Source organism: Streptomyces sp. NBC_00887, from assembly GCF_045207585.1.
The window spans coordinates 2,628,930-2,744,272 of sequence record NZ_CP108788.1; the positions used below are offsets into that span (position 1 = coordinate 2,628,930).

Annotated in this window: 98 protein-coding genes, 1 tRNA gene and 6 pseudogenes (2 of these 105 cut by a window edge); 41 read left to right on the forward strand and 64 right to left on the reverse strand. The window is 69.8% G+C overall.

The window, feature by feature from the left end; genetic code table 11:
* The 5 genes in view from OG844_RS12090 to OG844_RS12110 are tightly spaced (at most 57 nt apart) and all read right to left on the reverse strand, a layout consistent with a single transcriptional unit that may run on beyond the window.
* Window positions 1–191: the 5' end (the start) of a DUF2470 domain-containing protein gene (locus tag OG844_RS12090; protein ID WP_406389889.1), read on the reverse strand. 523 nt of this gene lie to the left of the window's left edge; the window shows 191 of its 714 coding nt (coding positions 1–191); the start codon lies at window positions 189–191; the stop codon falls past the left edge of the window.
* A 29-nt stretch (window positions 192–220) separates the two neighbouring features.
* On the reverse strand, window positions 221–1,465 hold the full coding sequence (locus OG844_RS12095) for a type III PLP-dependent enzyme (protein ID WP_406389890.1): 1,245 nt from the start codon (window positions 1,463–1,465) through the stop codon (window positions 221–223).
* 57 nt (window positions 1,466–1,522) lie between these two features.
* A complete protein-coding gene (locus OG844_RS12100; protein ID WP_406389891.1) occupies window positions 1,523–3,271 on the reverse strand; it encodes an IucA/IucC family protein in 1,749 nt (582 codons plus the stop codon).
* Between the two features lie 6 nt (window positions 3,272–3,277).
* Complete coding sequence (locus OG844_RS12105; protein ID WP_406389892.1) at window positions 3,278–5,134, reverse strand: IucA/IucC family protein; 1,857 nt, start codon at window positions 5,132–5,134, stop codon at window positions 3,278–3,280.
* Complete coding sequence (locus OG844_RS12110) at window positions 5,131–6,333, reverse strand: acetyl-CoA carboxylase biotin carboxylase subunit family protein (RefSeq protein WP_406389893.1); 1,203 nt, start codon at window positions 6,331–6,333, stop codon at window positions 5,131–5,133. Before OG844_RS12110 ends, OG844_RS12105 begins: the two co-directional genes overlap by 4 nt.
* Before the next feature lie 220 nt (window positions 6,334–6,553).
* Between OG844_RS12110 and OG844_RS12115 the strand changes: the two genes are divergently transcribed.
* A complete protein-coding gene (locus OG844_RS12115) occupies window positions 6,554–7,426 on the forward strand; it encodes a (2Fe-2S)-binding protein (protein WP_406389894.1) in 873 nt (290 codons plus the stop codon).
* 72 nt (window positions 7,427–7,498) lie between these two features.
* On the opposite strand, the gene OG844_RS12120 is transcribed toward OG844_RS12115, so the two are convergent.
* Together OG844_RS12120 and OG844_RS12125 are read right to left on the reverse strand one after the other, a co-directional pair.
* The gene (locus tag OG844_RS12120) at window positions 7,499–10,876 is read right to left on the reverse strand and encodes a pyruvate carboxylase (RefSeq protein ID WP_406389895.1); all 3,378 of its coding nucleotides are present in this window, start codon (window positions 10,874–10,876) and stop codon (window positions 7,499–7,501) included.
* A 347-nt stretch (window positions 10,877–11,223) separates the two neighbouring features.
* Window positions 11,224–11,643, reverse strand: coding sequence for a Fur family transcriptional regulator (locus OG844_RS12125; protein ID WP_406389896.1), 420 nt, complete (start codon window positions 11,641–11,643; stop codon window positions 11,224–11,226).
* 397 nt (window positions 11,644–12,040) lie between these two features.
* Between OG844_RS12125 and katG the strand changes: the two genes are divergently transcribed.
* A complete protein-coding gene (katG, locus tag OG844_RS12130) occupies window positions 12,041–14,272 on the forward strand; it encodes a catalase/peroxidase HPI (RefSeq protein ID WP_406389897.1) in 2,232 nt (743 codons plus the stop codon).
* 134 nt (window positions 14,273–14,406) lie between these two features.
* On the forward strand, window positions 14,407–14,637 hold the full coding sequence (locus OG844_RS12135) for a hypothetical protein (protein WP_406389898.1): 231 nt from the start codon (window positions 14,407–14,409) through the stop codon (window positions 14,635–14,637).
* Window positions 14,638–14,943: 306 nt separating this feature from the next.
* Here OG844_RS12135 and OG844_RS12140 read toward each other — a convergent pair whose 3' ends face one another.
* From OG844_RS12140 to OG844_RS12150, 3 genes and pseudogenes are all read right to left on the reverse strand, one after another.
* Entirely contained in the window at window positions 14,944–15,501 is a 558-nt protein-coding gene (locus tag OG844_RS12140; protein WP_406389899.1) for a DUF4232 domain-containing protein, read from the reverse strand.
* A gap of 219 nt (window positions 15,502–15,720) precedes the next feature.
* Entirely contained in the window at window positions 15,721–16,260 is a 540-nt protein-coding gene (locus OG844_RS12145; RefSeq protein ID WP_406389900.1) for a GNAT family N-acetyltransferase, read from the reverse strand.
* A 683-nt stretch (window positions 16,261–16,943) separates the two neighbouring features.
* A pseudogene (locus tag OG844_RS12150) lies at window positions 16,944–17,108 on the reverse strand (hypothetical protein); the annotation flags it as partial.
* Between the two features lie 229 nt (window positions 17,109–17,337).
* Between OG844_RS12150 and OG844_RS12155 the strand changes: the two are divergent.
* Window positions 17,338–17,880 carry a carboxymuconolactone decarboxylase family protein gene (locus OG844_RS12155; protein ID WP_406396092.1) on the forward strand — a complete coding sequence of 181 codons (543 nt, stop codon included), beginning with the start codon at window positions 17,338–17,340 and terminating at the stop codon, window positions 17,878–17,880.
* A gap of 66 nt (window positions 17,881–17,946) precedes the next feature.
* Here the strand turns inward: OG844_RS12155 and OG844_RS12160 are convergent, their stop codons facing one another.
* From OG844_RS12160 to OG844_RS12170, 3 genes and pseudogenes are all read right to left on the reverse strand, one after another.
* Window positions 17,947–19,266 (reverse strand): MFS transporter, encoded by a 1,320-nt coding sequence (locus OG844_RS12160; protein ID WP_406389901.1) that lies wholly within the window; start codon window positions 19,264–19,266, stop codon window positions 17,947–17,949.
* 15 nt (window positions 19,267–19,281) lie between these two features.
* Window positions 19,282–19,821 (reverse strand): carboxymuconolactone decarboxylase family protein, encoded by a 540-nt coding sequence (locus tag OG844_RS12165; protein WP_406389902.1) that lies wholly within the window; start codon window positions 19,819–19,821, stop codon window positions 19,282–19,284.
* Between the two features lie 278 nt (window positions 19,822–20,099).
* A pseudogene (locus tag OG844_RS12170) lies at window positions 20,100–20,461 on the reverse strand (tyrosine 2,3-aminomutase); the annotation flags it as partial.
* Window positions 20,462–20,552: 91 nt separating this feature from the next.
* Here OG844_RS12170 and OG844_RS12175 point away from each other — a divergent pair.
* Window positions 20,553–21,356: a hypothetical protein gene (locus OG844_RS12175; RefSeq protein WP_406389903.1), complete on the forward strand. Its 804-nt coding sequence runs from the start codon at window positions 20,553–20,555 to the stop codon at window positions 21,354–21,356.
* A gap of 723 nt (window positions 21,357–22,079) precedes the next feature.
* Here the strand turns inward: OG844_RS12175 and OG844_RS12180 are convergent.
* The 8 genes and pseudogenes from OG844_RS12180 to OG844_RS12215 form a co-directional block, all read right to left on the reverse strand.
* The gene (locus tag OG844_RS12180) at window positions 22,080–22,295 is read right to left on the reverse strand and encodes a S1 RNA-binding domain-containing protein (RefSeq protein WP_406389904.1); all 216 of its coding nucleotides are present in this window, start codon (window positions 22,293–22,295) and stop codon (window positions 22,080–22,082) included.
* Between the two features lie 137 nt (window positions 22,296–22,432).
* Window positions 22,433–22,735: pseudogene (locus tag OG844_RS12185) on the reverse strand (S1 RNA-binding domain-containing protein); the annotation flags it as partial.
* A gap of 111 nt (window positions 22,736–22,846) precedes the next feature.
* Window positions 22,847–24,400: a PQQ-binding-like beta-propeller repeat protein gene (locus tag OG844_RS12190; RefSeq protein WP_406389905.1), complete on the reverse strand. Its 1,554-nt coding sequence runs from the start codon at window positions 24,398–24,400 to the stop codon at window positions 22,847–22,849.
* Window positions 24,401–25,089: 689 nt separating this feature from the next.
* Complete coding sequence (locus OG844_RS12195; RefSeq protein WP_406389906.1) at window positions 25,090–28,947, reverse strand: S8 family peptidase; 3,858 nt, start codon at window positions 28,945–28,947, stop codon at window positions 25,090–25,092.
* Window positions 28,948–29,175: 228 nt separating this feature from the next.
* Window positions 29,176–31,383: a sulfatase-like hydrolase/transferase gene (locus OG844_RS12200; protein ID WP_406389907.1), complete on the reverse strand. Its 2,208-nt coding sequence runs from the start codon at window positions 31,381–31,383 to the stop codon at window positions 29,176–29,178.
* A 156-nt stretch (window positions 31,384–31,539) separates the two neighbouring features.
* Window positions 31,540–33,270 (reverse strand): sulfatase, encoded by a 1,731-nt coding sequence (locus OG844_RS12205; protein ID WP_406389908.1) that lies wholly within the window; start codon window positions 33,268–33,270, stop codon window positions 31,540–31,542.
* Window positions 33,271–33,320: 50 nt separating this feature from the next.
* On the reverse strand, window positions 33,321–34,331 hold the full coding sequence (locus OG844_RS12210; protein ID WP_406389909.1) for a formylglycine-generating enzyme family protein: 1,011 nt from the start codon (window positions 34,329–34,331) through the stop codon (window positions 33,321–33,323).
* Window positions 34,332–34,334: 3 nt separating this feature from the next.
* Entirely contained in the window at window positions 34,335–35,738 is a 1,404-nt protein-coding gene (locus OG844_RS12215; protein ID WP_406389910.1) for an arylsulfatase, read from the reverse strand.
* A gap of 599 nt (window positions 35,739–36,337) precedes the next feature.
* Between OG844_RS12215 and OG844_RS12220 the strand changes: the two genes are divergently transcribed.
* Entirely contained in the window at window positions 36,338–37,639 is a 1,302-nt protein-coding gene (locus OG844_RS12220) for a hypothetical protein (RefSeq protein WP_406389911.1), read from the forward strand.
* A 29-nt stretch (window positions 37,640–37,668) separates the two neighbouring features.
* Here OG844_RS12220 and OG844_RS12225 read toward each other — a convergent pair whose 3' ends face one another.
* Complete coding sequence (locus OG844_RS12225) at window positions 37,669–38,661, reverse strand: helix-turn-helix domain-containing protein (protein WP_406389912.1); 993 nt, start codon at window positions 38,659–38,661, stop codon at window positions 37,669–37,671.
* Window positions 38,662–38,740: 79 nt separating this feature from the next.
* Entirely contained in the window at window positions 38,741–39,817 is a 1,077-nt protein-coding gene (locus OG844_RS12230; protein ID WP_406389913.1) for a protein kinase family protein, read from the reverse strand.
* Between the two features lie 300 nt (window positions 39,818–40,117).
* Here OG844_RS12230 and OG844_RS12235 point away from each other — a divergent pair.
* From OG844_RS12235 to OG844_RS12245, 3 genes and pseudogenes are all read left to right on the forward strand, one after another.
* Window positions 40,118–40,390: pseudogene (locus OG844_RS12235) on the forward strand (alpha-amylase family glycosyl hydrolase); the annotation flags it as partial.
* Window positions 40,391–40,705: 315 nt separating this feature from the next.
* Window positions 40,706–41,977: an alpha-L-fucosidase gene (locus tag OG844_RS12240; protein WP_406389914.1), complete on the forward strand. Its 1,272-nt coding sequence runs from the start codon at window positions 40,706–40,708 to the stop codon at window positions 41,975–41,977.
* 145 nt (window positions 41,978–42,122) lie between these two features.
* Window positions 42,123–42,824 (forward strand): hypothetical protein, encoded by a 702-nt coding sequence (locus OG844_RS12245; RefSeq protein WP_406389915.1) that lies wholly within the window; start codon window positions 42,123–42,125, stop codon window positions 42,822–42,824.
* A gap of 45 nt (window positions 42,825–42,869) precedes the next feature.
* On the opposite strand, the gene OG844_RS12250 is transcribed toward OG844_RS12245, so the two are convergent.
* Complete coding sequence (locus tag OG844_RS12250; RefSeq protein WP_406389916.1) at window positions 42,870–44,684, reverse strand: ABC transporter ATP-binding protein; 1,815 nt, start codon at window positions 44,682–44,684, stop codon at window positions 42,870–42,872.
* Window positions 44,685–45,144: 460 nt separating this feature from the next.
* Between OG844_RS12250 and OG844_RS12255 the strand changes: the two genes are divergently transcribed.
* The 4 genes from OG844_RS12255 to OG844_RS12270 all read left to right on the forward strand — a co-directional run bounded on the left by OG844_RS12255 (window position 45,145) and on the right by OG844_RS12270 (window position 50,413).
* A complete protein-coding gene (locus OG844_RS12255) occupies window positions 45,145–45,939 on the forward strand; it encodes a VOC family protein (RefSeq protein ID WP_406389917.1) in 795 nt (264 codons plus the stop codon).
* A 184-nt stretch (window positions 45,940–46,123) separates the two neighbouring features.
* Window positions 46,124–48,517, forward strand: coding sequence for a SpoIIE family protein phosphatase (locus tag OG844_RS12260; protein WP_406396093.1), 2,394 nt, complete (start codon window positions 46,124–46,126; stop codon window positions 48,515–48,517).
* 80 nt (window positions 48,518–48,597) lie between these two features.
* Window positions 48,598–49,302: a DUF2470 domain-containing protein gene (locus OG844_RS12265; RefSeq protein WP_406389918.1), complete on the forward strand. Its 705-nt coding sequence runs from the start codon at window positions 48,598–48,600 to the stop codon at window positions 49,300–49,302.
* 271 nt (window positions 49,303–49,573) lie between these two features.
* Window positions 49,574–50,413 (forward strand): hypothetical protein, encoded by an 840-nt coding sequence (locus OG844_RS12270; protein WP_406389919.1) that lies wholly within the window; start codon window positions 49,574–49,576, stop codon window positions 50,411–50,413.
* A 43-nt stretch (window positions 50,414–50,456) separates the two neighbouring features.
* Here the strand turns inward: OG844_RS12270 and OG844_RS12275 are convergent, their stop codons facing one another.
* The 3 genes from OG844_RS12275 to OG844_RS12285 all read right to left on the reverse strand — a co-directional run bounded on the left by OG844_RS12275 (window position 50,457) and on the right by OG844_RS12285 (window position 55,348).
* Window positions 50,457–50,882, reverse strand: a complete 426-nt coding sequence (locus tag OG844_RS12275; RefSeq protein WP_406389920.1) for a hypothetical protein — start codon at window positions 50,880–50,882, stop codon at window positions 50,457–50,459.
* An 819-nt stretch (window positions 50,883–51,701) separates the two neighbouring features.
* Complete coding sequence (locus OG844_RS12280; protein WP_406389921.1) at window positions 51,702–55,019, reverse strand: S8 family peptidase; 3,318 nt, start codon at window positions 55,017–55,019, stop codon at window positions 51,702–51,704.
* Entirely contained in the window at window positions 55,016–55,348 is a 333-nt protein-coding gene (locus OG844_RS12285) for a sulfurtransferase TusA family protein (RefSeq protein WP_406389922.1), read from the reverse strand. Before OG844_RS12285 ends, OG844_RS12280 begins: the two co-directional genes overlap by 4 nt.
* A gap of 297 nt (window positions 55,349–55,645) precedes the next feature.
* Here OG844_RS12285 and OG844_RS12290 point away from each other — a divergent pair, with 297 nt between their 5' ends.
* The 3 genes from OG844_RS12290 (at window position 55,646) to OG844_RS12300 (ending at window position 56,728) form a co-directional block, all read left to right on the forward strand.
* The gene (locus OG844_RS12290) at window positions 55,646–55,912 is read left to right on the forward strand and encodes a hypothetical protein (RefSeq protein ID WP_406389923.1); all 267 of its coding nucleotides are present in this window, start codon (window positions 55,646–55,648) and stop codon (window positions 55,910–55,912) included.
* Window positions 55,913–55,936: 24 nt separating this feature from the next.
* Entirely contained in the window at window positions 55,937–56,230 is a 294-nt protein-coding gene (locus tag OG844_RS12295; RefSeq protein ID WP_406389924.1) for a hypothetical protein, read from the forward strand.
* 87 nt (window positions 56,231–56,317) lie between these two features.
* On the forward strand, window positions 56,318–56,728 hold the full coding sequence (locus tag OG844_RS12300; RefSeq protein ID WP_406389925.1) for a helix-turn-helix transcriptional regulator: 411 nt from the start codon (window positions 56,318–56,320) through the stop codon (window positions 56,726–56,728).
* Between the two features lie 266 nt (window positions 56,729–56,994).
* Here the strand turns inward: OG844_RS12300 and selB are convergent, their stop codons facing one another.
* From selB to OG844_RS12315, 3 genes are all read right to left on the reverse strand, one after another.
* On the reverse strand, window positions 56,995–58,797 hold the full coding sequence (gene selB / locus OG844_RS12305; protein WP_406389926.1) for a selenocysteine-specific translation elongation factor: 1,803 nt from the start codon (window positions 58,795–58,797) through the stop codon (window positions 56,995–56,997).
* Window positions 58,798–58,799: 2 nt separating this feature from the next.
* Window positions 58,800–60,074, reverse strand: a complete 1,275-nt coding sequence (gene selA / locus OG844_RS12310) for an L-seryl-tRNA(Sec) selenium transferase (RefSeq protein WP_406389927.1) — start codon at window positions 60,072–60,074, stop codon at window positions 58,800–58,802.
* Window positions 60,075–60,142: 68 nt separating this feature from the next.
* Window positions 60,143–60,236: transfer RNA gene (locus OG844_RS12315), tRNA-Sec, on the reverse strand.
* A 55-nt stretch (window positions 60,237–60,291) separates the two neighbouring features.
* Between OG844_RS12315 and selD the strand changes: the two genes are divergently transcribed.
* Entirely contained in the window at window positions 60,292–61,320 is a 1,029-nt protein-coding gene (gene selD, locus OG844_RS12320) for a selenide, water dikinase SelD (RefSeq protein ID WP_406389928.1), read from the forward strand.
* A gap of 55 nt (window positions 61,321–61,375) precedes the next feature.
* Here the strand turns inward: selD and OG844_RS12325 are convergent, their stop codons facing one another.
* From OG844_RS12325 to OG844_RS12370, 10 genes are all read right to left on the reverse strand, one after another.
* Window positions 61,376–62,314, reverse strand: coding sequence for a penicillin-insensitive murein endopeptidase (locus OG844_RS12325; RefSeq protein ID WP_406389929.1), 939 nt, complete (start codon window positions 62,312–62,314; stop codon window positions 61,376–61,378).
* Between the two features lie 34 nt (window positions 62,315–62,348).
* Entirely contained in the window at window positions 62,349–64,097 is a 1,749-nt protein-coding gene (locus OG844_RS12330) for a glycoside hydrolase domain-containing protein (protein ID WP_406389930.1), read from the reverse strand.
* 202 nt (window positions 64,098–64,299) lie between these two features.
* Window positions 64,300–65,034: a D-Ala-D-Ala carboxypeptidase family metallohydrolase gene (locus OG844_RS12335; protein WP_406389931.1), complete on the reverse strand. Its 735-nt coding sequence runs from the start codon at window positions 65,032–65,034 to the stop codon at window positions 64,300–64,302.
* 210 nt (window positions 65,035–65,244) lie between these two features.
* Window positions 65,245–65,748, reverse strand: coding sequence for a hypothetical protein (locus tag OG844_RS12340; RefSeq protein WP_406389932.1), 504 nt, complete (start codon window positions 65,746–65,748; stop codon window positions 65,245–65,247).
* 72 nt (window positions 65,749–65,820) lie between these two features.
* The gene (locus OG844_RS12345; RefSeq protein ID WP_406389933.1) at window positions 65,821–66,009 is read right to left on the reverse strand and encodes a hypothetical protein; all 189 of its coding nucleotides are present in this window, start codon (window positions 66,007–66,009) and stop codon (window positions 65,821–65,823) included.
* Window positions 66,010–66,927 carry a peptidoglycan-binding protein gene (locus OG844_RS12350; RefSeq protein WP_406389934.1) on the reverse strand — a complete coding sequence of 306 codons (918 nt, stop codon included), beginning with the start codon at window positions 66,925–66,927 and terminating at the stop codon, window positions 66,010–66,012. It lies immediately after the preceding gene.
* Window positions 66,924–67,472, reverse strand: a complete 549-nt coding sequence (locus OG844_RS12355; protein WP_406389935.1) for a hypothetical protein — start codon at window positions 67,470–67,472, stop codon at window positions 66,924–66,926. Before OG844_RS12355 ends, OG844_RS12350 begins: the two co-directional genes overlap by 4 nt.
* Window positions 67,448–68,083, reverse strand: coding sequence for a MauE/DoxX family redox-associated membrane protein (locus OG844_RS12360; protein WP_406389936.1), 636 nt, complete (start codon window positions 68,081–68,083; stop codon window positions 67,448–67,450). Before OG844_RS12360 ends, OG844_RS12355 begins: the two co-directional genes overlap by 25 nt.
* Before the next feature lie 7 nt (window positions 68,084–68,090).
* Window positions 68,091–68,792 (reverse strand): hypothetical protein, encoded by a 702-nt coding sequence (locus OG844_RS12365; protein WP_406389937.1) that lies wholly within the window; start codon window positions 68,790–68,792, stop codon window positions 68,091–68,093.
* A gap of 262 nt (window positions 68,793–69,054) precedes the next feature.
* Window positions 69,055–69,900 (reverse strand): endonuclease/exonuclease/phosphatase family protein, encoded by an 846-nt coding sequence (locus OG844_RS12370; protein WP_406389938.1) that lies wholly within the window; start codon window positions 69,898–69,900, stop codon window positions 69,055–69,057.
* A 196-nt stretch (window positions 69,901–70,096) separates the two neighbouring features.
* On the opposite strand from OG844_RS12370, the gene OG844_RS12375 reads away from it, so the two are divergent.
* The gene (locus OG844_RS12375; RefSeq protein WP_406389939.1) at window positions 70,097–70,720 is read left to right on the forward strand and encodes an HdeD family acid-resistance protein; all 624 of its coding nucleotides are present in this window, start codon (window positions 70,097–70,099) and stop codon (window positions 70,718–70,720) included.
* A 129-nt stretch (window positions 70,721–70,849) separates the two neighbouring features.
* Here the strand turns inward: OG844_RS12375 and OG844_RS12380 are convergent, their stop codons facing one another.
* Window positions 70,850–71,215 (reverse strand): amphi-Trp domain-containing protein, encoded by a 366-nt coding sequence (locus OG844_RS12380; protein WP_406389940.1) that lies wholly within the window; start codon window positions 71,213–71,215, stop codon window positions 70,850–70,852.
* Window positions 71,216–71,449: 234 nt separating this feature from the next.
* Between OG844_RS12380 and OG844_RS12385 the strand changes: the two genes are divergently transcribed.
* The 5 genes from OG844_RS12385 (at window position 71,450) to OG844_RS12405 (ending at window position 78,681) form a co-directional block, all read left to right on the forward strand.
* On the forward strand, window positions 71,450–71,584 hold the full coding sequence (locus tag OG844_RS12385; RefSeq protein WP_406389941.1) for a hypothetical protein: 135 nt from the start codon (window positions 71,450–71,452) through the stop codon (window positions 71,582–71,584).
* A 1,733-nt stretch (window positions 71,585–73,317) separates the two neighbouring features.
* Complete coding sequence (rph, locus tag OG844_RS12390) at window positions 73,318–75,915, forward strand: rifamycin-inactivating phosphotransferase (protein WP_406389942.1); 2,598 nt, start codon at window positions 73,318–73,320, stop codon at window positions 75,913–75,915.
* 308 nt (window positions 75,916–76,223) lie between these two features.
* Window positions 76,224–77,030, forward strand: a complete 807-nt coding sequence (locus OG844_RS12395; protein WP_406389943.1) for an ABC transporter substrate-binding protein — start codon at window positions 76,224–76,226, stop codon at window positions 77,028–77,030.
* Window positions 77,031–77,044: 14 nt separating this feature from the next.
* Window positions 77,045–77,830, forward strand: a complete 786-nt coding sequence (locus tag OG844_RS12400) for an amino acid ABC transporter permease (RefSeq protein WP_406389944.1) — start codon at window positions 77,045–77,047, stop codon at window positions 77,828–77,830.
* A 5-nt stretch (window positions 77,831–77,835) separates the two neighbouring features.
* Window positions 77,836–78,681 carry an amino acid ABC transporter ATP-binding protein gene (locus OG844_RS12405; RefSeq protein ID WP_406389945.1) on the forward strand — a complete coding sequence of 282 codons (846 nt, stop codon included), beginning with the start codon at window positions 77,836–77,838 and terminating at the stop codon, window positions 78,679–78,681.
* A 105-nt stretch (window positions 78,682–78,786) separates the two neighbouring features.
* Here the strand turns inward: OG844_RS12405 and OG844_RS12410 are convergent, their stop codons facing one another.
* Complete coding sequence (locus OG844_RS12410; RefSeq protein ID WP_406389946.1) at window positions 78,787–79,467, reverse strand: TetR/AcrR family transcriptional regulator; 681 nt, start codon at window positions 79,465–79,467, stop codon at window positions 78,787–78,789.
* Between the two features lie 387 nt (window positions 79,468–79,854).
* Between OG844_RS12410 and OG844_RS12415 the strand changes: the two genes are divergently transcribed.
* From OG844_RS12415 to OG844_RS12430, 4 genes are all read left to right on the forward strand, one after another.
* Window positions 79,855–80,229 (forward strand): Zn-ribbon domain-containing OB-fold protein, encoded by a 375-nt coding sequence (locus OG844_RS12415; RefSeq protein ID WP_406389947.1) that lies wholly within the window; start codon window positions 79,855–79,857, stop codon window positions 80,227–80,229.
* Between the two features lie 269 nt (window positions 80,230–80,498).
* Window positions 80,499–81,689, forward strand: a complete 1,191-nt coding sequence (locus OG844_RS12420) for a S8 family peptidase (protein ID WP_406389948.1) — start codon at window positions 80,499–80,501, stop codon at window positions 81,687–81,689.
* Between the two features lie 289 nt (window positions 81,690–81,978).
* Entirely contained in the window at window positions 81,979–82,689 is a 711-nt protein-coding gene (locus OG844_RS12425) for a hypothetical protein (RefSeq protein WP_406389949.1), read from the forward strand.
* Window positions 82,690–82,699: 10 nt separating this feature from the next.
* Window positions 82,700–83,437 carry a VOC family protein gene (locus OG844_RS12430; protein ID WP_406389950.1) on the forward strand — a complete coding sequence of 246 codons (738 nt, stop codon included), beginning with the start codon at window positions 82,700–82,702 and terminating at the stop codon, window positions 83,435–83,437.
* Between the two features lie 301 nt (window positions 83,438–83,738).
* Here the strand turns inward: OG844_RS12430 and OG844_RS12435 are convergent, their stop codons facing one another.
* Both OG844_RS12435 and OG844_RS12440 read right to left on the reverse strand, forming a co-directional pair.
* Window positions 83,739–83,945, reverse strand: coding sequence for a transposase (locus OG844_RS12435; protein ID WP_406389951.1), 207 nt, complete (start codon window positions 83,943–83,945; stop codon window positions 83,739–83,741).
* A 328-nt stretch (window positions 83,946–84,273) separates the two neighbouring features.
* Complete coding sequence (locus OG844_RS12440; RefSeq protein WP_406389952.1) at window positions 84,274–84,858, reverse strand: peptidase inhibitor family I36 protein; 585 nt, start codon at window positions 84,856–84,858, stop codon at window positions 84,274–84,276.
* Window positions 84,859–85,284: 426 nt separating this feature from the next.
* On the opposite strand from OG844_RS12440, the gene OG844_RS12445 reads away from it, so the two are divergent.
* Window positions 85,285–85,725, forward strand: coding sequence for a hypothetical protein (locus tag OG844_RS12445; protein WP_406389953.1), 441 nt, complete (start codon window positions 85,285–85,287; stop codon window positions 85,723–85,725).
* 191 nt (window positions 85,726–85,916) lie between these two features.
* Here OG844_RS12445 and OG844_RS12450 read toward each other — a convergent pair whose 3' ends face one another.
* From OG844_RS12450 to OG844_RS12465, 4 genes are all read right to left on the reverse strand, one after another.
* A complete protein-coding gene (locus tag OG844_RS12450) occupies window positions 85,917–86,861 on the reverse strand; it encodes an amino acid ABC transporter permease (RefSeq protein ID WP_406389954.1) in 945 nt (314 codons plus the stop codon).
* Window positions 86,858–87,523, reverse strand: a complete 666-nt coding sequence (locus tag OG844_RS12455; protein ID WP_406396095.1) for an amino acid ABC transporter permease — start codon at window positions 87,521–87,523, stop codon at window positions 86,858–86,860. Before OG844_RS12455 ends, OG844_RS12450 begins: the two co-directional genes overlap by 4 nt.
* Before the next feature lie 76 nt (window positions 87,524–87,599).
* A complete protein-coding gene (locus OG844_RS12460) occupies window positions 87,600–88,451 on the reverse strand; it encodes a glutamate ABC transporter substrate-binding protein (protein ID WP_406389955.1) in 852 nt (283 codons plus the stop codon).
* Between the two features lie 65 nt (window positions 88,452–88,516).
* The gene (locus tag OG844_RS12465; RefSeq protein ID WP_406396097.1) at window positions 88,517–89,257 is read right to left on the reverse strand and encodes an amino acid ABC transporter ATP-binding protein; all 741 of its coding nucleotides are present in this window, start codon (window positions 89,255–89,257) and stop codon (window positions 88,517–88,519) included.
* A gap of 204 nt (window positions 89,258–89,461) precedes the next feature.
* Between OG844_RS12465 and OG844_RS12470 the strand changes: the two are divergent.
* Window positions 89,462–89,614 (forward strand): annotated as a pseudogene (locus OG844_RS12470) (IS5/IS1182 family transposase); the annotation flags it as partial.
* 293 nt (window positions 89,615–89,907) lie between these two features.
* Here the strand turns inward: OG844_RS12470 and OG844_RS12475 are convergent.
* On the reverse strand, window positions 89,908–90,486 hold the full coding sequence (locus OG844_RS12475; protein WP_406389956.1) for an exonuclease domain-containing protein: 579 nt from the start codon (window positions 90,484–90,486) through the stop codon (window positions 89,908–89,910).
* Window positions 90,487–90,888: 402 nt separating this feature from the next.
* Here OG844_RS12475 and OG844_RS12480 point away from each other — a divergent pair, with 402 nt between their 5' ends.
* From OG844_RS12480 to OG844_RS12510, 7 genes are all read left to right on the forward strand, one after another.
* The gene (locus OG844_RS12480; protein ID WP_406389957.1) at window positions 90,889–91,758 is read left to right on the forward strand and encodes an alpha/beta fold hydrolase; all 870 of its coding nucleotides are present in this window, start codon (window positions 90,889–90,891) and stop codon (window positions 91,756–91,758) included.
* 264 nt (window positions 91,759–92,022) lie between these two features.
* Window positions 92,023–92,661: an SMI1/KNR4 family protein gene (locus tag OG844_RS12485; protein WP_406389958.1), complete on the forward strand. Its 639-nt coding sequence runs from the start codon at window positions 92,023–92,025 to the stop codon at window positions 92,659–92,661.
* Window positions 92,662–93,145: 484 nt separating this feature from the next.
* Window positions 93,146–94,927 carry an aminotransferase class I/II-fold pyridoxal phosphate-dependent enzyme gene (locus tag OG844_RS12490; protein WP_406389959.1) on the forward strand — a complete coding sequence of 594 codons (1,782 nt, stop codon included), beginning with the start codon at window positions 93,146–93,148 and terminating at the stop codon, window positions 94,925–94,927.
* Window positions 94,924–95,727: a phosphatidate cytidylyltransferase gene (locus OG844_RS12495; protein ID WP_406389960.1), complete on the forward strand. Its 804-nt coding sequence runs from the start codon at window positions 94,924–94,926 to the stop codon at window positions 95,725–95,727. The genes OG844_RS12490 and OG844_RS12495 overlap by 4 nt, the downstream gene beginning before the upstream one ends.
* Window positions 95,728–95,946: 219 nt before the next feature.
* Window positions 95,947–96,108: a hypothetical protein gene (locus tag OG844_RS12500; protein ID WP_406389961.1), complete on the forward strand. Its 162-nt coding sequence runs from the start codon at window positions 95,947–95,949 to the stop codon at window positions 96,106–96,108.
* 39 nt (window positions 96,109–96,147) lie between these two features.
* Window positions 96,148–96,327 carry a hypothetical protein gene (locus tag OG844_RS12505; protein WP_406389962.1) on the forward strand — a complete coding sequence of 60 codons (180 nt, stop codon included), beginning with the start codon at window positions 96,148–96,150 and terminating at the stop codon, window positions 96,325–96,327.
* A 242-nt stretch (window positions 96,328–96,569) separates the two neighbouring features.
* Window positions 96,570–97,118, forward strand: a complete 549-nt coding sequence (locus OG844_RS12510) for a putative immunity protein (RefSeq protein ID WP_406389963.1) — start codon at window positions 96,570–96,572, stop codon at window positions 97,116–97,118.
* 55 nt (window positions 97,119–97,173) lie between these two features.
* Here the strand turns inward: OG844_RS12510 and OG844_RS12515 are convergent, their stop codons facing one another.
* The 6 genes from OG844_RS12515 to OG844_RS12540 form a co-directional block, all read right to left on the reverse strand.
* Window positions 97,174–97,983: a transposase family protein gene (locus OG844_RS12515; protein ID WP_406389964.1), complete on the reverse strand. Its 810-nt coding sequence runs from the start codon at window positions 97,981–97,983 to the stop codon at window positions 97,174–97,176.
* Between the two features lie 113 nt (window positions 97,984–98,096).
* Window positions 98,097–98,468, reverse strand: coding sequence for a hypothetical protein (locus tag OG844_RS12520; protein WP_406389965.1), 372 nt, complete (start codon window positions 98,466–98,468; stop codon window positions 98,097–98,099).
* A 62-nt stretch (window positions 98,469–98,530) separates the two neighbouring features.
* A complete protein-coding gene (locus OG844_RS12525) occupies window positions 98,531–99,382 on the reverse strand; it encodes an arylamine N-acetyltransferase (protein WP_406389966.1) in 852 nt (283 codons plus the stop codon).
* 228 nt (window positions 99,383–99,610) lie between these two features.
* Window positions 99,611–99,943, reverse strand: a complete 333-nt coding sequence (locus tag OG844_RS12530) for an SDR family NAD(P)-dependent oxidoreductase (RefSeq protein ID WP_406389967.1) — start codon at window positions 99,941–99,943, stop codon at window positions 99,611–99,613.
* A gap of 566 nt (window positions 99,944–100,509) precedes the next feature.
* Window positions 100,510–100,944, reverse strand: coding sequence for a DUF2267 domain-containing protein (locus OG844_RS12535; RefSeq protein ID WP_406389968.1), 435 nt, complete (start codon window positions 100,942–100,944; stop codon window positions 100,510–100,512).
* Window positions 100,945–101,295: 351 nt separating this feature from the next.
* Window positions 101,296–101,730 carry an Hsp20/alpha crystallin family protein gene (locus OG844_RS12540; protein WP_406389969.1) on the reverse strand — a complete coding sequence of 145 codons (435 nt, stop codon included), beginning with the start codon at window positions 101,728–101,730 and terminating at the stop codon, window positions 101,296–101,298.
* Window positions 101,731–101,858: 128 nt separating this feature from the next.
* Here OG844_RS12540 and OG844_RS12545 point away from each other — a divergent pair, with 128 nt between their 5' ends.
* Entirely contained in the window at window positions 101,859–102,503 is a 645-nt protein-coding gene (locus OG844_RS12545; protein WP_406389970.1) for a type III effector protein, read from the forward strand.
* A gap of 136 nt (window positions 102,504–102,639) precedes the next feature.
* Here OG844_RS12545 and OG844_RS12550 read toward each other — a convergent pair whose 3' ends face one another.
* On the reverse strand, window positions 102,640–103,266 hold the full coding sequence (locus OG844_RS12550) for a class I SAM-dependent methyltransferase (RefSeq protein WP_406389971.1): 627 nt from the start codon (window positions 103,264–103,266) through the stop codon (window positions 102,640–102,642).
* Window positions 103,267–103,312: 46 nt separating this feature from the next.
* On the opposite strand from OG844_RS12550, the gene OG844_RS12555 reads away from it, so the two are divergent.
* Window positions 103,313–103,441, forward strand: coding sequence for a hypothetical protein (locus tag OG844_RS12555; protein ID WP_406389972.1), 129 nt, complete (start codon window positions 103,313–103,315; stop codon window positions 103,439–103,441).
* Here the strand turns inward: OG844_RS12555 and OG844_RS12560 are convergent.
* On the reverse strand, window positions 103,438–103,794 hold the full coding sequence (locus OG844_RS12560; RefSeq protein WP_406389973.1) for a hypothetical protein: 357 nt from the start codon (window positions 103,792–103,794) through the stop codon (window positions 103,438–103,440). The genes OG844_RS12555 and OG844_RS12560 overlap by 4 nt on opposite strands.
* A 276-nt stretch (window positions 103,795–104,070) precedes the next feature.
* Between OG844_RS12560 and OG844_RS12565 the strand changes: the two are divergent.
* Window positions 104,071–104,370: pseudogene (locus tag OG844_RS12565) on the forward strand (VOC family protein); the annotation flags it as partial.
* Here the strand turns inward: OG844_RS12565 and OG844_RS12570 are convergent.
* The gene (locus tag OG844_RS12570; RefSeq protein WP_406396398.1) at window positions 104,302–104,523 is read right to left on the reverse strand and encodes a hypothetical protein; all 222 of its coding nucleotides are present in this window, start codon (window positions 104,521–104,523) and stop codon (window positions 104,302–104,304) included. The pseudogene OG844_RS12565 and the gene OG844_RS12570 sit on opposite strands and share 69 nt — an antisense overlap.
* 236 nt (window positions 104,524–104,759) lie before the next feature.
* Here OG844_RS12570 and OG844_RS12575 point away from each other — a divergent pair, with 236 nt between their 5' ends.
* Complete coding sequence (locus OG844_RS12575) at window positions 104,760–105,548, forward strand: VOC family protein (protein ID WP_406389974.1); 789 nt, start codon at window positions 104,760–104,762, stop codon at window positions 105,546–105,548.
* A gap of 114 nt (window positions 105,549–105,662) precedes the next feature.
* Complete coding sequence (locus OG844_RS12580) at window positions 105,663–106,139, forward strand: hypothetical protein (RefSeq protein WP_406389975.1); 477 nt, start codon at window positions 105,663–105,665, stop codon at window positions 106,137–106,139.
* A gap of 295 nt (window positions 106,140–106,434) precedes the next feature.
* On the opposite strand, the gene OG844_RS12585 is transcribed toward OG844_RS12580, so the two are convergent.
* From OG844_RS12585 to OG844_RS12610, 6 genes are all read right to left on the reverse strand, one after another.
* On the reverse strand, window positions 106,435–106,791 hold the full coding sequence (locus tag OG844_RS12585; RefSeq protein ID WP_406389976.1) for a hypothetical protein: 357 nt from the start codon (window positions 106,789–106,791) through the stop codon (window positions 106,435–106,437).
* A 434-nt stretch (window positions 106,792–107,225) separates the two neighbouring features.
* Window positions 107,226–109,703 (reverse strand): glycoside hydrolase family 3 protein, encoded by a 2,478-nt coding sequence (locus tag OG844_RS12590; RefSeq protein ID WP_406389977.1) that lies wholly within the window; start codon window positions 109,701–109,703, stop codon window positions 107,226–107,228.
* A gap of 108 nt (window positions 109,704–109,811) precedes the next feature.
* Window positions 109,812–111,074: an extracellular solute-binding protein gene (locus OG844_RS12595; protein WP_406389978.1), complete on the reverse strand. Its 1,263-nt coding sequence runs from the start codon at window positions 111,072–111,074 to the stop codon at window positions 109,812–109,814.
* Window positions 111,075–111,663: 589 nt separating this feature from the next.
* Window positions 111,664–114,234 carry a family 78 glycoside hydrolase catalytic domain gene (locus OG844_RS12600; protein WP_406389979.1) on the reverse strand — a complete coding sequence of 857 codons (2,571 nt, stop codon included), beginning with the start codon at window positions 114,232–114,234 and terminating at the stop codon, window positions 111,664–111,666.
* A 70-nt stretch (window positions 114,235–114,304) separates the two neighbouring features.
* The gene (locus tag OG844_RS12605) at window positions 114,305–115,213 is read right to left on the reverse strand and encodes a carbohydrate ABC transporter permease (protein ID WP_406389980.1); all 909 of its coding nucleotides are present in this window, start codon (window positions 115,211–115,213) and stop codon (window positions 114,305–114,307) included.
* Between the two features lie 5 nt (window positions 115,214–115,218).
* A protein-coding gene (locus OG844_RS12610; protein ID WP_406389981.1) for a carbohydrate ABC transporter permease crosses the window boundary here: on the reverse strand, window positions 115,219–115,343 show its 3' end. 760 nt of this gene lie beyond the right edge of the window; 125 of the gene's 885 nt are visible here — the last part of the coding sequence; its start codon lies off the right edge, out of view; it ends in the stop codon at window positions 115,219–115,221.

Consider the following 115,343-nt stretch of genomic DNA (forward strand, 5'->3'; position numbering starts at 1 on the left):
ACCATCTCGGCGGTGAGCGGCGTGTCTTCGGGCACGCGGAGCGTGAGCCGCCCGTGCTCGACCGTGTGCATGGCGATGAGGTCGTAGGACGCGCCGGCGGTGGTCAGGCCGAGCGAGCCCGCGGCGGCGATGACAGAGCGGATCCGCTCCGCGTGGGACAGCTCGGCGGTGCGGGCAGGGGCGGCTGCCATATCGTCTCCTTAGGTTAGGCTTGCCTAAGTTAACATCCTCCGGGGCTCCGCGTCCCCGACCCGCCGACAAATCGGAAGCCCGGCGGTGGGTGCATGAGGAAGTCGCGGTGGGAGATGTTCCAGGCGTACGCGCCTGCCAGCGCGAAGACCACCCGGTCCCCCGCCCTGAGCCCGGCCGCCTCCAGCCCTCGGGCGAGTACGTCCTTCGGCGTGCAGAGCTGACCGGAGACTGTCACCCGGCCGCCCTCCGCCGCCGGGCGCGGCCATGGGTGGGGCCACGGCTCGACGGGCACCACCTCCGCCGGCTGGTCGTGTCCCTTGGCAGCCGGCGTCCGCAAGTGATGGGTGCCGCCGCGGACCACGGCCACGTCCTCCCCGTGGCTGCGTTTCACGTCCAGTACGTCGGTCACGTACCAGCCGCAGTAAGCGGTCAGGGCACGGCCGGGCTCGACGCGCAGGCGCACGCCGGGGCGACGCCGGCCCAGGGCGCCCAGGCCCGCGCCGTAGGCGGCCCAGTCGAAGCGATCGGCGGGGCGGGTGTAGTCCACGGCCATACCGCCGCCCACGACGACTTCCGGAAGCGCCGTCCCGTGGTGGCGTGCCAGACCGGACGCCGCGTCCACGATCGCCTCCGCCACCCGCAGCAGGGCGTCGGCAGGCAGACCGCTGGCCAGGTGCGCGTGGAATCCGGCCGCTTCGAGCCCGGGGCAGTCGTCGCCGGTGAGCAGGCGCAGCGCTTCCGATGCCTCTTCGGTCCCCATGCCGAAGGGTGTGGGCCGCCCTCCCATCGTGAGTGCGCTGCCCTTCAGCGTCCCGTCGGGAACGGCCGGGTTGATGCGGAGCAGCACCCGGGTGGGAGAGCGGCCCGGCACGGGGGAACGGGCGGCGAGCGCCCGGAGCATCCGCACCTCGTGGAGGCTTTCGGCGTGCACGCGCTCCACCCCGGCGGCCAGTGCGGCAGCGAGTTCGTCGGGGGTCTTGCCCGGGCCGGAGAAGGCGAGGGGCTGCCCCGGCACGGCAGTACGGACATGGGCGAGTTCGCCGCCGGAGGACACCTCGAAGCCGTCGGTCCACGGGGCGAGGGTGGCGAGGACCTCCGGTTCGGGGTTGGCCTTCGCCGCGTAGTACAGCTCCACTGTTCGCGGCAGGGCTGCGCGCACAGCCGCTGCGTGGAGATCCAAGGCCGTCAGGTCATACACGTAGCAGGGAAGTTCACCGGGTTCGAGGGCGCGGGCCTCGGCCCGTACGGCGGGGTTGAGCAGGGAGGCGGGCAACGGTGATCCGTTCGTCGTCGGCGGGCCGGGCTGCTGATCGGCCGGAGCGGCACGGGGTCAGGGGGCGTGGGGCCCGCCGGAAGGTCGCGGGGCCAGCGGGGACGACAGGCGGACGTATCCCGCGTCGCGGTCCGACGAGCGGCGCCAGCGTGTGAGCAGATTCGCCTTGGCGGGCAGCGGTGCCCCCGCCAGGAGGGCCCTCAGCTGGGCCGGGCGGCCGAGGGAGTCGGCGCTCTGTTCCAGTGTGGTGCGCACCTGCCGCCAGAGCGCGGGTTCGGTCTCGGGGTGCAGGTCGGCGACAGCGGCGAGGAGTTCGGCGAGGTGGTTGACGAACAGGCAGTAGACGACCCGGTCCCAGCCGCGCCGGCGGTCGTACGTGAGGGGACCGGCGACCTCGCGGGGAAGCCTGCGCAGCGCCGCGGCGTGGTGGTCGGGCAGGAGTTTGGTGCCTTCGAGGTCGCGGAAGAGAACCCGCTCCGGGAAGCCGTCGCGGCCGACGCAGACGACGACGTTCTGGAGGTGCGGTTCGAGTACCACGCCGTGGCGGAAGTACGCGGTCAGGACGGGCGGGACGAGCAGGGCGGTGTAGCGGCGCCACCACTCGGCGGCCTCGTCGGGTCCGGCGCCGGCCAGGAGTTCGGAGACCCGGCCGGGGCCGAGCGGGTACTCGTCGGCAACGGCCGCGGCCAGCAGTGGGGTTGTGCCCGTCGGGGTGTGGCGGGCGAGGCCCTCCCGGACGATCACACCGAAGCCTTCGAGCAGGGTGCGGTCGGGGCGGCCGTCCGCACCGGGCAGGGCGAGGGAGCGGTAGGCGGGCTCGCGGAGCACGGCGGCGGCGGGGTGGCGCCGGGCGAGGTCGGCGAGGACGGGGGCGAGCAGCCGGGTCAGGGCGACGGCACCGGTGAGCTCGTACGAGGCGTTCTTCCGGAGGCAGTTGGTGATGCGCACGTCCAGGCTGAACTTCAGGAAGGCGTGCCCGTCGTGGACCGTGCGCACGGAGGCGGTGGGGGTGACGGGTGCCCCTGCCGGACCGAGGTCGAGCACGTCCTTCCGGGCGAGGGCGGCCAGCAGGGCGGGGTGGCCGCCCAGCAGTCGGAACTGCCAGGGGTGCGCGGGCAGCAGCCGGTATCCGGGCGGTGCCTCTCCCGCCCGGTCGAGGGCCGCCGCTCCCCCGGGCTCGGCGGTCTCCTCGGCGAGGAACCGCTCCCGGACGGCGAGCAGCCGCAGCGGGAAGCGGGCACCTTCCTCCGGGGCGTACGCGGTCCAGGCGTCGGGGTCTCCGCCGTGCGCCTTGGGCGTGGGGTGGAAGCGGTGGCCGAGGAGCAGGGACTGCTCGGAGGCGAGGTAGGCGGCGAGCGGATCCTGCCGGGCCACTGCGTCCCCGGGGGCGGAGGCGGTGGCCCGGCGGGCGAGGGCGCTGGCGACCGCGAGGTGGCTGGCGGACACCTGAGCCAGGAACTCGTCGTTCTCCGTGCCGGTGCGCAGGGAGAGTTCGGCGTGCACCAGTTCGGCGAGCCGCTGCCATCCGATCGCCGTCCATGCGCCGCCCGGCAGGCCCTCCCGGATGCTCACGGGGCCGGTGAAGCGGTGGGCGCCGAGGAGGGAGGCGCGGCGTACGCCGACCCGCAGAAGGGTGTCGTGGCGTGGCAGGCGCAGGACGAGTCGGCCGTCTGCGAGGGTACGGTCCTGCGGCGCGGTCGCCTCACGCAGAAGGCAGTTGAGGAGGGTGTGGCCGACCGCTTCGTCGGCGGTGGGCTGGTGTACCGGTGTGCGGGCCTGGCTGCGGGGCGTGGTGGTGCTGGGCATCGGTGTTCATGCCTTCCGCAAAAGGTAGTTGGGGCCGGTGGTGTAGTGCTTGTTGATGTCGGCGGCGCCGGACCGGGCCTTGGTGAGCAGGGTGCCGGCCGTCACCATGGCCTTCACGGGCAGCTCGGGTGCGTCGAGGACGCGGGCGCGCAGCACGGCCGCGGCGCCGGGCCTGGTGGCGGCGGTCCGGTCGATCGCCTCCGAGAGCCGGTCGCGTATCAGCCCGAGGAGCCGGTCGAGGGGCGCGGTGCCGTGTGCGGCGAGGCCGAAGGCCAGGGAGCCCGCGCACAGGTGGACGGTGATGGTGGTGAACAGGTCGGCGACGGGCGCGTCCTTCGTGCCGCAGATCCGCCCGTCGGCGAAGCCGAGGCTCTTGGCGGTGGGCTCCGCGCACCCCCATGCCTCGGCGAGCCGCCGGGTGTGGACGCGCGGACCGTCGTTGTCCTTGAGGAGCAGCCGGGGCCCGTCCGTTCCGCCGCCGAGCACGAGGGAGACGTTCTGCTGGTGGGACTCCAGGGCGATGCCGTGGCCGAAGAGGGTCGTCTGCCAGTCCAGCAGCAGGGTCAGGACGGCGTCGGCGAGGGCGACCGGGTCGCCACCGTGGAAGCGGTCGGCCAGGTGCTCGATGACCGGGCGCCCGTCGGGGGCGGGTGCCGGCAGTGCGGCGAGCGGGAGGACGGCGGCGTCGTCGAGTCCGGCCGGCTGGGTGCGGCGGAGTACGGCGAGGAGTTCGTGCCCGGCGTGGGCGTAGCTGGTCTCGTCGGCGAGCAGGACGCGCCCCACGAAGCGGGGTTCTCGGCGCAGTACGCCCTCCAGCAGGCGCTGCCCGGCGGCACCGTCGCGCAGTGAACCAGGGGTGACGGTACGCCGGTTGAGCAGCCCCAGGGTGGCGGTGGCGAGAGGGAGTTTGAGGTGGGTGTCGGGCCGGCCCGCGAGCGCGACGGTCCGCATGGACAGGGTCGGGACGGCGTCGAGCAGGGGCCGCTCGGCGAGGACCGCGTACCCGGCGAGACCGGCCCCGGCCAGGGCCTCGCGAAGGCGGCCGTCGGCGGTGAGGGGGTGGACGGGCAGCAGGACGTGCCCCTCGTGGTGGCCGGCGGGCAGTTCCAGCTCGGCGGGCGTGGGCCAGCCGTCGTGCAGGGGTACACCTCCGGTCTCCGAGTCGGTGTGCGGGGCCGGGACCACGCCGGACCTGGTTCCGGGGGCCAGGGTGACCCGCCCGGCGGGCAACGACAGCCAGCGGAGCGCGAAGCGGGGATGGAACTCGGGTGCGTACGCCCGCAGTTCCCGCTCCCCCAGACCCTTCCTGCCCCGCGATACGGGGTGCACGGGGTGGTCGGTCCGGGCGGCGAGGGTGTCGTGGGCGAGGGCTCCGGTGTGGCCGCGCCAGTGGGCCGGGTGAGGCCCGTGACGGTCCGTCAGTCGGGCGAGGACCGGGTCCTGGGTCGCGGCGTGCAGTCGGCGGGCCGCCAGGTCGCTGCGGCACTCCTCGGCGAAGGCCGCGTAGCCGGGCGCGTCCTCCGGCGCGGCGAGCCGGGCCAGAGCGGCGAGCACCTCGTCGGCGGTGGCCAGGTCGGTGCCGTCCGGCTCCTGGCGCAGGAGGGGCAGCCGGGCGCCCCAGGTCCCCTGGAAGCCGTCCTCCCGCACGGGGAGGAGCAGGGCGCGGCCGGGACCGGTGGCGAGCCGCAGCCAGGGGCCGTCGGCGCGGTGGAGGAGGATGGTACGGGTGCGCAGCCCGGCCACGTCCTCGCGCAGCAGGGCACCGAGAACGCGCAGCAGCTGGTGGGCTGCGGCCGGGGGTTCGGCGTCACCGGACCGGGCCGCCCCCGATTCGCCGGAGGTGCGGGGCCGGTCGGCGGTCACGGAGTGATCTCCCACCGCTGGGCGGCGAGGAACGCGTCCGCGGCGTTGTCCACGGAGTCCTGGTCGGGGCCGATGGTCCGCAGGATGCCGAGGTAGTCGCGGTTGGTGCGGTGCAGCGGGTGGCGCTCGCCGGTCAGGCGGACGGGCCGGTAGGTCAGGCGTACGCCTCCCTCCGCCCGGTCGACCGCGCCGGGCGCCGAGGTGAGGACCCCTGCCCGGTCGGCGCACGGGGAGTCGATCCGGGCGGCCCGCTCCGTGCGGGCGCCGAGGCCCTCCGGCAGGGCCTCACCCAGATGGGTCGCCAGGATGTGATCGAAGAGCGGAATGTCGAGCAGTTCGGCGAGAAGCAGGTCGCCGTGGTCGCCGATGGCTCGGTAGTTCACCTCGATGATGCGCGCCCGGCCCTCGTGGACGACGAACTCCGTGTGACAGGAGCCGAATCCCACACCGAGCAGCGCGAGCTGTTCCACGATCTGATCGCGTACGGGGGCAGGGTGGTCGGGTAGATAGGTCAACCGCTCTTCGATGAAGTGGGGCGGAGGCGAGAGACGGGTGTGGAATCCGCCGAGGACGTGCAGGCGCCGGCCGTCACCCAGGGTCTCCAGGGTGTACAGCTCGCCGGGCAGGAACTCCTCGACGACCAGGGCGGCGTCCGGCCGGCGTGCACGGATCTCCGCGCACAGTCGTAGGAGTTCGGCGGGGTCCTCGGCGCGTACGACATCCTCGCTGGCGACGCCGTCGCGCGGTTTCACGACGCAGGGATACACCACTCCCCCCGCCTCGACGCACGCGGCCGGCGACTGTCCGGGGAGGATCTCGACGGAACGGACGGATTCGGCCCCGGCAGCGGCGAGGTGGCGGCGCATCAGGGCCTTGTCCTTGGTGCGCAGCGCGGCCCGCCAGCTCTTGCCGGGCAGGCCGAAGAACTCGGCTGCGAGCGCGCCCTGGGTCTGGAGGTGGTCACTGTTGGTGAAGACGGCGGCGGGCTGCCCGTGCCGGGAGATGTGTGTGATCACCGCGCGGTGGTCGCGGACGTCGCAGAAGGCGACATCCACGTCCGGCCCGAGGGCACCGGGTGGCCCGTACGCCTCCGGCTGGTCGGTCAGCAGTGTCACGGACAGGCCGAGCCGCCCGGCAGCCGGCAGGAAGCCGCTGGTGACCGAATCGGTCGGATTGAGGGCAAGCAGGTACGTCTGCATGGGCGGTCACTTCCGGCGCGCGGGTACGACGAGAAACGAAAGGGAGCTTAGGTTAGGCAAACCTACTTCTGCCAACTGGTCGACACGCGCGAGGGGTTCGTCGACCTGCGGCTCGATCGGTAGTAAGGTGAGCCTCCCCTAAGTCACTCGCTCCGCCGGGGCTGCCGCCCTTCTCGCGGATCGCCCCTGCGCATATGCGCACCCCCTCTAGGAGCCTTCCGTGATCCTCGCCCCGGCACCGGCGTCCCTCCGGCCCGCCGAGAGCGCCTCCGCCCTCCTCGCCTCCACCTACCGCCGCCTCACCGCTCTCTGTCCGGGGCTGGACGCGGAGGTCGCGGGGCCGGGTGCGCCGGCCGGGCAGAGCTGGGTCGATGTCGCCGAACTGGCGCTCCGGCCCGGATTGCTGGATACCTTCCTCGAGATGGAGGCCGCCCGGATCACGCAGCGCTACGACCACCGGGCGCGCCCCGACGTCGTGGCCTCCCGCCTGTTGCACGACTGCCTCTGGTCGTTGTGCCTGCTGCTCAGCGGGCCCTGGTACCTGGACCGCCGGGTTCCGCTGCCCCGGCCGGAGGATGTGCGGATCGGCCGGTGCGAGGACCGGTACCAGGTTGTGCCCGGTACGTTCGCCTGTCTGCCGGGCGACCCCGCCGAGGGGCTCCCAGGGGTGCGCCGGGTGTCCGACGAGGCTGCGCTCGGCGACGCGTTGCGGACGGCGGTCGCCGATCTGGTGCGCCCCCTGTGCGCGGCTCTGGGCCCCCGGGTGCGTCGCGGGCCCCGGGCGCTGTGGGGCATGGTCGAGGACGACCTCGTCTCGGGCATCTGGTACGTGGGACGCATGCTCGGCGAGGAGGAACGGGCGGTCGGCGCGGCCGGACGGCTGCTGCCGGGGCCCGTCTCTCCGTTCCCCGCCGGCGCCGGTTTCCGGGACCTGACGGGCGCGGACGGCAGGTCGTACCCGACGCGGGACCGGGCGGGCTGCTGCCTCTACTACACCATCCGTCCCGCGGAGGCGTGCGACACCTGCCCCCGCACCTGCGACGCCGAACGGCTGCGCCGCATCGAGGCGGAAGCGACCCCGGCCGCCGGGTGACACGGCGCGCATGACGGAAGGCCGGCCCGGGAACCTCGCCCGGGCCGGCCTTCCGTCATGAAGGAGCCGGTGTCAGCCGATCTCGATGAGCAGATCGCCCGCCTCGACCTGCTGGATCCGTCCGATCGCGAGACGCGCGACCGTACCCGCGCGCTGGGCCGTGATGGAGGCCTCCATCTTCATCGCCTCGATGGTGGCGACCGTCTGACCTGCCGACACCGCATCGCCCTCCGCCACCTGGAGCGTCACGACGCCCGCGAACGGCGCCGGGACATGCCCGTCGTTGCCCCGCTCGGCCTTCTCCGCGGCCTTGACCTCGGTGGCGACGGACGTGTCCCTCACCGCGACCGGTCGCAACTGGCCGTTGAGCGTGGCCATCACCGTACGGAAGCCGCGCTCATCGGCCTCCGAGATCGCCTCCAGCTCGATCAGCAGCGTGACACCGGCCCCCAGGGTGACCGTGTGCTCGGTGTCCGGCTCCAGACCGTAGAAGAAGTCCTGCGTGGGCAGTACGGACGTATCGCCGTAGGCCTCGCGGTGGGCGTCGAACTCCTTGGTCGGGCCGGGGAACAACAGCCGGTTCAGCGTCGCCTTCCGGTTCCGGCCGAGTCCCTCGCGGTCCTCCTCCGACAGGGTCACGGCCTCGGACTGCGCGGGGCGGCCCTGGAGTGCGCGCGTACGGAACGGCTCGGGCCAGCCGCCGGCCGGGTCGCCCAGCTCGCCGCGCAGGAATCCGACCACCGAGTCCGGTACGTCGAACTTGCCGGGGTCGGACTCGAAGTCGGCCGCACTGACCCCGGCTCCGACCAGGTGCAGGGCGAGGTCGCCCACCACCTTCGAGGAGGGGGTCACCTTGACCAGCCGGCCCAGCATCCGGTCGGCCGCCGCGTAGCAGTCCTCGATCAGCTCGAAGCGGTCGCCGAGGCCGAGCGCGATGGCCTGCTGACGCAGGTTCGACAGCTGCCCGCCGGGAATCTCGTGGTGGTAGACACGTCCGGTGGGCGAGGCCAGCCCTGACTCGAAGGGCGCGTAGACCTTGCGCACGGCTTCCCAGTACGGCTCGAGTCCGCCGACCGCGTCCAGCGAGAGCCCGGTCGCGCGCTCGGTGTGCTCGGTGGCCGCGACGAGCGCGGACAGCGACGGCTGACTCGTGGTGCCCGCCATCGAGGCGACGGCTGCGTCCACGGCGTCCACGCCCGCGTCGATCGCGGCGATCAGCGTGGCGAGCTGGCCGCCCGCGGTGTCGTGGGTGTGCAGGTGCACCGGAAGGTCGAAGCGCTCGCGCAGCGCGGTCACCAGGGTGCGGGCGGCGGGCGGGCGCAGCAGGCCGGCCATGTCCTTGATGGCCAGGACGTGCGCGCCGGCTTCGACGATCTCTTCCGCGAGTCGAAGGTAGTAGTCGAGCGTGTACAGCTTTTCGGCCGGGTTCGACAGGTCCGCGGTGTAGCAGAGGGCGACCTCGGCGAGCGCGGTGCCGGTGGACCGTACGGCGTCGATGGCGGGACGCATCTGCGAGACGTCGTTGAGGGCGTCGAAGATCCGGAAGATGTCCATGCCGGTGGCCGCCGCCTCGGCGACGAAGGCTTCGGTCACCTCGACGGGGTAGGGCGTGTAGCCGACGGTGTTGCGCCCGCGCAGCAGCATCTGCGTACAGATGTTGGGCACCGCCTCCCGCAGGGCCGCGAGCCGCTCCCAGGGATCCTCCGCGAGGAAGCGCAGGGCCACGTCATAGGTGGCGCCGCCCCAGCACTCCAGGCTCAACAGCTCCGGGGCGGTGTGGGCGACGTGCGGGGCGACGGCCAGCAGGTCGCGCGTCCTCACCCGGGTGGCCAGCAGGGACTGGTGGGCGTCGCGGAAGGTCGTGTCCGTCACCGCGACGGCCCGCTGCGCACGCAGCTCCGCAGCGAACGCCTCCGGCCCGAGTGCCGCGAGGCGCTGCCGTGATCCGTCGCGGAACGGTGTGCCCGGGGAGACCGACGGGAGCTTGAGGGCGGGGTCGATGACCTGGGGCCGCGGGCCGTGGGGACGGTTGACGGTCGTCTCGGCGAGGTACGTGAGCATGCGGCTTCCGCGGTCCGCCGAGGGGCGCGCCCGGATCAGTTCGGGGTGCTCGGCGATGAAGCTCGTCGTGATGCGGCCCTCGCGGAAGCCGGGGTGGTCGAGCACGGCGCCCAGGAAGGGCAGGTTGGTGGCGACTCCGCGGATACGGAACTCGGCGATCGCGCGCCGCGCGCGGCGGGCGGCGTTGGCGAAGTCGTGGCCGTGGCAGGTCAGTTTGACCAGCATCGAGTCGAAGTGGGCGGACACTTCGGCACCGGTGTGGACGGTGCCGCCGTCGAGCCGCACCCCGGGGCCGCCCGGGGAACGGTACGCGGAGATGGTGCCGGTGTCGGGACGGAAGCCGTTGGCGGGGTCCTCGGTGGTAATACGGCACTGCATGGCGGTGCCGGTGAGCACGATGTCTTCCTGCGTCAGGCGCAGTTCCGGCAGTGACTTCCCCGCGGCGATCCGCAGCTGCCCGATCACCAGGTCCCGGCCGGTGACCTGCTCGGTGACCGTGTGCTCCACCTGGATGCGGGGGTTCATCTCGATGAAGACGTGGTTGCCGCGCTCGTCGACCAGGAACTCCACGGTGCCCGCGTTGACGTACCCGATGTGCTTGGCGAAGGCCACGGCGTCGGCGCAGATGCGCGCGCGCAGCTCGGGGTCGAGGTTCGGCGCGGGCGCGATCTCGACCACCTTCTGGTGGCGCCGCTGCAGCGAACAGTCCCGCTCGTACAGGTGGACGACGTTACCCTGGCCGTCGGCGAGGATCTGCACCTCGATGTGGCGCGGGTTGATGACGGCCTGCTCGAGGAAGACGGTGGCGTCACCGAACGCCGACTCCGCCTCGCGCATCGCCGCGTCGATCGACTCCCGCAGCTCGGCGGGCTCGGCGACACGCCGCATTCCCCGCCCGCCGCCGCCGGCGACGGCCTTGACGAACACCGGGAACCCGATGGAGTCGGACGCACCGACCAGCGTGTCCACGTCGGTCGACGGCTCCGACGACTTCAGGACGGGAACCCCGGCCTCGCGGGCGGCCGCCACCGCACGGGACTTGTTGCCGGTCAGGTGCAGAACGGAAGCCGGCGGTCCGACAAAGGTGATCCCGGCCTCGGCGCACGCGGCGGCGAGGTCGGGATTCTCCGACAGGAAGCCGTATCCGGGGTAGACCGCGTCGGCACCCGCCTTGCGCGCGGCCTTGATCACCTCGTCGACCGAGAGGTAGGCCCGCACCGGATGACCCTTTTCGCCGATCTGGTATGCCTCGTCGGCTTTGGCGCGGTGGAGCGAGTTGCGGTCCTCATGGGGGAACACGGCCACGGTGGAGATGCCGAGCTCGAACGCCGCACGGAACGCGCGGATCGCGATCTCGCCCCGGTTGGCGACCAATACCTTGCGGAACATCAATGTCCCCTGTCGTGTTGCGGGCACAGCGGCCCCAGGTGGCGATGTCATTCCGGCTGCCGGGATCGGCATCCGCTGTCCCCGTGGACGGTACCGATCAGTAGCGTTGACGTCGATCTCCCACCAGCGGGAGATAGCTCACGCAGGTGGGAGATACCTCACGCCGGCGGAATCGGGCGTCGGCACCGATGACGCGGTGTCCGGGGCCCGGAGCGTCCCGCGCGGCTCCGGCCACGTGCGCCAACGGGCGGCCCGGCCCCGTGAAGGGCGGGCGAACGCCGATGCGCCGTCAGGGCCGAACTGCGGCCCAGGGCCCAGGAGGTGCTGCCGCACCCGCCACCCGCGGATCAGGACACCGGGACGCAGGACGGGCACAGCCCGCGGTAGGTGACCGCGGCCTCGGACACCGCGAAGCCGAACCGCTCATCGACCGGGAGATCGGCCAGCGGATCGCCGGTCGGGTGAACATCCCGGACATCGCCGCATTTGGAGCACACCAGGTGCTGGTGCGGGCGGTGCGCGTTGGGGTCGAAGCGCTTGGCACGGCCGACGGTGGAGACCTCGATGACCTCGCCCAGGGCGACCAGCTCACCCAGGGCGTTGTACACGGTCGCTCGGGAGATCTCGGGCAGTCGCTGCACCGCACGCGCGTGCACCTCGTCGGCGGTGAGGTGCACGTGGTCGCCGTCGAGCACCTCCGCGACGACACGCCGCTGGGAGGTCATCCGCCAGCCACGTCCTCGCAGTCGCTCCAGCAGGTCACTCATATCGGTTCACCTATTCAGCCTTGGCGGGATACCCGACGTCCACCGGTGAGTGTCCGACCTCCGATTGAGTACGAGTCTGGTGTTCTTGTTGACCTGGACTCTATCCATCGTAGGATCAGTTCCGGCGATAGCCAAGGGACAGGAAGACTCCATTACGGCAGGAGGGCGACGTGAGGGGACCATCACCAGGGACCTGCGCGATGCTGTCCAGCGGATGACAACTGCCCGCGTCACGCCGCTCGAGACCCTCCGGGGCGGTGACCGCCTCGGAGTTGCCGGGGCGACCGCCTCCGGGGTGAGCGATCGCGTGGGCACCCCCGTTCAGATCCTGTGCCCCGACCGCTCCACCGCCCGCAGTTCCTGAGCAACGCGATCCGCCCAGTCCGGAAGGATTCCCATGTCCGAGAACCATGACGCAATCGTCACCGACGCGAAGGAAGAAGGCGGAGGTGGCTGCCCCGTCGCGCACGGGCGCGCCCCCCACCCGACTCAGGGCGGGGGAAACCGCCAGTGGTGGCCGGAGCGGCTCAATCTGAAGATCCTCGCCAAGAATCCCGCGGTGGCCAATCCCCTCGGCGAGGAGTTCGACTACGCCGAGGCGTTCAGGACCCTCGACCTCGCCGCCGTGAAGCAGGACATCGCGGACGTGCTGACGACCTCGCAGGACTGGTGGCCGGCCGACTTCGGCAACTACGGCCCGTTCATGATCCGGATGGCGTGGCACAGCGCCGGCACCTACCGGATCAGCGACGGCCGCGGCGGCGCCGGGGCCGGGCAGCAGCGCTTCGCCCCCCTCAACAGCTGGCCGGACAACGGGAACCTCGACAAGGCCCGTCGCCTGCTGTGGCCGGTCAAGAAGAAGTACGGCCAGAACCTCTCGTGGGCCGACCTCATGATCCTCACCGGCAACGTCGCCCTGGAGCAGATGGGCTTCGAGACCTTCGGATTCGGCGGCGGCCGCGCGGACGTCTGGGAGCCCGACGAGGACGTGTACTGGGGTCCCGAGACCACCTGGCTCGACGACGAGCGCTACACGGGCGACCGGGAGCTGGAGAACCCCCTCGGTGCGGTCCAGATGGGCCTCATCTACGTCAACCCCGAAGGCCCGAACGGCACCCCGGACCCGATCGCCGCGGCCCGCGACATCCGTGAGACGTTCCGCCGCATGGCGATGAACGACGAGGAGACGGTCGCCCTGATCGCGGGTGGCCACACCTTCGGCAAGACCCACGGCGCGGGCCCGGCGGAGAGCGTCGGCGACGACCCCGAGGCCGCCCCGATCGAGGCGCAGGGCCTCGGCTGGAGCAACTCCTTCGGCACCGGCAAGGGCGGGGACGCGATCACCAGCGGCCTCGAGGGCATCTGGACGAACACCCCGACCACGTGGGACAACAGCTTCTTCGAGATCCTGTTCGGGCACGACTGGGAGCTGTTCAAGAGCCCCGCAGGGGCGCACCAGTGGCGGCCGAAGGACGGCGCCGGGGCGGGCACGGTCCCCGACGCCCACGACCCGTCGAAGAGCCACGCGCCCACGATGCTCACGACGGACCTCTCGCTCCGCTTCGACCCGGCCTACGAGGTGATCTCGCGGCGCTTCCTGGCGAACCCCGACGAGTTCGCGGACGCCTTCGCTCGCGCGTGGTTCAAGCTGACCCACCGCGACATGGGCCCCGTCGTGCGCTACCTCGGCCCGGAGGTTCCGGCGGAGACGCTGGTGTGGCAGGACCCCCTGCCCGCCGTGACGCACCAGCTCGTCGACGCCGAGGGCATCGCTTCCCTCAAGGACCTGGTTCTCGCCTCGGACCTGACGGTGTCCGAGCTGGTCTCCACCGCGTGGGCTTCGGCCTCGTCCTTCCGCGGCAGCGACAAGCGCGGCGGCGCCAACGGCGCGCGCATCCGCCTCCAGCCGCAGAGCGGCTGGGCGGTCAACGAGCCCGACGGGCTGGCCACGGTGCTGCGCAAGCTGCAGGGGATCCAGGAGTCCTTCAACTCCGGCCGGACCGACGGCACGCAGATCTCGCTCGCCGACCTGATCGTGCTCGCCGGCGCCGCGGGCGTCGAGAAGGCGGCCGAGGACGCCGGTTTCGACGTCGAGGTCCCGTTCACACCGGGCCGTGTGGACGCGTCGCAGGAGCAGACCGACGTGGAGTCCTTCGCCGCGCTGGAGCCGACCGCCGACGGGTTCCGCAACTACCTCGGCAAGGGCAACCGGCTGCCGGCCGAGTACCTGCTGCTCGACCGGGCGAACCTGCTGACCCTGAGCGCCCCCGAACTGACGGTCCTCGTCGGTGGCCTCCGCGTCCTGGGTGCGAACCACCAGCAGTCCTCGCTCGGTGTCCTGACCGCGACCCCCGGTTCGCTGACCAACGACTTCTTCGTCAACCTGCTCGACCTGGGCACGACGTGGAAGGCGACGTCCGAGGACGCGAACACCTTCGAGGGCAGCGACGCCACCACGGGTGAGGTCAGGTGGACCGGCACCCGCGCCGACCTCGTCTTCGGATCGAACTCCGAGCTGCGCGCCGTCGCGGAGGTCTACGCGAGCGACGACGCGAAGGAGAAGTTCGTGACGGACTTCGTCGCGGCGTGGAACAAGGTCATGAACCTCGACCGGTTCGACCTCGTCTGATCCTGCTGTCCGGGCCGGCCGTCACCGGCCGGTCCGGACAGTACGTCCGCTCGCCTGCCCGGGCGTGCTGCACTGCGATCCCGGTGGGCAGCGAGTGATTGACGGAAGCATTTGGGCGATGTGACGATACGCCGATGCCTGGTCTGCACGCACGGATGGCTGTTCGCCGCGGTGACTTCACCGGCGCCGTCGTCGCCCGTTGCGCGGCGGAGGTGCCGTTCTACGGGGAACTGCCGCGCCGGACGCTCGAGGGTGAAGTGGCGCGGTCGATCACGGCGGTGCACGAGCTGCTGCGGTCGCTGCGTGGTGACGGCGTGATGGGCCCGCGTAGGGGCCGGGGGCACCGAAGTCACTGGCAGCAGTGATCGTCGGGGCGCCCGTTGAGGCGGATGCCGACGCTGCGCCCGCGCCGACCGATGCGGACAGGGCGAGGGTGAGGGCGGCCAACGGGACGAGCAGATTCCTTCTCCACAGCACGGCGACTCCTGACGTCAGGGTTCACCGAGTGATTCATCCGGATCACTTCGGTGTTTGACCGCATCCTGTGGGAGTCGTCGGCCACCGTCTCTGCGCAATCGCGGCAATCACCGACGTCTGGGTTTGTGCAACATGCCGAGAGTCACCGGCCCGGCGGTGGTGCCATGCTCAGCCGTCGTACGGAGGCTTCCTGGTCAGCCACCCATCGCCGTGGCGGTGAAGCGGTCGCCGCAGATGCGGAGTTGAGGGGTGCGCAGGGTGAGTGCCTCGGTGGAACCGGGCGGATAGACCCGCAGGTAGTCGGGCCGGTCCCAGCAGCCCGAGTCCTCGATTCCCTCATTCAGTGTGTGCAGGGTGACGCCCGCGGCCCGTCCGGGGCCGATCACCGTCCGGTCCCGCATTCCGCCCTCGCGCTCGGCCGGCACCCCGATCACGCTGCCGTCACGCCTGATCAGTGAGACACCGGGGAAGCCGCGCAGCGTGCATGAGGCCTGGGACCGGTTCTCGAACGAGAGCCGGTAGTAGATCTGCCCGGCTCCCGCGTCGGCACGGCCCAGACTCATGCCGAGGTCTTCGGCCCGGCAGCGCGGGGAACCCGACCGGGCCGCCGCGGGCTCCGAGCCGGCGGATTCGTCGGGCGCGACCGCAGCCGCGGCGGGGACGGAGGCATACGCATCGGAGGGGCGTTCCTTGCCGGGGGTGGCAGGGCTCGCGCCGGACGTGCCCGAGGTACCGGCGCAGCCGGCCGTCACGAGGGTGATCGAAACGATCGCAAGCGGGGCGAGGAGATGCCGACGGAGCGTACGAGCCCTCCGGTCCGTCCTCCGGCTCCAAGGCCGGAACACTCGCTCGGACGGCGACGGGGTGGTGCGCGCGTGTGAGCCCATACCTGTCGCCTGCTCAGTTTCGCGCGGTCCGAACCTGTCCGCACGAAAGACGCGGCCCCGTACCGGTGACGGGGTCCGGGCCCGTCAGCCGTTCGGTAGGTCCTTGCTGTAGCAGACGCTGAACGGGTCGGTGTCATAGGGCGGGTAGGGCGGTACCCGGTGCCAGCCCCGTCGTTCATAGAGCCCCATCGCCTCCGGCTGCAGTTTTCCGGTCTGTAGGAGCAGCCGGACCGCTCCGAACGCGCGGGCACCGGTCTCCACAGCGTCGAGCGCAGCCTTGGCCAGCCCGCGCCCTCGGTGCTCGTCGTGCACGTAGACGCGCTTGACCTCGTAGTGGCCCTTGCCGTGATGATGCAGCAGCCGCAGTGAGGCGGTCGCCAGCGGCCGGGCCCCCTCGTAGGCGATCCAGGTGGCGACGATCTCTTCGGCGGTCGGCGAGTCGGGTCGGCAGCCGGCGCGTTCGGCGTCGAAGGGCGCGTAACGGGGCCGCAGTTCGGCGTCCATCCGGTTGCGCAGGGCCACCGCGTCGGGGTGATCCCAGCCGGTGGCGGCCCACTGCACGGTGCCGTCGCGGGGAGCCGGTGCGCGGTCGGCCACGTCGGTCAGGGTGGCGTGGACGTCCAATGCGGTGCTCCTTGCGTCGGTATCGGCCGGTGCCGTCCGCGGACGGTGGCCGTGTCCAGCGGGGCCGTGCTTCCGGACGTGCACTCGCGCCCCTCGGGCCGGGCGCGAGTGTACGTCTCTGCGGCATACCGTCAGTCGGTGGCCCCGGTTTCCTGGCGTTCCACGCCGATGACCTGTCCCGTCCGATCTCTGGACCGGATCAGCACGGTGCCTGGGTTCGTCGACAGAGGGACGCGTCGGTACGCGCCAGATCCACGTGCAATCTGCGGTACAGGGCCGGGGCGGTCACCCGACCACGGTAGTCGGACCGGTTCGCCGCGGGCGAGGGAGCGTGGGCGCTCCGGGCCCGTGGGCAGCCCCGTTCGGGGGCCCGGACATCCCTTGGGTGCAGGTCCGACGGCATCGTTTCACTCGTATGAACATCGGCGGTCGCATCGGATCAACGCCTTTCGAACGGTCGGTGTGAAGGACGTTCTGGCCAACGAGGAGGCCCCACCGATCTACGGCGGTCCGAGAACACGGGCTCCGATGTCCAGTACCGCGTCGCGCGGCTGCGCCGAGTGGTGCGCGCAGTGTCGAGGAGTCGTGCACCCAATGGACAGGTCCGTCCGTCGCGGGCGCCTCAGGGCTGTCCCGCAAACATCTTGGCTCCGAGTGCGGAGCCTGAAGAGCTGGCGAGGTGCTCAGCCGGTGGTTCGTGAGGTGTCCAGGGACTGCGCGAAGTCGGCGAGCGTGTGGAAGTAGTTCTCCCGTAGGCCGATCCGCGGGTTGACGTGGTGGAGGCGCCCGGGCCCTTGGTGGTGGGCGGTCGCGTAGGTCTGATCCAGCTCGCTCTGCTCGTCGTCCACTCAGGCCCGCGGCGCACACGACGGCGGGCGAGGACCTTGCGAAGAACCAGGTGCTGCCGCGCAAGGCGGCCGGGGACGTCGACCTGGTCAACGGCAAGGTGGTGTGATCTCCATCGGCATGTCGAACACCACCCAGGAGTTCGAGAATCTCATCCAGACGGCAGGTGCGTATGAGAACCTGAACTTGAAGCTCGTCATCGTCAAGTTGCCGACGAAGGAGGCTGTACCCGTGCCACACATCGAGATTCCGGCTCCGGTGCCGGGAATCCGAGGTCTGATGGACAGCAAGCCCGCGTCGGGGCGGCGGCTCAGTGAGCTCGCCGAGCAGCTACTGCGGGGCGATTCCCCGCTCAGTGCGGGTGAGCGGGAGCTGATCGCTGCCTACGTGTCCTTCCGCAACCAGACCCGCTACTGCACGGGTTCGCACACCGCGGCTGCCGCGCACGCGCTGGGCGGGGACTACGAGTTGGTCGAGGCAGTCAAGCGCGATCCGGCGAGCGCGCCGATCAGCGAGCGGATGCGCGCCCTGCTGGCGATCGCCGGCAAGGTGCAGGGCGATGCCCGCGAGGTGAGCGAGAAGGACATCGAGGCGGCTAGGGCCGCCGGTGCGGACGACGAGGCGATCCACGACACGGTGTTGACCGCGGCGGCGTTTTGCATGTTCAACCGCTACGTGGACGGCCTGGCCGCGATCACGCCGGAGGATCCGGCGGAGTACGACGAGATCGGCGCGTTCCTGGCGACGAAGGGGTACCTGCCCCCGGCCGAGTGAGTGTGCTCGTACGCCGAAGGGCCGGGCGGGACCATGTGTCCCGACCCGGCCCTTCGGCGTACCCGGCTACTTCGTCAGGGGCGTCCGGTCGAGGGCGGGTACGGGGGGTACGGGGGGTACGGGGGGTACGGGGGGTACGGCGGTACGCGACAGGAGGATGGCTCCGGGCCAGGCGAGGAGGACGGCGGTCATGACGCCTCCGATGAACCAACCTGATGCGCCTCGGTCAGCGAGGTAGGTGGCCAGCACCGGTGCGACGCCGCCGAGAACCGCCGAGGTGACCGCGTTCGTCAGTCCCATGCCCAGAGCCCGGTTCTCCGCCGGGAAGAGGTCCGAAAGGATCGACGGGAGCGTCGTGGTCACGGACACCAGGTAGACGACGCCACTGCCGTAGGCGAGCAGGAGGCTCGTGAAGGTGCCTTGCACGGTCAGGAAGGTGTAGGAGCCGACGATCGCAAAGCCCGTGCTGGCTGCCAACAGGAAGCGGCGGGGTCCCACCTTGTCGGCGAGCAGGCCGATCGGGACGTTGAGGGCCATCATGACGGCGGTCGCGCAGACGACGACCCAGAACGTCACGCCCGGCTCGGCCAGACGCTGGCCCATGGCCGGGACCACCGAGGTCCAGGTACCGCCGACGGCGCCCATGCCGGCAATGAGCAGGACGGAGATCACGACTTGGCGCCGGTGGGCGCCCAGGACCCGACGGACCGAGCCGCGGGTGGCACGCCCGTCGGCCTCGCGCTGGAAGACCTCGGTCTCGGCCAGTTGACGGCGCATGAACAGGAGGATGGCGCCGAAGACGCCGCCGACGAGGAACGGCACCCGCCAGCCCCAGGCGGCCATGGCGTCCTGGCCAAGGACACCGGTGAGGCAGCCGCCGAGCAGTGAGGCGGTGAAGGCGCCGGCTGCGGTGGTCAGCGAGAAGAGGCTCCCGTAGAGGCATTTGCGCTTCGGCGGGGCGACCTCCATGAGGTACGCGGCCGCGGCCGGCCACTCGCCGCCTGCCGAGACTCCCTGTGCGATACGGGCCAGGAGCAGCACGATGGGGGCAAGGACGCCGATCGTCTCGTACGTGGGTGTGACGGCGATGAGGACGGAGCCGCCGGTCATGAGGCTGATGGCGAGCATCAGGGCGGGCTTGCGACCGCGCCGGTCGGCGAGGCGACCCAGCATGACGCCGCCGAGCGGGCGGACGAGGACTCCGATGCCGAGGACGGCGAACGCGCCGATCAGAGAGGTGACGGGGTTCGAGGACGGGAAGAAGTGCGCGGCCAGCAGGGGGGCGAAGAGCCCGTAACCCAACCAGTCGAACGATTCGACGAAGTTGCCGACGACCGTCGCGGTGACCGAGCGACGGTGCCCCTTCCTCTGCGACTGAGCGGGCATGGTCGCAGGCCCCCCTCAGACCGCGTGGGCGTAGCCGTGGGTGGTGATCCGGCGGCCCGCTTCCTCGTAGTAGCCGGGCTCGGTCGGCAGGGCGGTGGCGAGGCAGCTGACGTACCGGTTGTACATGCAGAAGGCTGCGGCAATCAGCACGGTGTCGTGGATGTGGTCGTCCGTGGCGCCTTCGGCGCGGGCGGCGGCGATCGTCTGGTCGGCGACGGGCGCGGCCTGGACCTGGACCTCGGCCGCCACCCGCAGCAGGGCGCGCAGCAGCGGGGACAGCGGCGCCGAGTCGACGTCGAGCTGGACGGCCTTGACGAGGTCGGCGCCGCCGTCGAGCTGGGCGGCGGCGGCCGCGCCGTGGGTGTCGGAGCAGAAGCGGGTGCGGTTGAGCTCCGAGACGTATGACGCGATCAGTTCACGCTCGCCGCGGGACAGCGGGGACGAGCCGCGCAGCAGGGTGTCGGCGACGGCGTTGAGCGCAGCGGCCGACTCGGGGTGGTCGGTCATCAGGCCTCTGATACCGGGCAGGTCGCTGGCCATCGTGATGTGCGGCATCGGGTGCGTCCTTTGCTAGTGGGTGGCTCGCGAGTCGGTGCCATCGTTAGCGGGCCAGCATGCTCCCGCCAACTCCTTGCGTGCTGAATCGGCGTCGCCGGGGTCAGCCCCGGCGGGCCTGCTTGCTGACGGTCTTCCGCTGACGGCGGAGCTCGACCAGGACGGAGGGACGCGGTGAGCCGGCCCGGCATCTCCGCCAGGCCCGGAGCGTCGAACCACACTGGCGTGCGCGGAGGGGCGGGGTCGCCACGGTGTGGGGCGGGCCCCGCCCCCTTGTGTCAGCGCAGTTCGACGGCCGTGTTGCGGGTGAGCGCCTGAGAGAATTCGCCCCGCGACAGCGCGGCGCCGTCGAGCTCGATGTCGTCGGCAAGGTAGCGGTCCACGCTGAGCGTGGGACGAGGGACCGCACCGCGTCGTACGTTGCCTGGGAGGCGGGGCTCAGGTTCTCGTAGCGGCTGACGATGTCCTGGTTGTCGCCGTTGGAGGGGACGGACTGGGTGCTGGCCGGGCCTATGGTGCGGTTCTCCGCGACCAGGGCGGTCGCGGGGTACTGGGCGCCCGCCTCGCAGCTCCCCCATGCCGGTTTCCTCCTACAGCCCCTGAAACGGTGCACCATGGCCTGGAGCGCCTCCGGCAGGCCGAGCTACGTTCTGCCGAGCAAGGCCCCCTCGCCTGCCCTGTCGGCGTGGAGTCGGGTGACGTGCGGTGATGTTCTTGCCTAGGATCCCGGGATGGCTGGGATGTCGATCATTGTGTGTGTGCCGGGTTCGGCGCTGGGGAGAGTGGATGAGGCGGTCTCGGAGGCGATGTCGCCCTTCGCGCGAGACGGCGTGGGGGCGGTTGAGCGGGATGTATGGGACAACTTCAGGATCTGCGGCGGGGTTGTGGGTCTGCCGGTGCTGGCCGGCCACGAGGACGACCCTCGGCTGATTGCCGGTCGTCCCCATGGGAACGGCACCCTCGAACCCGGTCTGCCTGGAATGTACGCGGGTGGGCCGAGAGGGCTGATCGACTTCGGTGATGCCCTCCGCGCGGAAGCCGCTGAGCACGCGGGCAGAGTCTGGGATCGATGGCGGGAGGTCACCTCATGCCATCCGGTGGCGGAGGACGAGTCGGTGTTCTACTACCGGCACCTTGAGGTGGCAGGGACGGGAGCCGCGTACGAGACGTCACAGGAGGCCGCCAACTACCGGGCGCAGCCAGCCCTCCATGCCTGGGCCGATGTCGCGCCGTCACTGGCCCGGCCCGACATCGCAGACCACTTCTCCTTCGGCTGGGACCCAGTCGCCATCGGTCAACAGAGCCGTGAGGAGTACGTCGAGAGGTATGAGTTCAGCCTCCTGCCTGTACGCAACGTGCTGACGCTGGGGGGATGGTGGTACGACCTGGACGAAGAGCCCCTGCACAGCGCGTGCCACAGCCATGCCGAGTGCGGCCACGACCCTGACGTTGCCGACGGCCACCTGGGTGTTCAGTCCTATCTCCTCGCACTGCCCGCCGACACGCTGCTCGTCAACGTGCGCTGCCACGTCTGACCCACACGCGCCCAGTGTGCGGGTACAGCGGAGGCACCGACGCCGGTGCCCAGTTGGCGGTCGCCACCGGGCGCGCAGCACGCCGTCGCTGTCGGGCGGAGCGGCCTGGAAGAGCGGGGGTGCTCCTCGACAAGGGGCAGCACGTAGGCCGCCCGCGTGCCCGCGGTTGGTGAGGTTGTCCCAGTGGTTCCGATCACCGTTCGGGGTGGTGCTCGCTGCCCTGTCTGCCGTCCCGCGGGGTTTCAGGCGGGGGCACCCATCTCGCCGCAGTGGAAGCAGGGATCGATGCAGTGGGGCTCAGCGTTCGTCAGCGTTCCTGTCACCAGCGCGTCGAGTTCACCGTGTGGGCACTGATCCACCGAGGGCTGAGCCGGCTGGGTGAAGCCGCTGTTGGGGGCTCGGGGGCGGTTCGGTAGGGGCGCTTGAGAGCGTCGGTGACGTACAGCACGGCTGCCCATTCGCCGGGCAGAGATGTTGTGCAGAACAGGCATCGCGCCGGAGACCTCCCGACGACCAAGGCGTGGTCGCGGCAGATGTGGCATTGCACGGTGACCTCAGCATGACGTTCCGGCTCGCGCTTGATCTCGTTCCTGCGCTCCTTCACAAAGGCCCGGATCCTGGTCAGCCCATAGCGGACTGAGTCCATACTGTCCTCGGCATCCCACCGTATCCGTCAGGTCGCCCCGCCCCATGCTCACCTCGATGATTCGGGCACGGCGGCCGTCACGGCAGCACGACACCTGTGTACTGGCCGTTCTCTGGCCTGGAGAGGAACACCCGGCGGGTTGGCAGCTCGATCTCCGCGACGACGACGGCAATCTCCTCTCCGACCGCGCAGTCTTCTGCCGGACTCGCCGCAGGGCGGCCGTCGATCTCTCGGAAGGGGACCAGCCCGAAGATGCCATCCCCGAGGTCGACGAGGATGCCGAGGGGAAGCACCTTCTCAACCGTCCCGCGAGTTCCTGGCCCACCACTGTGCGGTCAGCGAAAACCTGGAGGGGGTCGGGCTCGAGTGCCTTCAGAGACAGTCTGGCCTCAGCGTTGTAGGTGTCGGACCCAAGGAACTCGCACGAGACACGCTGCCCTACCTGGACAACATCGGTGGGAGCATCGGTGCGCCGCCAGGACAGTTCAGGGATGACGATGAAACCGACGCCGGGCAGTGTGGGATGGCCAGGCCCGTCGTCCAGGGCTACGAAGACCCCGAACCGTTCGATCGCCGTGACGGTGCCTGACAGGATGTCACCGCGGTGCAAGGACTCCAGGAACGCCCAGAGTTCCGGGCTCTCAGACTGCCGATTCACACCCGCCACCCTGGCACACCACGTTGTGTGCCAGCCATGTCCTGAAGCCGAAGCGACCGCCCACAATCCTGTCATGTCTCAGCGCCGGCATCTTGATCGCCCGGACAAGTCCCCGCAGCTGTACAGACATCGCGCACCCCAGGAGCGCTGCCCGGCGTGCGTGGGCGGTCGACCCGCGGTGCCCGGTCAGGGCGGGCCGGGAGCGAAGGACAGCATGCGGGCTTCGCGTCGGTCGTCGTCGCCGCTCACGCCCGCCGACGTGAGGACGACCCGTCCACCGGCATAGGCCAGCCGCCCGCCGGCCATCTCGTACTCCTGCGCCGTGGTCGATGCGGGGTGGCGCAGCACCACCTTCTCCGTACCTGCGGCACCCGGGCCCATCAGGAAGGTCCGGCCGGGGCGGCTCGGTGTGGCCGACTCGTAGACGAGCACCGCCTTGCCCTTCTCCGCACGCAGGGGGTGCAAGGAGCGCAGCTCGTTGTTCTTGACCCCCCAGAGGAACTTCCCGGTGGCCAGGTCGTACAAGCCGATCCTGTCGTTGCCGCCCAGAATGATGTGGCCGTCACCGACCGCGGTGCCGCGGCAGGGCTGGATGTCGCCGCCGCTTCCGTCCCCGGCGCATCGCTCGAGACCCTTGCCCCGTGGGTCGATGGTGGTGCCGGGCTTACCTCCCGGGCCCAGGGCCACGACCCGCCAGTCGTTGATGTGGTCCACGGCGTTCTCCGTGGTGAAGACGAGCGGATCGACGGAGATCATGCTTCCGACCTTCCATCCGGTCTTGGTCCGGTGGCGCCACAGGACCTTGCCGCTGAGCGGGTCGATCTCACGGAGCTGGCTGTGGTTCTTGCTCTGGTCGACGTCGATCGCGCAGTCGGATTTCACCAGGAGCCGGGAACCGCCCGCCACGTCGTCGGGGAAGCACTTCCCCGGGTCCTCCCAGGGGATGTCGAACAACTCGGTACCGTCGTCGACCCGATAGGCGGTCGCCTTCATGCTCCGGGCGATCGCGAAAGTACCGGCGCTGATGGCGCTGTGCACGATGAACGTGTTGTCCCCGTCACCGGTCTCGGGGAGCTCCTTGTGCCATCCCGGCTTCCCGGTCTTCAGATCGATCATCTGCAGTTGGTTGCACCGGTTGTTCCTCCCGGAGTCGCCCCTCTTGTGGTAGACGAGCACGACCTTGCCGTCGGGCGTGGGGTTGGCCGGTGTCTCGCAGACTGGAGCGGGCAACGGCACGCTCCATACCTCGGCGCCGTCCGAGAGACGGTAGGCCGCGACCTTTCTGTGCAGGGCCTGGACGACGGTGTCGCCGACGATCCACAGGTCGTAGAGCTTTTGGCGCCCTCTGGGAAGATCGGTCTTGTCGTCGACGATCCACGTCGCCGCGTCCCCCGGCTTCCGTGCGGCATTGATCTCCTCCGTGGTCGGGATGTGCTTCGCCTGCGGGGTGCTGTCCGCTGGGGAACTGGGCGGGGCCGTCTGCGCGGAGGGGACGGAGGATTCCTTCGTCACGGGGGTGGCGGACCCGTCCTTTCCCCGGTCGCCGAGGGCGTACACCCCTCCTCCCACGGCCACGAGCAGGAGCGCGACGGCGGCGGCGATGACCGGTGGTCCGCCGAAGCGCCGCCGACGCGGTGGCGGTCCGGGCGGTGGCCCGAAGCCTTCCGAGGCATACGGGTTACCGGGAACGGGCTGCTGCGGCGAGCCCGGTGTGTACCAGGGCTGCGGCGGGTTGGGCATGGGTCTTCCCCCTGAGACGTGCCACTCGGCCAGGAAACCACTTCTCGGGCTCAGGCTCGGGAGACGCCGGGCCGAGGTCTGCTCCGTCGTCTCACGAGACCGCCCGCGAAGATCACTGGTATGGACGCGCCTCGCGCCGATGCGGTTCTCCCGCAACGGGAAGGGACCGCACGGTCGCTGAGAAGCCGTCAACCACCCTCGATGAGCTTGTTCGCATCTACCAGGACCTGCCAGGTCTGCCGATGGCCTTGAGAGTCTCCGGGCGTTTGACGGTCTTGCCGACGTCGTAGCGGGTGCCCGGCGTTTGTTCTTGGAGCCAGGTGGCATGACACCGGAGTCCCCACCCGTCCCGCAGGCCCGCCTGGATCTGCTGCAGGGCCCGGGTGAAGACACCAGCGATGGCTCAGCGGCGGAAGCGGATCATTCGAGGACGGACCCTGGGAGCTGGGCCGGCACAGTTGCTGGTCCAGGAGGGTGGTGATGGCCTGGTGGGTGTCTCGGCTGCCGTCGCTGGTGCCGTACACCACGGCGGTACGGGTCCCGTGAACGTCGGCCTTCAAGACCACAACCGGGTCTTGAAGGCCGACGTCACGCACAGGCCCGAATTGACCAACAGCATCCCTCTCGGACTCCGGGCCCTCTGCCGACCTGTGTACAGCCGGTCAGTGGCTGTCCTGTGGTTCAGGTCCTCACTTGAGGGCGTAGGCCCGGGTGATGGTCTGGACGGTGCGGCTGCCCGCGGAGTCCCAGGCCTCGGTCTTGAGGGTCACGAAACCGTTGGTGTCCGCCAGCTTGGGGTGCCACAGGAGTGCCTGGAAGGAGTTGTCGTCCTTGCGCAGCATCGCGGCGGACTTCCAGGTGGCGCCGTCGTCGTAGGAGACGGAGACCTTGGCACCTGCCATCTTGGTGGAGCCGGCCCAGCCCTTGGGACGCCCCCCGTCCACGGTGAAGGTGTACGGCAGGCCGGCCCGTGCCTGGTTGAGCACGTTCAGCGGCAGGTCGTAGTCGAGCAGGACCACGGGCATGGACTCACAGACCTTGGGCGCGGGAATGAACAGCGTGTCGCAGCCCTCGACGGCCATGGTGGTCGGTGCCGCCTGGCTGAAGTTCCACTCGGTCCGTATCTCGCGGCCCAGGTTGATGCCCGGGACGTCCGTGGCCAGCTTCTGGTCGAGGACGTACCGGTAGTCCGCCTTCTCCTGCGACAACTGGCCGAAGCCGGTGATCGGCTGCCCGTCGCGGTAGAAGCTCCAGGTGGCGGTCTGGCCTGTCATGGTGTGGTTGGGATCGTTGTCACCGCTGTTGCCGGGCAGTTTCTGCCAGATGTCGCTGCGGCAGAACGCACACGGTCCGAACTCGTACTGGGACAGGCGCACCGGCCCGGCGAACCAGCTCCGGGTGTAGGACTTGCCCGGGGTGCTGAAGGTGGCGCGCAGGTCGCCCATCCGCCAGGCATTGGACTTGAAATTGGCAGTCGTGAACGACTGGTACGACACCCCGGTACCTGCGAGGAAGTAGTCGTCGCGGGTGGTGCCCTGGTAGAGCGGCTGGCCGACGGAGCCGGCGGTCGCCTGCAGCGGGCCCCAGACGTTCATGTACTCGGCGCCCAGGCGCCGGGCGCCGTCGGAGTGGAACGTGTTGGTGACCTTGGCGAAGTCCTTGACGTCGACGGTCTTGGCCAGGTCGGCGGGGATCCGGTCGTCGGTGAAGTGCGGGTTGTAGGTGTAGCCCGATTCCAGGACGCCCTTCAGGGCGATCCGGACCTTGTCCTTGGCCAGCAAAGCCTTGAGGGTTGCGGCGTTGTCGTACGTGGCGTGGGCGACCGGGACGGTCTGTCCGGCGGGGACGCCGCTTCCGCTCGGCCCGGGGTTTGCAGGGGCCACAATCACCGCGACGGCTCCGGCAGCCGTGGCCCTGGCGGCCTGGTCGTCGGCCTTGGTGACGTCGGCCACGGAGACCAGGACGGTCTTGCCCTTGACGTCGGCACCGGCGAAGTCCTGCTCGGTGCCTGCACCCAGGTCGACCAGTTCGGTGCGCTTGGTGCCCTCGAAGCGCTTCGCGTACACCGAGGACTTCAGCGGGATGGTCACGTGCCCGGGGCCCGTCACCTCCAGTTGGACCAGCGGTTCGCGCCGGGCCAGGGCGGTCTCCAGGCGCAGCGCGCCGGTGGTGGCGGCGGTACTGGGGATGGCGCCTTGCCTGAGGTCGGCGAGGTTGAGCAGGTTGGCGACACCGTTGAAGCTGGAGTAGCCGCCGGCGGTGCCGGGGTCACGGACGATGAACGCGGAGACCTGGCCGCTCTCCAGCCGCCGCTTCTCACCCTTGATCTTCACGCTGAGGTCGGTGGCCGTGGTGCCGTCGACGGTGAAGGTCTGGTCCCGGTCACTCACCTCGATATCGGGCACGGCGAACAGGTCGGCCGCGTAGGAGACCGCGCCGCCGGTGGGAGCCGCCGAGTAGACCGAGCCGTTGATGGAGTACTTGCCGAGCGGCACCGACAGGGTGGCGGTGCCGTTGGCGTACAGGGTCTGGTCGTACCAGAAGGTGTTGTCCACCCCGTGCAGGGTGAACCTGACCGCACTGGGGGTTTTCCCGAAGCGGTCCGTGACCTTCAGCGTGACCTCGTGCTGCTCGACGGAGGTGACGAAGCCGAGTGCGGCGTGCACCGCCTCACCGGTGGCGGTGGTGGCGGTGACGGATCCGCTGTACTTGCTGGTCTTCAGCCCGTTCGGGTCGAGGGTGACGGTGACCTCCGCGGTGGAGCCGGCCGGGACGGTGACCCGGCCGTCGGACAGGCCCGCTCCCGCGAGGGCCAGCGTGCCGGCGGGAACCTCGGCGCCGCTCGCGTCCTTGACCGCTGCGGCCAGGGTCACGACGGTGTCGCTCGTGGCGTTGTTGCGGAGCGTGAGAGTACGGGTCCGCTTCTCGTACGTGCCCTTCTGCCACGGGATCACACGGAAGTCGGCCGTGCCGGACAGCTCCAGTGACGGGTCGAGCGCGGCGGGGATGTCGACCCGCCCGTAACCCTGCTGGTAGACGGTCTGCTCGGGCGCCGACCTGGCGTGCGCGGTCAGGACCTCCTTGATGCGCTGCCCGGTCCAGTCGGGGTGGTGCTGCTTGAGGATCGCTGCGGCACCGGCCACGTGGGGGGTGGCCATCGAGGTGCCGTTGGCCGAGGTGTAGTTGGCGTCCACGGGGGTGCCCATGGTGGTGCCGGCCGCGCGGGCGGCGACGATGCCCACACCCGGGGCGGTGATCTCCGGCTTCATCGCCATGTCGCCGAGGCGCGGGCCGCGGCTGGAGAAGTCGGCGAGCGCGTCGGACTTGTCGACGGCCCCGACCGTGAGGGCCGCGTCGGCCGCACCGGGGGTGCCGAGCGTCGACTCGCCCTTCCTGCCGTCGTTGCCCGCAGCGATGACGAACAGGCTGTTTGAGGAGGCGCTGAGCGAGTTGACCGCCCTCGTCATGACGTCCTCGCCGGGGGCGTCGGTGCCGCCGAGGCTCATGCTGATGACGTCGGCGCCCTGCGCGACCGCCCACTCCATGCCGGCCAGGATGCCGGAGTCCAGGCCCTGCCCGCTGTTGCTGAGCACCTTGCCGATCAGCAGGTCGGCGCCCGGGGCCACGCCCTTGTTCGCGCCGCCCGAGTTGGCGCCGCTGCCCGCGACGGTGGCCGCGACGTGGGTGCCGTGGCCGTGGCCGTCCTGGACCGTCTGGCCGTCGACGAAGCTCTGGCTGGCAACGATGTCAGACGTGATGTCGGCGTTGTTCAGGTCGGCGCCGGTGTCCAGGACGGCGACCTTCACGCCCTTGCCGTCGTAGCCCTTGGCCCACGCCTCCGGGGCACCGATCTGCGGCACACTCTTGTCCAGCAGGACCTTCGCCTGGCCGTCGTACCAGAGCTTGGCCACACCGGCGGTGCCGGGAACGACACTGCTCTCGCCGCTACGGGTGACCGAGGTGGTGGGCTTGACCGCCCGCCAGAAGCCCTTGGCGCCGTCCTTGTCGACATGGACGGCGGACAGGCCCAGCTTCGGCAGGACACGCCGGGTGTCACTGGCCGGCAGGTCCTCTGCCTTCTGCTTCAGGACGGCGGCTGCAGGCGCGCCCTTGAAGTCGACGATGGCCGGGACCTCGCCGGTCTTCGCGTCGCCGTAGCCGTCCCGGATCATCCGGCTGATGTTGAACAGTTCGCGGTCCACCGTGTCCGAGGCGATCGCGGCCGTCGTGTCGTCCGGGTAGACGTACAGGTCACCGTTCTGCCCACTGACGGTCTCGAACGTCTTGGACGTCCCGGCCGCAGACAGGATGTTGACCGCCTGCCGGCCGTCCGCCTCGGTGGTCAGGGCCACCGTGTCACCGGTGATCAGGGTCAGAGTCGACGTGGTCGCCGACTTCCTCTCGGTCGTGGGCTGCACGAGCGAGCCGCTCTGCGGGGTCGCCGCAGCAGCTGCTACCGGTAGCTGACTCGTGAGTGACAGGGCGACCGCCACTGCCACTCCGCCGACGGCAGCGGTTCGCAGCCGTCTTTCGCGGAATACGTACATCGGGTTCCTTTCGCACGCTCAACAGGCAGGCGCGCCAAAGAAAGCGATCCGGGAACAGCATGAAGGTGATCAGCCGAACGTCCGTACGATGTCGCGCCGCCCGGAACCTAACCGGCGGGTCACCGGCGGATCCAGGGGTGCCGTGGCGCATCTGCGCCACATGGCGCTTTGTTGCCACGGGTGTCGCGCGGCTGCCCGGACGCCGGGGACCGTCCGTTGCTCCGTACGTCAGTCGACGCGGACGTGGGCCACGGCCCACGACGTGTGGTCGAAGGACGTGCTGTCGTCGGCGTTCCGCACCACCAGGCGGAGCAGCCTCACTCCGGTGACGTCCACGTCGACGGGGCGTGGACCGCCTGCGGCTGTGAGCAGGCCGCTTTCGTAGAGCCGCACGCCGTCGCCCCAGACTTCGGCGCTCGTCCCGCCGACCGCGCTCTGCCGGGCGGAGAAGTCGTCGATTCCCACGACCGAGGTGAGCCGGGAGGCGTTCCCGCCGAGGTGGTAGACGATCTCCGAGTGGGCGTGGACGCCGAGGCCCTTGGTGTAGGTGACTCCGCCGAAACTGATCGGAGTGCCGTCGCCTGCCGGCTTCTTGCCGTTGCTGGTGTCGCGCTCGACCGGTCCCCAGCCGTTGGTCGCCGCGACCCAGGGGATGTCACTGAGGTAGGTGTCGGTGGTGGGTGCCGGTGGCGGTGTGGCGATGGCGCGCAGGGATTCGTAGCGGACCTGGTGCCGCCCGTGACGGGCGGTGGCCTCGGCCCGCAGTGACCAGGTTCCGGCCGGGGTCCCCTCGACCGGCGGGGTGATCGCCCAGGTGGTCTCCAGGGCCGCGCCCGGGGCGAGGTCGTCCTCAGGCCGGCCGGGGACGGGCTCGACCCGCCAGCCGTCGGGAACCGTGAGCCTGAGCCGGGGGCGCGTCCAGGCGCGGGCGGAGGCGTTGGTGAATATCGCGGTAGCCCTGAACACCTCACCGGGGAAGGCGAGTTCGGGGGCGGTGAGCCGCACGCCGAATCCTTCGCGGTGGTAGGCGTCCGCCCAGGACGCCCGGAGCAGGGCGGTGAGTTCCGCCGAGACCTCGGGGTTGCCGGCGTGCACGTCCGTGGTCTCGCCCGGGTCGGCTTCCAGGTCGTAGAGCTCGAACTGCCACTGCTCGTCGGGGACGCCCCGGTCCCGTGCGGGCGCGAATCGGACGGCCTTCCACCGGTCGCGGCGCACCGCTTCGGCGAGGACGTTGATGCGGCCCTTGTCGACCGACTTGGCCCGCGCGGTCGAGCCGGGGTCGTTGCGGTACCAGTAGAGGTGGTCGTGCAGCGGCGTGGCGCCGGGCCCGGGGGTGAGCAGGGCGGCTGCCGAAAGTCCGTCGACGTCGCGCGGTGCCGGGGCGTCGGCGAGTTCGGCAAGGGTCGGGAGCACGTCGATCAGCGGGGTGACGCGGTCCGTGACGGCCGGACCGACGGTGCCGGGCCACCATGCGATGAGCGGGACCCGTACGCCTCCCTCGTAGAGGTTGCGCTTGTAGCCCTTGAACGGCCCGTTGGCGTCGAAGAGGTCCGGGTCGACACCACCCTCCTCGTGGGGGCCGTTGTCACTGGTCACGAGCACCAGGGTGTGCCGGTCGATCCCGAGGCGCCGCAACGTGCCCACGACCGAGCCCGCGAGTGAGTCCAGCCGGGTCACCTGCGTCGCGTGGCCCTTGTCGGACGCGCCCCACGGCCGGTCTGCGTACTCGCCGGTGTCCGGGATGTCGCTCGGCGCGTGCGGAAGGTTCGGGGTCAGGTACAGCAGGAACGGTTCGTCCGCGTGTTCGGTGATGAACGCGTCGGCGCGCCGCTCGATCAGGTCCGTGACGTACGTGCCTTTGTTGCCGCCCGCGTTCTCCGGCAGCTCGACCCGCTCGCCGTTGTGCCAGAGGTGGTCGGGAAAGTACTCGTGGGCGTGCCCGTGGGTGATGTATCCGTAGAACTCCTCGAAGCCGCGCCGGTTGGGGTGGCTGGGCTGATCGGCCTCCTCCGGCCCGAAGCCCCACTTGCCGATGCAGGCCGTGCGGTAACCGCGCGCCCGCAGCACCTCGGCGAAGGTCGTGTCGTCGTCCCCGAGCGAGCCCTGCGGACCGCCGAAGGGGTTCTGCCGTACCGGCGCGTGGCCTCCGTGCAGGCCGGTCAGCAGCGAGGCCCGCGACGGCGCGCAGACCGCGGCCGCGGAGTATGCCTGGGTGAACCGGGTCCCCTCTGCGGCCAGTTGGTCCAGACGCGGGGTGTGGATCAGTTGCTGGCCGTACGCTCCGAGGTCGCCATAGCCGAGGTCGTCGGCCAGGAGCACCACCATGTTCGGACGTCTGCCGCCCGGGTGGCCGGCGGCTGCTGCCGGGGCGGCGGACAGAGCAGCCATGCCGAGGGCGGCTGCCGATCCGGCGAGGAACTGTCGGCGGCTGGGCACGTAGGACTTCCTTCTGTATGGGGTGGGCGTGGGTGAGCGAGGGGTCCGGTCGGCCCCGGTGCCACTCCGCCCCGCGGCTGGTCCGGTGCGGGGCGGAGTGCGCCCGTGGGGCGGGGATTGCTCGCGTGATGCGGCGGACTGTCGACGCGGGTGTGTTTACCGGGCCGCGGGGCCGGTGAGCACCACCGGCATCTCCTCGCCGGGTTCGACGACCAGAGTTTCGTTCCGGTGGTGGGAGGTGTGGCCGTTGGCGTAGACGTCGCCGGAGACGGTGAAGGACAGCGGGTCGTGGCCGTCGCGGAGGGTCGCCAGGGGGGCGTCGAGCTTGTCGAGCCAGCGGATCAGCTTGTGTCCCAGACGGTGGACGACCTGAGGTTCCCGCGCGGCCCGGTTGTCGCTCTCGCCGATGTCGGCGACCAGGTCGTACAGCTCCCAGGTGCGGTCCTCGTAGTTGTACAGCAGCTTCCAGCGGCCGGACCGGATCACCGACTGCGGGTGCTGGTCGCGGGAGGCGTCGATGAGGTAGCCGGGGAGGTGCCAGTAGAGAGCGTCACGGTCGAGCTCCTTCGAGGCGTCGGCGAACAGGCCGCTCAGGTCGACGCCGTCGAGAGGCTGGCCTGCGGGCGTCCTGGCGCCCGCGAGGGAGGCGAAGGTGGTGTGGAGGTCCGCGCTGTACACGGGGGTGTGGTTGACGGTGTTGCCGTCCACCAGTGCGGGGTTGGCACTCCAGGCGATGAGCGGCACGCGCAGCCCGCCTTCGCGCAGCTCGCCCTTTTCCCCGCGAAGCGGCCCGTTGTCGGTGAACTGGCCGACCCCGCCGTTGTCCCCGGTGAAGACGACGACGGTGTTGTCGGCCAGTTCGTGGCCCGGGCGACGTGGGTCGGCGGTGGTCTCCAGGTGCTCGATCACGCGGGCCACGCTCTGGTCGAGTCCTTCGACCAGGGCGCCGTAGGCGGGGTTGGAGGGACCCGTTCCCGGCGCCTTCGCCCGGTACTTGGCGAGAAGGTCCGCGCGTGCCTGTTTGGCTCCGACCGGTGTGTGGACGGCATAGGTACTCAGGAACGCGAGGAACGGATCGTCCTTGTTGCGGTCCACGAAGTCGATCGTGGCGTCCGCCAGCGCGTCCGATACGTGCTTGTCGGTGCCGACGAGGGCATCGAGGGCGGCAGGGTCGGTGGTGTGTGTGTAGGGCTTGATGTTGTCGTCGACGTACTGCTGGGTGTAGTCGGCGGCGAAGGCGTCCAGCTCCGGGCCTATCTGCGAGACGAACGTGCCGTTCTGCGCGTGGTATGCGCCGGGAGCGCCGGCGTGCGTACCGCCGATGTTCTCGTCGAAGCCGTGCACCGCGGTGATGTCGGACGGCGTCGCCGCCACGTGGAACTTGCCGAGGTATCCCGTGGTGTAGCCGGCGCCCTGCAGCCGCTCGCCGACCGTGACCGCCTCCGCGGGCAGTGCGACGTCCTCGTCGGGCAGCCCCTGTGGGGGCCCGACCAGGAGGGTGTCGTCACCACCGCGGTTGAGGTCGTCGACCAGGTAGATGTTGTTGGTGGGCCGCGGGGCGTACAGCCCGGTGAGCAGGGCGGCCCGCGTGGGCGCGCAGTTCGGGGACGCGTACGCGTTGTCGAACGCCACCCCCTCCCGGGCGATCCGCTCCAGGGTCGGCGTCTCGTAGAAGTCGTTCGCGTTGCCCTGATTGGTCAGCGGACTGCTGAGGTCCGTCCACCCGAAGTCGTCGCCCAGCACGAAGACGATGTTCGGACGCGCGACGTCGGGACGGGCGGGTCCGGCCGCCCTCTCCTCGGCGGCGGACGGAACGCCGACGGATGTGAGGGCGAGTACCGTCGGGAGCGCGAGCAGGCCCAGTCGCCTGAGCTGTCTGTTTCTCACGGAGTTTCCTTCTGCTTGGTCCGGGTGGGACGGGGGGGTACGTGCGGGTGTCAGCCGGCGTCGTTGGCGCAGCGGAAACCGATGTTCGCCGCGGCCGAGTCGGCGGTGTTGCTGGACCGTGCCGCAACCCGGTAGCGGTAGCAGTACGAGTCGTGGCACAGGTAGGAGCCGCCCCGCATGACGCGTGGAGCGGACCGGCTCGTGTCGTGCCAGGGACCACGCGGGTCGTGCACGGGTGCCTGACCGGCCCGTGCCGCGTAGGCGTCGGCCGCGAAGGTGTCGCCGCACCACTCCCAGACGTTGCCGACCATGTTCCACAGACCGAAGCCGTTGGGGCGGAAGGACTTCACCGGCGCGGTAGCGACATGGCCGTCCTCGGCGGTGTTGTGGGTGGGGAAGGTGCCTTGCCAGATGTTGCACATCCACCGGCCGCGCGGGGTGAGCTCGTCGCCCCACGGGAATCGGCCGGCCGCCAGCCCACCGCGCGAGGCGTACTCCCACTCGGCCTCCGTGGGCAGCCGCTTTCCCGCCCACCCGCAGTACGCCTGCGCATCGTTCCAACTCACCTGGACCACCGGGTGGTTCGGCCGGTCCCCGATGGACGACAGCGGGCCGTGCGGGTGGCGCCAGGAGGCCCCCCGCACGATCAGCCACCACGGTGTGGCCGGCGCGCGCCCGAGAACGTCGTCCTTGTCGGCTCGCACCGTCAGGTGGAACACCGCGGAGACGCCGAGGCGTTCGGCGTCGGTGACGTACGCGGTGTCCTTGACGAAGGCGGCGAACGCTGCGTTGGTGACCGTGGTCGCGTCGATCAGGAACTGGTCCAGCCGTACGTCGTGGACCGGCCCTTCCCCGTCGGCGGGGTAGCCCTCACCGTGGGCGTCGCCCATCGCGAACGTCCCCCCGGGAAGGCGCACCTGCCCGCGGGTGCCGCGGTCGGCCGCTGCGGGACGGAACGGCCCTGGGGGCCCCAGCGTGATGGCGCCGATCAGCGTGCCGTCGCCGGCCGGGGAGGCACAGCAGGATGCGCGGCTCTCGGCCGAAGGGGTGCAGCAGCTCACGCGTCAGCTCTCCCGTACGGCGCCGGCCAGCAGTCGCTCGACCTTGCGGACGAGCGCCGGGTGTTGAGCGGCGAGGTCGTCGCGCTCGCCGACGTCCTGGTTCAGGTGGTACAGCTCGACGGGGCGGTTCTCCAGGCGCACGCCCTTCCAGTTACCGAAACGCACCGCCTGGTCCTTGCCCTCCTGCTCCCAGTAGAGGTACTCGTGCTCCGGCTGCTCGCCACCGGTCAGCGCGGGGACGAAGGACACACCGTCGAGTCCGGGCGGTGTCCGCGCGCCGGCGGCCTCGGCGAACGTCGGGAGGAAGTCCCAGACCGCCACCGGGTCGTGCACCTCGGATCCGGGTGCTATCCCACCGGCGGCCCGCAGGCTCTCCGGCAGCCGGACGATCAGCGGCACCCGGATGCCTCCCTCGTACACGGTGAACTTGATGTCCCGCAGAGGGCCGTTGCTGTCGAAGAACTCCGGGTCGTGCGGCAGGGTGCTGCCCACGTGCTCGAAGTTCTTCCCCGCCTTGTGCGGCCCGTTGTCGCTGGTTACCAGGACCAGGGTGTCGTCCTGCAGGCCGAGTTCGTCGAGCCGGGACAGGACACGGCCGATCTCGGCGTCGACGCGGGTGATCTGCGCGGCGTGGTTGCGCTCGCCCTGGGGCCAGTCCTCGTCGCTGTACGGCGCGTCGCTCGGGATCTCGTTCGGGGCGTGCGGGGTGGTGTAGCCCAGATAGAGGAAGAACGGATCATTCCGGCTGCGGTCGATGAAATCGAGCGCCTCCTGGGTGAACAGGTCGGTTGCGTAGGTGATGTCGGCGGTCTTGTTCTCCGGGTAGCGCACCTTCTCGCTGTTGCGCCACAGGTACGTCGGCCAGTAGTCGTGCGCGTGGGTCTGATTGATGTAGCCGAAGAACTGGTCGAAGCCCTGCCGGTTGGGGTGGCTCGGGTTGTCGCCGGTGTCGGGTCCCAGTCCCCACTTGCCGATGTGCCCCGTGGTGTAGCCGGCGTCGCGGAGCACTTCGCCCACGGTGACGTCCTCGGCCCGCAGGCCTTCGCCGGCGTCACCGTTGGACTTGACCGGTGCGTGACCGGTGTGCAGACCGGTCAGCAACGACGCGCGCGTGGGGGCGCAGGACGGTGTCGCGTACGCCTCGGTGAAACGCGCCCCCTCTGCTGCGAGGCCGTCCAACACCGGCGTGGGGATCACCTGCTGACCGTAGGATCCCAGCTCGCCCCGTCCGAGGTCGTCGAGCAGGATCAGCAGGATGTTCGGCGCTCGGCGGCTCTGCCCGGTGATCGCATCGGCGGCGGCAGCACTCGGCCACGACGATGCCGCGGCCAGCCCGGTCAGCACCGTCGCGGCCATGCCGCCGAGCAGGGACCGTCTGGAGACATCGGTCTGGTTCGTTGTACTCATGGGGGTTCCGCCTTTCAGCGGCAGACCACGGCAGACATGTCATGGTCGCGACAAGTATGGGCGATGGGAGTATCCGGGCAACCTGTTGCCTATATGGCAGCAGCCCAGTCGGGCTGACACGCCCGACGGCCAGCGCCGGCAGATCGGGCGTGGGAGCGATTCCGAGGGGAGGAATGTGTTCGCGGGTCCCGCAGAGGAACGTCAGCGCCGAAGCCGACTCAACGACAGATCTCGTCGAAGTGGTCGGCGCGACGCGTGAGAAGGAAGGGGTCGCGTGGCGCAGGGTGGCCGGACCGGGCTGGCAGCATGTTCAATATTCGATCATGTGAGTGAAAGAGTCTCCATGGAACGGCGGTACGTGAAACGTGAATGACACACCGCTGACGCAATCGCGGTCCGGTCGGTACCGATGAGGTCGGCTCAGCATGCGGCCCGACCCGTCTGCGTCGTGAAAGAGCGGGCCCCGCAAAAGGTCCTCGACCGCGAAGACGCGGCCGAGGCCACCCGGCAAGACCCTCAATTTACGCAGCCCTATCCGCTGCCGACGGTTCCCGGAGCTGCGGTGATGCGGAAAGCCCCTCAGCTGTAGCATGCGCGTCATGACGCTCGGGGCGGGGACAGAACACGACTTCTGGGCGCGCAAGTTGCTCGTGGAAGCAGGGGTGGATCCGAACGATCTGCGGCTGGACGTGCAGGAGCACGTGGACCGTGGAGTCGCGCTCGCCGTGGGCGGGTTCGACTCGGAGAGTCTCGCCCTGGTCCAGGGCGCGGTCTCCATCGCCTCGGACGTCCTGCGGCGATGGCGTACGCCCCGGCCGGAGTTGGTGGCCGGCCTGGTGCGATGCCTGGAGTCCCGCCATTCCCATGCCAGGGGCGACGCGGCGATGGTGCTGGCGGGGCTTGTGTCGGCGGACTCCACGCAGGACATCACCGCGGCCGTTCCCGCACTGGTCGTAGCCGCCAACGATCCCTACGACCGGGTTGCCGGACCGGCTGCGCTGGCTCTCGCACGCCTGGACCATCCGGGGGTTCTGGACCCGGTACTCCGGTGGCTGGCGTCAGGCCAGGTCCCGTTCTTCCAGGTGACTTCACTCGGGCAGGTTCTGCAGCCGCTGGTGGGATGTGCCGACGAGTTGCACCCCGGTATCCGTCGCATGCTCGTCGACTCGGCCGACCGGGAGGGACTGCGGCCGGTGCTCACGGCACTGGCCGGATGGGGTCCCGCCGCGAGCGGGACTGTTCCAGAACTCGTTTCGGTACTCGCCACCCGCAACGTCCGATGGGCCTGCGACGTGCTCGGCAGTATCGGCCCGGCGGCGGCGCCTGCGGCGGACACCCTCGACAGCTTCGTCCATGGCATCACGCAGCCACCGCGCCACGACGGCAGCCCTCTGTCGTCGAACAGCACACGAAGATGGCACGGCGCGCAGAACGCGGCGTGGGCTCGTTGGCGAATCACTGGTGATTCAAAGATCTTCCTGGCCTTCCTGGAGGACGCGGCATCCCGGGGCTTGGGGAATGCCGACCTCGGCCGCTTGGCGGAGTTGGGCCCGCAGGCGACACGATGCGCGGCCGCGGTCCGGCCGCTCCTGGAGTCCCCCGGCCCGTGGACACGTGTCCAGGCCGCCCATGCCTGGTGGCGGATCACCGGCGACACGGACGCCGCTGTCCCGGTACTCCTGGCGGCGCTGGAGCCTCTGAGGTCGGGTGATGCCGACGAGCCCTGCCGCGCGGCGGTCCGGTACATCGCCCGGATCGGTGCCCCGGCCCTCGCCGCAGCCCCCCTGCTCGAAGCGACACTGTCGTCCGTCCGATGCTTCCCGGCAGACGTCTACCCTGCGGCCCGCGCGGCACTGGCCGCCTTCGGCGACGGCCTCCGACGTCAACAGACCGTTTCCTGAAAGCCGACTGCCCTACGGTCGCGCGGTCACTACGGTCGGCACGCCGTGACCGGTTCGTCGACATCCGTGATCCACCCCAGCCGGGCGGCCTGCCATCCCAGCTGCATCCGGCTCGAGACGCCCGCCTGGTCCATGAGGCTGTGCACCCGCCGGTTCACCGTCCGTTTGCCCATGCCGAGTTGGCGTGCGATCGCTTCATCGGTGAGTCCCGAGAGCAGGAGAGTCAGCATCTGGGCGTCGGGCTGTGTGAGGGGCCCCTGATCGGAGACGGGATCCAGCGGCAGCGCGGTCGCCCACACCATCTCGAAGAGAGCGAGCAGAGCTTCGAAGAGCGGCCCGGGGTGGATCAGCAGGGCAACCTGGGGCAGCTGCGCCTCCTCGGCCCGCAGCGATACCAGTGCCGCGGCTCTGTCGACGATGACCAGTTTGAGCGGGACCTGGTTGAGGACACGGGCCCGCTCGCCGGCGTCGACGTACCGTTTGATCTCCTGCAGCGCACCGCTCTCCGCCACCGCCAGACGGTCGTACACCGTCCGGTACGCGACCCCGGCCGTCAGTTGGTCGAGCTCGGCCGTATTGAGGTCCTCGGACACCAGGTACGGCGGTGCGTCGAACCTCAGCACCTGCTTACGGGCATTGCGCTGGATCTGCTCGTACCTGAGCGCCAGGCTCTCCTCGGGAACGATCTCGGCTATCTCCTCCAAGGCAGCTGGGCCGGAGGCGGTCTTCCGGTACTCCCTGGTGAGTTTGTCCAGGGCACCCCTGGCCGTCCGGAGCTGGTTCATCCGCAGGAGCAGGAGCTCCTCCCCGGCTATGTCGGGCGGAGAGGGAATGACCTGCGCGGGCCTCTCGTCGGTGAGGGTCACCAGCCCCTTGGCGACGAGCCCCTGTGTCGCCTCGACCGTCTGCGCATGGCTCAGATTGAGCCGCTGCCGCATCTGATCGGTACGGATGCGGCCCGACCTGACGAGAAATTGGTACATCTGCGACTCGCTCGTGCTCAGCCCCAGCGTCTCCAACATGTGCGCCCTTCCCCTCGAAGACCAGCAGAGGATAGCGGGGCCCCGGACGGGCCGTTGACCGGCGACACCAGGTGAGAAGCTACGGGATCGCCGCCGGTCGGGCCATGGTCCGCTCGATGTCTGCCGCCGGATACGGTGTCCGCTTGCCCACGGTGAGCAGGCGCTGGTGGAAGCTGTCCAGCAGCACGGCAGTCCGGGCGTGCCGGTCGATGATGGCGGCGATCCCGGGTGGAACACCCACAGGCCTGTCACCCGCGATCCAGTTGCCCAGGAACGCGTCGTGCTCCACCGTGCCCCGTACGCCCTCGGGCAGATGGTGGCGCAGCAGATGGCCGGCGATGTAGCAGGCGTCGTAGGTGAGGTGGCGGGAGTGGAATTCCCGCTCCTCCCGGGAGAGGGCGAATTGGGAACTCAGGGCGAGACCGAAGTCCGCGAAGCAGATCAGCCGTCCGTCGGTCAGGACGTTGTGGAAGTGGGCATCGAAGTGGACGAGCCCGCGGGAGCTCATGAAGGCGGCTCCGCGCGCCAGGACCTCCTCCGCCCACACGTGCTTCGAACCGTCCGTGCCTTCCGGAGTGCCCTCACTCCGGTCGCCCAGCCACGCGGCAAGCGTCTGCGGAACGTGCTCGAGGAAGATCACAAGGCCGGCTGAGGAGCTGCCGATGGCTTCCAGGCGCCGGCGCACGGCCGGCGATCCCTCCCAGTGCGCGACTGCCCCGTCGATGCCACCGAACTCGTCGGCGACGCCCTGGGGAGGGGAGTCCGGGAGCACGCGCCAGTGGTACATCAGCGCAAAGCCCTCGTGCTCGCTCCCCCGTACCCAGTCGGTCGTCATCGTGTGGACGGCCAGCTCGCGCCAGGCTCCGAACCCGGCTGAGCCGAGCCCGTACTGGTAGAACAGGGGCAGGCCGAAGAGGTTCGCCGTCGAGCGTACGTTCTCCGGCCGCATCTCGATGTCCGTCAGGGGAACGCGCTTGACGAAGACTCGCGTTCCGCCGACGTCCAGTTCCGCCGTCCTGCCTCCGATGCCGGACCCCAGAGGGGTCGCGGCGGCCACGACTTCGCCGAGTCGACGGTCGCTCAGCTGCGACAGGTACGTGGAAACGGCCCCGTACGCGGTCAGGCGTGCGCCATGGCGCGGATCCGGGTGGGGCATCGAAGTCTCCTCGAAGCGCGAGCCGTCACCAGCAGCGATCTCCGGTGACCGACCATTTCAGTGGCGGCCGGTCGGCATCCTGAGCGCGAGTCGTCCCGGCCCGACGAACCAGGTGATCTCAGCACGCGGAGCCCTCGAGCGGTACCCCCTGCCGGTCCCGTGCGGGCCGTCCTTCGCGCGCGGCGGCTGCCGCGGCCTCCCGGTGATTCGTCCAGAGGCACCCGTGATCAGTCCATGGCGGGCGGGCTGCTTCAGCCGCGATGCTGTCGTTCCGTCCGCCTCCCGAGGAGTGAACACGTCATGTCCCAGCCCCTGAGTCCTGTCGGCGGCGAGAGCCGGAACCGTCCGGAAGGCCCGGCGTCCGGCGCACGGGACGGCGCGTGGTGGCGCCACGCCGTGATCTACCAGATCTACCCGCGCAGTTTCGCCGACGGCGACGAGGACGGGATGGGTGACCTGGCCGGCATCCGTGCCCGGCTTCCGCATCTGGTCGACCTGGGGGTCGACGCCTTATGGCTCAGTCCCTGGTACGTGTCCCCGCAGGCGGACGCCGGTTACGACGTCGCCGACCACTGCGATCGTTCCGGTGCGGAGCCCCATCCCTGCCTGATCTGCCTCGATGTACGACGCAACGGCAGCAGCGGGATGCGGGACAGGGTGGCTCAGGCGGGAGGCGGCCGGGCGGCCCGCCACAGGGCTGTCCAGATCGGCCGGGTCGACGACAGGACGGTGAAAATTCACCAGCAGTGGTGATGAGGACCCACGCGCCCGGCCGGGGTGAGCTCCTAGCGTGGGACCGGGCGAGACGGATCAAGGGCCGCGACTGACGGGCGGGTCCGCCACGGCGCCCGAAACACTCCTCCCCCGATCCATCCACGAGAGGTCACCGTGCCCGTTCGCCCCACCGCCGCACAACTCGCCTGGCAGCACGACGGCTTCGGGCTGTTCCTGCATTTCGGGATCAACACCTTCAACGGGCAGGAGTGGAGCGACGGCTCGCTCGACCCTGCCACATTCGATCCGACGGAACTCGACGCCCGGCAGTGGGTCAGGACGGCGGTCGCGGCAGGCGCCGCGTACGTCGTCCTGACCGCCAAGCATCACGACGGCTTCTGCCTCTGGCCGACCGCCACCACGGACTATTCCGTCGCCGCGTCGCCCTGGTGCGAAGGCAGGGGCGACGTGGTCGCCGAGCTGGCCGATGCCTGCCGCGCGGCAGGCATCGGACTCGGTCTCTACCTCTCGCCGTGGGATCGCCATGCCGACGGCTACGACGATCCGGAGGCCTACGACGCCTTCTATCTGCGGCAGCTGACCGAGCTCTGCACCGGCTACGGCCCGCTGTACGAGCTGTGGTTCGACGGCGCGGGCTCCGAGGGGCGTAAGTGCGACTGGGATGCCGTCATGGCCGTCATCGACGAGCACCAGCCGGACGCCATGGTCTTCAACATGGGCCGCCCGACGATCCGGTGGGCCGGCAACGAGGACGGTCTCGCCGCCGACCCGTGCCGGTACACGGTCGATTCGACGGGCATCAGCGTGTACGACGACGGTACGACCCGGCTGGGCGGGCTCCGGTACCTGCCGCCCGAGTGCGACGTGCCGATCCGCCGTAACTGGTTCTGGCAGCCGGACGACCTGGACTCGCTCAAGAGCCTCGACCACCTTTTGGCCATCTGGTACCACTCGGTCGGCCTGGGCGCCGGACTGCTCCTGAACGTACCGCCGGACCGCAGCGGACGGATCGACCCGGCCGACCGGCGACGGCTGCTGGAGCTCCGCGAGGAGCTGGGGCGCCGGTTCGCACGACCGGAGACCGCCACGCTGGTCGCCGGGGCGGACGGCACGGTGGTGGCTCGCTTCCGGGAGCCGGTGGTGCTGGACCATCTGGAGCTGCGGGAGGACCTGGCCGAGGGGCAGCACATCGACGGGCACGAGGTGTGCGCCGACGACCGTGTCCTCGCCTCCGGCCACACGGTCGGTGTGCGCCGGCTCCATGCCTTCCCTGCCGTCGAGGTCCGCGAGCTCAGGATCCGGTTGACGGGCGCGCCCGCCCGACTGCTCGCCGTCCACGGCTTCCGCACGGGCCACGGCACCGCTCCCGTCCGACCCGAGCCGCACACACCCGTTGAGAAGCTGGACGGCGGCCGTCCCAGCTGAAAGCCTCACGGCCGGGGCACCGAAAGCGCGACGACAGAGCCTCGTCCTGCTGAAAGACTTACGGAAGCACCCGACCGCGGCCGACGAGGAGGACACGATCGACACCGCCGAAACGGGCCGGCACCCGCTGGACTCCGCCAGCGTCATGAACGCGAGGAACACCCTCCTTGAACTCCTGGGCCGCGCGGGAGTCTTCCGGGACGAGGCCGAGGAGCTGATCTCGCTCGTCGAGGCCGGCGCGATCGCGGACGCGCACAGCGAGGTCGGGAAGGCGGAGGGCGTCCCGGACGAGAAGGGTGAGGCGTACGCCGTCGGCCGGCACGACGGCGCCCTGGCGGTCTGTGACGAGCTCGCCCGCATCGCCGAGCGGGCCCTCGAGCGTGCCATCGGCCCGGCGATGTCCGGTTCGGCAGGGAACACGGCACGGGGCCATCACCCCGTCGGGCAGGTGGACGTGGAGCGCGCGAAGGTCGCTGTGACGCCGCTCAGTCGTGCCTTCAGTGACGTCTCGGGCCTCGACCCCGAGGTGTCGGACGAGGTCCTCACCGCGGTACTCGGCACGATGAGCGTCGTGGGACGGGTCGGCTACGCGGGACAACTGGAGCAGTTCACCGCGTCACACCGAGAGCGGCTCGTTCAGGTGTACGCGCAGTACGGGCCCGGCAGCCGCATCGCCGTCCACGGCCGTTACTCCCTGCTCCACTCCCCCACGAGCATCGCTGTACTCGAACGCCTCACTGCCGCACCGGAAGCTCTCCGGGCGGAATGGGATGATGCGGAACTGCCTCCGGCGTGGCTGGAGGGACTCGCGACCGCCTGGCGCGCGTCGGGGGCTCCGCCGGAGTGACGCCCCGCCCCCGGGCCGACGGCGTCCCGATTCGGGGGTGGGGGTTCAGATCAGGTCGGCCTGCGCGGGGGCATCGTCCAGGAAGCCGCCCGACTGGTGCTGCCACAGCTTCGCGTAGGTGCCGTCGGATGCGAGCAGTTCTTGGTGCGTGCCCTGCTCGACGATCCGCCCTCGGTCCAGGACGACGAGCCGGTCCATGGTGGCGACCGTGCTGAGCCGGTGCGCCACCACCAGTGCGGTCCGCCCCTCCATGAGGTGCCACAGCGCCTTCTGGACGAGGACTTCGCTTTCGGAGTCCAGTGCGCTGGTCGCTTCGTCGAGCAGCAGGATGGGCGCGTCGCGCAGGATCGCCCGGGCCAGGGCGACCCGCTGCCGCTGGCCGCCGGACAGCTTGACTCCCCGCTCGCCCACCATGGTGTCGAAGCCGTCCGCCAGACCGTCGGCGAACTCCGTGACGTGAGCCGCCTCGGCCGCACGGCGGATCTCAGCTTCGGTGGCGTCGGGCCTGGCGAACGCGATGTTGTCCCGCAGTGTGCGGTGGAACATCGCCGGGTCCTGCGGTACGTAGGCGATCAGGCTGCGCAGATCGGCCTGGCGCAGCTTGGTGATGTCCTGCCCGCCGATCAGGATCCGGCCGGAGTCGATGTCCGTCATGCGCAGCAGCAGTCGGCCGAGCGTGGTCTTCCCGCCGCCGGACCGGCCGACGAGTCCGATCTTCGCCCCGCTGCTCACATCGAGGTCGAGGCGCTCGAAGAGCGGCTTCGCGCCCGCGTGGGCGAAGGTCACCTGCTCGAAGCGGACATCGGCGGCCTTCGACAGCAGCGGTTCCGGCGACGGCGGGTCGAGCACGACGGGCTGTTCCAGCAGCAGTTCGGTGAACTGCCCGGCCTCCGTCATCGAGCTCTCCAGGCGGCGGTAGATCTGATTGAACTCGAACATGATCCTGGTCGCGTTGGTGTAGTACGTGAAGGCGACGACGACCGCCTCCACGCCGTGTCCGCCCCCGCCGAGAGTCACCGCGAGCAGCAGGCCCATGGCGTTGGTCAGCACGGACATCGGAGCGACGAGCGTGTCGATGCGCAGGTTGCCGTAGTCCCAGGACCGCAACGTGAGCCGACGCGACTTCGCGACGCGTGAGCGGTGCTCGGCGGCCTCGCGTTGCTCGGCGCCGAAGGCCCGGACGGTGTCCATGTTCATGAGGCTGTCGGCGACGTGGCCCGACACCTGGGCGATCGCCTCCTCGCGCTGGTCCACGAGCGCCTGTCGGCGGCGGATGAGGGGCATCACGCACAGACCGGTCATAACGATCATCGCGAGGAGACCTACGACGAGCAGCGGTTCGTAACTCCACAAGACGACCGACCCGAACAGCAGCGGCACGAAACTTCCCACGACCGAGAAGGTCAGGGTGTCGACGAACTCCTCGAAGCGCGAGGCGAAACTCAGGACCCGCTTGGTCAGCGACCCGGCGAAGTTCTCGTGGAAGAACGCGGCGTCCTTGGCGAACAGTTCGTCCATGCCGATCACGTAGAGGTGCTCGATGCCGCGGGCGTCGAGGCGGTTCAGGAAGTGCAGGCCGATGCGCCAGAACGCCTCCGCGAGCAGCAGGACGCCGGCGAAGCCGAGCACGTAGGGCATCATCGAAGTGAAGGCGGTGCCGCCGCCGTCGGCGATGTGGCCGACGAGTTTCGCGACGATCAGCGGTGCGATGTAGTTGATGCCGATGTTGCCCAGCGCCGGCGACAGCATCGCGGGTGCCGTCAGCCACCGGAGCCGCACCAACTCCCTTCCGTAGTAGCGAAGTGCCAGGAGCACGGACCCTTTGCCCGGCGATTCCTCGTGTTTCTCGGTCAGTCCCATTCCCACCCTGTGCGGTCGTGCGGCGAGCCCGCTCCGAGCGTCTCCGGGGAGGCGTCGTCGCGGTACCGGCCGGGGGCGATCCGGTTCGGCTGCATGCCTCGGCGGGGTCGCCTTCCGACCGAGCAGGGCATGACTGCGGAGCCCCCACACGGCTCGCGGCGATGTGTCCGCGCGAGTACGGGGGCCAGGAATCGCAGTGTCCCGCGTCGGCGTCGGGGGGGTCCACGCGTTTTTCTCGGCCACCGGCAAACGCCGCAATCGGGTCAGCCCCCTGTCGGCGGGCCACGCAGCGGGGCCGGCACCGGGACATACGGAGCCGATGGGAGTCGGGAGGCGGGGGTGCACCGGTTCGCCCTGTCCGGGAAGCGCGCGCCGGTGCCCGGTGGCAGGCTGCTTGCGTACGAGGTGCGTGACCTTCCATGACCGTCCGTGCTGTCCCCAAGCGACCCGAGGAACCACCGTGATCACTACTGACTTCGTCCCGGGCTCCCCGTGCTGGCTCGATCTCGGCGCGCGCGATGTCGCGGCGTCGGCGGCCTTCTACGGCGCCGTGTTCGGCTGGGAGTTCGAGAATCTCGGTCCCGGTGCGGAGGAGTACGGCTTCTTCAAGCTGGACGGCAACGCGGTCGGCGGTCTGGGCCGGCTCACCGAGGAGGGAGCCCGTTCGGCGTGGATGATCTACTTCCACACACCGGACGCGACAGCGACGACCGAGACCGTGCGGCGCCTCGGCGGCACCGTGCGGGTCGAGCCGACGGACGCCGACGGCGCGGGCCGGATGGCGCAGTACACCGACCCGCACGGTGCCCAGTTCGCCGTCTGGCAGCCGGGGACGATGAACGGGCTGGAGGTCGCGGACCAGCCGGGATCCCTGTGCTGGACCGAGATGTACACGACCGACGCGGCCGGCGCCAAGGACTTCTACGGCAATCTGTTCGGCTGGACGACCGAGGACATGCCCCTTCCGGGCGGTGGCGGAACGTACTCGATGCTCACCCCGGCCGGCCGGCCGGCGGATCGCATGCACGGCGGCCTGATGGAGATGCCCGCCGACCAGCTCGTCGCGACCGGCGGTCAGCCCTACTGGCATCCGGTGTTCGCATCCGCGGACTGCGACAGCACGGTCGACAGGGTCAGGGCAAACGGCGGCTCGGTGCTGATGGGCCCCGAGGACGCGGAAGGAGTCGGGCGGCTGGCGCTCTGCGCCGACCCGGCGGGGGCGGACTTCGTGGTGCTGACCCCGGCCCCGATGTAGACCCTGCCCCGGCAGAAGCCGGTGGTGCCGGTCGGGGACGGCCGGCACCACCGTGGAGCTGCCGGCACGGGGGGCCGAACGGCGCCGAATGCGCCGCGGCATCCCTTGGGCGGACGTACCGCGGTTGTGCCTGCCCCGGGGACGGCGGATTCTGTAGGGGATGGATGGGGCTGACGTGGCGCCATTGACTGCATGGAACGCTGAGCAGAGTGCCGACTTCCGTGGCCCGCTCGATGTCACCCGGGCGGCCACGACGGTCGTCGATGCCCAGGACACGGTCATCGGATGGAGCCCTGCGGCGGAGCGGCTCTTCGGCTTTCCCCCGGACGAGATCATCGGTCGGCCTCTGGCCACGTTCCTGTCACCCGGCCCGTCGCCCTCCGTTCCCCCTCTCCGTTCGCGCTTCCGGGGGAACGAGACCTGCGTCGCCCGGCACCGGGACGGGCGTGAGCTGGTCGTCGCCACCGCGGTGTGTCCCCTGTCGGGCGGCACGGCGGAGCGCGTCCTCGTCGCGACCGAGCTGAAGGATCTCCGGCTGTGGGAATCCCAGCTGGCCCTGTTGAACGGCCTGGCCACCCAGTCACCCCTCGGCCTGGCCATCTACGACACCGAGCTACGCCTGACCTGGTGCAACGCGGCGTACGAACAAGAGATCGGACGACCGTTCGCCGAGTTCCGTGGTGTGCGGGCCGATGAGCTGTACTCCGACGGACGTTTCCTGACCAAGGGGCATCCGCCCACACTCGACGCCGTCATGCGTCATGTACTGGACACGGGGGAACCCTTCCTGGATCTGCATTTCCAGGGCCGGCCACCCAGCGACCCGCAGACGGACCACCTCTGGTCCTGCGCCTACTACCGGCTCCAGGACGCCGACGGTCACGTGCTCGGGGTGTGCGAGGACGCCTTCGACATCTCGGATCGCTACCGGGCCCAGCGGCGGCTCGCCATGCTGGTCGAGGCAGGCCGCGGGATCGGCACCGCCCTCGATGTGGTGGTCACCGCCGAGAAGATCACCGAGGTGGCGGTGCCGGAATTCGCCCTCACGGTCACGGTCGACCTTTCGAGGGCCGTACTGGAGGGCGAGGTGCCGGCCACCGGTGGCTCGACGGAGATGGCTCTGGTCAGGGTCGCCCGCCGCTCGGCCGGGGAAACCGACCAGGACAGGCCGGGACAGCGGTCTCCTCCCCCGGTGAAGCATTCACCTCTGGAGTACACATCCGGCTCGCCGCAGTACCGCAGCCTCGCCTCGGGTGGGCTCGTGCTCGACGACACGACCCTGGTCGTCCCGCTGCGGGCCGGGAACAGCACGCTGGGACTGGTCACCTTCGTCCGCAGCACCGGTGGGGTCACCTTCGACAGCGGCGAAGTGGCACTGGGCGACGAGCTGGTCGCCCGTACGGCCGTGTCCATCGACAACGCCCGGCGCTTCACCCGTGAGCGCACGGCCTCCCTCGCCCTGCAGCGCCAGCTCCTGCCGCAGCACGTGCCGCGACAGTCCGCCGTCGACCTGGCCTACCGCTACCTGCCCACGGACGCCGTGACAGGGGTCGGCGGCGACTGGTTCGACGTCATCCCGCTGTCCGGTACCCGGGTCGGGCTCGTGGTCGGTGACGTGGTCGGCCACGGCTTGCAGGCAGCGGCCACCATGGGGCGGCTGCGGACGACCGTGCGCGCGTTCGCGCAGATGGACGTCGATCCCGACGAGCTGCTGTCACGGCTCGACGACCTGGTGGGGCAGTCGACGGAGGAGCAGTGGGGCGAGCCGGGTTCGCCCGGAGGCTCCCACGCGGACGTGACCATCGGGGCGACGTGCCTCTACGCGGTCTACGACCCCGTCTCGCGGCGCTGCGTCATGGCCAGGGCCGGTCACCTGCCACCGGCGGTCGTCGACCAGGAGGGCAGCGTGTCGTTCCCTGACCTACCGGCCGGCCCGCCGCTCGGCCTGGGCGGCCTGCCGTTCGAGTCCATGGAGATCGAGTTGCCGGAGGGCAGCCTGCTGGCACTCTTCACCGACGGCCTGGTCGAGTCCCGCGACCGGGACATCGATCAAGGACTCGCCATCCTGGGCCGTGTGCTCGCCGACCGGCACGCGTCGCTCGAGGAGCTGTGCGACCGGGTCGTCGCGGAACTCCTGCCGGACGGCACGACGGCCGACGACACCGCCCTGCTGCTCGTCCGCACCCGCGAACTCGACAGGTCGCAGGTCGCCGAATGGGAGCTGCCCGCAGAACCGATCGCCGCGGGCCGCGCCCGGGACCTGGCCGACGAACAGTTGCGCGACTGGGGCCTGGAGGAGCTGTCCTTCGCGACCGAGCTCGTCGTCAGCGAGCTGGTGACCAACGCGGTCAGGTACTCCGAAGGACCGCTCCACGTACGCCTCATCCGTGACCGCACCCTTCTCTGCGAGGTCGCGGACACCGGCCACACCTCACCGCACCTGCGCCACAGCGGCGAGGACGACGAAGGCGGGCGCGGCCTGTTCATCGTCGCGCAACTCGTCCAGAGGTGGGGAACGCGCTACACCCGCTCCGGCAAGACCATCTGGACCGAACAGGCCTTCCCTTCGGCGGTATGAGTCCCCAGAACTCCCTACATAGGTTAGGCATGCCTAAGTAACCGTGACCGGCCCCGTCGACCGCCCCCTGGAGAATGTGGATGCACCCTTTCAGCGCCCGCCCCACCCGGCCGACCCCCGCCGAACGCGTGCGGTCGATCCTGACCGCTGCCCATTCGATGACGGTAGTGAGCGACGGCCTTCCATCCGAGGTGCGCCACCTCGACGGCAAGGGCGCCATGGGACACATCCACATGCACGAACCGTCCGAGGCCGGCCCCTCCCTGCCTGCCCCGCGCGTCCCTGTACGGCTCGAGTTCACCGACATCGCACCCACGCCCGTACGCGACCGACTGCGCGCCCGCGTCACGGTGACCGGCCTGCTGGCAGCCCCGTACACGGCCGAATCCACGCAGAGCACCTGCATGGAGTTCGGTCAGGCAGTCCTCCACAACTCCGGCGGCCGCGCGTTCGTCACACTGGACGCGCTGCAGGCGACGGACCTCGATCCGATCGCCACGAGTGAGGCGGGCATGCTGACCCATCTCCTCGACAGCCACGGGGAATTGGTTCCCCTCCTCCTGCGCCTCGTGCGACCGGGGCTGACCAGGGGTATCGCGCGCGCCGTCCCGGTGGCGATGGACCGGTACGGCGTGACGCTGCGGCTGGAAGGCCACAGCACCCACCGTGACGTCCGGCTGCCGTTCGCGACGCCCGTGACCGACATCGCCCAGGCCCGCCCCCAGATCCACGCACTCCTGGCCGCGGCCCGTCGCGCCTCCCACCCCAACCGCCTGCTCGCCTGACCCCGGCCACGGGCCCGGGCGTTCGGGACGCAGCCCCGTTCCTCCGGGTCATCGCCGGAGGGACGGCGCCGGAATGCCCCTACCCGGCGGCCCGGTCCATCAGTTCGAAGAAGGTGTCACCCCTCACCACCTCGAACGGGTCCGTGAGCAGTTCCCCGAGCTCGGCGGGAGGACCTCCTCGCCACCCCGCCCGTCGCCCCGGTCCGGAAGAGTCGGTGGCGAGGAGAAAACGTGTGCGGGCAGGTGAGGCTGTTGTGGAACGCTGTGCGTCATGACGGAAACAACCCCCTACGACCACGACCGCAGTCAATTCTCCCGGTCCGCACTGGCACGCCTTGTGCTGTGCGACCGTGCTGTCGGCTTGGCCGAGACTGCGGGAAACCTGGCGGTCACTCGCTACGACGCGTACACCGGCCCGGGCGGTCGTGTCAGCGAGGCCCATTCCGTGGCACAGCTTGCCGATCTGCTCCTGGCCGACTCCGTGATCTACGAGCGGGAGCGCGGGAGCTCCTGGGAGGACATAGCCGAGTACCTGAACATGGACAGCACTGCGGCACAGGAACGCTTCACCCCTGAACTCGATCGATGGAATGCGGCATTCGCAGTGCCCTATCGCCCGGACGAGAACGGCCGTAAGCGCATCCCCAATCTACCGAGGGCGGCGTACGCCCCCGAGAGCTCGTGCAGACGACTCGACCTCTGGGCGCACTTGCGCCTCGCCATCGACGACAAACACGCCGTGAGTGCCGGCCTCCGTGCACACTTCCCTGCAGACGAAGCAACGGACCCGAGGCTGCACGACATCGGCGGATGGATATGGCGGCGGAACCTGGCCACGTTCACGGGCTTGCTGGCCCGATACGTCGACAGTGAATTCGACGAGACCGACTGGGACACGGTGGAAGCCGGTCTGGAGACAACAGATGACGAGGACCCGGACGGCTGGTTCACGTACCCTCTGATCGGGTCCACTGCCTCACTGGAGATCCGACTGGCCAACGCCGTCGGCAGCGACGTACTGTCCGTCGTCGTCGCCGGCGCCGAGTTCGCCAAGCTACGCCTGCGGGTCGACACCCTTATGTCCGCTCTCGCTGCCGACGAGCAGCACTGAAACCCGTTGCCCAGCAGGTGGCCAGCCGCGGTCGGCGGCACACTCAGTCCACCACCCGTGAGGCGGACGCCTCGACACCTGATGCCCGCAGCTTGCGGGCCAGTAACTCCATCTCGGGCAGGGTTCCGGAGTACTGCCCGCTCAGGACCTGCTCCAGCACCGCCTTGATGCCGTCCAGCCCGACGCCGAGTTCTGCCCGCAGCACCCGCATGACGGTGGCGTTCCCCGTCGGCGGACTGACCTGCAGCCTTGCCCGTCCGTGCTCGGAGAGCATTCGGCCACGCAACTCATCCGGCAGGTCACCGCCACAGACGACCAGGGCGAATCCACAGGCCGGACACGTCGACTCAACGTCCCACCGCAGCTCGTCGTCCACCAGCGCCTGGACGCCGCACCACTCCGCCCCGGCACCGCACCCCTGGCACACATCGTCGTACGTGATGGTCTCGACCAAGATCGGTTTCACCATGTCCCCCCTCACGAGGAGAGGTTAGACGCCAGGCGCCGAGAGTCTTCCGGCCTGCCAAGCTTTCCGAGGCCGCCCTGATGGCCCACCGACATCGTCGCACCCCCGGTCCACGCAGGTCCATGCGATCCCGGTGGCCGACGCCGCCAGGACCGGAACGCCGGGGCAGGCACTGTCATATGCCGGCGGTCCTTTCATGCACAACCCTGTTGCACCCGCCGGACCGGTGGCAGTGTGTCGGCTACACGGTCCCCGTAGTCCACCCCCCGGACTCGGGGTCGCACCTGCCCCGCCTGCGCGCCGACGGTGCCGCGCCGCCCCTTCCCGACTCCCCACGGGAAGGGTCCAGGCGTGGTCCGCACCACCGATCCGCTGCGCAGACTTGCAGGCTGGGGCACTTCTTTGGCGGTCACGCACTTCAAGACCCCGGTGCCCTGCTTGGTCACACCCGACGTGGCCCTTCCGCAGGGTGCGCTCCTCTCGAAGGGAATCGCGAACATGTCGGCTGTGCCCAGCAGCGCAGTAGCGTGTCACCGGAGGCGTCGACGGCCGGGCCGACCCCATCGCGCATCACGGGCGGCCGCTCAGCCACCTCACCTCTCTCGGACCACGAACAGGGCGCGCCGTCAACTGGTTCGGTGATCCGACCGGAGGCCGCGCATACCCCCCACGGGATGCGCGGCCTCCGGTGTTGCTGTGGGTCGACCGGTCCGGTCAGCGCAGCCACGGCGGCCGGCAGCTGCCTGGCGCGGCCCGCCCCGGACCCGGCGCTGCCACCACCCGTTCGAGGGCGGTGGCACCGTCGTGTTGTCCCGCGCGCGGTCAGCCGACGGGAATGGCCCGGGGAAGGGCGGAGTCGACGGTGTTGCCGTGCTTGTCCTCGGCGGTCACTCGGACGCCCAGGAAGCCACCCGACTTCAGTGCCGTGTGCGGTGCGAGGAACCGGTACTCACCGTCATGGCCGAGGATCACGACCTGCTTCCAGGTCGCGCCGTTGTCGGAGGTGACCCAGGCGCGGACCTTGCGCAGTCCCTCGACCGCACCGGTGACATCGGCCTTGACCAGCAGCGGAAGGCCGGCGTGTGCCTGGTTCAGGTTGTTCAGCGGCGCGTCGAACGACACGTTGAGGAGGTTCACCGGTGTCGCCGTCTCACCCGTGCCGCCGGCGGTGAAGGTCCACTTGGAGGTGGCCTCGCCGCCCATCGGGAAGATCCCGGCGGAGGTGTAGGTGCGCCGGAGTTCGTACGACGCCTTGTCGGCGTCCGCGAACGTCTTGTCGATCAGCGCGCCGCGGTCGGCGACCAGCGTGCCGCTGCGGTAGAGCTGGCTCGTGGACTGGGCGCGCTGCGGGACGTTGAAGTCGCCGAGCTGCGGGGCGAACCCCTTCGGGTTGACGGCGTCGTCCACCTTCAGTTGGAGGCGGGCACCCGTTGCCTGGCCCGTGGCGCGCACCGAGAGCGGTCCGCCGAACCAGGTGTCCTTCGTGGAGGTTCCCGGCTTGTAGGTGAACGGGGCCGGCGAGTAGTTCATCCCCACGCCCCCCTGGTTGCGGTAGGTGAACCGCAGCCATGTCCTGTCCTCGGCCTGGATGTACTCCGTGCGCTCGCGGGGGACGGTCAGGTAGGACGGCGAGGAGGAGTTGAGACCGTTCAGCCCGGTCCCGTAGACCGTGCTTCCCTCCTGGTAGCGGAGCTTCTCGTTCATCCCGCGGTACGTCGTGCGGACCCTGGCGAACTTCTCGATCTCACCGCGGGTCAGCCGGCGCTCGGGGTTGTCAGCGACCTCGGTCCGGGCGTAGGCCGCGTCGTAGAGCACGGACGTGTCGCCCACGGTGGGGTCGCTGTCCGCGTCCGCAAGGCGCCAGCGCTCGTTGAACGCGACCTTGCCGAGGTGGGCCTCGGTGGTCGGAGTGATCCAGAGGGCGTCCTTGGGGAAGGCCCCGTAGGCGCCGCCGGCCAGCATGCTGTGACGGATGCCGAACCGGCCGTCGTCGGTGGTGCGGGACAGGTTGCCCATCATGAACTCGGGGCGGGTGGCCTTGCCTTCTACCGAGGCGGTCCAGCGACGGGCCTTCCGCGCGTCGAAGATGATTTCGTTCGTGCCGGCCTTGAGGTCGGCGCTGACGATCGCGATCTGCTGGACGTCGTCGATGGTCATGCGGATCATCGCCAGGCCCATGTAGGTGCCCTCGGGGACCCGCAGGTCACGGGTTCCCTCGGCGCGGACCTCGGCGTTCATCGAGGCGCCGCTCTCCGCGTTGAGCAGGGAGATCTGCGCGGGTGCGGGCTTGCCCGCACGGTCGAGTGTGGTCACCTTGACCGACTGTGCCCGGTCCAGGAGCAGCGGGATGCGCAGCGCCTGGCCGCCGCCGGTGGGGAGCGCCGTCAGCGCGCCGCTGTAGGTACCGGTCGGAGTGCCCGTGGCGTCGACGGTCAGGGCGACCTCGGACGTCTCACCGGCGCCCAGCGTCACGGAGGCGGCGGACAGCTCCAGCAAGCCGGCCGGAGGGGGCGAACCGGCCTGGGCCAGCGTGCCGTTGAGGTTCAGGGTGACGGCCGCGGCACCCTTGTTGGTGAGCTTCACGGTGCGGGTCGCGGTGCCGTCGGACACGTCCAGGCGCCCGAAGTCGACGGCGCCGGTGTCGGCGACGACGGCCTGCTCGAGGGCGGCGGGAAGGTTCACCACGCCGGTGCCGACGTCGTACAACGACTGACCGCTCTGCGGGGCCGTCGTGGTGCCCATCAGGGTGTGCTTGATCTGGTCCGGCGTCCAGTCGGGGTGCTCCTGCGAGAGCAGGGCCGCGGCGCCCGTGATGTGCGGCGCGGCCATCGACGTACCGGACAGTGCGGTGTAGGCAGGGTCGGTCTGGACGGTGCCGAGGTTCGTGCCCGTGGCGCGTGCCGCGACGACGTTGACGCCGGGGGCGGCTATCTCGGGCTTGACCGTGCCGTTGAACGACGGTCCGCGGCTGGAGAACGAGGCCGTTCCGCCCGCGAAGTCCACCGCGGCGACCGACAGTGCGTGCGGGGCGATCGACGGGGCCGACACGGTGCTGATGTTGGGACCGTTGTTGCCCGCCGAGACCACGAACAGGGTGCCGGACGAGGTGGCGAGCGCTTCGAGCGACTGGGTGACCGGGTCCTGGCCGTTCGTCGGGCCGCTGCCCAGCGACATGTTGACGACCTTGGCGCCCTGCGCGACGGCCCACTCCATGCCGGCGATGACCTGCGAGTCCGAACCGGAACCGTCGTCGCCGAGCACCTTGCCGACGATCAGGTCGGCATCCGGCGCCACACCGGAACGGAGGCCCGGTGCCCCTGAGCCGCTTCCTGCCACGGTCGCCGCGACATGCGTGCCGTGGCCCTGCTTGTCGAGCGTGCTGCCGCTGCCCGAGAAGTCCTTGGCCTCGCTGATCCGGCCCTCGAGGTCGGGATGCGTCTGGTCGGCGCCGGTGTCCAGCACGGCGACCTTGACACCCTTGCCGGTACGGCCGGCCTGCCAGGCGCTGTCGGCGCCGATCTGAGTGAGGTTGCGGTCCAGCGCGTCCGCCCGCACCTTGCCGTCGAGCCAGATACTCTTGACGCCGTCCAGCGCGTTCTTGCCGTCCAGGGCGTCACCGACCTCGTCCGCGTCGTCCTTGTCCAGAACCGCCGTGCTCGCCCTGAGGGCGTGGAAGTCCCGCTTGGCGGGCATCAGTCCGTCGCTCTCGAGCACCTCCGGACGGTCGGCGCCGGTGCGCCGCACGATCAGCGGGAGCGCGTCGACGCGGGAGTCGTCGTAGCCGTCGCGGACCAGTCCGTCGACGTTGAACAGCTGCGGGTCCAGAAGGGAACCGACCTTGCCGATCACGTCACTCGGGTAGAAGTACGCGTCGCCGTCGATGTCCGTACGGGCCAGAACCGTACCCGGAGCCGAATCCGCTGCGGGCACCGCGCTGTACGACTTCCGGCCGTCCGGTGCGGTGGTGACCGTCACCCGGTCACCCGTGATCAGCGTGACCGTGTGGCTCACCGGCGCGCCGAATGCGGCGGCGGTCGGCTCCGGTACGGGCGTGGCGATCGCCGTAGGCAGAACGGCGGGCGAGCACAGGGCGGCGACGGTGACGGCCGCCACAAGTCTGGCGCGGGCAAAGGGCTTCATGGGGACTCCGGCTTCGGGACGGGGAACGGTGTCGGTGTGCCGTGCACTGAGGGCGCCGGCAACTTGATGCGGTACGCACTCACTTCGCCCGTCTCCTCCTCGGCGAGCAGAGTGGAACCGGTGAGCCGGCACCATGCACGGACGGAGGAGCGGACCTGAGGGTTGGCGCTGTGCAGTTCCAGCACGCTGCCGAGCGGCAGCTCGCACCGGCGCCGCTCCAGCAGACCGAGGATCCGTGACCACGGTTCGCCGCCCGCGTCCACGACGGCACGGACCGAGTCATCCGGACCTGTCGCGTCGGACGACGCGGCGGGCGAGGCAGCACACATGGGCAGTTCATCCTCGGCGGGCGGGAGCGGGCACACACCCCGCGGTTCGGGGTTGGCCAGACCGTAGGCAACCGTCGTTACCCGCGAATTACCGCCCGAGCGACCGAGTGTCCCTGGCGACGAGTGCGCCGCCTGCCCGGCCGAACACCCCGTCATGGCAACGCCTGGGTACTGGGCGTGGTCTAGCGTCCGCCGCCCGAGGAGAAACACGGCAGGAAACTGGGGTGGGAGATGCGGCGCGCACTACGCCGGAGCGAGGGGACCACAGACGTCGGACTCGCGACCCTGGGAGTGACCGTGGGAAAGGAAGAGCTCTACCGGAACCTGCTGCGCTCGGGCCCGGCGTCCGCCGACGAGCTCGCCGCTGCGCTGCTGGAGCCGCACGCGGAAGTGGCACGACGGACCGAGGCATTGGCGGCGCTGCACCTGGTCGCCCTGACCGCCGACGCGCCGGAGCGGTGGGTGACCGCGGCTCCGGAAGTGGCGGTGGAGCGGCTCATGGAGCGCCGCCAGCGGGACGTGAACCGGGCCCGCGGTGGGATGGCCCGGCTCATGGACGAGTAATGGTCGGGCCACCGGCCCGGTGCGGTGGCAGGCCCGCTCGAGGTGGTCGAGGGCGCGGAGCGCTGCAGGCGCCGATACGCGGAGACCGTGGCGAACACCGTCCGGGAGGTGCTCGTGCCCTGCAGGCCTCCGTTCGTCATCCACGGTGGTGTCTCCCTCGATGTCCTGGGCACCCTCGACCGGAACGTCCGTTGCCGGTCGATCTACGACCGCCGCGCCATGGACCAGCCGCACTCCGTCGCCGACATCACCGCCTACCAGGCCGCGGGCGAGCAGGTACGCGTCCTCGACGAACTTCCCTTGAAGCTGCTGATCTAGGACCGGACAACGGCGCTTCTCCCCGGCGGCGACGACCGGCCCGGCGAGTGGTTCGTGGTCTCCGGCAGCACGCTCGTGGAAGGCCTGGTGTCGTTGTTCGAGCTGCTGTGGGAACGCAGCGTCCCGCTCGTCCCGGTGCACGCCGACACGGACATGACGGAGGCCGGACTGCCCGCGTCCGACATCCAACTGCTCGGGCTGCTCTTCGCCGGGCTCACGGACGCGGCGATCGTCCGCCAGCTCAGCACCAGCGTGTGCACGGTGCAGCGCCGCCTGACCCGGCTGATGGAGCGGGCGGGCGTGGGAAACCGCGCGCAGCTCGCCTGGCACGCGGCGCGGGGCGGGTGGCTGACCCCTTGGTGCGCGTTCTCGCTGGACCCGTCACGCGAGAGGGCCGTCGCCCGCACCAGCGGGCGACGGCCCTCCCTGCCACCGTGCGTCGCGGCACGTGACTGCCGCGACGCACGCTCGGTCACTTCAGCGCGTAGGCCTTCGTGATGTCCTGGACCGTGCTGTTAGTGGGTGGGCGTGCGGGAGTTCAGGCCGGCGATGATGTCCGGCGGTGGCTCGTCGGCTGCGGCAGGAGTACCCGCGCGTAGCGAGGGGCACAGCGAGTGCGGCGGCCACACCGGCACCCGCAAGGCGTCTGAGACGCATAGCTTGTTCGGCCTCCAGGTCGGGAACGGTTGCCGCACGCCAGGCATCCGCCGTTACCCGGCGATTACCAGCGCCGCCCCTGGGGGCTCCGAAGAGGAGGCGGGCCGTCACTCACTCCGTATCGGGAAGTCCGCGGTGACCGACGCCTGCCGACTGAGGGGCGCGCACCGGCGGCGCTTGTCGGGAAGGACCTGGGTGATGCCCTGGGCGTCGCAGTGCTCCAGCAGGGGGACGGTGACGCGTCGGCTGGTGTCCAGGGCGCGGCTCGCCGTCCCCACGGTGAACGGCTGGTCGAGTTCGCTCAGCAGGTCGGCTGCCAGCCGGGGGGCGTCCGGCAGCAGCACCACGTGCTCCGCGAGCCGCAGTACGGCTCCGTGGCGGACCGCCGTGGCGAGCTCGCGGCGGCCGAGGCCGAGTTCCGCGAGCCGCTGGGCGTGGGGTGCGGCGAAGGGCCGCCCGTCGAGTTCAGCGGTGAGCCGGCGCACCGCGTCCGCCACAGGAGCGGGCTGTGCCGCGGGCCCGGCGGTCACGCGCCCGCGGCTCATCCGCAGGGGCGGCGTGACCAGAGCCTCCACGAGGGAGACGGCCGGAAGCCCCAGACGGTGCCGGGCGGCCTCCACCGGTATGCCGTCCTCGGTCGGCCGCTCGGAGAGGTACGCCGCCACCAGTTCGGCCAGCCGGGCGCGCAGGGTGGTCCAGTGTGCGGGGTCGGCGAGCCAGTCCCCTGCGACAGGTGCGGTATGGACGGCCACCCCCATCGCGGTCAACTCCCCCCGCCTGACCAGCAATCGGCGCCGTAGCTCGGACGCCTGGCCCGGGGTGCCGTGGGCGTCGCCCAGCGCGGCCGCCCGCCGTGCCGCCGCGCCGCGGCGCCGCAGTTCCGGTGGCTGGGGGTCGAGCACCGTCAGACCGGCGAGCACCCGCCGCAGGCCGGGATCGCGCAGCACCGCGCGGTCGCCGATGCGCAGCGGCAGTGGTTCCGGCAGGGTCAGGCGGACGAGGTCCGGACCGAGCGGCCGTAGGCGTACGGGTACGGCCGCCGAGCCGATGTGGACGACAGCGGTGCGGGGCAGTTCCGTGGCAGGTGTTCCGCCGTGTACGCGCACGTCGCAGATCAGGCAGGGGAGGAAGCTGTCGGGTGTGAGCAGGGCGTCACCACGGCCTGTCGACTCCTTGTCGAGGCCCCGGAGGTTGACGGCGACCCGGGCGGTGGCACGCACCAGGGCGGTCTCCTCGCCGAGGGCCTGCAGCCCCCTGACCCGCACGGGGCTGCCGGAGCGGGCGGTCATCAGGACGTCGCCCTTGCGGATCCGCCCCGCCCCGAGGGTTCCGGTGACCACCAGCCCGCTGCCGCGCACGGTGAAGGACCGGTCGATCCACAGCCGCACCGGGGATTCGGCGTCGCCGTCCGGCAGCCGCGCGACCAGCCTGTCCAGGGCCGTGCGCAGCTCGGCGAGTCCCGCGCCGCTGCGGGCGCTGACGGCCACGGCCTCGACGCTGCCGAGGGTGCTGGACCGGATTCGGTCCCGTGCCTGCACCGTGGCGGGACCGGGGTCGGCCATGTCGCAGCGGGTGATGACGAGCAGTCCGTGCCGTACGCCGAGGGCGTCCACGGCGGCGAGGTGTTCGGCGGACTGGGGCTTCCAGCCTTCGTCGGCGGCGACGACGAACAGCACGGCGGGCACGGGACCCACGCCGGCCAGCATGGTGGGCACGAACCTCTCATGTCCCGGTACGTCGACGAACGCCAGCCGCTCCCCCGACGGCAGGTCCGTCCATGCGAAGCCCAGATCGATGGTCAGGCCACGGCGCCGCTCCTCCGCCAGCCGGTCGGGGTGGGTCCCGGTCAGTGCGTGGATCAGTGTGCTCTTGCCGTGGTCGACATGCCCTGCCGTCGCGATGACCCGCATGTTCACCGCCCCGCCGCGCGCAGCACCGCGGCGAGGATCTCGCTGTCGCTCTCCTCCGGTACGCACCGGAGGTCCAGCAGCAGGCGTCCGCGCACCACCCGCCCGAGCACGGCCGGTTCACCGGTGCGCAGGGGTTCTGCCAGGTCGTCGGGGAGGCTGAGCGCGCAGGAAGGCAGAACGGCCCCGGGCGCGCCACCTCCTCCCACCACCGCCTCGTGGGGTACGACACCCGTGTCCAGACCTCGGCGGGCTGCGTCCTCGGCCATGCGCAGTGTGCGGATGCGCAGCTGCGGCAGCGGCATGTGGACGGCTGTGTGCACGGGTGGCTCGGGACCGCGCAGTGTCGCTTCCAGCGCGGCCAGGGTGAACTTGTCCACGCGCAGGGCGCGGGCCAGCGGATGGCGGCGCATCCGTTCCACGACGGCGGCCCGGCCGAGGACCAGCCCCGCCTGCGGCCCGCCGAGCAGCTTGTCCCCGCTGGCGGTGACGAGGGTGGCCCCGGCGCGCAGGGCCGTGGCCGCGTCGGGCTCGTCCGGCAGCACCGGGTCGGGAGCGAGGAGGCCGGAGCCGATGTCGACGACGACGGGAAGGCCGAGGGACGCCAGTTCCTCGGCTTCCACTCCCCCGGTGAAGCCGCTCACCGTGAAGTTCGACGGGTGGACCTTGAGGATGAATCCGGTGTCCGGGCCGGCGGCGTCCACGTAGTCACCGAGACGGGTCCGGTTGGTGGTGCCGACCTCGCGTATCCGGGCGCCGCAGGAGACCAGCAGTTCGGGTATCCGGAATCCGTCGCCGATCTCCACGAACTCGCCCCGGCTGAGCAGGATGTCGCGCCCCGCGGCCAGCGTCACCGCCGCCAGGGCCAGGGCGGCGGCTCCGTTGTTGACCACGTGCACCGCCTCCGCGGCCGGCACCGCTTCCCGCAGGGCGGCCATGGCGCTGCGGCCGCGTGGCGCCCGTCTGCCGGTGTTCAGGTCCAGCTCGACGTCCGTGTATCCGCCTGCCGCCGCCATCGCCTCCAGTGCGCACCGCGACAAGGGGGCCCGTCCCAGGTTGGTGTGCAGTACGACGCCGGTGGCGTTGTGCACGGGGCTCAGCCCGGCCGTGTGCGCAGGGAGCGCGGCAAGTGCGGCGTGGACCGCCTCGCCCGGGCCGATCCGTCCGTCGCGTACGAGTTGTTGGGCGGTGCCGACCGCGGCCTTGACGAGTGGCCTGCCCAGTCGTGCGGACGCCTCGCTCAGCCGGGGGTCGCCGAGGAGCACTGTGGTGCTCGGCACCTGTCTCCGGATGTCCGCAGGCGGTTCGTCCGTCGTGTCCGCCACCCGCGCCACCCCGATCGAAGTCAGCGGAGGCGGACGGGAATCGAACCCGCCTGGCCCGGTTTCCGGACCACACCGATTTTGAAGATCGGGAGGGGCACCAGCCCGCCCAACGCCTCCGAGCAAGATTGTGGTCCCCGCATACTGCTGGGGCAAGGGGTGAAATGATCGCCGTATGACGACTGTTGGCCCCGCCGCGCCCGTGCGGTTGACCCAGTTCGCACACGGCGGCGGCTGCGCCTGCAAGATTCCTCCGGGGGAACTGGAGGCGATGGTCGCGGGACTGCTGCCGCCCCGGAACCCCGGGCAGGCCCTCGGCGGCGAGGACCGGCTGCTGGTCGGACTCGATGACGGTGACGACGCCGCCGTGGTGCTGACGGGTGACGGCACCGCCCTGGTGTCGACGGCCGACTTCTTCACACCCGTCGTGGACGACGCCCGCGACTGGGGCCGGATCGCCGCGGCCAACGCCCTGTCCGACGTCTACGCGATGGGCGGCCGGCCCGTCGTCGGGCTCAACCTGCTGGGCTGGCCCCGTGACGTACTGCCCGCGGAGCTGGCCCGGGAGGTCCTGGCGGGTGCGCTCGAGGTGGCCCGCGAAGCCGGCTGCTTCGTCGGCGGCGGCCACAGCATCGACAGCCCGGAACCGCTCTACGGAATGGCCGTGACGGGCCTGGTGGATCCGCACCGGCTGCTGCGCAACGACGCGGGCCGGCCGGGCGTGCCGCTGACCCTGACCAAACCGCTGGGCGTCGGCATACTCAACAACCGCCACAAGCGGACCGGTGAGGTCTTCGCGCACGCCGTCGCCAGCATGGCGGCACTCAACGACAAGGCAGCCGCGGCTGCCCTGAGGGCCGGCGCCGTGTGCGCCACCGATGTGACCGGATTCGGGCTGCTCGGCCATCTGCACAAGCTGGCCAGGGCCAGTGGCGTGACGGCCGTGGTGGACGCCGCCGCCGTCCCCGTGCTCGACGGCGCCCGGGAGTCCCTGCGGGCCGGGTACGTCAGCGGCGGCACCCGGCGCAATCTCGACTGGGTGCGCCCGCACCTTGACGAGGGACGGGCGAGCGAGGACCAGCTGCACCTGCTTGCCGACGCCCAGACCTCCGGCGGGCTGCTGGTCGCCGGGGAGGTGCCCGGACATCCGGTCATCGGGGAACTGGTTCCCGCCGTGGCCGGCACCACACTGGTGATCCGCTGAGCACTGCGGACGGCCGCGGGTCCGCGGGCGAGGCCCGGGTCCCGCGGCCGGGCCGCTACCGGTAGCGGATGTGCAGGTGGTTGTCGTGGTTGGCGTAGCTCGTGGTCAGCCCTTCCGAGATCAGCTGCGGGTCGTTGAAGAAGATGAGCTGGACGTGGCCGGGGGCCTTCGCCCGGATCTCCTGCACGAGCCTGCGGGTGGCGGCGCGGTCGTACGTGCTCGACTGCCAGGTGATGCGCCCCGCGGTGCACTGCGCCGAGTCGGTGCGGGCGGGCCACACGTCGATGTCCATCCCGACTTCGTGGCTGGCGTGGCCGGGGATGTCTCCGCCGTGCTCGAAGCCCGCGTCGCCGACGGGAAGTCTGCCGTTCCCGGTGGCGGCGAAGGTGGCGGCGGCGGCCTCCAGCTGGCCGACGGCGCCGGCTGTCGCCCAGTGGGCACCCGCGTTGCCGTCGGGGCTCTGTGAGCACATCGTGCTGCCGCCGAAGTTGATGTTCTCGTAGTGCCACAGCAGGTTCTGCCAGGTGGTCGGCCCGACGACGCCGTCCGCGCTGATTCCCGCATGGGACTGGAAGGTGCGGACGGCGGTGCCGGTGGCGGGTCCGAAGGCCCCGTCGGCCGAGAGACCTGCGCCCCGCTTGGCGTTGAGCAGCGACTGCAGGGCCGTCACCGCCGGCCCGTTGTCGCCCTGACGGACGGTGATGGCGAGCGCGCCCCAGGTGGCGGGCCCGACGACGCCGTCCGCGGCCAGGCCCTTGGACTGCTGGAAGCCCACCACGGCGCTCTGTGTGCCCGGGCCGAAGGCGCCGTCCACCGCCACGGTGCGGCCGTGCGCGGCAAGCAGGTGCTGCAGCGCCACGACGTCGGAGCCCCGGTTGCCGTTGCTGGTCAGCGGGAACGCCGCCTGCGGGAAGGCCTGCGCGGGGACGCCCAGTCCGAGGAGCAGGCCCGCCACAGCGGTGAACAGCGTGATGATGCGTGCGAGTCGTCTCACGGTTTCTGCCTCGTTTTCCTCTTCATTCGCCTGCTCACTTTCCGGACTGGAGGGCGCCCCAGGTGGCGGGGCCGACGATGCCGTCGGCGCCCAGCCCACGGGAGGACTGGTAGTCGCGTGCGGCCTGGGCGGTGCCCGAGCCGAAGATGCCGTCGATGGATACCGTCCGGCCGAGCGCGGCGGTCAGGGCGCGCTGCAGTCGGGTGACGGCCTCTCCCGTCGAGCCGTTCTGGATGGTCGGGGTGGATCCGCGGGACAGCAGGGCCGTCCAGGTCTTCGGACCGACCGCGCCGTCCGCCGTGAGCCCCTTACTGGACTGGAAGTTCCGGGCGGCTGCGGTTGTGTCGGGCCCGAAGATCCCGTCGGGGGTGCCCGGGTCGAAGCCGGCTGCCTTGAGCAGGCACTGGGCGGCCTTGACCCGGTCTCCGGTCGAGCCGCTCTGGACGGTGGTGTAGGAGGTGAAGTCGAGGTTCGCCCCCGTGCAGGTGGGCGTGGGCGTGGAGCCGTTGCCGACGTCCAGGTAGTCGCGGTCGATGTTGATCGAGTAGCCGCCGTAGGACTCGGTGACCTCGCCCGCGTACTGGTGGATCCGCTGGTGGTTGGACCAGTAGGAGGACGGCACGTAGGTACCGGTGTTGGTGTCGGCGGCTCCGTTCCACCACGCGTAGAAGAGGTGGTCGACCCGTGTGTAGGCACCGTTGTTGTACTCGGCGGCGGCGTCCTTGACGCCTGAGGCGGCGCTGGAGTAGAAGCCCGACAGGTAGCCGCTGCTGTGCAGCCGTTCGGTCCAGCCGGACAGGTACGACAGCACGGACGCCTTGCAGGAGGCCGTGGAGGTGTACGCCTCGATGTCGCTGTAGATGGCGCTGCCCGCCGGGATGCCGAGGTTCGACGCGGCGGTGATGGCACCGGCGGCCGCGGTGACGCCCTGCGACTTGGCCGTGGCCGGGTCGGTGGACATCTTCAGCGAGTAGCTGGTGCACGGCGCCTGGCGGCCGACGTCGATGGGGAACAGACGCCATCCGTTGTTGGTCTGGCTGGTCACCCAGCTCGCCGTCAGATTCGGCTGGGCGCAGCCGCGGAAGGATCCGCTGATGTAGACGCCGACCGCGCTGTACGGCGAGTTCGCCTGCCAGGCGTTCATCGCGGCCTGCGAGGGCGCGGTGCAGGCGTCGAAGCCCTTGCCCTGGTAGCTGCCGGGTTGCGGTCCGGCCGCGGCCAGGGCGGTGGCGTCGGACGGCTGGGCCGCGCGGGGCAGCGCGGTGGGCTCGGCGCCCTCGGTGAGCTCGGCGGAGGCGAGAACACCGCGTACGAGGTTCTCGGTATCGGGTGTGTGGGCGGCGGTCACGAGGACGCCGGCGTCCTCGACCGCGATCTGGATGGTGTCGTTGCTGGACGCGGCGGACGGGGCGATGGCCTTGCCTCGCTGGGTCCGCGCGGTCGCCGCCGTCGCCTGGCCGGCGGAGCGGGCGGTGATGGGCTGCACGACGATGCCCGCCGAACGGCCGACGACTCCGGAGGGGCAGTCGTTCTGTTCGGCGGGCTCGCCCAGGTAGACGGCGGGTCTGTCGAACCGGAGGCAGGCACGCGGGTTCTCGGCCAGATCGACCACCTGCCATTCGGCGGGCACCTCGATGCGGTAGCCGTGGTAGGTGACGCTCCGCAGGCTCTCGGGCGGGGAATCTGCCAGGGCGGGGACGGGGGCGGCGAACGCGCCGATACCGGCGAGCACTGCCAGCAGGGCCGTTCCGGCGCGGGCGCGCCAGGGGATCCAGGACGACATCGGTTCACTCCTACTCGGATGCGGGGGGAGAGTGAGGGAGAGCGGCACGGCAGGTCTGTCCGGTTCGGCCACGAGCGGCGCCTGCCCGTGACCGGGGGCTGATCGGCCGCGCACCCTGCGGATGGTGCGGGCCCGCCTTCCCCGGGCCGGAGGCCGGCCCGGGGAAGGCGGGCTGCTGTGCGGGTGCGTGGGGACTCGGCGGTCAGACGCCGCAGTTGGGCGCGGACCAGGAGCGGCTGGTGCGTCCGTCCACGTGCGTGTGGTCGTTGTGGTCGGGGTAGCCGGGGCCGAAGATGCCACCGAAGCCGTGCGAGCGGGCCCGCTGGGCGAGCGCGCAGAACGACGGGCTGCCGATCAGGTCGGCGGCGTCACCGTAGAGGTGCCTGCTGTTCGAGGCACCGCCCGCCGCGTTGTTGCAGGCCGTGGAGCGGAATCCGCTGGACACGACGATCGGTACGTCACCCATCGCGTGCCGCATGGCCTCCAGCCTCCACATCGTGCGCAGTCCGTTGGACTTGGCCGTCGCGGCACTGACCGCACCACCGGACCAGTCGGAGTTGCAGTTGTTCAGTTCGGCGTAGGTGAAGTGGATGGGGGTGCAGTCCGGGTCCTGCAGTGCGTAGATCTTGCTGAACGTCTGGGAACCCGCGATGCCGTCCGCTCCGAGGCCGTACGCCTGCTGGAACTTGGTGACCGCGGCCTTGGTCCGCGGGCCGAAGTTGCCGTCGACGGAGAGGATCTCGCCGTAGTCGACGTGCCCGGCCACCCGGATCTGCAGCTGGGTCACGTCGGCGCCCGACATGCCTTCGGACAGGGTGCGGCCCCAGCTGTAGCACTCGTCTGCCTGGGCCGGGGCGGCCGTGGCCAGCATTCCCCCGATCGTGGCCGTCATGATCATGACAAACGACAGGGCGAGTTGGATCGTACGCCTCAACATGGCGCCTCCGTTGTGAGTCCTTCCCGATCCCCCGCTAGAGGGCTGAGGCGAGTTTGACGCCCCTCTCCGTGGCGTGTCCACACCATCAACATCTGCCACAGGACCAGACCTCCGGCACAACTGACTTACAGACAAAGGGAGTTGCGTTGCCCGGTGCAATGCGATGGACCCACCCCGGCCGGGGTGGGTCGGCGAAGCGAGGTGACGACGCTACTGCCGGACCGCGAGGGCGGCAGCGGCGATCAGCACGGAGCACACGACGGTCATGCCGCTCAGCCGAACCGCGAGAAGGTCGTCCCAGCGCTCCCCGTCTCCGGAGAGTCTGCGCAGAGCCGGGGTGAGGGCCCGGCCCGCTCCGAAGCCGAGTCCGACGGCCAGGGCGGGCGCGTAGGAGCCCCCGGACAGGAGCACCGCTACCGCGATCGCGTACGGTGCGCTCGCCGAGACATAAGTGCGCACGCCCGTACCGAGTTCGAAGCCGAACTGCAGCGCGCCGCGCGCCAGATGACGGCGCAGGACGTCCTGCGGGATCTGCCGGGCGTTCTGCGGCAGCCGTAGCGACAGCTTGCCCGCGTCGCGCAGCGCGGCGAGCAGTGCGACCGCCACGATCAGCCCTTGCCGCACGACGGCCGGGAGCGGCGTGAGGAGACCGGACAGGAGCCACAGCACCCCGGCCGTCAGCACCCCGCCGGCCAGCAGACCGCAGGTGAACACGCCGAGGACCAGCGCCTGTCTGTACGTTGCCCGCCAACCTGGCGAGGCCAGCGCGAATGCGCTGTTACGCGTTCAAACGGAGCCGGAGAGCGAGTAACCGGCCAGACCGCCGGTGATCGCCCAGGTCAGCACGGAGGCTTGGAGGACGGCGGCGATCACCGCGATCCCCAAGGCCGCCACGGGCAGAACGGGGTCGGTGAGCAGCGCCCGTACGGCACGGGCGCCGCTCGGCCGGTCCGCGGGACGGACGGACTCCGCCACCTAGACCGTCCCGGTCAGCGTGAGCCAGGTGTTCGGGCCGACCACTCCGTCGGCGGTCAGGCCGTGCAGGGACTGGAACGAGACGACGGCCTGCCGGGTGAGCGAACCGAAGTTGCCGTCGACGGTCAGTGCGGAACCGTGCTTGTTGAGCTGCCGCTGCGCGCCCCGTACGGCATCGTTGATGTCTCCTTGGCGCACGGTGACGACCAGTACCGGCCAGGTCGCCGCGCTGACACTGCCCGTGGGGCTGAGTCCGTTCGCCGACTGGAACGCCTCGACCTGCGCCTCGGTGTCCGTACCGAAGATGCCGTCGACATCCGTGGGATGACCGTGGTGGGTGAGCAGATGCTGGATGGTGAAGACGTCGGGCCCGGTGGCGCCGCGGCCGATGGTCGGCCAGGTCACGGAACCGGGGCAGTCGCAGTCGGTGGTCCAGCGGCAGATGGACTTCACCCAGCCGGAGCCGGTGCTGCGGTACCCGTCGTGGCAGCGCCGCTCGATACCGCAGCCGCAACTGCCGCAGGCCGCGCTGTAGCGCCACAGCCAGCCGTCGTAGGTACCGGCGTAGCACTGGTTGGGCCGCAGGGTCCAGGTGACTCCGTCCGTCCGGTGGAAGCCTGTGTTCGTCCCCGAGGTCACGCACGCGTCGGCATAGATGGTGCTGGGTCCGCAGCCTGGGGAGCAGTTGTGGTCCGCGGCGTAACTGGGGCACGCACCGGTCCAGATGTCGTATCCGTCGGCATAGGCCTCCCGGGCGGCGGAGAACACCCCCAGCGCGGCGAAGCCCGCGGCGGTCGCGGCCTGCAGCACGGTGCGCCTGGACGGCGCGAAGGAGGGAAGGGCCCCGCGCCCGGTCAGGGAGCGACGGCCACCGCTCCCCGAGCGGCGCAGTGTGGGCACGTCGTCCAGTGAAGTCATGGCCGGCTCCTCGGCGTGGCGGGTGCGATGTCGTCGAGCAGCCGCAGCAAGGCGGTGGGTGAACCGAGCGGCTCGGAACGCACGATCCGACGCTCCGGATCGATGGCCACCGCGTAGGGGGTGGCGGGTATGTCGTAGGTCGTGAACAGCTCCGGACAATGGTCCCTGACCGGGACGGCGCCCTCCTCGGCCTGGGGTCCGGCTCCCGCGTAGAGCCCGAGCACCTGCGGGGCGGCCGCGTCGCCCTGGCGGACCGTCCAGGCGCCGGCCTCGGCGAGCACGTGGCCGCAGGTGCGGCAGTCCGCGTCGAGGAAGAGCAGCAGCGCGGCGCGGCCCGGCGTCAGGAGGCCGTCGAGCCCCGCCGGATCGGTCCGGGCCGCATCGAGCCCGGGCGCCTGTGCGCCGGGGGCGATGCCCACCCGCCCGGGGCGGTGCGGCTGTGTTCGTGACAGCTGGTGCACCTGCCTGATCAGTCCCGAGACGACCAGCGCGAGCAGCGCGATCGCCGCCCACGAGGCAATCAGGGCGCTGGTGGTGAAGTCCATCGCGTTGGCACTCCTTCGGCGGTCCGGTGCACGGTGGGCTCGGCCTGGTGGTGAGCAGGCGCCCTGGTCGACAGGTGAACGGAGGCTGCGGTCGGCTCGTGCATGGCAGCGGGCAGGGACCACAGGAGCGCGGTGCAGGCGGGAGCTGCGAGCATCAGCGTGATCAGCTCCGTCGTGGAGAGCCGTACGGGGCCGGCCCCGACGACGAGGGCGCCGGTCGTCGCGAGCACGGCGAGGGCCGCGGCCCGCCGGGTCACCCAGCGGCTCAGGGGCACGTCCTGGCCGGAGCAGCCGCACGGCCCCCCGCGGCCGAGGCCGAGGACGTGCCGCGTGTAGGCGGCGTAGAGCCCGAACAGGGCGGCACCCAGACCGAGTACGCCCTGCAGCACTACCTGATGACCCGTCAGTAGCGCGGCTGCGCCGGCCGCCCCCAGGACGCCCTCCGCGATCGGCAGGGTGACGGCCGCCAGTCGGCGGAGCCGCGGGCCGAGCACGCCGTGCGCCCACAGCGCATCGCCCAGTGCGGCCGGGACGGCAGCATGTGCGCCCGCACCCAGGAGCAGGGTCAGGATGACGACGGAGGCGGCCAGTCCGCCGTAGAAACCGGTCACCGGCGGATCACCCGGTGTGCCGCAGCGTGAGTCGCCCGACGAGTTCGGGCACCCGCTCGACGTGAGTCGACGCCAGTGGCACCACCGTGGCCCAGATCTCGGTGGAGGAGAGCACGAAGAACGGGCTGCCGTCGGACAGCGTGTCGCGGAACAGCTCGCCGGACGCGACCGCCACCCCCTTCCAGGGGGGGAGCTGGGCGGTGTGTTCCTTGGTGCGCCGTGACAGCTCCAGCAGCCCGAGGCCGGGCACCTCCTTGATCACCGTCGCGGGCCGCGCGAAGGCGCTTCCGGCCGAGGGGTCCGGCTGGAGGGTGAGGCCGTGTTCGCTCTCCGTGATGCGCACCGACCGGAGCAGCCCGAGCACCGCGGCCACATCCAGGCCGTACAGCCGGGTCACGAGTGAGTGGCGCTCGCCTCGCCACACGACGAGCGACGGCCGTTCCACCAGCCCCGAGCGCGGCTCGCGCTCGACGGACCGGAAGATGCGCAGCGTGCCCTTCTGGAAGGTGAGCTCGGACTCGGGTGACTCGATGCCCAGGGATGCGGCGACGTCGTCCCCCAAGGAGGCCGGCCCGGCGGTGAATTCGATCAGCCGGCCGCCGGCCACCACCTCGACGGCCGAAGTACACGGCGCCTGGAGGTCGACGTCGCCCTCCAGGTGGTACGTCCCGCCATCGAGTGCGCGATGAGTGACGAACGATGCGGCCATGTGCATCCTCCCGGGGGGGCGGGGGTCTGGTGTGACACCGCAGCCGCTGAGGAAACTAGACAAGAGTCATGCCCCTGTCAATCTTTCGGGACGCCATCGAGGCCGGATCAGTCGCGGTCCCTGTTGTTCGTAGCGACCTGACGATCATCGGAACACCGGATGCGCCCGGCTTCCCATGACCTGACGATCGTGGGACCCGGGCAGGCCGGCGAGGCTGCGTCCTCGTCGTGCTCCGGTGCGGGAGCGCGTAGTTGTCGCCGGATCAGGAGGTGACGAGCACCTTGCTGAGCAGCGGCAGGTGGTCGGAGGCGGCCGGGGCCCCCTGCACGACGCGGGTGACGAGCGGCGTCACCTTGCCGGTCGTGTAGATGACGTCGATCCGCTCTGTCGGGGCCTCGGCGGGGTACGTCGCGCCGTCACCGCGCCCGTGTGGGGAATCGGCCCACGCGTCGGCGTAGGCCTCCTGCAGCGGCTGGGACTCCGGCGCGGCCGGCAGGGCGTTGAAGTCGCCCACGAGGATCCCGGGCTTCTTCGCCCCGATCAGGTCCACGACCTGATCGGTCTGCCGCAGGCGGTCGGTCTGCGAACTGGCAGCCAGGTGCGTGTTGGAGAACTCCACCGCCGTGCCGCGGACGTCGATCGTGGCGTGCAGCAGGCCGCGCTGCTCCTGACCCGGCGACGTGAACAGCCAGGTGTTGTCCGACGCGGTGATCGGGTACCGGGACAAAATCGCGGTGCCGTACTGGACGCGGTGTCCGCCCGTGGCCGGCGGGGCATTGTCGATGTTGGCGCCGAACACCACGTGGTAGCCCAGCAGGGCAGCCAGCTCGGCGGGCTGATCGGTCCACCCGCTGCGCTCGGAGTAGTGGTTGTCGACCTCCTGCAGGCCCACGACGTCGGCACCGCTCTCGCGGACGACACGGGCGATCCGCTGGAGGTCGAGCCTGCCGTCGGTGCCCTGCGCATGGTGGATGTTGAACGACATGACGTCCAGCACGCGGGGGCCGGGACGCTGAGCGGCCGGGGCGCCGTCGGCGGCCGAGGCCTGGCCCGTGGCTCCGGCGAGCGCGACGACAGCGGCGAAAACGGACAGGGTCCGGCGGAGCATGGTGGCCTCCTGGCACAGGTTCACGAAGGGCCTCGATGATCGTCCGCTCCCCTGGCCTGCCCGTGGCCGCGAGGTGAAGACCGGCTCCCTCGCAGGTGTCGACACGCTGTCGAGTGCCGATCCGATCGAAACGGTCCATGCTGGCAAGCAAGAACCGTCGCTTTTCGGCCCTGGCCGATCGTGCGAGGAGGCAACCATGACCATGCCGCATGGTCCGGAACCGCGTACCGGAGCGGGAGACGACCCCTACGGTGCGGAGCCCGGCCCGATGGGCGACCCCTCGGATGTGCTGGCGCGTCTCGGCCGTTCCTGGACCTGGATCCTGGGCTCGGCGATCGCGACGCTGGTGCCGGGCCTCCTGATTCTGCTCTGGCCGGACGGGACGCTGCACGTCGTGGCGGTCCTCATCGGCCTGTACCTGCTGGTGACCGGGGTATTCCGTTTCGTGGCCGTCTTCGCCGGGGAGGGCCACAGCGAACGGCTCCCGGGGTTGCTCCTGGCCGTGCTGTACACCCTGGCCGGAGTGCTGTGCCTGCGGAACCCTCTGCAGACCATCGCCGCGCTCTCACTGATTGTCGGGCTCGTCTGGCTCGTGTCCGGCATCCTCACCCTCTACGCGGCAATCGCCGCCAAGGAGCTGCCCCACCGAGGCGTGGTCCTGGGCGCCGCAGTACTCGCCATCGTGGCGGGAATCGTGGTGCTCGCCCTACCGGCCGAGTCGGCCCGCGCCCTGACATGGCTGCTCGGCCTGTGGCTCGTCCTGCTCGGCCTCGCCGAGGTGGCGCTCGCCCTCGCTTGGCGGGCGGCCCTCCGCAGGTAACGGACCACGGGCCTCGAGCGGCCCCGTCGCAACGTGTCCCGCACACGACGTCGCAACGGTCCCGCACACGACCCGGCCCCGCAGCCGCCACGGACACGGATCGCGGCAGGCATGCGGGGCTGCAGGGGCTCAGGGAGCCTTCGTGGCGGACCGCTTCAGGCCCTCCTTCCTGCTCCCGCCCGGACCGCTCCGACGCGGCTTCGCGGGCAAGCTCTTCCGTTTCGTGGCCGCCTTACCCGCGCCCGACTGCGAGGGCGCAATCCGGGCCCGGGTGGTCGGCCACTTGAACTCGATCTCCAGTTCCATCTCCCCGTCGCCGACCTCGACCTCCAGTTCACCGCGAAGGTCGTCGGGGATCCGAAGGCTCAGCTTCACGGCGCCCAGTTCCAGTTCGACATCCCCTCCCTCCCTCAGCGCGGCAGCGATCGCCGTGAGCTGGTCAGCCGCCTCCACGCGTGACAGGGAGCGTTTCTGCTCAAACTTGAGGTCTTTCATGGGTGTCTCCAATCCCCTAGAAACCGCATGACGTCATAGCGCCGATTCTGAAGCTGTGCGGGGGATCGGACATCCGCACGAACGAGGCGAAGAGAGGCACACCGCCTACGACCGTCGCGACCGTCTGCCGCTGCGATCCAGCCCGCCGTAGGTCCATCGCGCCGCAATCCATCCCTCACCGTCGCCTGCAGGCCGGCACCGGTGTCCGCTGCGCGTGCGGCTTCATTGGGCCGATTGCGTGAAAGGAGGCAGGAGCGCGTCCGTGAGCACACGAGACTGCCCTCCCGCGCCGCGCCGCGGCTGCTGCTGCTGCTGCTGCTGCTGCTGCTGGGACGATGCACCCAGGGCTGGGTGGATCCGGATTCGTAGCGGCCGCGAGTGCGCGGCGAACGCATGTGCGTGACCGTTCGACGGGGACCACATGACGCAGCAAGGGATCATCGCGATAGGGCGCATGGATGGAACGGCCGCAGTGGAGGCCGAGGAGGCGTTCAGGTAGATCTACGGCGAAGTGTTCGCGGAACCTCCGTACAACGAGACCGCGGACGGTGAACCTTTCGCGCTGTCTTGGCCTGCACCTCGGAGGGCGAGCCGATCGGTATGGCATACGGCCACCCGCTCGGGCCCGACACCGTGTGGTGGAACGAACTGACCGAGTCCGTACCCGACCACATGCGGCGCGAGGACGGGCGCCGACCTTCGGGCTCATGGAACTCGCCGCGCGCGGACCGTGGCGCGGGCAGGGTGTTGCGCGGCGTCTGCACGAGACGCTGCTCGATTGCATCGGAGCCGAGCGGGTCCTGTTGGACGTCCACCCGGTCGGCAAGGCCGCGTCGGCTGCGTACCGGGCGTGGGGGTACCTCAAGATCGGCGAGGCGCGGAATCGTCCGGGTGTCTGCGGGACGGCGGTACTGCCTTCGCACGATCCAGAACACGCCAAAGGATCCCGGGCCACGATGCTGGGAGGCGGCGCGCGGGACGCGGGGAGGTCGCTCGTTCCACCCCTCGATTCGCATGATGTAGCCCATGCGCTGCTCACCACTTCGCGGGTATCGGCCTGCGGGAGTAGCCTCACCTTCCACCCACCGGGCAGCATTGCCGAACAGGAAGCCGCCGCGCGAGCACTTGCCGCCCAGATGCTGGCCGGCGAGCTGACACCACGCGAGCCGGCCTGGGTACCGTCCCACCCCAGGTACACCCCGCGCAGCGGGTCGCACCGCGGGGCACATGCACGACATACCACTCAGCGCCCGTGCGACGCACCCGGCTCGGTCGGGTCGGATCAGGGAGCCGCCCTGGGGTGCGGGGCGCACCTACATCTTCGGGTACGGATCCCTGATCCAGCGAGCATCGCGAGTCCCAGCCGGCGAATTCCAAGGTGACCCGTCGGTGGATGTCGCCGGAGAGCCGGCACCCACGATCGCGGCGCTCCCCCGAGTGCGATCATTCCCCCAGCCGAATCGCGGTGCGCCGTTCAACGGAGCACTCAGGGTTCATTCGCCCTCCAGGCCACACGCTTCGGGAGAGGGGTCTTGTCGGAGTCCGGCTCGACCTGCGTACGCCATCATCAGGTTCGCAATTGAGTGGAAGCGATACGACACGCGCACGGCTGCCCGGGCGCCGGGTGGGTTTTCTCGACGATCGTTCACGGCTTCCGGCTTGAGCCGACAACGTGTCCCCGTATGCGGCGCGCCGCCACGTCGCGAGACGCTCGTCAGTCCGGGCGGACGGCAAGAACAAAGGCAAGGAGATCTCTCTCCCTGCCACTCTCAACTTATAGCGCAATGGGGGGCTTGTGGCAAGGCCCCGGTGGTGGCGCAGAATCGTCGGCCGAGGCCACAACCTGCGGGAAGAAGGGCACGACGTGGGGGACGCGATGACGTCGAATCAGTTGTCGGAGCGGCAGTTCGGTCATGGGCACTCGGGGCGGTGGTGCGGGTGTGCGCGCCGCCCGACCGGGCGGCGCATCCGGCCGACTCGTCGGAGGAAGAGCAACAGAGGATGACGACGCGCTCGACGAGAAGTTCGACAGCGCTGGAGGCGCCGGTGATGCGATCGGCCGCTCCAGTGCAAGGAAGCACGGCTGCCTCGGAGGCATCGCGATGACCGACCAGTATGTTCTGGATCTGCAAGAGGTTGACGAGAAGCAGGTCGCGGCCGTCGGTGGCAAGGGTGCGCACCTGGGCGGCCTGTCGCGGATCGAAGGCGTCAGCGTGCCGGGGGGCTTCCGCGTGACGACGGACGCCTTCCGGCGGATCCTTGCGGAGGAGGCGTCGATCGACGATCAGCTCGATCGGCTGTCGCGTGTGAACCCTGACGACCTTGAGGGGATCCGCACGCTCAGCGCGCAGATTCGCCAGGCCATCGAAGCGGTGGCCGTCCCCGGCGATCTCGCCGCGGCTGTCACCCGTGCGCTCGCCCGGCTCGGCGATCAGGCCGCCTGCGCCGTCCGATCCAGCGCGACGGCGGAGGACCTGCCGACGGCCTCCTTCGCCGGCCAGCAGGACACGTACCTGAACGTCGTGGGACCGACTGCGGTCCTCCAGCACATCAGCAGGTGCTGGGCCTCACTGTTCACCGAGCGAGCCGTGATCTACCGCCGACGCAACGGCATCGACGACCGTACGGTCCACATGGCAGTGGTCGTCCAGCGGATGGTCTTCCCGCATGCGTCGGGCATCCTGTTCACGGCCGACCCCGTCACGGGCAACCGGAAGGTCGCCACTGTGGACGCCGGCTTCGGCCTCGGCGAGGCCCTGGTCTCCGGCCTCGTGAACCCGGACGTCTTCAAGGTGCGGGACGACGAAATCATCGCCAAGGCGATCGCCGCCAAACAGTGTGCCGTTCACGCCCTGCCGGACGGCGGTACGCGGGAAGTGGCGATCGAGTCGCAGCAGCAGGAGCAGCCGGCGCTGACGGATGCGCAGGTCGTACGGCTCGTAAGGCTCGGGCGGCGGATCGAAGCGCACTTCGACCGCCCGCAGGACATCGAATGGTGTCTGGTCGACGACGGCTTCCAGATCGTCCAGAGCCGGCCGATCACGACACTGTTCCCCATTCCCGAGGCCGCCGACCAGGAGAATCACGTCTATGTCTCCGTCGGTCACGGGCAGATGATGACCGACCCCATGAAGCCCCTGGGGTTCTCGATGTGGCAGCTGACGGCCATGGTGCAGATGCACGAGGCCGGCGGCAGACTGTTCGTCGACGTCACCCGGCGGCTGGCCTCTCCCACGAGCCGTGCCGGTCTCCTGGACGCCATAGGCAGAGGCGATCCGCTGATCAGGGACGCTCTGGAGACCGTCCTCGACCGCGGCGGCTTCATCCCTTCGCTCCCGGACGCGAGTCCCGGCGGGCCGCCGGCCGGCGGTGCGCCCGCTCCGATCGAGACCGACCCGGCCATCGTCACCGGGCTGATCGAGCGCAGCCGGGCGTCCGTCGCCGCCCTGGAGCGCGACATCCGGACGAAGACCGGACCGGCGCTGTTCGACTTCCTGCTGGAGGCCTTCGAGGAGCACAAGCGAGTCCTCGGTGATCCGCTGAACCTTCAGGCGATCATGGCGGGGATGGACGCCACATGGTGGCTCAACGACAAGCTGCAGGAGTGGCTGGGCGAGAAGAACGCGGCTGACACGCTGACGCTGTCCGCCCCCGACAACATCACCTCGGAGATGGGACTGGCGCTGCTCGACGTCGCGGACGTGATCCGTCCGCACCCGGAGGTGGTGGCGTTCCTGCAGGATGTCGAGGACGAGGACTTCCTCGACGGGTTGGTGAAGCTCCCGGGCGGGGCGGAGGCGCGCGACGCCATCGAGTCCTACCTCGATCGGTACGGCATGCGCTGCGTGGGCGAGATCGACATCACGAGGCCGCGTTGGCGTGAGCGCCCCTCCACGCTCGTGCCCGTGATCCTCGACAACGTGAGGATCTTCGAGCCGGGCGCCGCCGAGCGGCGCTTCGAGCAGGGGCGGCAGAAGGCGCAGGAGAAGGAACGGGACGTGCTGTCACGCCTGCGTGCCCTGCCGGACGGGGCTCGGAAGGCCGAGGAGACCAAGCGGATGATCGACCGGGTCCGCACCTTCATCGGATACCGGGAGTACCCGAAGTACGGCATCGTCAGCCGCTACTTCGTCTACAAGCAGGCCCTGATGGAGGAGGCCGAGCGCCTCGTGGAGGCAGGTGTGCTTTCGGAGAAGGAGGACATCTTCTCTCTCACGTTCCAGGAACTCCGTGACGTCGCGTACTCGAACCAGGTGGACGACCAGCTCATCCGGCAGCGCAAGGCCGCGTTCCAGTCGTACCACGCGCTCACGCCGCCCCGGGTGCTCACATCGGACGGTGAGGCCGTCACCGGGGCGTACCGGCGCGACGACGTGCCGGACGGCGCCTTGGTCGGCCTGCCTGTTTCCGCCGGGACGGTCGAGGGACGAGCCCGCGTCATCCTGGACATGGCGGACGCCGATCTCGAGGCGGGCGACATCCTGGTCACGACCTTCACGGACCCCAGCTGGTCTCCGCTGTTCGTCGGAATCGCGGGCCTGGTGACAGAAGTGGGTGGCCTGATGACGCATGGCGCGGTGATCGCCCGGGAGTACGGCCTGCCGGCCGTCGTGGGCGTGGAGCGGGCCACCCGGCTGATCCAGGACGGGCAGCGGATCCGCGTGCACGGAACCGGCGGGTACATCGAGATCCTCCCCTGACCGACCGCACCGGGAAACCGCCCTCACCTGGGAAGTGCCTCTTCCCTCGCCTCGTACAGGACCGTCAGTACGCCCTGTGCGAGGCGGGGGAAGAGGCACTTCCTGCATTCTCCATCGCCTACCGGACAGCGCTCCTCACCACGCCCGGACGACATGGCAGGTCGGCACCGCGGACCGGCTCGGACGTGTCCCCCGGCCCTCACAAGCCCTCCGCGACTCAACAGGCGACATCCGGCACCTCCGATGGCAGGATCAGCGCAACTCACTGTCGAAGTGGGCCCGTTGGCCGACCGCACATTGGAGATGCCATGTCCGATCGTTCCGTGCTGCCCTTGCTGGCCACCGCGACCGCCACCGTCACCGTCGTTGCCGTTCTCACGGGCTGCACGAGTACCAAGCCCTCGGCGTCGGGTGGCACAGAACTGGAGTTGGTCAACTCCGGCAAGCTGACGACCTGCACGCACCTGCCGTACGAGCCCTTCCAGGTGCGCAAGGGCGATACCATCGTCGGCTTCGACGTGGACCTGGTGGATCTGGTCGCCAAGAAGCTCAAGGTCACCCAGGAGATCGTGGACACGCCCTTCGAGGGCATCCAGAGCGGCGAGGACCTCAACGCCCGCAAGTGCGACCTGGCCGCGGCGGGCATGACGATCACGCCGGTTCGCGCCAAGAACCTCGACTTCTCCGCCGCCTATTTCGATGCCACGCAGGCCCTGGTCGCCAAGAAGGGGTCCTCCTTCACCTCGCTGGCGAGCCTCAAGGGGAAGAAGCTCGGGGTCCAGCAGGGCACCACCGGAGAGACGTACGCACAGAAGAACGCCCCGGGGGTGACGACGGTGCAGTTCGAGGATGTTGCCCTGCTGCTCACGGCAGTGAAGACCGGACAGGTCGACGCCGCGGTGAACGACAACGGCGTGCTCTTCGAGTACGTGCGGAAGAACCCGGACACGGAGGTCACCGCCGAGTTCAATACGGGCGAGCAGTACGGCATCGGGGTGCGGACCGGAAACGACGCGTTGCGCAAGGAGGTGGACGCGGTGATCAGTAAGGCCAAATCCGACGGAAGTTACGACCGCATCTACAAGAAGTGGTTCCCCGCCGCCCCCAAGAGTTGAGGAATCCACCGCTGATGCCCATATCCCACCGCCAACGGACCCGCGTCGTCCGGGGTGTTCAGTACGCCGTCCTCGTCGCCGTCATACTCGTGGTCGCCCTGACCGCCGACTGGGGTGAGATCGGACGGGCGTTCTTCGATGTGGAGGTGGCCAAGGCACAGTTCCCCGACATCATCACCACCGCCCTCGTCAACACCGTCGTATACACCCTGCTCGGCTTCGGTTTCGGGCTGGCCATGGGGCTCCTGCTCGCACTGATGAGGCTGTCGCAGGTACCTCCGTACCGCTGGCTGGCCATCGCCTACATCGAGTTCTTCCGCGGGGTTCCCGCCCTGCTGGTCTTCATAGCCCTCGGATTCGGCGTCCCGCTCGCCTTCCAGGTGGCGCTCAACCAGTACGTCACGGTGATGCTGGCGCTGGGGCTCGTCGGCGCCGCCTACATGGCGGAAACGATACGAGCCGGAATCCAGGCCGTCCCCAAGGGGCAGATGGAGGCGGCGCGTTCACTCGGAATGTCGCAGGGCCGGGCCATGGTGTCCATCGTCATTCCGCAGGCCCTGCGCATCGTTCTGCCGCCGCTCACCAATGAACTGATCCTGCTCACCAAGGACTCGTCCCTGGTGTATCTGCTGGGCCTGTCACTCGCCCAGTACGAGTTGGCTAAGTTCGGGCGGGACGCCCTGAACCAGAATCGCAGCCTGACACCGATCCTCATCGCCGGACTCTGCTACCTGATCATCACCCTGCCGCTCGGCCATCTGGTCCGGCGGCTCGAAGCACGTACGGCGAGGGCGAGGTGAGCGCGATGAAGTCGGTTCCTGTGACGGACGGCGCGGCGGCGGCGAACACACCGGCGATCGAGGTGCGGGGCCTGCACAAGTCGTTCGGGACGCTGGAAGTGCTCGCGGGCATCGACTTCACGGTCGCCCGGGGCGAGGTGGTGTGCGTCATCGGCCCGTCCGGCTCAGGCAAGTCCACGCTGCTCCGTTGCGTGAACCTGCTGGAGGAACCCACCTCGGGAACGGTCATGGTGGCCGGCGCCGAAGTCACCGACCCGGATGTGGACATCGACAGCGTGCGCCGGCGGATCGGCATGGTCTTCCAGTCGTTCAACCTCTTCCCGCACCTCACGGCGCTGGAGAACCTGACGCTTCCTCAGCGACGTGTGCTCGGGCGCGGCAAGGCGGAAGCGGCACGGATCGCCCGCGAACGGCTGGCCCGGGTGGGTCTGACCGACAAGGAGTCCGCCTACCCGGCGCAGCTGTCCGGCGGTCAGCAGCAGCGGGTGGCCATCGCGCGGGCACTGGCCATGGACCCGGAACTGATGCTCTTCGACGAGCCGACCTCCGCTCTGGACCCGGAACTGGTGGGGGACGTCCTCGCCGTGATGCGCTCACTGGCCGACGAGGGAATGACGATGCTCGTCGTCACCCATGAGATGAGTTTCGCCAGGGAGGTGGCGGACCGCGTCGTCTTCATGGACGGCGGGGTCATCGTCGAGGAGGGCACCCCTGCACGGGTGATCGGCGCGCCGGGTCATGTCCGCACCCGGTCCTTCCTCGCACGCGTGCTGACCCCGGCCTCGGCGGGCCTGAGTGAGGGTCCGGCCGGGGATGCCGACGGGTCGGGAAAGCAGTCCCGCCCACTGTAGAGCAGCAGCCGAGGGGGCAGGGAAGCCGTTTCCCGGCCCTCCTCGGGCTCTGCGAACATCACCTCTCGACAGGCCCGCCCGTCCCGCGCACCGTTCGGGCCTGCCTCAGTCCTCGGTCCCGCCCTCGACGAGTCGCCTCAGTGAGGGAAGCAGGGCGTCGATGTCCTGACCGGTCCGGAACGCCACGACCGTGGTACCCGCTCCTGCCACCGGCGAGTCGGTCGCCGGGAAGAGGGCCAGCACCTCACGCATCGCCTCGTCCACCTCACCGACCGGGTCCGTCGTCTCGCCCCGGAGCCAGCGGCGCAGCACGTGGTTGTGGGCCGCGACCACCGCGGCCGACATGAGTTCGGCTCTGAGTGACGCCGACTGGGCCGCGTCACCCATCCAGTCCGCGATGAATTCACGGAACAGCCGCTGGTAGCGCGCCACGCTGGCGATCTCGCGGTCGCGGAGGGTGGCCACCTTGCTGGTGAGCAAGTACCTGCGGCGCGCGAGGTCACCTTCGTCGAGGTAGTGCAGCAGGACCAGGCGGACCGCGTCGGAAACGGCGACCAGGGCAGTGCTGTGACTGGAAGTCGCCAGCCGGTCCCTGATCAGGTCGAGGAGCCGGTCGTGATCAGGGAAGATCACGTCTTCCTTGGACCGGTAGTGCCGGAAGAACGTCGTACGCCCGAGACCGGCCCGCTCAGCAATGTCGTCGACGGTCGTCCGGTCGTATCCGCCCTCGTCGAACAGCGCGAAGGCGGCCTCTGCGAGTCGGGTCCGCGCGGAAGGCTTACTCATGATCACCCATCTTTCCCCGTTTCGGGCCCGCGAGGCCACTTGCCCCGCCCAATGATACTGAGTACCGTCGGTGCGAGATTCAGTACCACTGGAGGTTCAGTGTGATTTCCATGCCGCGCAGCACGTCCGACCGGCTGGCCGATCCAGCCGCCCTTCGACGCCTGGGCACTGACGGATTCAGACGCGGAGGCCGAGCTCCAGGCTCCCGGGCGCGCATCCGTCGATGAGCACTGGTCGACCCCGGACGCTGCGGCGCACGTCGGTTCCGGCACCGCGACGGACCCGCCGAGCTGACCTCGCACCCTGACCCGAACTGCACGCGAGGGCACCCGCTGCCCGCCGCTGTCCGCCGCCCCCGCACTCCCCGCCTCGAGCCCAGGAGCAACCGTGCACTACCGGACCACCGACGAACCCGCCCCGGAGCGTGCCGAAGAACCCTCCCTTCTCCGCTTCCAGCGATGCACCTGGTGCACCAGCGCCTTGTTCGGACGCCGCTGCATCTGCCCGCACTGTGGCGGCGAAGACCTCATATGGGAGGACAGCCAGGGTGCCGGCCGGATAGACGACTACGAATACAGGCCACGCAAAGGGCATGTACCCCGCCTCGTGTGCCTGGTCGGACTGGACGACGGATTCCGCATCGAGGCGCGCCTCAGCGGGTGCAATCTGCCCGCGCCCAGCATCGGCACACGCGTACGCTTCCAGCGGTTCGCGGACGGAAGGGTGCCCGTTTTCACGGTCCAGGCACCCGCCGCCGCGTAACCGTCCTCAGCCGTTGAGGACGAAGTCCGTCCACCCCGAAGGGCGAGACAGGCCCGCGTACGCCCAGCTCCACATTTCGGGCACCTGAGGCGCGTGCACAAGATCCACACCTCATGGCGATCGCCCAACTGCCTTTGCTTCAGAGGCACTTGACAACAGATCGCAATCCTGTGGCGTACGTCACGCCACGGAGCTCTGGTTCACGCAACCACACGTCCTGGCACCATGCACGACCGTACTTGCCCGTAACCCGGTCAACGAAAGGTCAGGTGCACAGGATGAGAGTCACTGCCCGTCGCGTCGGAGCGCTGATACCCGCGCTCGCAGTTGCGACCGGTCTCCAGTTCGCCGTCTCCCCCACTGCGCAAGGTGCGATCACCGGCGATCTTCGCCTCGCCCCCTCCGTAACCGCCGTACAGAACAGCTGGATTGTGGTCCTGAAGGATGGCACCACCGACGCCGCCGATCTCGGTGTCACGCCCAAGCACACCTTCAGCAACGTTCTTGAGGGCTTCTCGGCTTCCTTGTCGGAGGCGAGAGCGAAGGCGCTCGCGGCCGACCCGCGCGTGGCGTACGTCGAGCAGAACTCGATCGTGCGGCTCAACGACACCCAGTCCGACGCGACCTGGGGTCTCGACCGGGTGGACCAGCGGAACCTGCCGCTGTCGACGACGTACTCGCACGTCACGTCCGCTTCGAACGTGAACGCGTACATCATCGACACCGGGATCCGCACCTCCCACAACGAGTTCGGCGGCCGCGCGAGCATCGGCAAGGACACCGTGGGCGACGGCCGGAACGGCCAGGACTGCCAGGGCCACGGCACCCATGTGGCGGGCACTGTCGGCGGCAGGACGTACGGCGTCGCCAAGGACGCCGAGTTGATCGCCGTACGCGTTCTGGACTGCGAAGGCTCCGGCACCACCGCCGGCGTCATCGCAGGCATCGACTGGGTGACGGCCAACGCCAGGAAGCCGGCCGTCGCCAACATGAGCCTCGGCGGAAGTGCCAGCGCCTCGCTCGACGACGCGGTGAAGAAGTCGATCACCTCCGGCGTCAGCTACTCGATCGCCGCGGGCAACGGCCTCCCGATCCTGGGGCTGCCCGCGAACGCGTGCAACTACTCGCCCGCCCGCGTCCCCGAGGCGATCACGGTCGGCGCGACGGACAGGACGGACAGCCGCGCCTCGTTCTCCAACTACGGCACGTGTCTGGACCTGTTCGCGCCGGGGGTGGACATCACCTCGGCGTGGAAGGACGGCGACTCCGCCACGAACACCATCTCGGGCACGTCCATGGCTACCCCGCACACGGCCGGCGTGGCAGCGCTCTACCTCTCTGCCCACCCGACCGCGACCCCGGCCCAGGTCCGGGACGCTCTGGTGAACAACGCGACGAGCGGCAAGGTCCAGAACCCCCTCACGGGTTCGCCGAACAAGCTGCTGCACTCGATGTTCTAGAAGGGCTGGGTCACATGGTGCCCGAGGAGCTCCCACCCGGCAGGTACGGCCACTCCTCGGGCACCACCCGTGCGGCACCTGGCAGATCTCTGTCCTCGGCAGGTCCGCGGATCACGTCAGGGTCGACGTCGCCGGCCTTGCCGCCCTTCTCTGGGCGGCGCCACTCGGTGCCGCCGCGGTGAGTTGCGGGAGCTTCGCGACGACGACTGGGGCGGTGCCGCAGACCCCCGCGATCCGTGCGACCGCGTACTGTCCTGGGCCTGCGCGCAGTACGACTTCGCACCACTGCATGCAGTTCTGGAGTGGTTCGGTCCGGCGCAGGGAGGCGGTCTCCGGCCTTCAGACCCCGTACGTCGTACCGCAGGAGAACGGGCTGCGCAGTGACGTACGCCGGGCGCGTCTGGTCCGGACCGACGGCCGGTCGATCGGCATCGCCTCGCCCGACGGCATCGGCTTCACCGTACGCCACTGGCCGAGCGAGGCCCTGACCTCGGCGAGGCACATCACCGACCTCGTCGAAAGCGACCGGACGTGGCTCAACCTGGACGTTGCGCAGAACGGGCTGGGTACTGCCACATGCGCCCCCGACACCTTCGCCTCCTACCGGCTGCACCCCCGGAACAGGACGTTCTCGGTCGACCTGGGCCAGGTCCGCCGTTCGGATCATGGGGCCCTGAACAGGGCTGCTGTGCCGATCCCCGCGCCCGGGCGGTCACATGCTGCGCGGTGCTGCGTTCGGCGCGTCTCGCCATCCCTCCCGTGGTGTACGTGGCGTCGCGGAGGACTGAATGGATCAGGTCTGTGTGCGGATGCCCCCCGAGCCGAGGACCTCCGAGCGGACGTAGAGCTGCAGAGGTCGGCATCCGGGACGTTGACTCCGGGGGCTCGGCCCACTGCAGTTGTCGAGCGCGTCGAGGCAATCGGCCCTCGTCCGGGACCCAACCCTTCTGGGCCGAGCCCATGCCTGACCACGGCGGTCCGGGCCGGCGGCAGCTTCTAGGATCTGAGACATGGCAACAAGACTCGTGCAGATCAATATGAAGGCACATGACGACTCCGTGCTCGGCCGGTTCTGGGCGGAGGCACTCGGGTGGGGTGTCGACAGCGAGGGGCCCGGCGTGACCAACCTCGAACCCGTGGGCTTCGTCTACCCCGACCCTGTGGCCGTCTGCATCGACATCGTCGCCCGCCCGGAATCCAAAACGGTGAAGAACCGGGTGCACCTTGATCTGGCCACCACCTCCACCGCCCATCAGGCGGAGTTGGTCGCGCGTCTGAAGGATCTCGGCGCGACCCACGCCGACGTGGGCCAGGGTGACGTCCCCTGGACGGTCATGGCCGACCCGGAGGGCAACGAGTTCTGCGTCCTGGAGCCCCGTCCGACGTACCGGGACACCGGGCCGATCGCTGCGGTGGTGGTCGACTGCACCAACCCACGAGAGATGGCCCGGTTCTGGGGCGAGGCGATGGACTGGACGCTGCACGAGGTCACCGACGACCGCGCGGCCATGCGTTCCGCCAAGGGCGTCGGCCCCTACTTGGAGTTCCTGCGCACCCCCGACACCAAGAGCGTGTGGAACCGCGTCCACCTCGACGTCAGCCCCTACCCCGGTGACGACCTGGCAGCAGAGGAAGTCCGACTGCGCGCACTGGGCGCCACCGACCCAGGTATCGACCAATCCGACATCTCCTGGACGATTCTGGCCGATCCGGAAGGCAACGAGTTCTGCCTCCTCACCCCTCGCTGACCTCGAGCAACGGCTCCGGTCGTTTTGGGGTCCGCGGCGAAGACTGCGTGGCTTCGGCGCATGCCGCCGGAAGGGGCAACGGTGTCCCGGTGGATCCAGTGCGCGTCAGTGGACGTCATGTAGGCCACGAACGGGCCGCTTGACGCTGCGAACTGCCTGCTTCTCAGCCTCGATGAACGGGTGCACCGGCACCGGGTCTCCTTCGCGAAGAAAGCCGTGGTCTGCGTGAGGACGTCGACATCCTCACGCAGACCACGGCTTTCCGGCCGCAACGCGGCCAGCTCCTCACTCCCGCTGCCGGTCAACCCGTTGCGCTCCCCGCGTCGACCTGATCCTGCTTCACCCAGTCCCGCATCGCGGTCTCGGTCAGTTCGAAGTCTTCGACAACCTGCCCGACCGAGCGGTCGCCTCGCCTGCACAGTCCGACGATCTCGGCCTTGAACTCCGGCATGAACGAACGACGAGGGCGGCGAGGCTTCCTTCTTCCCATGCTCTCCATGATGGACATCCTCGCGGGGCTGAACCCATCCCGAATGTCCGCCAAAGCGGATCAAGCCCAGCACCGGCCTGACCCTCGACGATCCAGTCTCACCTTGACGAGCCGAAGTCAGTAACGGGAGGGTCGCGCCATGCCCCGATCCCCCACGGAATCGAGTCTCCACTTCACCCGGGGCGGTTCACATGTGCCTGTTCTGTTTCCCCGTCAGTTCCTGCTGAGCGCGGACGATCTACGCGCCCCCGGAACGTGCAACCGCCCTGCATCGCCATGCGCTTGATCATCGTCCTGCCCGCCCCGAACGCGTAGTTGCTCAGCTGATCAGGCTACCGGCAAGGGGTCAGCAGACGTTGACCCCGTCGATCATGTTGTTCCAGGGGGTGTTCGCGAGGCTGTCCTCCGTGTGATACGCCGTGCTGCCGAACTTGTAGGCCCAAGAGCCCTCCCAGTTGTAGAACTGAGAAACCGTGCCGGTGGTCTGGTTGTTCTTGTACGAGGTGAGGCGGTCGCTGAACCCGTAGTCACTCAGGTTGCGGAATGTACAGACGGCAAACGACAGCTTGGTGCCGGTCCAGTTGGCGCCGTCCCACAGACACAGATACTCATAGGAACAGCTGGTGTCGGCCGCCACGCCGGGCACGGACACCGTGATGCTCGCGCTGCCGTCCTCGGCCCGGATCTCGTTGTACCCCACCTGTTCCACAGGGACCTTGATGTCCGCCAACTGGGCGTCCACCCGGTCCTGCAGCTGGGCCGACTGCCGGGCCGAAAGGCCCACCGCCTTCGCCTCCGCCGCGTACTTCGACTCGGCCGACTGCGTGGCCCGGTCCGTAGCGACCGCGGTGGCGCTGCTCGCTCCGAGTGCCAGCGCCACGCCACACAGCAGGGCTGAGGTGCGCTTCGTGGTTCTGGTCCTGGATTTCATGGGGTTACCCTCCGTCGGTGGGTTTCGCTTCATGAGCAGGTTCGGACCATTAGACAGCCTCCGGCGATTGATGCGTACGCGGATTCCACGCCATATTTAGGTCATGTGCACGCCAAGATCGCGCCAAGGCCATCAGGTCCTCCAGAGCCGCGACATCGACGCCGTCGTGCAGACTGGCGCTGGCCACGTTCTCCGGTGACATCGGCGAGACGTAGGGCCACCAGCCGGTCTTGCCGTGCTTCCCGCGCCACACGTCACGCACCTTGCCCCGCGCCACGGACATGCCAATCGCCTGAACGCCTGCGGCTGTAGTGGCCCGCTTCAGAAGCGCCTACGGAAAGCGTGCGCGCCGAGTGCGAAAGAGCTCGTCGGCGGGGAGGCACGGCTGATATTTCGACCGGAATCGTGGGAGGGGCGGGCGAGTAAGTGGACGGGGACCTGCGGCGTGCGGCTGTCGTGGCGCTGGTCGCACTCGGGCGGAGCGACGACTGGCGTGACCGGGCGGATGCCGGTCACAGCCTGGCTGGATTCGCCGAGATGCGCGAGGCCGTGGAGCCGCTGCTGGGGCTTGTGCTCGACCCCGGTGACACCTTCGTCACCCGGCGAACCGCGGAGGGCTTGCTTCGGCGAAAGGACAGGGCCGGACTGACGATAGTCGCGTCCGCATTGGCAGTCGCCAACGACAACCACGCCGATTACATCCATACCGCAGTCGTCGATGTCTTGAGCATCTTCTCGTACGACCTGGACGAGGCTCTGCGGCTCTGCGAGGAGATGGCGGGCGACAACGACGATCGGGTTGCCCGGGGTTCCCGTCGGCTGCACGAGAGCCTGGCAGGGATCGATCCCGTTCTCCGCCCCTCGTAGCCGGGCTCGATGCTGTGGGTCGGCCAAGTGCCCGGAGTATTGCCGTCGGTCATGTTCACAGCCGGATCGTGAGAACTGCCGCAGTGGCTGTGCCGGGGCAGACGTGACGGCGCTTGTCGTCACAGGTTGCTACCGCCCGGCACCGCTCCAACCGATTGCGGCCCGTTCGCTCGGCACGGCTCACGGCCGGTTCACGACCGGGAGCGATCGTCTTCCGATTCGCCGCGGGTCCCACCAAGGCCGCCGCCCGGCTCCATGGGCTCCCCCGGGGTGGAGAGCTGGGCGACCGCGTCGACGCCGACCACCGCTCCGGTGGACTTCCTTCCGCGTCGCAGCCTGCCCTCGAGCCACGAGGCGAACGTGGTGAGCGCGAAGTTCAGCACGACGAATATCACCGCAACGACCGTGAAGCTCGCGATCGTGTTGGCACCGTAGTTCGCGCTCATCGGGCGGACCGAGGCGAGAAGCTCGGAGAAGCCGAGCAGCGCGCCGCCGAGCGCGGTGTCCTTCACGATGACCACCAGCTGGCTGACCAGCGCCGGCAGCATCGCGGTGACGCCCTGCGGGAGGAGCACGTTCGTCATGGTCTGGCCCTTGCGCATCCCGATCGCCTTGGCGGCATCCGTCTGTCCACGGGGCAGCGACAGGATGCCGGCGCGCACCACTTCGGCGAGCACCGAGGCGTTGTAGAGGACGAGCCCCGTGACCACGGCGTACAGCGGGCGTTTGTCGGGGCTGACGTCGGTGAACTCCGCGAACGCCGCGTTGGCGAAGAGCATCAGGATCAGTACGGGGATGGCTCGGAAGAACTCCACGACGGTCCCGCCCGTTCCGCGCACCCACCAGTGTTCGGAGAGCCGGGCGATACCGAAGAACGCCCCGAGGGGCAGCGCGATGACCATGGCGAGCACTGCGGCGATGAGGGTGTTCTTCAGCCCCGGCCAGATGTACGTGGACCAGGCACGGGAGTCCGTGAAGAAGGGGCTCCATTTCGCCCACTCCAGCTGGTTCTTGTCCGTGAGGCTCTGGATCACCCACCAGATCACGAGGCCGAGCGCCAGCAGGAACACGATGGTGTAGAGGACATTGCGCCGTTTGGCGCGCGGCCCTGGTACGTCGTAGAGGACGGAGGTCATCGCTTCACGGCAACCTTCTTGCTGACCCAGCCCAGGAACAGCCCGGTCGGCAGGGTGAGGCAGATGAATCCGCCCGCGAAGACGGCGGAGATGAGGATGAGCTGGGCCTCGTTCTCGATCATCTCCCGCATCAGGGTCGCAGCCTCGGCGACCCCGATCGCGGCGGCCACGGTGGTGTTCTTCGTCAGCGCGATCAGTACGTTCGCCAGAGGGCCCACGACGGAGCGGAATGCCTGCGGAAGGACGATGAGCCTGAGCACCTGGGGGAAGCTCAGACCGATGGCACGCGCGGCCTCCGTCTGCCCGATGGGCACGGTGTTGATGCCGGAGCGCAGCGCCTCGCACACGAATGCGGAGGTGTAGGCGATCATGCCGAGCACGGCGAGCCGGAAGTTGATGGTCTCGAAGTCCTCCGCTCCGAGGCTGACGCCCATCGTCTGGAACAGTCCGAGCGAGGTGAAGATGATGATCACCGTCAGGGGGATGTTCCGCACGACGTTCACATAGCCGGTGCCGAAGCCGCGCATGAGGGGAATGGGACTGACCCGCATGGCGGCCAGGATCGTTCCCCAGATCAGGGCGCCGATGGCGGAGTAGACGGTGAGCTGCACCGTCACCCAGAAGGCCCCCAGTAGGTCGTAACCTTCAAGAAAGTCGAACACGATCTCCCGCAATTCCGGGTGGGTGAAGCGTGAGGCGCGCCGCCCACGTGCGGGGCGGCGCACTGGTCAGCTCCGTTCAGGTGACGACGACGCCGATCTTCGGTGCGGGCTCGTTCTTGTAGTCCGCCGGGCCGAAGTTCTTCTCGACGTACTTGTCCCAGGTGCCGTCGGCGACCATCTTTTCCAGGGCCGTGTTGATCTTGGCCTTGAGGTCACTGCCGTTCTGGACGCCGATTCCGTAGTTCTCGTTGCTCAGCTTGAATCCGCCGAGCCTGAACTTTCCTTCGAACTCCTCCTGGGAGGCGTAACCGGCCAGGATCGAGTCGTCGGTGGTCACCGCGTCGATGACCCCGTTCTCCAGGCCGGTGATGCACTCCGAGTAGCCGCCGTACTCCTGCAACTGCGCCTTGGGCGCGAGCTCCGTCTTGACGTTCTGCGCCGAGGTGGACCCGGTGACGGAACAGAGCTTCTTGTTGTTCAGGTCTTCGGGCTTCTTGATGGAGTCGTCGTCCGAACGGACGAGGATGTCCTGGTGTGCCAGCAGGTAGGGACCCGCGAAGTCGACCTTCTTCTCCCGCTCGTCGTTGATCGAATAGGACGCGGCGATGAAGTCGACGTCGCCCCGCTGGAGCAGCGTCTCGCGGTCGGCGCTCTTGGCTTCCTTCCACTCGATGTCGCCGGGTTCGAAGCCGAGCTCCTTGGCGACATACGTCGCGACGTCGACGTCGAAGCCCGTGTAGTCGCCGTCCGGGGTCTTGAGGCCGATCCCCGGCTGGTCGAACTTGATGCCGATGGTGATCGTGTCGGCGCGGCTGCCCGCAGCGGTGCCTGCGGCGGTGTCGTTGCCACCGTCGGAACCACAGGCAGCCGCGGTCAGGGACAGCAGGAGTGCGGCCGCAGCCGCAGCGATGGTCTTGCGAGGATTCATGGTGATCATTCCTAGGGATTGCCGCACATGTGCGGCGGGCGGGAGCGGTGAGCAGGTGATCCCGCTCAGTGGTGGAGGATCTTCGACAGGAAGTCCTTGGCGCGCTCGCTGCGCGGGTTGCTGAAGAACTCTTCGGGCGTCGTTTCCTCCACGATCCGGCCATCCGCCATGAAGACCACGCGGTTGGCGGCCGAACGGGCGAAGCCCATCTCATGGGTGACGACGGCCATGGTCATGCCTTCGTGGGCGAGCTGCTGCATGACTTCCAGCACCTCGTTGATCATCTCGGGATCGAGTGCCGAGGTCGGCTCGTCGAAGAGCATCACCTTCGGGTCCATGGCGAGTGCCCGTGCGATCGCCACGCGCTGCTGCTGTCCGCCGGACAGCTGAGCCGGGTACTTGTCCGCCTGGGAGGCCACCCCCACCCGCTCCAGCAGTGAGCGCGCCCGCTCGTCGGCCGAAGCCCTGTCCTTCTTGCGGACCTTGATCTGGCCCAGCGTCACGTTCTGCATCACGGTCTTGTGGGCGAAGAGGTTGAAGGACTGAAACACCATGCCCACATCGGCGCGCAGGCCGGCCAGCTCGCGGCCCTCGGCGGGCAGCGGCCTGCCGTCGATGACGATCTCGCCCGAGTCGATGGTCTCCAGCCGGTTGATGGCACGACACAGCGTTGATTTGCCGCCGCCGGACGGACCGATGACGACCACGACCTCACCGCGGTGAATGGTCAGGTCGATGTCCTGGAGCACATGGAGGGCCCCGAAGTGCTTGTTGACATGGCTCAGCACGACCAGGGCATCGCTCATGCCCGGACTGGCATCCCCGTTGGTCACCGCTGCGGCACTCATCGTGTTCATCGTCCGTCCACCTCGCCGCGGTCGCACGCGGAGAGGGCCAACTGCGGACGCCGGGCACGGCCCGGGTAGCCCGGGACGAGTTGACGGGGCACCGGAGCAGCGGCCTACGCGCGACGGCGACCCACCACGCGATGGACACGCCGACACCCGCGGCTGGAGCGGGGCATCAACCGACTCAGGCAATGGCGCGGCCTGGCCATGCGAACGGACAGGCTCGCCATCGCCTACCAGGCAGCACTCCACCTCGCCGCCATCCTCATCTGGACAGCCGCTTGTCCGCCGCGCCCCAGAGCAGATCCCCGCTGACAGCCATCCCGCCGTCATGGGCCTCGGCCATCATCCTGAGAAGCCCCGGCCGGGCTCCCAAGTCACCTCAACCGGCGGGACGTTGACGGACGGGGCTGCACCACATCGCGACGACCTCGCGGGCTGCGGCCCCATCGTTCCGGTCGGGCGGGACGAAGCGGCCTCCGGCAGCTTCGCACCTGCCGGGAAGCCGGGCACCCTTTACGCGATTCCCGTGGGTTCAGTGGCACGGCTACGGTAATGCGGCCGATGGCACCGACCGGCTCACGTCCGCTCAGCACCTGCGGGGACGCTCAGGGCCCGGGGCTGGGGACCTCGGGCCAGGCGTCACGGGCAGCCAGGTCGAGGATCAGGCCGGCGATGTTCCATGCGTCGTCCTCGCCACAGTGATGACGCCCTTCCAGAGGCAGTCCGGCAAGCGTCAGAGCTTGGGCCATTCCCGGGCGTTTTCGCAGTCCATGGGCCTCGGTGAAGACCGCCTTGGCGTTGGCGTGCCGACGTCCGAACGGGTACGCGGTGTTGGTGACCTGGCACTGACGGGTGAACTGGTGACGGTCGTAGTCCCCCCAGCTCGCCCACGGACGCACCCCTGCCTGGTGATCGGATGCAAGCAGTCGACAGGCCTCGGCGAAACTCATGCCCGTAGCCACCTCGGCCTGACTCAGCCCGGTGAGTTCGGTACAGAAGGAGCTGACGGCCGACCGTGCGGGCCGCACCAGGAGGCGATGCCGCCCGACACGCTCACTCCGGCCGAGGTCAACGACCGTCAGCCCGATCTCGATGATCTCGCTGACCGCACCGGGTGGCGGCGCACCCTCCCAGCACGTCGCCTCGACATCAATGACATTCAGCAGTCCCCCAGCGCTCTCCACCCGAACGACAGTAGGGAGGTATACGGCTACCAGTCACCTTGATTTCCAGCGCGCCGGCGGTTCATCCGAGTACCCCTGCATGGCATGGGCACGTTCCGTGTCCTCCGCCGGCGCCGACACCAGGCCTTGGCGACAGCCGAGAAGACGGTCGACTGAGCCCACGCGAAGTTCCGTGCACGCGTGGCCCCTGTGGCGTGCGGTTGGCCGAACTGAGGCACTTGGGGCGAATGAACGCGAGATTCTCGCCGGATTCGCGATCTGCGTGCTGGAGGATCCACGACCCTCGCTCGTGCTCGCAGAGCCGGTGGAGGCTCAGGAGAGCCGGTTGCCGACGGTCACGCCACGCAAAAGAAGGGGAGCCTGTGCCGATGAGTTTCCGGGGCGAGGCCAGTCTGTACGGGTATGGATACTTACACGCTCGAGACAGCCGGCGCGGACCTCGTCTACGACGTTCGTGGGCCGTTGCCGACCGATGGCGGGCGTCCGCCGCTGCTCATGATCGGGCAGCCCATGGACGCTGCTGGTTTCGCCGCGCTCGCGGCACGCTTCCCGGAGCGGACGGTTGTCACATATGACCCGCGCGGACTCGGTCGCAGTGTCCGTACGGACGGACGGATCGACCACACGCCGGAGGTTCAGGCCGATGACGTACATGCCGTCATCGAGGCGCTCGGGGCCGGGCCGGTTGACATGTTCGCCAGCAGTGGCGGCGCGGTCACCGCGCTCGCTGTCGTGGCGACGTACCCCGATGATGTGACCACCCTGGTCGCCCACGAGCCGCCGCTGATCACTCTCACCCCGGACGGCCCGGCGGCCGTACGGGCGCGGGCTCATGTCCGGGAGGTGTACGAGAAGCGTGGGTGGGGGGCCGGGATGGCAACGTTCATTGCGATGACCTCCTGGGAGGGCGAGTTCACCGACGCGTACTTCGCGCAGCCCGATGCCGAACCCGCCGCTTTCGGGATGCCCACCGAAGATGACGGCTCGCGCGATGATCCGCTGCTGTCCGACCGGTCATGGGCGATCAGCAGCTATCGTCCGGACGTCGACGCGATCACCAGGGCCGCGACCCGCGTGGTGGTCGCCCTGGGCGAGGAGTCCAAGGACGTACAGACCGGGCGTACCAGCGTCGCGACCGCCGAACTGCTCAGTCTGCGGGTGACCGTGTTCCCGAGCCATCACGGCGGATTCCTCGACGGGGAATACGGCTATCCAGGGAAGCCCGACGAGTTCGGGGATCGCCTGCGTGAGGTGCTTGACGGCGCCTCGTAGAACCGCAGCTGGACGAGTGGCTCCGGATACCGCTCACTCTTCACCGAGCACATCGGAGCTACTCGTCACTCACCTCCTCTTACCGGCGCGGGGTTGCACATGGTGAATTCGGTGAGGGATTCCGGGTTGGAGGACCCATCCGGCCACCGCCCGCGGTACGGAGGAGGGGCGGTCAATGGTCGCGCCCGAGTCGAACACAGGCGGCTGCGGCCCCTTCATCGCCGGCTGGGGCCTCGATCCGCCTTGTCGGACGTGTGGGGCAGGATGGCGCCATGGCACAGCAGATCTTGCCCCCGTCGGAGTCTTGGCGCGCCATCGACGCTTGGCTGGCGACGCACGCGGCCTCCGATTCGGCACTCCTCAATCCACCAGACACCCGACGGGATTCGACATGCGGAACGGGTTCTTGGCACCCCGCTGCCCGAAGATCTCGCTGAGTCTCTCCAGTGCCACAACGGTATGAGCACGTGGACGACCGTCCTGCCGGAGCAGTCCCCGCTCCCGGTGAGCGGAATCGTGGACCATTGGCAGACCTGCATGGACACCGCGGCGGAGAACGACGGCCTGACCCCGCGCGCCTGGGAGGACGAGCCTTGGTGGCACCCCCTCTGGGTCCCTTGGGCTGAGGGGGCCGGTGGCGCCGCGCAGGTGATCGACCTGCGTCCTGGACCGGACGCGGGGCGCCTCGGCTGGGCAGGGCACGGCGGTGGCGGCGACTTCACCGACTCCTGGCCTGATCTGGCGAGCCTTCTCCACGCCGTCGCGCGAGCATTGCATGAAGGCGGAGACGTCCACGGGCTGCACCCCTACCTCACCGCCCAAAGTGGGTTGTGGTGGGACGAAGAGGGTTGCTGCGAGCTGAACGGCCACCCGCTCAGGGCAGCCCCGGTCGGGCTGACCTGACCATCAGTCCGCCATCAGTCGGCGGGGCCACGCATGGCAGTTGGGCCAGAATCGAATCTCGCGGGCAAGGCCAGGTGTGACCGGACCGTGCCACGTACCGATCGGCCACCGTGCCCGCCCAGGTTCGCAGCCAGTCTCTCGTGGCCTTCAGGGTCGCGGTCCCCCGCGGTTGGGTCAGCTCGGAGCCGGACGTTGCCGCAGGCGGCTGGTACTCCAGTCATGCGTCACGATCTGGTCCGATGACCTTCGGGGGCAGCCGCCGGCTGCGCAGTCGTCAACTCACTCCAGGAGCCCGCCGTTGTGTCCGGTGACTCTCCAGTCACTCGGGTACCTAGGTACGCCTACTCATGTGCGGTCGCACGTCGCCACCAAGGATGTCCGCATAACGCGAACCTTCAGTGGAGATACGGTGACGCCCTTCCCAGGAGGTGCGCACCCGCGCTCTCCCAGGGGACTCTCCCCTGTTCTACCGAAAGAGACATCCATGAGTCGCGACGTGCAGATACGAACCGCTGATGCCGAGGACCTGGTCTGGATCCACGAGTTGAGGCACCGTGTGTACGCCGAGGAGCTCGGTCAGCACGCACCGCGCCCGGAGGGACGCCTGCACGACGCGCTGGACGGCGACAACGTCTACCTCGTCGCGGCCCGAGGGCCGGTTCGCATGGGCTTCGTCAGCCTGACCCCGCCATGGCTGGGCCGCTACGGCCTCGACAAGTACCTGACCCGCGACGAACTGCCGCTGCTGTCCGAGGGCGGAGCCTTCGAGGTGCGCATCCTCACCGTGGAGCCTCGCTGGCGCAGCACCGCGGTGGCACCGCTGCTGATGTACGCGGCTCTGCGCTGGATATCCTCCCGGGGAGGCCGCACGGTGGTGGCGATGGGCCGCACCGAACTGCTCGACATGTACCTGGCGGTCGGCCTGAAGCCCCTCGGACACACCGTACGCAGCGGTGCGGTGACCTTCGAGGTGCTGACGGGCGAGGTGGCCGGGCTGACGCAGGTCGCCACCGCCCGGTACCGCACCGCTCTGGACCGGTTCCGCTCGGTCGTGGACTGGCAGTTGGACATGGAATGGGCGCCCGGGCCGGACGGGTGTGAACACGGCGGAGCTTCCTTCACCGCCATCGGAAAGGACTTTCGCACCTTGCACCGGCGCCACGAGGTCGTTGCTGCCGACGTGCTGGACGCCTGGTTCCCGCCCGCTCCCGGGGTACGCGCGGCGCTCGCGGAAGACCCGGGCTGGTCCGCCCGGACCTCGCCTCCCACCGGCGCCGAGGGCCTGCTGTCGGAACTCGCGGCGGCCCGGGCGCTGCCGGTGGAGACGCTCGTGGCCGGAGCCGGGTCGTCGGACCTGATCTTCCGAGCGTTCGGCCGCTGGCTGACCCCGACCAGCAGGGTGTTGCTGCTGGATCCCGGGTACGGCGAATACGCGCACGTCACCGAGCGCGTGATCGGGTGCCGGGTGGACCGCTTCCGGTTGCACGGGAAGGACGGGTGGCGGATCGACGCCGCCCGGCTGGCTTCTGTCGTCGGGGCGGGTCGGTACGACCTGGTGGTCGTCGTCAACCCGAACAACCCGACCGGACGCCACGCACCCGCAGCCGAACTGCGCAGCCTGATCGAGGCCGCCCCTGCCGGGACCCGCTGGTGGATCGACGAGGCCTATCTCGGCTACGTGGACCTCGCCGAGTCGCTCGCCCCGCTGGCCGCGGTGGACCCGCGGGTCGTGGTCTGCACCTCGATGTCCAAGATGTACGCACTGTCCGGCGCGCGGGCGGCCTACCTGGTGGCCGAACCCGCCACTGCTGCAGTGTTGCGCCGGTGGACGCCGCCCTGGGCGGTCGGCCTTCCCGCACAACTCGCCGCGGTGGCCACCCTGCGGGACCCCGCGTACTACCGCGCCTGCTGGCTCCGCACCCACGCCCTGCGCCGTCAGCTGGCCGCCGACCTCGCGCAGGTGGACGACACCGTCGTGATCGAGGAGGGTGTCGCGAACTTCCTCAACATCACGCTGCCGTACGGCGGACCCAGCGCTGCCCGCCTGGTGCGGGAGTGTCGTCGGCACGACGTCTACCTGCGCGACCTGTCTCCTCTGTCGCCGCAGTACGAAGGGCGCACCGTCCGCGTCGCGGTCAGGGACACGGCGGAGAACGCGCGCATCGTCGCGGCGTACGAAGCCGCGCTGGAGACGCTGCTGCCCGGCTCTCCGTCACGGCGGACACCCGAACTCCCGGCTGCCGCCCTCGCCGGGTACGCCCGGTGACCGACATTGCCTCCCTCGCGCCCTTCCTCGGCGGGGCCCTGGCGGTCGGCGGGGTCGCCGCGGCGCTCTCCGGCCGCCGTGAACTGCTGGTCCGGTGGTATTGCTGGGCGGTCGGAGTGCCCCTGGTCGTCGGCGCGTTCTGGTGGGGCACGCCGGGAGTGACGCTGCTCGCCCTTGTGGTCGCAGTGGTAGCGGCACTGGAGTTCGGCGCGCTGATGCGTCTGTCCCTGCCGGACAGGGTCGTACTGGCCGCCGCCGTCTCGGGCGTGGTGCTGACCTCCTGGCTCGCGCCGGGGCAGGAGGTACGGGCTGTGGCGGTCGGCGCCCTTACCATTGCCGCGGTCCCGCTGCTGGCCGGTGACTCCACCCACGGTCTGCGGCGGCTCGGTGCCGGCCTGCTCGGGCTCGTCTGGCTGAGCGTGCTCGCTGCCCTGGCACCGCTCGGCGCGACCGCGCTCGTCCTGTTCATCGCCGTCTCGGTGGGTGACATCGTCGCCTACTTCACGGGCCAACGGCTGGGCGGGCCGAAGCTGTCACCGCTCTCCCCGGCCAAGCGGTGGAGCGGAACCCTCGCCGGCGCCGCGGCCGCCGTCGGCGTACTCGCCGCGCTGTCCGCGCTGAGCTGGCCGACGGCGGTCGCGGTGGCGGTAGGCGCCCCGGCGGGAGACCTGCTCGAATCCATGGTCAAACGAGGAGCGCGGGCGAAGGACTCCGCGCGCTGGCTGGCCGGCTCCGGTGGTCTGCTCGACCGGATCGACTCACTCCTCCTGGCCCTGGCCGTCCTGCTCCTCCTGCGCTGAATCGGCGACACAGGGCTCCGGGGCTCCCGGGCTCCGGAGCCCCAGCGGAAGTGGTCGCCCCTCGCCGCGCACACACCTCATCCCGCCCCCATGGGAGCAGTGCCACGCGATTACGTGGTCGGCTGACCCGCTCGGCCGCCTTCTGTTCGCAACGTGCGAGCCCGCTCGGCCGGGTCGTAGTTCGGACCGGCACTGGCGTCCCTGGCGGCGCTGGTGGGCATGCGGCGACGACTCGGCCTGTGGGTGCGGGAGACCGTCCTCGGGCGTCTCGGCGGACTGCCCGAGGAGACGGTTGCGCAGCTCCCGTCGAGCAGCCACCGGGAGGCTCGCATCGGGGGCCTGTACGCCGGGGCCGCGTACGCGCGCCTCGACATGGCGTAGGCCCTGGCGACACAGGCCGGAGAGAGCGGACCACGCAACATGGGAGCCGCCGAGGCCGGGGATGGATTCGCGGCCGCCACCCATGGCCAGGATCACCCCGGTGCGGCGGGGGATCATGTGGCGGGCGACGGCGGTGGCCAGATTCACGTGCGTGGTGACTGCCTTGATGACGGGGCGCAGCCCGTCTTCGTCGGCCTGTCGACGAGCGGGGTGCCGTGAGCCTCCGCCACCTTGAAGTCGCAGGTCGAAGGGCTGGTGTGACAGTCCTCCGGGGTGCTCACGCTGGTCGGAGGCGTCAGTCTGCGGCGTAGGTCATCTGACAGAGCGGTTCGGCTCACCGGTTCCGGTCTCCGTGGCCGGGTGGCCTTCCATGATCTGGTCTGCGCGGGAACAGTCGGCATGGGCCGACCCGGAACCGCCCCCGCCGCCTGGCTGTCCACGCGATGGTCGACGATGGAGTCATGACAGGGGAAAAGAGCGAGGTCGCTCTGAGTAAGCAAGATCTTCGTGAGGTCACCGCGTTCGCTGCAGCGTGCGCGGAAGTGGTGCTCGAGGTGTTCGAGGGCGACCAGCCGGACGACTTGCGGCCTCGAGACGCTATCGACGCCGCGTGGGAGTTCGCTCGAGGTGGTGAGCGAGGGAAGGCTCTGCGTGACAGAGCGTGGGCGGCACTCAAGGCAGCCAAGAGCGCGGACACTGCGGCTGCGCGCGAGGCGGCTCGAGCAGCGATGTCTGCGGCAGGCGCCGCCTACCTGCATCCGCTGGCCAAGCCCACCCAGGTCAAGCACATCCTCGGAGCTGGTGCTCATGCGGCCAGAGTGGTCGAACTCGTCGCCGGCGACGATCGGAGCGTTGGTGCCGAACATCTTGAGCAGACGCTGCATCATGCGACACCGGTCGTCGTTGACGTGCTCAAACGCTTCCCGACGGCGCCGGGTGGCGGCGGACGCGTTGGTGAGTTGATCCGCATGCTGGACGCTGACCTTCGTTCACTCACCCTCTCTGAGTGACTTCGAACGTCAGACGGTGCGGCCCCGCCTCCTCAGCGATTGACTTCGAGGTTCGTCAGGACAAGCAGGGCGCGCAGGAGCTGGGTGGCGTGAGCGGGTCGGTGCGGAGCTTGGCCAGGATCCGCCAGTTCTTCAGGTGGGCGAAGCCGTGCTCGACCGGCGCGCGTCCGACGGTGAGGACTCGGTTGGCGTTCTTCTGACCGGGGGTGAGCTTGTGGGTGCGGCTGGCGTGGAAGCCCGTGACGATCACGGGATCGCGGACGTCGTTGTCCAGGCCGCGGAAGACGAGGTCCGCGAGAGCGCCGAGGCCGGTGGCGCGCAGGTGGGCCAGGATGTGGTCGTGGCGGACGGCGGTGTTGTCGTGGGTGCGGCCGGGCCGGGCGACGGATATCCATATCAGGCGGCCTCTCTCGTCGGTCGAAGCGAGGAAGTGCAGGCCGTGACTGTGGTGTTTGCCGGAGTAGTTCCGCCGGTCGGCCTTCCCGGTGCGGCGCTGGGTGGGTATGAGGGTGTCGTCGATCAAGACGACCTCCCCTCCCTGCCGGGCAACCTTCTTCAGGGCGCGTTCCAGGCGCGGAGCCTGTGCGGCGAGCAGGGTGATCAGCTCGTCGCGCCGGCGGCGGACGGTGGACTCCGGCACGTTGTTGCCGCCAGCCTTATCGGCCGGGCGCTGGTCGTGACGCAGCACGGCCAGAACGATCACCGCGATCCGTCCGGGCGGCAGGGCTCGCCACCTGGAACGGATCGCCTTCAGGTGGCGACGCAGCAGGTCGGCGAGGTGGTTGACGGTCCGCGTGGACAGCGGCAGACGGCACCGGTGGACGAGCGGGCAGGTGTCCTCGGCGCGTTCTTTGGATTTCGTCACACAAATCCAACGAACTCCGGGCGCACCGTAGTTACGCCAGCGGCGCACCACTCCGGGTCAAAGGCGCATGGTGAACCGTCCGTCGGGCAGTTAGCGCAGCCAGCCGCGGGCTGTCAGCCTGACCAGCCTCCCACGCAGTGGTTCCAGCTTGGACCGCACGGTGACGTCGACTCCCGGCATCTCGCCGACCTGCCGGGCCATGACCCGCCCGGCGGCCTGCCGCACAGCGGCGAGAATGCGCCCACGTCCGACACGCGGTGCGGGGTCAGCAACACCGCCCGGCCACCTACCTGCCCAGGCGCCGGCGCGGCCGAGGCGCGCTCGTCAGCGAGCTGTTCACTCACCCGCTCAAAGACCCGTTCGCCGACGGCGAGTTCGTCCCACTCGGCACGCACCTCCGCCAGCCGCTTGGCCAGCTGTTCTTCGAATTCGTCCAGTTCCGCACGGCGCGCGGTGATCCGTTCCAGCAGCTGGGGTTGCAGCATGCACAGGATCGCAGGAGACCGCCCGTTCGCAGAGCGCGGGAACCGGTCAGCCGATCGTCCCGTCAGAGCGTTGCTGCACGCTGCCCTGCGGCCTCCCACTCCTGGTGTGCGGTGTGGACGCGGTGCCACAGCGCCGCTTGCGCGGAGGCGTCGACGTCGGTCAGGTCCAGATGGAACACGTCGGCCAGCGCGTCGTACCAGTCGTCGGCCGAGTCGATGGTCCGCTCGTACGTGCCCTCGGCGTCGATGCGGCGCAGCACACAACCGCGCAGCATGTCCACGCCTTTGGCGTCGCGGAGCTGGGCTTGGAGAACCCGGACGAATCCGGACTCGGGGGAAGTGGACAGCCGGTGATGCTCCGCAGCCAAGGAGGCCAGCTCCACCTGCTCCGGCGCGAAGACCATCGCCGTGAAGGCGCCGCGGGGGTCGTGGGTGAACCGCCAGCCGCCGGGCACCACCACCGATGGGGCCATCGCGTAGGTGAACGGCCCTTGGGTGTAGGTGCCTTCGCGCAGCGGCAGTGGCTCGTACATTCCGCCGGCGAGCCCGGTGTCGACCAGCCACCGTTCGCCGTCAATCCCCACGGTGAGCGCGAGATGGTCCCCGCCCGGGCCCCCGGGGTCCTCGACCTCGCCGTGTACCCCGGCCCGGTGCAGGGTCACGTCGTAGCCGAGGGCCGTCAGCAGCGCGGCGAAGGCCCCGTTGAGGTGGAAGCAGTAGCCGCCGCGCCCGCGCAGGATCCGGGCCACGGATTCCGCGGCGCCGATACCCGAACGCCGTCCCAGTTGGTTGTCGAGGGTCTCGTAGGCGATCCGTTCCACCTGCGCTCTGTGCAGTGCCCGCAACGCTTCGGCGGTCGGGGCCGTCGGCCGGGCCACCTCCAGCACGGCCAGATACCCGTCGACGTCGATCATGCTCCCCCTCACCGTTCGAACGGATGATCAGCCTAGTCGCCGGTAGCGCCCGCCCTGTGCTCCGCCCTCCGCTGACCACTCCACCCCAGTCGCTCCGTGAAATCCGCACCTCAGCAGGCGAAATCCTGCTGGAGTACCAGGTCGTGTTTTCTCGATCAGTTCGTACGGCTTCAGACGATCTACTGCGCAGACTGTCGCCCACGACCAGCGTGAGCATCCCGAAACCGGTCACACCAGCCCTTTGACCTGCGACTTCAAGTTGGCGGAAGCTCCGCGCAGGTCATCGTTGGAAGTGGCCTCGAAGGCGGTGCCGATTCCCGCGGAGTGCCGGGCGACGACGTCGGCGTGCTGCTCGACCGCGGCGGGGTCCGTAGCGTCGAGCGTGACGACCTCGACACGCCCCCCGGATTCGGCGATGGTGCCGGCCAGCTCCTCCAGAGGTGCGTGGATTCGCCCGACCAAGTGACCCGTGGCGCCTTCGCCGGCAAAGACGTGGGCGTCTGCGGAGCCGATGGCTCCAGCGCCGCCGTAGACGATGGCGGTCTTGTTCTCCAGCAGCATGACATTCCCTATCACCTGGTCCGCCAGGCCAGTCCCCACCGACCGCGTGAACAACCTTCCGTTCGTGGAGCGGTGGTCACGGAACGCGGCCCGTCGCAGAACTCGCCCAGGAAGCGTGACGCTCCACCAACGCTGCTCTCCGGTCATCGTGACGCACCACGCTCATGGAAGCGGCCTTCGGTTCATCCAGTACGTGAATGTGGGGGCACAGGATCAACCGAAGGCCTTGCTCACGTCCGGCGAATGCCAGTGGGTGAACTCTTCAGGGTGTTGTTCTATGGATTCCCTCCCGCCCGGGCCGCCCGGAGCAGACAGCCAGGTGGGGCCAATAGGGTATGTCTGCGGCATCTGTCCTGGTGACGGCCTACTGGCCGCGGGATCCGTCCCATGCGACCGACCGGCCGCTGGAGCCGGCCGGTGGTGGCGTCACCGGGTTCATGACGCCTGCCCGGCCGGACGCAGCCCGAGTACTGAGCACCAGGTACGCGCACGAACAGGGCCCGTCCAGGTTGGCCTGAGTTCTCGGTGGCAGCATTTCCGTCCGAGTGCGCACATGCGGGAGTCGCTCAGGCCGCTTGGGCGAGCTCCGCGCGGCCGAACAACAGAGCGTACCCGGAGGGGAGTTGGGCCAGCAGGCGGTCGAGAAGTTCAGGTCCGGCGAGGTGGCCGACGGCGGCGAGGACGGCTCCGGTGTCCCACCGGGCGGTGGCGGGGGTTCCGCCTGCGCGAGTTGCGAGGTCCTTGACGAAGCCCCAGCCGGTGAGCGGCTCAGGGGCAGGAATCTGGGCGGTGAAGATGCGGGCGGCCTCGACGGGCAGGCGGGCGGCGAGGTCGACACGTTCGTCGCCTGTCAGTTGTCGGCCGAGGGCGGACAGCACTGCGTGGGTGACGGTTTCGGCTCGTTCGCGCGTGGGATACACGCCCTCGTACCTGATCTTCTCCAGCATCTGGTCGAACGTCACGCCGGTTGTGGCGCGGGTCGGCTCGCGCAGGGAGCGCATGGGTGGAGTGCCTTTCTCGACGGGCGGCTGTTGCTGGGACCGGGCGAGGGCCGGCAGCCGCGTTGCTGATCTCGGGGGGAGTTCGTGGAATCAGGTGCCCGGGATGACAGGAGAAAGTCCTGGCTCCCCAGCTCTCATCCGGGTGTGACTCTTGAGCGTGCACCGCAGCGCGGACCGCTCCGGGGAATGGCCCGCGCCGCGGTTGAGCGGGTACTGAGCGAGCGCCAGGGTGCCGACGGCAGGTCTGACCTGGGGCTCACCGTGCCGCACAGGGTGCCGGGCTCTCAGGAGGGGGCGCGGAAGATCGCCTCCAGGGCCTCAGCTCCTGCGGGCAGGTGAGCGGGGGCGCGTTCAGGTGCCGATCTGCCTGGGGGCGGACTCTCCACCGATGGTGATCTTGCGGGGCTTGGCTCGCTCGGCGATCGGGATCCGCAGGGTCAGCACCCCTGCGTCGTAGTCGGCCCTGATGCGCTCCGTATCCAGCGTGTCAGCCAGGACCAGTTGCCGGGAGAAGACCCCCAGCGGCCGCTCGGAGAGCTCCATCTGAACGTCCTCGCCCGTTGCGACGGGACGGCGCTCAGCCTTCACGGTGAGCATGTTCCGTTCGACGTCGATGTCGATCGCGTCCTTCGCGACACCCGGCAGGTCGAGGGCGATCACGTACTCCTCACCCTCGCGATAGGCGTCCATCGGCATCGCCGACGGCTTGGACCAGGTACCGGAGACGCCTGTGAGCTGCTGGGCGAGACGGTCGAGTTCGCGGAACGGGTCAGTGCGCATCAACATTGCGAAAACACCTCCACTGGTCTGGCAGAAACTGCCAATGCGCTTCGTCTGACACCGTTGTAACATGTCATCCATGCGATGACAACTGGAGTGTCATCGAAAGGGTGACAATGCGAAGGAGGCCCTCCATGAGCGCACCTCGAGCCGACGAGCCCACCTCCTTCGCTGCGTCCGCCACGGCGTTGAACGCCATCGATGAGGCCGCGCGCGCCGCTCAGATGCCGACGCTGGAGTCAGAGGCGGAAGACGAGGCGGCCTCCGAGCAGGCTCTGGCCGCTCTGCTTCTCCTGCGCGAACTACGCGAACTACGCGACCAACTGGCCGGGTGGGAGACAGGCCTGATCGAAGCGGCGCGCGCGGCAGGCGCCAGTTGGGCCGACCTCGCCCATCCCCTCGGCGTCGCCAGCCGACAGGCCGCCGAACGCCGCTACCTGCGCGTACGCCCCGGCGCCACCGGCGAGCAGCGCGTACAGGCGACCCGCAACCACCGCGCCGCCGACCGCACCATCAACACCTGGGCCCGGGACAACGCCGCGGACCTGCGACGGCTCGCCGGCCAGATCACCGCCCTGCCCGACCTCCCGGATACCGCGACCACCCGGCTCGCCGCCGCCCTCGCCGACAACGACGCAGCCAACCTGATCGCCCCGCTGACCGACGCGCACGAGCACCTGACGGCCGACCACCCCGGCCTCGCGGCCCGTATCGACACCGTCAGCCGCCGCACCGACCGACTCCGCCAGGACAGCGACGACCAGCGGACCGCACTCTGAGCAGGGCGAATGCACGTGCGTCGCGGTGAGGCGCCGACGTCGCTGCTGCGCGGTCGGCCGGGGAGCCGCAAACGATCAAGGCGTGGGATCGCTCGGGCGCGTTCCTGGGCCGGGCCGTTGTGGAGAAGGCGTGGTCTCACGTGACAGGGCGGGAGTGCACGCTGACGGCGTAGCCGCAGCCTTCGTAGTAGGGCTCGCCGCTCCAGGTGGCATAGCGCTGCCGCAAGGTCAGCCCGGCCTCGGTGCACCAGCGGTCGAACTCCGTGATGGTGAGCGGCGGTTCCGCCAGGGGCAGGTGTGCCGCATCCAGTCCCATTCCCGTGACCAGCAGGCCGCCGGGACACAACGCGGCAGCCAGTTGCCGGACGACCGCTGACTCGGTGCCGGGTGCCAGGAGGGGGATGACGTTTCCGGCGGCGAGCGCCAGGTCGAAGCAAGGCTCCAGGTCGAGGGCATCCAGACGGGCCAGGTCACCGAGGAGCCACTCCTGCGTGGGAGCCTCGCGGCGGGCGACGGCGAGCATCGACGAGTCGACGTCCACGCCGGTGCAGTGGTGGCCCAGCTCGGCGAGCCGGATCGCGATCCGGCCGGTTCCGCAACCGGCATCGAGTACCCGCGCGGCAGGCTTCAGCAACGGGGCGCAGAAGGCGGCCTCTCCGTGGACGTCGTGGCCCGACTCGACGAGCCGCGCGAAACGTTGTGCGTACTCCTCCCCGGCTTCTCCGCCGGTCAGTTCCGCCCAACGGTCGCGTTGCCCGGTCATGTTCACCCTGCCCTTCCGGTCAGCCTCTCCCCCAAGGACAAGGACAGTGTCATCCTATTTCTGCGCGGACCGGCTGCTACGCGCGGACACGGTGAACAACTTGGGTTCGACGGCCGGGCGGAGCGATCCCCGCGACTGGCTCTCGCCGGTCACCGTCCTGCTCGTACCGCGCTAACTCCGTACGGCGCGCAGGTGCCGCCAGCGGGGTTGTTCTGCGATCAGGCTGGTGGCGGCCAGCACCATCACGGTGACGGCAGCCCACGTCGGCCAGGCCGCCCAGGAAGAGATGACAGCCGCGAGGTACTGGCACACCACCAGGGCGATGGTCACCACGCCTGGGACGGGCACGAGGACCTTTTCCCTGTCCATCCCGTTGTCGCCCGGGGTGACGAAGACGGTGAGTACGCCGAGCAGCAGGATCACGGAGCCCACGGCGAGCAGAACGGAGTACGGGGCGAGGGCCCAGGGGGTGGCTACCCAGGCGGCGAGCATGGTCAGGAAGCGAAGTGGATCCGCCAGACGCGTCACACGTCGACTTTCCCACAGCGGGTGACGGTACGGGGCGTTTCAGCAGAAGCTTTACCAGCGCCCGGGAGGTACGGTCCAGGGTGGCTGCGTAGGTTTTCAGCGAGAGCGCGGAGCACCTGAGACGGTCGGCAGCTGGAGCGTGCGGGCCGTCCTCGTCGGTGGCCGGATGGCGTCGTGCTGTTGAACAGTCCGCCGTTGCGGTGCTGCCTGGTGGCGACCAGGGGATGCCGGTGCGCACAGAAGCGTGGGGCGGGTGTCGGGGGCAAAGCTGAAGGAATGACGACGACACTCGGTGGTTTTGTTCTCGGTACTCCCGACCCTCCAGCGCCGGCCGGCTTCTACCGGGCGCTGCTGGGCTGGCAGGAAGTCGAGCGCGAGCCGGGGTGGGTTCGTCTGAAGGCGCCGGAACAGGAACGCCCCGGCCTCAGCTTCCAGTTGGAATCCGACCACACGCCTCCCGTGTGGCCGCAGCGCGCGGGCACTCAGCAGATGCAAGCGCACTTGGATCTACAGGTCGACGACCTGGAGGCGGAGACCGAGAGAGCTTGCGCCCTGGGAGCGACGCTGCAGGAGCACCAGCCCCAGAAGGACGTGAGGGTCCTCCGCGACCCGCACGGCCATCCGTTCTGCCTCTTCCTTCCCGGCGCCCGAGCGGTCGTCTCCATCGGTGAGCCTGTGGTGGCGAACGAGGTGCAGGCGGTGCTCGGGAAGGCGAGGAAGTACCGGCACGGTGTCAGCTCTGGCCGACCTCAAGGGAACCCCTTGGGGTCGGTGGCAAGAGCGTTCACCGTTGCGAAAGTCGCGTCCCGGCCTTCTGTCAACACGCCCGCAGATGGACGGCCCAGGAGCAAGCAGGGGGCGACGCCGAGCGACAGCGGGTACGGGATAGGTTCGCTGCGGCAGGTACGCCTGAGCGGGCGCACCTGCGGTCGCACACGGGTCGTGGGTCGATGTGAGGAGCGCGGGTGTCCGAGTCAGGCGCGGAGCAGGTGGTGCCGGTTGCGGGTACGCCGTGCTGGATCAACCTCATGGTCGGCGACCTTGTCGCTGCGCGGGCCTTCTACGCAGCGGTACTCGGCTGGGAGTTCCGTAAGAGTTCCCTGGGCGATCAGTTCGTCGTCGCGTCGGCCGACGGGTTGCCGGTGGCGGGCATCGGCGAGCGTCGGCCCGGGCTTGCTCCCGCCTCGGAGTGGACACCGTACTTCGCCGTGCGCGACGCCGATGTGACGGCAGCCCGGATCCAGGAGCGAGGGGCCACCCTCGCAGTGGGCCCCATCCCGCTGGGCCGGGGGCGCGCTGGGCTGGCCGCCGACCCGGACGGGGCCACATTCGGCTTCTGGGAAGGTCCCGCTCTGGCGTGGGAACCGGGCGAGGGAAACGCCCCCGCCCGCCTCGATCTGCAGACCCGGGACGTGTTCGACGCAGCGAGGTTCTACGGGGAAGTCTTCGGCTGGGCATCGGAAGCAGCGATCGACGTGACATTCCGGCATCGTCATGTCGTCGTCGAACGGGACAGCCGGCCAGCCCTCTCCCTGCGCGGCGGCGGCGCTACCAGTGCTGGACAACCGCAGCTCCGACCGCGTTGGCTTGTCAGCTTCCCCGTCGACGACGTCGAGCGTGCCGTCGCTGCCGCGATCGACGCCGGAGCGACAAGGCCTCAGCTTTCAGCGACTTCTTGGGCACCGAGGGGATTCTCACGGACTCTGCGGAGCCCCGACGGCGGTCTGTTCACGGTCAGCCGTCGAGGGGCCTGAGGAGCAGCGGTCGGATGAGGTCGCGAGGGACTGACGCCATGGGATGCCGGTGTGAGGACGGCGTGTCTGGGCGTCCCTCTGTTTCGAGCCGCGTCGAGGGGTAACACGAACACCATGACTGCAGAGAACGATGAATCCAAGAAGAACATGAACGGTTCTGCGGCGGAGGCCCGCACGGGTGCCCGGACGGCTGCCGCCGAGGGGCGACAGATCACTGAGGCCGCCGGGAACCAGGCCAAGTCAGGCTCGGCGGTCGCAGCCTCGGAGGCCAAGTCATCGGCGCAGGACGCCAAGTCTTCGGCCCAGGAAGCCGCCGCGTCGGCGGGGACCGGTGTGCGTCTGGCCGGCCTGGCGGCCAAGCGGGCCGCTGTCACCGGGTGGGAAACGGGCCGCCAGACCGTCCTGGACACGGCGGGCAGGGTGCCGTCGACCGCGACCATCGCTCGCACCGTCGGCAAGCACCGCAAGGTCGTGGCCGTGGGCGCCGCCGCAGGCGTCGGTGGACTCCTCGCCGGCGCGTTCACCCTCGGACGCCAGACGGCCAGGAGCCACGTCGGGCCGATCACCCGCCTCACCGGGGGCCGGATCTGACCGGACCGCGGCACGCACACAACCCTTGGAGGGCCGGCAGACCGCTGCCGGCCCTCCTCGGATCGGCGCCCGGAGCTCAGAGGCATCGTCGATGCCGGGGCCCTCGGGGTCGCCACGGGACGACTCGCTGTTCCACCGCATCGCCCCTACCGAGGCCGCCCGAGCGTGAGCCGATCCTTGCTCGGTAGCCTTCGACTCAGCAGTGTGTGGCCACCTCCGGACACGATGGTCTGCACCGGACCGGATCGATTCGGCGAGTCTCGGAACTGAGGCCGTCAGGCTGGTGCACGCTCGATCAGGGCTGAGGCTGGGCTGTCATCGTGTCGCCGACTGGAGGCAGAGGTTTCGCGCGGCGGACACGGGATCCGAGCGGGCTGAGCTCGAAGGCCAGCCGTCCCAGCGCAATGAGGGCGCCCTGCCCGAAGACGAGGATCAGCCATGCTCCGTCGTGCCAGTACCAGCCCTCCGTCCAGGGCCGCATCACCGCCAGCGTCACGATGAGATGAGAGACGGCGATGATGATGCCCGGCCGGCGCCGCCGGGGGAGAACGAGCGGCACCATCGCCCAGAGCGTGGAGGCAAGTACCAGCCAGGGGGCGACGAAGGCCAGGCCGAACATGTTGACCTCGATATCGGTAGACGGTGCCAGCAAACGTCACACCGGTGGGCCCGAAGCACCAGCCCGGCAAGATATCGCCCGGATCACGATGCGGCTTCGGCGACCCACCGGGCTGGCGGAGCATCGAATTTCATCATCGGAAGCGGGCCACGATCCGGTGCGCGTGGTGATCGTCCGAACCGAGTCCGTGGACAGCTCGATGGGCCTCGTGGGTCCGAATCATCCCCCGCTCGCGAAGCGATGTGTCGAACCTCCGACGTGCGTCCGCGCCCCAGGGCACGGCAGCGGGGCGAGGGCACCTTCGTCGCCTCGGGCTTCGGTGGGCCCAGCGGGTCCGGCAGGCCGGCATGACCTGCCGGACCCGCTGGGCCCCGCACACGCCGACCGCGAACGACCACGGACCGGGCTGATGGCGCGGAACGACCGAAGACTCGGCCTTCCCTGTGCTGCGCCCCTGATCGTTTGCCTCAGCTGACAGCGACGACCCTCTGTACGGGCAGATTCCGGGAGGACCGGCCGGCGTGAACGGTGTAGGAACCCGGCGTGAGCTTCCAGGCTCCGGCGGTCCACACCGACAGGTCGCGGGCAGTGACGCTGAAGGTGAGCCGGGTGCTTGCGCCGGGAGCGAGGGTGACCTTTCGGAAGCCGATCAGACGCCGCGGCTCGGCCTGGGCGCCGGCAGGCAGGCCCGCGTAGAGCTGTACGACATCGGTGCCTTCGCGAGATCCGGAGTTGGTGAGGGTGACCGCGGCTGTCAGCGTCCTGCTCCCTGCGTCGTAGGACGTTTCGAGGGAGCCCAGGTGGAAGGTCGTGTAGGACAGACCGTGGCCGAAGGGGAACAGCGGGCTCTGGTTCTTCGCGTCGTAGTAGCGGTAGCCGACCAGGTGGCCCTCGCTGTGGGAGACGGTGGGGCCGTTGCCCGGGTAGGTGGCGGGCGTCGCACCGGGGCCTTGGGACGCGGTCACGGGGAAGGTGACCGGTAGACGCCCTGAAGGGTCGGCGTCACCGAAGAGGATCGCTGCCAGCGCGGTTCCGGTGGCACGTCCGGCGTACCAGAGCTGGACGACCGCTTCGACGTCGTTGATCCACGGCATGGCAACGGGGCCGTCGGTGTTCAGGACGACAACGGTGCGGGCGTTGACCGCTGCGACTTCGGCGATGAGCTTGTCCTGATCGCCGGGCAGGTGGAGCGATCCGTGGTCCATGTCCTCACCCGCGACCCGGTTGACGACGACGACAGCGGCATCGCTGGTCCGTGCCGCGGCGACCGCGTCGGGTATGAGCGACTTCGGCTGCCAGCCGAGGGTGAGGCCGCAGGTGCCGGCATCGGCGGTGCTGTTGGTGTACTTGACGCTGATGCTGACCGTCTGTCCGGCCGTGAGGTCGATGCTTCCCTGGAGCGGATAGTCGTACGGTCCGAGGAAGAACTGGCGGCTGTGGCGCGTACCGGAGATGACCGTCCTGCCGTTGACGACGAGCTCGGTGGTGCCCGAGGGCAGCAGCGAGAAGCGGTGCGTGCCCGTGGTGGTCGGCGTGAGCGTGCCGCTCCAGCGAGCCGACCACACGGCGGGGAGACCGGCGACGGGCGCGCTGGTGAAGTCGATTCCGGCGCCTGTCCGAGTGGCGACGGGAGTACCGGACGGTTCAGGTCCGGCGTAGAAGCTGCCGGTCAGTCCTTCAGCACCCGAAGCCGTGCGCAGCACCGTGGCCGGGACGGGGGTGAGGGGGATGTCCCCGACGGATCCCTGGCGGTAGGTGACGGTGACCCCCGCTCCGGCCCGGGCCTTGATGGCCGCCAACGGGGTGGTCCAGGTGCCGGGGTTCACATAGGTCGAGCCGGAGACGCCTGTCAGGGCGGTGGTGTCGGCCGGGCCGATCACCGCCAGTGACGTGAGGGCGGGTGTCAGTGGGAGGGCCTGGCCGCGGTTGGTGAGCAGGACGGTGGAGCTGACGGCGAGGTCGTGTGCCAGATCCTTGTGTGCCTGGGTGCTGACGTCGGCGGCGGGCGCCGGCACCGGGTGGTCGAACAGGCCGTTGACGAACATGGTGGTGAGGATGCGCAGGGCGGCATCGTCGAGGCGGGTGGTGGGGACGCGGCCGTCCGTGAGGCCGCCGGCGGGTATCTTGACGCCACCGGGGCCGAGACCGCCGAGGTCCATGCCTGCCTTGACGGCCCCCACGGGGTCGTCGCCGGCCCAGAAGTCGGGGACGGTGTAGCCCTCGAGGCCGAGAGTGTTCTTGAGGTCGTTGAACAGTGCGGGGCTCTGGGTCGCGAACGTTCCGTTGATCTTCGGGTAGGCCATCATCACCGACGTGACGGGCACGGTCGCGATGACGCGTTCGAAGGCGGCGTGGTAGATCTCGTGCAGCGCCCTGTCGGAGATCTGTGCGTCGACGAAGAAGCGGTTGACTTCCTGGGTGTATGCGCTGAAGTGCTTGAGAGTGGCTACGACATGCTGTTCCTGCAGGCGCCGGGTGAGCGCTGCGCCCAGGGTGCCGGACAGGAGCGGGTCTTCACCCATGCTCTCCGCCTGTCGGCCGAAGTGCCAGGTGCGGGCGGTGTCGACGGTGGGCCCCAGCAGGTTGTTGTAGCCCTTGGCCCGCCCCTCGGCGCCCAGTGCCCGACCGAGCTGACCGGCGAGGTCGGCGTCGAACGTCGCGGCCTGTGCGAGGGGGACGGGAAAGGCGGTCACGCCGGTTTCCCCGCGCAGGCCGGCTGACGCGTCCACCATCGTGAGGGCGGGTATGGCGAGGGAACTCAGGGCTGCGAAGTCGCAGCGGACGAGGGCCTCTTTCTGCGTGGCGGTCATTCTGGCCAGAAGGGCTACCGCCCTGCTGTCGGGGGCGGCTGCCGCGGCTCGGCGGGGCGCAGCGGCGGCGGCCGGTGCGATGCCGGAGGCCAGTGCGGTCAGAACGGCGGCTGAGAGAAACGTACGACGATTCATGACGGCTCTTCCATGAGAATCGGGCATGACGGATCAGTGCCTTGGTCAGCGCGTGCGGAGGGGGCGCTGCACATGGCGGGAAGGGGGACGCTCAAGCGCGTGTCCCGTCTACTGCTCCTGATAGACCTCGTCGAGGGCGGTGAGGACGCCGTCGATGTCGGTGCGGCCGGAGAACAGCGACTGGATCTGGATGAAGTGTTCCTGCTGGACCCTGGGGTTCGGCCACAGCTGGTCCATGAACGGCACCGTGGTGCCTGCCTTCTGGTGTTCGATCAGTTCCGTGAGAACGGGCTCGGTCGTGAAGCGGTCGTTCGGGATGGCCGGGAGGGTGCCGCTGCCCTGGTTGTACGCGTTCTGGCCGGCCTCGGACCCGAGGAACTCGGCGAACTTCATGGCCAGGTCCTTGTTGTCACTCTCGCGGTTGACTCCGTAGGCGGCCGACACCGAGCCCGGCATGTGGGTCTGTGCCGGGTTGTTGGTGGCGGGCAGGGCGAACATCGCCAGTTGCAGTCCGGGAGCTTCCGCGGTGATGGCCGAGATGCTGCTGGCGACCTGTATGACGCCCACGGCCCTGCCCTCGACGACGTCCTGGACGGACCTCTCGTAGGTGGTCCCCAGGGGATCACTGCTGAAGCAGCCTCGTTCATCGAGCTCGACGTACTTCTCGAGCGCTTTCCTCCAGCCGGAGTCGGCGAAGGTTGTCCGGCCCTCACTCATCGCCACCGCGAAGTCGGGTCGGTCGGCGTAGACGGTGGTGGCGGCCAACGCGTAGTCGACGAGCTGCGTGACCCAAGAGGTCTTGATCCCGAGCGCGAACAGCACCATGCCCTCGGCCTTGGCCTTGTCGCACAGGAGCAGCAACTCGTCCCAGGTCTCCGGTTCGGCACCGTCGATGTCACGCATGGACTTCTTGTTGTAGATGGCGCCTATACCGCTGTAGTTGGCCGGCACGACGTACGTCCTTTGGCTGACCTGTGTCACCCACTGCGTGTCTTCCGGGACTTTGCGGACGAAGTCCAGGCCGGAGAGGTCGGCAAGTCTGCCTGTGCCCTCCAGCATGCGCAGGGCTGCGGGGTTGCCGTAGCCGGGCCAGACAGCGAAGACGTCGGGCCCGGCGTCCGAGGACAGTTGGGCCGGCAGGGTGTTCTGGAGTCGGTCGGTGTCGGCGTAGGTCACCGCGATCTTCGCGTTCGGGTTCTCCCGTTCGAAGGCCGCCACGACGGCCTTCATGGCGGTGCGGTCGGTGATGTTGGCAGTGATCTTCAGGGTGCTGGCGTCCGTGGACGACGAGCCGGACCCTCCGCAGGCGCTCAGGCTCATGGCGAGGGCCGTGGCCACAGCGGTGACACAGACACGACGGGAGGTTCTCAAGACACGCTCCGTGCGGGAGGAGGGGAGAATTGATGTGCGGTGCCGACGGGCAACTGAGGCCCGGGTGCCCGGGGGAACCGTCTGCGGACGCTGACGTGTCTCGCCGGAAGGGCTCGCGCCCGCCCGGAAGCCGCTGACGCGGTGGGGGCCGACCGAGCAGTCAGGTGCACGGCCGACCCCGGCTCCGGGGGATCCGACACGAATGCCTGTCGGACGCCGGATCGCATTTCCCAGATCTTTCGAGAAAGCTGCCGCCGCGTCCCACGGCAAGCGATGTCGGTGTCCGACGACGACCGCTTGTGAAGCGTTTCAGCCAACAAAAGGGAAACTATGACCTCTCACGCTTCGGGTCAACCCTCGGGCAGCACTTACCTCAACGAATCTCACGGGCCGGCAAAGACATGCCATTTATCCGAGAAGTCGACTGAAATTTCAATTGAAAACTTCGCGAGGGGCAACTTTTATCGACGCAACGGATGGAATCCATCCACAACGCGAATGCCGTGGAGGTGTACCGATTCGAAACAGCAAGCCCGGCGCATTCGGGTATGCGCCGGGCTTGCTGCGACTGCTGGGTGAAGGGGGTCGTTCAGGCGGCCTTCATCGCGAGTTCTGCCGTGTGGAGAATGTGCTCGCCCGGCCCCAGGGTGACCGGTGTGCAGCCGGGCAGTTCCGCTATCGCCTCACAGCCTTCGGGCACGACGATGCCGGCTGTCAGCCCCGTGTCGGTCAGCTCCCACGACATGGACACCGTTCCGTACGGGCTCTCATGACGGGTGCGGGCCCAGGTGATGCCACCTCCGGGCCGCGGGCGCAAGACGATCTTCCGGCAACCGGGGGCAGCGACGGTGATGCCTCCGACCACGCGGTGCAGCCAGTCGGCGACGGCGCCGAGGGCGTAGTGGTTGAAGGAAGTCATGCCTCCCGGGTTGAGGCTGCCGTCGGCGCGCAGGCTGTCCCAGCGCTCCCAGATCGTCGTGGCGCCCATGGTCACGGTGTACAGCCAGGAGGGGCACTGGGTCTGCAGCAGCAGGCGGTAGGCGATGTCGAGGTGGCCGGTATCCGTGAGGGCGTCACAGACCAGGGAGGTGCCGACGAAGCCGGTGGCGATGCGCGCGTCGTCCTCGACGACCAGCTGGGCCAGGCGGTCCCCGGCCGGCTGCCTCTGCGAGGGGGTCAGCAGGTCGAATGCAAGCGCGACGGCGTAGGCGGTGGGGCTGTCACTCGTCATGCGGCCCGAGGGGAGCACGTATCTGCGGCGGAAGGCGTCGGCCGCCTCGCCGGCAAGTGCGCTGTAGCGCTCCTCGTCCGCGTCGTCTCCCAACTCGGCTGCTGCCAGGGCGAGGTGGTGGGCGGAGTGGACGAAGTACGCGGTGGCGACGAGGTATCGGTCGGTGCGGCCGGCAGCCGGGTCGTCGGGTGGTGCAGCCGGGTCGAGCCAGTCCCCCAGCTGGAACCCTGTGTCCCACAGGCGCGTCGGCCCGGCGAGGCCCTCCACGAGGTCGACCCACGCCTTGGCCATGGGGTAGTGGCGGCGCAGGACGTCGAGGTCACCGAAGCGCCGGTAGATCGTCCAGGGGGTGAGCGTGGCCACGTCGCCCCACGCGGCCCCCGGGTGGATCGGCGTCCACGTCGGCTCGCCCGGAATGACGGGCACGTACCAAGGAATGGTGCCGTCGGGCAGTTGTTCCAGACCGACGTCGGTGAGCCAGGAGTCGAGCATGCCCGCACAGTCGTAGAGGAAGCTCGCGGTGGGTGCGAAGACCTGGATGTCACCCGTCCAGCCGAGGCGTTCGTCGCGCTGCGGGCAGTCGGTGGGGATGTCGACGAAGTTGCCGCGCATGCTCCACACGACGTTCTCGTGCAGGCGGTTGACCAGCGGGTCGCTGCACTCGAACCATCCGGTGCGCCGCATGTCCGTGTGGTAGACCCGGGCGGTCACCGAGTCGGCGGTCAGGTCGTCCGTCCAGCCGCTGACTTCGGCGTAGCGAAAGCCGTGGAGGGTGAAGCGGGGTTCCCAGGTGAGCGGCCCTCGGCCGGAGAGGATCAGGGTGTCGGTGGCGTGGGCCTCGCGCAATGGGCGCCTGGCGAGTTCGCCGTCCTGCAGGACTTCGGCGTGCCGGAGGGTGACCGCGGTGCCGGCCGGGCCGTCGAGGGTGACGCGGAGCCGGCCGACGAGGTTCTGGCCGAAGTCGAGCAGATGGCGGTCCGCGCCGGTGCGGGTGACGGCGACCGGTCTGATCTCTTCGGTACAGCGCACATGGGGTCCCAACGGAGCGACGAGGGTGCGCGGGTCCCGGATGCCGGTGCGAGCGGGCGTCCACTCCCCTGCAGTCGCGCCCGCCGGGGTGGCCCACGCGGGATCGTGCAGGCGGGCATCGAACGTCTCGCCCTCGTACAGACCGCTGGTCAGGATCGGCCCGGGCGCGGCGCTCCAGGTCCCGTCGGTGGCGAGGGAGAAGGTGGTGCCGTCGTCGTACGTCACCTCCAGCTGCGCGAGGAGCGCCTGATCGGTGCCGTAGATGTTGCGGGTGCCGCCGTCGAAGCCGTACTTGCCCCGGTACCAGCCGTCGCCGAGCCAGGCACCGATGGCGTTGAGGCCTTCGGCGAGGTGGCCGGTGACGTCGTGGGTGCGGTAGCGCAGGCGGTGCGGGTAGACCGTCCAGCCCGGAGCCAGGATGTCGTCGCCGACGCGGCGCCCGTTGATCTCCGCCTCGTACAGGCCGTGCGCCGTGATGTAGAGCCGTGCGCGCGTGACCGGGCGGTCGAGACGGAATTCCTTGCGGACGCGGGCGGGGCGGCGGTCCGCCGCCGGGTCCTCGTCCCAGTCGGCGCCGACCGGGACCGCACTCCAGTCGGCCGCGTCGAGCAGACCCGCCTCGACGCTGGTCGGATCGCTCCAGTTGGACGGTGCGGCCGCGTGTGCCGTCCAGACCCGGACGCGGACGGCGACGCGTTCGCGTGAGGTCAGCGGGGTTCCGGGCCAGGCCACGAGTACCTGCTCGCGGCTCACGACGCGGCCGGTGCGGTCGACGCCGCCGCCGCGGTCGAGTTCGACCTCGTACGCCTCCTGGGAACCACCGCCCGGCGGCAGCTTCCATGTGAGCCGGGGAGTGGAGATGCCGATGCCGAGACCGTCCGGGAGGTGCTCGAAGGACACCGGGCAGGGCTGAGGGGGGAGCAAGGAAAACCTTTCTTCACGTGCGTGGGAACGGAGTTGCGGGCCGGTCTCAGCCCTTGACCGCTCCCGAGGTGAGGCCCTTCATGACCTTCTGGTTGAGGAAGAGGTAGATCAGGAGGGTGCCGAAGACGTTGATGCAGATGGCCGCGAACAGCGGTCCGTACTGGGTGGCGCCGAAGTCACCGGTGAAGTTGAGCAGGCCGACCTGGATGGTGCGCATGTCCTGGTCGTTGGTGAAGGTCAGCGCGATGAGCAGGTCGTTCCATATGAAGAAGAACTGCACCAGGCCCACGGTGAGCAGGGCGTTGCGGACCATGGGCACGCTGATGGTCCAGAAGGCGCGCAGGATGCCCGCGCCGTCGATGGTGGCCGCCTCGAACAGTTCGCGGGGAACGGTCCGGTAGTAGGTGGCCATCATGAAGACGGTCAGCGGCAGGCCCGTGCCGGTGTAGGTGAGGACCAGCGGCCACAGGGTTCCGGACAGGCCCGTCTGGAAGTACGCGGTGAACAGCGGCAGGAGAATCATCTGCGGGGGGACCATCATGCCTGCGAGGAAGACCAGCAGGGTGAGGCTGCGGCCCTTCCACACCATGATCTGCAGGGCGAATCCCGCGGCCGTGCCCAGGAGCAGCATGAGCGCCAGGGCGGGCAGGACGGCGAGCAGGCTGTTCTGGACGTACAGGCCGAGGTGGCCCGTGGTCCACGCTTCGGTGTAGTTGCCCCACTCCCACGTCGTGGGAAGTCCCCACGTGGAGTTGTTCAGGTAGTCGTCGTTGGACTTCAGGGATGTCAGGAACATCCAGATCAGCGGATAGATCTCGACGACGAGCAGCAGGGTGACGACGGCCTTCACCCACGGTCGGCGCGGTGCCCGGACCCGGCGGGTCCGCGCGGCGTCACCGGATGCCCCCCGGCCACGGCGGCCTGCCGAGGTCTTCACAGGTGTGTCGATGGCCATGGCTTTCAGCCCTCCGTGAGGTCGCGCCGCGAGACGCGGTAGACGGCCAGGCTCACCAGCAGGCACACGACGGTCAGCAGCAGGGCGATGGTGCTGCCGTAGCCGTAGTCGCTGTAGGTGAACGACGTCT

Coding starts and splice junctions, on each gene's coding strand:
- OG844_RS12100 (WP_406389891.1), bottom strand. CDS start 3,271: ATGCCCAGCACCACCACGCCCCGCAGCCAGGCCCGCACACCGGTACAC.
- OG844_RS12110 (WP_406389893.1), bottom strand. CDS start 6,333: ATGCAGACGTACCTGCTTGCCCTCAATCCGACCGATTCGGTCACCAGC.
- OG844_RS12120 (WP_406389895.1), bottom strand. CDS start 10,876: ATGTTCCGCAAGGTATTGGTCGCCAACCGGGGCGAGATCGCGATCCGC.
- OG844_RS12125 (WP_406389896.1), bottom strand. CDS start 11,643: ATGAGTGACCTGCTGGAGCGACTGCGAGGACGTGGCTGGCGGATGACC.
- katG (WP_406389897.1), top strand. CDS start 12,041: ATGTCCGAGAACCATGACGCAATCGTCACCGACGCGAAGGAAGAAGGC.
- OG844_RS12135 (WP_406389898.1), top strand. CDS start 14,407: ATGCCTGGTCTGCACGCACGGATGGCTGTTCGCCGCGGTGACTTCACC.
- OG844_RS12160 (WP_406389901.1), bottom strand. CDS start 19,266: ATGCCCGCTCAGTCGCAGAGGAAGGGGCACCGTCGCTCGGTCACCGCG.
- OG844_RS12165 (WP_406389902.1), bottom strand. CDS start 19,821: ATGCCGCACATCACGATGGCCAGCGACCTGCCCGGTATCAGAGGCCTG.
- OG844_RS12175 (WP_406389903.1), top strand. CDS start 20,553: ATGGCTGGGATGTCGATCATTGTGTGTGTGCCGGGTTCGGCGCTGGGG.
- OG844_RS12190 (WP_406389905.1), bottom strand. CDS start 24,400: ATGCCCAACCCGCCGCAGCCCTGGTACACACCGGGCTCGCCGCAGCAG.
- OG844_RS12195 (WP_406389906.1), bottom strand. CDS start 28,947: ATGTACGTATTCCGCGAAAGACGGCTGCGAACCGCTGCCGTCGGCGGA.
- OG844_RS12215 (WP_406389910.1), bottom strand. CDS start 35,738: ATGAGTACAACGAACCAGACCGATGTCTCCAGACGGTCCCTGCTCGGC.
- OG844_RS12220 (WP_406389911.1), top strand. CDS start 36,338: ATGACGCTCGGGGCGGGGACAGAACACGACTTCTGGGCGCGCAAGTTG.
- OG844_RS12225 (WP_406389912.1), bottom strand. CDS start 38,661: ATGTTGGAGACGCTGGGGCTGAGCACGAGCGAGTCGCAGATGTACCAA.
- OG844_RS12230 (WP_406389913.1), bottom strand. CDS start 39,817: ATGCCCCACCCGGATCCGCGCCATGGCGCACGCCTGACCGCGTACGGG.
- OG844_RS12245 (WP_406389915.1), top strand. CDS start 42,123: ATGAACGCGAGGAACACCCTCCTTGAACTCCTGGGCCGCGCGGGAGTC.
- OG844_RS12250 (WP_406389916.1), bottom strand. CDS start 44,684: ATGGGACTGACCGAGAAACACGAGGAATCGCCGGGCAAAGGGTCCGTG.
- OG844_RS12265 (WP_406389918.1), top strand. CDS start 48,598: ATGCACCCTTTCAGCGCCCGCCCCACCCGGCCGACCCCCGCCGAACGC.
- OG844_RS12270 (WP_406389919.1), top strand. CDS start 49,574: ATGACGGAAACAACCCCCTACGACCACGACCGCAGTCAATTCTCCCGG.
- OG844_RS12275 (WP_406389920.1), bottom strand. CDS start 50,882: ATGGTGAAACCGATCTTGGTCGAGACCATCACGTACGACGATGTGTGC.
- OG844_RS12280 (WP_406389921.1), bottom strand. CDS start 55,019: ATGAAGCCCTTTGCCCGCGCCAGACTTGTGGCGGCCGTCACCGTCGCC.
- OG844_RS12285 (WP_406389922.1), bottom strand. CDS start 55,348: ATGTGTGCTGCCTCGCCCGCCGCGTCGTCCGACGCGACAGGTCCGGAT.
- selB (WP_406389926.1), bottom strand. CDS start 58,797: ATGCGGGTCATCGCGACGGCAGGGCATGTCGACCACGGCAAGAGCACA.
- selD (WP_406389928.1), top strand. CDS start 60,292: ATGACGACTGTTGGCCCCGCCGCGCCCGTGCGGTTGACCCAGTTCGCA.
- OG844_RS12330 (WP_406389930.1), bottom strand. CDS start 64,097: ATGTCGTCCTGGATCCCCTGGCGCGCCCGCGCCGGAACGGCCCTGCTG.
- OG844_RS12335 (WP_406389931.1), bottom strand. CDS start 65,034: ATGTTGAGGCGTACGATCCAACTCGCCCTGTCGTTTGTCATGATCATG.
- OG844_RS12350 (WP_406389934.1), bottom strand. CDS start 66,927: ATGACTTCACTGGACGACGTGCCCACACTGCGCCGCTCGGGGAGCGGT.
- OG844_RS12355 (WP_406389935.1), bottom strand. CDS start 67,472: ATGGACTTCACCACCAGCGCCCTGATTGCCTCGTGGGCGGCGATCGCG.
- OG844_RS12365 (WP_406389937.1), bottom strand. CDS start 68,792: ATGGCCGCATCGTTCGTCACTCATCGCGCACTCGATGGCGGGACGTAC.
- OG844_RS12370 (WP_406389938.1), bottom strand. CDS start 69,900: ATGCTCCGCCGGACCCTGTCCGTTTTCGCCGCTGTCGTCGCGCTCGCC.
- OG844_RS12375 (WP_406389939.1), top strand. CDS start 70,097: ATGACCATGCCGCATGGTCCGGAACCGCGTACCGGAGCGGGAGACGAC.
- OG844_RS12380 (WP_406389940.1), bottom strand. CDS start 71,215: ATGAAAGACCTCAAGTTTGAGCAGAAACGCTCCCTGTCACGCGTGGAG.
- rph (WP_406389942.1), top strand. CDS start 73,318: ATGACCGACCAGTATGTTCTGGATCTGCAAGAGGTTGACGAGAAGCAG.
- OG844_RS12395 (WP_406389943.1), top strand. CDS start 76,224: ATGTCCGATCGTTCCGTGCTGCCCTTGCTGGCCACCGCGACCGCCACC.
- OG844_RS12400 (WP_406389944.1), top strand. CDS start 77,045: ATGCCCATATCCCACCGCCAACGGACCCGCGTCGTCCGGGGTGTTCAG.
- OG844_RS12405 (WP_406389945.1), top strand. CDS start 77,836: ATGAAGTCGGTTCCTGTGACGGACGGCGCGGCGGCGGCGAACACACCG.
- OG844_RS12410 (WP_406389946.1), bottom strand. CDS start 79,467: ATGAGTAAGCCTTCCGCGCGGACCCGACTCGCAGAGGCCGCCTTCGCG.
- OG844_RS12425 (WP_406389949.1), top strand. CDS start 81,979: ATGCAGTTCTGGAGTGGTTCGGTCCGGCGCAGGGAGGCGGTCTCCGGC.
- OG844_RS12430 (WP_406389950.1), top strand. CDS start 82,700: ATGGCAACAAGACTCGTGCAGATCAATATGAAGGCACATGACGACTCC.
- OG844_RS12435 (WP_406389951.1), bottom strand. CDS start 83,945: ATGTCCATCATGGAGAGCATGGGAAGAAGGAAGCCTCGCCGCCCTCGT.
- OG844_RS12440 (WP_406389952.1), bottom strand. CDS start 84,858: ATGAAATCCAGGACCAGAACCACGAAGCGCACCTCAGCCCTGCTGTGT.
- OG844_RS12450 (WP_406389954.1), bottom strand. CDS start 86,861: ATGACCTCCGTCCTCTACGACGTACCAGGGCCGCGCGCCAAACGGCGC.
- OG844_RS12460 (WP_406389955.1), bottom strand. CDS start 88,451: ATGAATCCTCGCAAGACCATCGCTGCGGCTGCGGCCGCACTCCTGCTG.
- OG844_RS12465 (WP_406396097.1), bottom strand. CDS start 89,257: ATGAGCGATGCCCTGGTCGTGCTGAGCCATGTCAACAAGCACTTCGGG.
- OG844_RS12480 (WP_406389957.1), top strand. CDS start 90,889: ATGGATACTTACACGCTCGAGACAGCCGGCGCGGACCTCGTCTACGAC.
- OG844_RS12485 (WP_406389958.1), top strand. CDS start 92,023: ATGGCGCCATGGCACAGCAGATCTTGCCCCCGTCGGAGTCTTGGCGCG.
- OG844_RS12490 (WP_406389959.1), top strand. CDS start 93,146: ATGAGTCGCGACGTGCAGATACGAACCGCTGATGCCGAGGACCTGGTC.
- OG844_RS12500 (WP_406389961.1), top strand. CDS start 95,947: ATGCGGCGACGACTCGGCCTGTGGGTGCGGGAGACCGTCCTCGGGCGT.
- OG844_RS12505 (WP_406389962.1), top strand. CDS start 96,148: ATGGGAGCCGCCGAGGCCGGGGATGGATTCGCGGCCGCCACCCATGGC.
- OG844_RS12510 (WP_406389963.1), top strand. CDS start 96,570: ATGACAGGGGAAAAGAGCGAGGTCGCTCTGAGTAAGCAAGATCTTCGT.
- OG844_RS12520 (WP_406389965.1), bottom strand. CDS start 98,468: ATGCTGCAACCCCAGCTGCTGGAACGGATCACCGCGCGCCGTGCGGAA.
- OG844_RS12525 (WP_406389966.1), bottom strand. CDS start 99,382: ATGATCGACGTCGACGGGTATCTGGCCGTGCTGGAGGTGGCCCGGCCG.
- OG844_RS12530 (WP_406389967.1), bottom strand. CDS start 99,943: ATGCTGCTGGAGAACAAGACCGCCATCGTCTACGGCGGCGCTGGAGCC.
- OG844_RS12535 (WP_406389968.1), bottom strand. CDS start 100,944: ATGCGCTCCCTGCGCGAGCCGACCCGCGCCACAACCGGCGTGACGTTC.
- OG844_RS12540 (WP_406389969.1), bottom strand. CDS start 101,730: ATGTTGATGCGCACTGACCCGTTCCGCGAACTCGACCGTCTCGCCCAG.
- OG844_RS12545 (WP_406389970.1), top strand. CDS start 101,859: ATGAGCGCACCTCGAGCCGACGAGCCCACCTCCTTCGCTGCGTCCGCC.
- OG844_RS12550 (WP_406389971.1), bottom strand. CDS start 103,266: ATGACCGGGCAACGCGACCGTTGGGCGGAACTGACCGGCGGAGAAGCC.
- OG844_RS12580 (WP_406389975.1), top strand. CDS start 105,663: ATGACTGCAGAGAACGATGAATCCAAGAAGAACATGAACGGTTCTGCG.
- OG844_RS12590 (WP_406389977.1), bottom strand. CDS start 109,703: ATGAATCGTCGTACGTTTCTCTCAGCCGCCGTTCTGACCGCACTGGCC.
- OG844_RS12605 (WP_406389980.1), bottom strand. CDS start 115,213: ATGGCCATCGACACACCTGTGAAGACCTCGGCAGGCCGCCGTGGCCGG.